81 protein-coding genes (1 of these 81 cut by a window edge) are annotated in these 93805 nt (G+C 61.5%); 37 read left to right on the top strand and 44 right to left on the bottom strand.

The window, feature by feature from the left end:
* The coding region (locus BLQ92_RS24025; protein ID WP_176860773.1) for a class II glutamine amidotransferase at nucleotides 1–572 on the bottom strand (572 nt) is incomplete at its 3' end.
* 152 nt (nucleotides 573–724) lie between these two features.
* Nucleotides 725–1825: an MraY family glycosyltransferase gene (locus tag BLQ92_RS24020; RefSeq protein ID WP_090687187.1), complete on the bottom strand. Its 1101-nt coding sequence runs from the start codon at nucleotides 1823–1825 to the stop codon at nucleotides 725–727.
* Between the two features lie 200 nt (nucleotides 1826–2025).
* On the opposite strand from BLQ92_RS24020, the gene BLQ92_RS24015 reads away from it, so the two are divergent.
* Together BLQ92_RS24015 and BLQ92_RS24010 are read left to right on the top strand one after the other, a co-directional pair.
* On the top strand, nucleotides 2026–2409 hold the full coding sequence (locus BLQ92_RS24015; protein WP_090687184.1) for a hypothetical protein: 384 nt from the start codon (nucleotides 2026–2028) through the stop codon (nucleotides 2407–2409).
* Between the two features lie 184 nt (nucleotides 2410–2593).
* Nucleotides 2594–4144, top strand: a complete 1551-nt coding sequence (locus tag BLQ92_RS24010) for a methyl-accepting chemotaxis protein (protein WP_090687181.1) — start codon at nucleotides 2594–2596, stop codon at nucleotides 4142–4144.
* 13 nt (nucleotides 4145–4157) lie between these two features.
* On the opposite strand, the gene BLQ92_RS24005 is transcribed toward BLQ92_RS24010, so the two are convergent.
* A complete protein-coding gene (locus tag BLQ92_RS24005; protein ID WP_090687179.1) occupies nucleotides 4158–4544 on the bottom strand; it encodes a GtrA family protein in 387 nt (128 codons plus the stop codon).
* A 279-nt stretch (nucleotides 4545–4823) separates the two neighbouring features.
* On the opposite strand from BLQ92_RS24005, the gene BLQ92_RS24000 reads away from it, so the two are divergent.
* The gene (locus BLQ92_RS24000) at nucleotides 4824–5129 is read left to right on the top strand and encodes a hypothetical protein (RefSeq protein ID WP_244106352.1); all 306 of its coding nucleotides are present in this window, start codon (nucleotides 4824–4826) and stop codon (nucleotides 5127–5129) included.
* Between the two features lie 53 nt (nucleotides 5130–5182).
* Here BLQ92_RS24000 and BLQ92_RS23995 read toward each other — a convergent pair whose 3' ends face one another.
* On the bottom strand, nucleotides 5183–6409 hold the full coding sequence (locus BLQ92_RS23995; protein WP_090687177.1) for a glycosyltransferase: 1227 nt from the start codon (nucleotides 6407–6409) through the stop codon (nucleotides 5183–5185).
* A 292-nt stretch (nucleotides 6410–6701) separates the two neighbouring features.
* Between BLQ92_RS23995 and BLQ92_RS23990 the strand changes: the two genes are divergently transcribed.
* A complete protein-coding gene (locus tag BLQ92_RS23990) occupies nucleotides 6702–6884 on the top strand; it encodes a hypothetical protein (RefSeq protein ID WP_090687228.1) in 183 nt (60 codons plus the stop codon).
* A gap of 62 nt (nucleotides 6885–6946) precedes the next feature.
* Here the strand turns inward: BLQ92_RS23990 and BLQ92_RS23985 are convergent, their stop codons facing one another.
* From BLQ92_RS23985 to BLQ92_RS23975, 3 genes are all read right to left on the bottom strand, one after another.
* On the bottom strand, nucleotides 6947–8377 hold the full coding sequence (locus tag BLQ92_RS23985) for a mannose-1-phosphate guanylyltransferase/mannose-6-phosphate isomerase (protein WP_090687175.1): 1431 nt from the start codon (nucleotides 8375–8377) through the stop codon (nucleotides 6947–6949).
* Nucleotides 8378–8461: 84 nt separating this feature from the next.
* Entirely contained in the window at nucleotides 8462–10513 is a 2052-nt protein-coding gene (locus BLQ92_RS23980) for a capsular polysaccharide export protein, LipB/KpsS family (RefSeq protein WP_090687173.1), read from the bottom strand.
* Nucleotides 10514–11665 carry a glycosyltransferase family 4 protein gene (locus BLQ92_RS23975; RefSeq protein ID WP_090687170.1) on the bottom strand — a complete coding sequence of 384 codons (1152 nt, stop codon included), beginning with the start codon at nucleotides 11663–11665 and terminating at the stop codon, nucleotides 10514–10516.
* Between the two features lie 158 nt (nucleotides 11666–11823).
* On the opposite strand from BLQ92_RS23975, the gene BLQ92_RS23970 reads away from it, so the two are divergent.
* The 8 genes from BLQ92_RS23970 (at nucleotide 11824) to BLQ92_RS23935 (ending at nucleotide 23421) form a co-directional block, all read left to right on the top strand.
* Nucleotides 11824–12990 carry a polysaccharide biosynthesis/export family protein gene (locus BLQ92_RS23970; protein WP_090687168.1) on the top strand — a complete coding sequence of 389 codons (1167 nt, stop codon included), beginning with the start codon at nucleotides 11824–11826 and terminating at the stop codon, nucleotides 12988–12990.
* A gap of 265 nt (nucleotides 12991–13255) precedes the next feature.
* A complete protein-coding gene (locus tag BLQ92_RS23965) occupies nucleotides 13256–15499 on the top strand; it encodes an FkbM family methyltransferase (RefSeq protein ID WP_090687166.1) in 2244 nt (747 codons plus the stop codon).
* 18 nt (nucleotides 15500–15517) lie between these two features.
* Nucleotides 15518–16702, top strand: coding sequence for a glycosyltransferase family protein (locus tag BLQ92_RS23960; RefSeq protein WP_090687163.1), 1185 nt, complete (start codon nucleotides 15518–15520; stop codon nucleotides 16700–16702).
* A gap of 22 nt (nucleotides 16703–16724) precedes the next feature.
* Nucleotides 16725–18413, top strand: coding sequence for a glycosyltransferase family 4 protein (locus BLQ92_RS23955; protein ID WP_090687161.1), 1689 nt, complete (start codon nucleotides 16725–16727; stop codon nucleotides 18411–18413).
* Nucleotides 18414–18692: 279 nt separating this feature from the next.
* The gene (locus BLQ92_RS23950) at nucleotides 18693–20249 is read left to right on the top strand and encodes a Wzt carbohydrate-binding domain-containing protein (protein ID WP_175772676.1); all 1557 of its coding nucleotides are present in this window, start codon (nucleotides 18693–18695) and stop codon (nucleotides 20247–20249) included.
* Between the two features lie 120 nt (nucleotides 20250–20369).
* Entirely contained in the window at nucleotides 20370–21407 is a 1038-nt protein-coding gene (gmd, locus tag BLQ92_RS23945) for a GDP-mannose 4,6-dehydratase (RefSeq protein WP_090687158.1), read from the top strand.
* Between the two features lie 2 nt (nucleotides 21408–21409).
* A complete protein-coding gene (locus BLQ92_RS23940) occupies nucleotides 21410–22303 on the top strand; it encodes an NAD-dependent epimerase/dehydratase family protein (protein ID WP_090687156.1) in 894 nt (297 codons plus the stop codon).
* A complete protein-coding gene (locus tag BLQ92_RS23935; RefSeq protein WP_090687154.1) occupies nucleotides 22300–23421 on the top strand; it encodes a glycosyltransferase family 4 protein in 1122 nt (373 codons plus the stop codon). Before BLQ92_RS23940 ends, BLQ92_RS23935 begins: the two co-directional genes overlap by 4 nt.
* A gap of 1 nt (nucleotide 23422) precedes the next feature.
* Here BLQ92_RS23935 and BLQ92_RS23930 read toward each other — a convergent pair whose 3' ends face one another.
* The 4 genes from BLQ92_RS23930 to BLQ92_RS23915 are packed head-to-tail and all read right to left on the bottom strand — an operon-like array spanning nucleotide 23423 to nucleotide 27313.
* Nucleotides 23423–24712 carry a glycosyltransferase family 4 protein gene (locus tag BLQ92_RS23930; protein ID WP_341807008.1) on the bottom strand — a complete coding sequence of 430 codons (1290 nt, stop codon included), beginning with the start codon at nucleotides 24710–24712 and terminating at the stop codon, nucleotides 23423–23425.
* Between the two features lie 22 nt (nucleotides 24713–24734).
* The gene (locus BLQ92_RS23925; protein ID WP_090687152.1) at nucleotides 24735–25388 is read right to left on the bottom strand and encodes an ABC transporter ATP-binding protein; all 654 of its coding nucleotides are present in this window, start codon (nucleotides 25386–25388) and stop codon (nucleotides 24735–24737) included.
* Nucleotides 25385–26146: an ABC transporter permease gene (locus BLQ92_RS23920; RefSeq protein WP_175772677.1), complete on the bottom strand. Its 762-nt coding sequence runs from the start codon at nucleotides 26144–26146 to the stop codon at nucleotides 25385–25387. Before BLQ92_RS23920 ends, BLQ92_RS23925 begins: the two co-directional genes overlap by 4 nt.
* Nucleotides 26147–26188: 42 nt before the next feature.
* A complete protein-coding gene (locus BLQ92_RS23915; RefSeq protein ID WP_425194950.1) occupies nucleotides 26189–27313 on the bottom strand; it encodes a KpsE/RkpR family capsule polysaccharide export protein in 1125 nt (374 codons plus the stop codon).
* A 530-nt stretch (nucleotides 27314–27843) separates the two neighbouring features.
* On the opposite strand from BLQ92_RS23915, the gene BLQ92_RS23910 reads away from it, so the two are divergent.
* From BLQ92_RS23910 to BLQ92_RS23880, 7 genes are read left to right on the top strand one after another with little or no spacing between them, the layout of a single operon-like run.
* The gene (locus tag BLQ92_RS23910) at nucleotides 27844–29046 is read left to right on the top strand and encodes a capsule biosynthesis protein (protein ID WP_090687147.1); all 1203 of its coding nucleotides are present in this window, start codon (nucleotides 27844–27846) and stop codon (nucleotides 29044–29046) included.
* On the top strand, nucleotides 29043–29828 hold the full coding sequence (locus tag BLQ92_RS23905; protein WP_090687145.1) for an SDR family NAD(P)-dependent oxidoreductase: 786 nt from the start codon (nucleotides 29043–29045) through the stop codon (nucleotides 29826–29828). The genes BLQ92_RS23910 and BLQ92_RS23905 overlap by 4 nt, the downstream gene beginning before the upstream one ends.
* The gene (locus tag BLQ92_RS23900; protein WP_090687142.1) at nucleotides 29829–31364 is read left to right on the top strand and encodes an LTA synthase family protein; all 1536 of its coding nucleotides are present in this window, start codon (nucleotides 29829–29831) and stop codon (nucleotides 31362–31364) included.
* A complete protein-coding gene (locus BLQ92_RS23895) occupies nucleotides 31361–39064 on the top strand; it encodes a type I polyketide synthase (protein ID WP_090687140.1) in 7704 nt (2567 codons plus the stop codon). Before BLQ92_RS23900 ends, BLQ92_RS23895 begins: the two co-directional genes overlap by 4 nt.
* Nucleotides 39061–40023 (top strand): UDP-3-O-acyl N-acetylglycosamine deacetylase, encoded by a 963-nt coding sequence (locus BLQ92_RS23890; RefSeq protein ID WP_090687137.1) that lies wholly within the window; start codon nucleotides 39061–39063, stop codon nucleotides 40021–40023. The genes BLQ92_RS23895 and BLQ92_RS23890 overlap by 4 nt, the downstream gene beginning before the upstream one ends.
* A gap of 10 nt (nucleotides 40024–40033) precedes the next feature.
* Complete coding sequence (locus BLQ92_RS23885; RefSeq protein WP_090687134.1) at nucleotides 40034–41380, top strand: aminotransferase class I/II-fold pyridoxal phosphate-dependent enzyme; 1347 nt, start codon at nucleotides 40034–40036, stop codon at nucleotides 41378–41380.
* 13 nt (nucleotides 41381–41393) lie between these two features.
* Entirely contained in the window at nucleotides 41394–42065 is a 672-nt protein-coding gene (locus BLQ92_RS23880) for a GNAT family N-acetyltransferase (protein WP_090687132.1), read from the top strand.
* Nucleotides 42066–42099: 34 nt separating this feature from the next.
* On the opposite strand, the gene BLQ92_RS23875 is transcribed toward BLQ92_RS23880, so the two are convergent.
* Complete coding sequence (locus BLQ92_RS23875) at nucleotides 42100–42759, bottom strand: hypothetical protein (protein ID WP_090687130.1); 660 nt, start codon at nucleotides 42757–42759, stop codon at nucleotides 42100–42102.
* A gap of 304 nt (nucleotides 42760–43063) precedes the next feature.
* Between BLQ92_RS23875 and BLQ92_RS23870 the strand changes: the two genes are divergently transcribed.
* A complete protein-coding gene (locus tag BLQ92_RS23870) occupies nucleotides 43064–43876 on the top strand; it encodes a GNAT family N-acetyltransferase (protein WP_090687223.1) in 813 nt (270 codons plus the stop codon).
* Nucleotides 43877–44004: 128 nt separating this feature from the next.
* On the top strand, nucleotides 44005–44490 hold the full coding sequence (locus BLQ92_RS23865) for an adenosine-specific kinase (protein ID WP_090687128.1): 486 nt from the start codon (nucleotides 44005–44007) through the stop codon (nucleotides 44488–44490).
* Nucleotides 44491–44544: 54 nt separating this feature from the next.
* Here BLQ92_RS23865 and BLQ92_RS23860 read toward each other — a convergent pair whose 3' ends face one another.
* A complete protein-coding gene (locus tag BLQ92_RS23860) occupies nucleotides 44545–44835 on the bottom strand; it encodes a putative quinol monooxygenase (RefSeq protein ID WP_090687126.1) in 291 nt (96 codons plus the stop codon).
* A gap of 154 nt (nucleotides 44836–44989) precedes the next feature.
* On the opposite strand from BLQ92_RS23860, the gene BLQ92_RS23855 reads away from it, so the two are divergent.
* On the top strand, nucleotides 44990–45865 hold the full coding sequence (locus tag BLQ92_RS23855; protein ID WP_090687123.1) for a LysR family transcriptional regulator: 876 nt from the start codon (nucleotides 44990–44992) through the stop codon (nucleotides 45863–45865).
* 33 nt (nucleotides 45866–45898) lie between these two features.
* Here the strand turns inward: BLQ92_RS23855 and BLQ92_RS23850 are convergent, their stop codons facing one another.
* Nucleotides 45899–47092, bottom strand: a complete 1194-nt coding sequence (locus tag BLQ92_RS23850; protein WP_090687120.1) for a multidrug effflux MFS transporter — start codon at nucleotides 47090–47092, stop codon at nucleotides 45899–45901.
* Between the two features lie 291 nt (nucleotides 47093–47383).
* Here BLQ92_RS23850 and BLQ92_RS23845 point away from each other — a divergent pair, with 291 nt between their 5' ends.
* Complete coding sequence (locus BLQ92_RS23845; RefSeq protein ID WP_090687117.1) at nucleotides 47384–48298, top strand: ATP adenylyltransferase family protein; 915 nt, start codon at nucleotides 47384–47386, stop codon at nucleotides 48296–48298.
* Nucleotides 48299–48313: 15 nt separating this feature from the next.
* Here BLQ92_RS23845 and BLQ92_RS23840 read toward each other — a convergent pair whose 3' ends face one another.
* From BLQ92_RS23840 to BLQ92_RS23825, 4 genes are read right to left on the bottom strand one after another with little or no spacing between them, the layout of a single operon-like run.
* Entirely contained in the window at nucleotides 48314–49045 is a 732-nt protein-coding gene (locus BLQ92_RS23840) for an ABC transporter ATP-binding protein (RefSeq protein ID WP_090687114.1), read from the bottom strand.
* Nucleotides 49033–50859 carry a branched-chain amino acid ABC transporter ATP-binding protein/permease gene (locus BLQ92_RS23835; protein WP_090687112.1) on the bottom strand — a complete coding sequence of 609 codons (1827 nt, stop codon included), beginning with the start codon at nucleotides 50857–50859 and terminating at the stop codon, nucleotides 49033–49035. Before BLQ92_RS23835 ends, BLQ92_RS23840 begins: the two co-directional genes overlap by 13 nt.
* A 6-nt stretch (nucleotides 50860–50865) precedes the next feature.
* Nucleotides 50866–51765 carry a branched-chain amino acid ABC transporter permease gene (locus tag BLQ92_RS23830; RefSeq protein ID WP_090687109.1) on the bottom strand — a complete coding sequence of 300 codons (900 nt, stop codon included), beginning with the start codon at nucleotides 51763–51765 and terminating at the stop codon, nucleotides 50866–50868.
* A gap of 33 nt (nucleotides 51766–51798) precedes the next feature.
* On the bottom strand, nucleotides 51799–52992 hold the full coding sequence (locus BLQ92_RS23825; RefSeq protein ID WP_090687106.1) for a branched-chain amino acid ABC transporter substrate-binding protein: 1194 nt from the start codon (nucleotides 52990–52992) through the stop codon (nucleotides 51799–51801).
* 278 nt (nucleotides 52993–53270) lie between these two features.
* Between BLQ92_RS23825 and BLQ92_RS23820 the strand changes: the two genes are divergently transcribed.
* Nucleotides 53271–54515 carry a D-amino acid dehydrogenase gene (locus tag BLQ92_RS23820; RefSeq protein ID WP_090687104.1) on the top strand — a complete coding sequence of 415 codons (1245 nt, stop codon included), beginning with the start codon at nucleotides 53271–53273 and terminating at the stop codon, nucleotides 54513–54515.
* Nucleotides 54512–55288 carry a maleate cis-trans isomerase family protein gene (locus BLQ92_RS23815; RefSeq protein WP_090687101.1) on the top strand — a complete coding sequence of 259 codons (777 nt, stop codon included), beginning with the start codon at nucleotides 54512–54514 and terminating at the stop codon, nucleotides 55286–55288. Before BLQ92_RS23820 ends, BLQ92_RS23815 begins: the two co-directional genes overlap by 4 nt.
* Nucleotides 55289–55302: 14 nt before the next feature.
* Here the strand turns inward: BLQ92_RS23815 and BLQ92_RS23810 are convergent, their stop codons facing one another.
* Nucleotides 55303–56148 carry an urea carboxylase-associated family protein gene (locus BLQ92_RS23810; RefSeq protein ID WP_090687100.1) on the bottom strand — a complete coding sequence of 282 codons (846 nt, stop codon included), beginning with the start codon at nucleotides 56146–56148 and terminating at the stop codon, nucleotides 55303–55305.
* Between the two features lie 272 nt (nucleotides 56149–56420).
* Here BLQ92_RS23810 and BLQ92_RS23805 point away from each other — a divergent pair, with 272 nt between their 5' ends.
* On the top strand, nucleotides 56421–57161 hold the full coding sequence (locus BLQ92_RS23805; RefSeq protein WP_090687098.1) for a BON domain-containing protein: 741 nt from the start codon (nucleotides 56421–56423) through the stop codon (nucleotides 57159–57161).
* A 119-nt stretch (nucleotides 57162–57280) separates the two neighbouring features.
* Complete coding sequence (locus tag BLQ92_RS23800; protein ID WP_090687096.1) at nucleotides 57281–57781, top strand: universal stress protein; 501 nt, start codon at nucleotides 57281–57283, stop codon at nucleotides 57779–57781.
* 1 nt (nucleotide 57782) lies between these two features.
* Here the strand turns inward: BLQ92_RS23800 and BLQ92_RS23795 are convergent, their stop codons facing one another.
* Entirely contained in the window at nucleotides 57783–58100 is a 318-nt protein-coding gene (locus BLQ92_RS23795; RefSeq protein WP_090687093.1) for a hypothetical protein, read from the bottom strand.
* Nucleotides 58101–58629: 529 nt separating this feature from the next.
* Here BLQ92_RS23795 and BLQ92_RS23790 point away from each other — a divergent pair.
* The 3 genes from BLQ92_RS23790 to BLQ92_RS23780 all read left to right on the top strand — a co-directional run bounded on the left by BLQ92_RS23790 (nucleotide 58630) and on the right by BLQ92_RS23780 (nucleotide 59885).
* Complete coding sequence (locus tag BLQ92_RS23790; RefSeq protein ID WP_090687091.1) at nucleotides 58630–59118, top strand: NUDIX domain-containing protein; 489 nt, start codon at nucleotides 58630–58632, stop codon at nucleotides 59116–59118.
* Between the two features lie 307 nt (nucleotides 59119–59425).
* Entirely contained in the window at nucleotides 59426–59695 is a 270-nt protein-coding gene (locus BLQ92_RS23785) for a hypothetical protein (RefSeq protein WP_090687089.1), read from the top strand.
* Between the two features lie 10 nt (nucleotides 59696–59705).
* Nucleotides 59706–59885 carry a hypothetical protein gene (locus tag BLQ92_RS23780; RefSeq protein ID WP_090687087.1) on the top strand — a complete coding sequence of 60 codons (180 nt, stop codon included), beginning with the start codon at nucleotides 59706–59708 and terminating at the stop codon, nucleotides 59883–59885.
* 163 nt (nucleotides 59886–60048) lie between these two features.
* Here the strand turns inward: BLQ92_RS23780 and BLQ92_RS23775 are convergent, their stop codons facing one another.
* The 5 genes from BLQ92_RS23775 to BLQ92_RS23755 all read right to left on the bottom strand — a co-directional run bounded on the left by BLQ92_RS23775 (nucleotide 60049) and on the right by BLQ92_RS23755 (nucleotide 66389).
* Nucleotides 60049–61689 (bottom strand): ankyrin repeat domain-containing protein, encoded by a 1641-nt coding sequence (locus tag BLQ92_RS23775; protein WP_090687084.1) that lies wholly within the window; start codon nucleotides 61687–61689, stop codon nucleotides 60049–60051.
* 286 nt (nucleotides 61690–61975) lie between these two features.
* Entirely contained in the window at nucleotides 61976–63004 is a 1029-nt protein-coding gene (gene galE / locus BLQ92_RS23770; protein ID WP_090687083.1) for a UDP-glucose 4-epimerase GalE, read from the bottom strand.
* 11 nt (nucleotides 63005–63015) lie between these two features.
* Nucleotides 63016–64161 carry a glycosyltransferase family 4 protein gene (locus BLQ92_RS23765; RefSeq protein WP_090687081.1) on the bottom strand — a complete coding sequence of 382 codons (1146 nt, stop codon included), beginning with the start codon at nucleotides 64159–64161 and terminating at the stop codon, nucleotides 63016–63018.
* A gap of 54 nt (nucleotides 64162–64215) precedes the next feature.
* Nucleotides 64216–64992, bottom strand: a complete 777-nt coding sequence (locus tag BLQ92_RS23760; RefSeq protein WP_244106366.1) for a glycosyltransferase — start codon at nucleotides 64990–64992, stop codon at nucleotides 64216–64218.
* Between the two features lie 122 nt (nucleotides 64993–65114).
* Nucleotides 65115–66389 (bottom strand): oligosaccharide flippase family protein, encoded by a 1275-nt coding sequence (locus BLQ92_RS23755; RefSeq protein WP_090687075.1) that lies wholly within the window; start codon nucleotides 66387–66389, stop codon nucleotides 65115–65117.
* A gap of 255 nt (nucleotides 66390–66644) precedes the next feature.
* On the opposite strand from BLQ92_RS23755, the gene BLQ92_RS23750 reads away from it, so the two are divergent.
* The 5 genes from BLQ92_RS23750 (at nucleotide 66645) to BLQ92_RS23730 (ending at nucleotide 72390) form a co-directional block, all read left to right on the top strand.
* On the top strand, nucleotides 66645–68039 hold the full coding sequence (locus tag BLQ92_RS23750) for a phosphomannomutase/phosphoglucomutase (protein WP_090687073.1): 1395 nt from the start codon (nucleotides 66645–66647) through the stop codon (nucleotides 68037–68039).
* 186 nt (nucleotides 68040–68225) lie between these two features.
* A complete protein-coding gene (gene waaC / locus BLQ92_RS23745) occupies nucleotides 68226–69227 on the top strand; it encodes a lipopolysaccharide heptosyltransferase I (RefSeq protein ID WP_090687071.1) in 1002 nt (333 codons plus the stop codon).
* 39 nt (nucleotides 69228–69266) lie between these two features.
* A complete protein-coding gene (gene kdoO / locus BLQ92_RS23740) occupies nucleotides 69267–70151 on the top strand; it encodes a Kdo hydroxylase KdoO (RefSeq protein WP_090687069.1) in 885 nt (294 codons plus the stop codon).
* 67 nt (nucleotides 70152–70218) lie between these two features.
* Nucleotides 70219–71520, top strand: a complete 1302-nt coding sequence (gene waaA, locus BLQ92_RS23735; protein ID WP_090687067.1) for a lipid IV(A) 3-deoxy-D-manno-octulosonic acid transferase — start codon at nucleotides 70219–70221, stop codon at nucleotides 71518–71520.
* A 120-nt stretch (nucleotides 71521–71640) separates the two neighbouring features.
* Entirely contained in the window at nucleotides 71641–72390 is a 750-nt protein-coding gene (locus BLQ92_RS23730; RefSeq protein ID WP_090687064.1) for a Fic family protein, read from the top strand.
* A 36-nt stretch (nucleotides 72391–72426) separates the two neighbouring features.
* Here the strand turns inward: BLQ92_RS23730 and ureG are convergent, their stop codons facing one another.
* The 19 genes from ureG to BLQ92_RS23625 all read right to left on the bottom strand — a co-directional run bounded on the left by ureG (nucleotide 72427) and on the right by BLQ92_RS23625 (nucleotide 91788).
* Complete coding sequence (gene ureG, locus BLQ92_RS23725) at nucleotides 72427–73074, bottom strand: urease accessory protein UreG (RefSeq protein WP_090687062.1); 648 nt, start codon at nucleotides 73072–73074, stop codon at nucleotides 72427–72429.
* A gap of 12 nt (nucleotides 73075–73086) precedes the next feature.
* Nucleotides 73087–73767, bottom strand: a complete 681-nt coding sequence (locus BLQ92_RS23720) for an urease accessory protein UreF (protein WP_090687060.1) — start codon at nucleotides 73765–73767, stop codon at nucleotides 73087–73089.
* Nucleotides 73754–74428, bottom strand: coding sequence for an urease accessory protein UreE (ureE, locus tag BLQ92_RS23715; protein WP_090687058.1), 675 nt, complete (start codon nucleotides 74426–74428; stop codon nucleotides 73754–73756). Before ureE ends, BLQ92_RS23720 begins: the two co-directional genes overlap by 14 nt.
* Nucleotides 74429–74431: 3 nt before the next feature.
* Complete coding sequence (gene ureC, locus BLQ92_RS23710) at nucleotides 74432–76138, bottom strand: urease subunit alpha (protein ID WP_090687056.1); 1707 nt, start codon at nucleotides 76136–76138, stop codon at nucleotides 74432–74434.
* 68 nt (nucleotides 76139–76206) lie between these two features.
* A complete protein-coding gene (locus tag BLQ92_RS23705) occupies nucleotides 76207–76512 on the bottom strand; it encodes an urease subunit beta (protein ID WP_090687054.1) in 306 nt (101 codons plus the stop codon).
* Between the two features lie 20 nt (nucleotides 76513–76532).
* Nucleotides 76533–76835 (bottom strand): urease subunit gamma, encoded by a 303-nt coding sequence (gene ureA, locus BLQ92_RS23700; protein WP_090687052.1) that lies wholly within the window; start codon nucleotides 76833–76835, stop codon nucleotides 76533–76535.
* Between the two features lie 156 nt (nucleotides 76836–76991).
* Nucleotides 76992–77795, bottom strand: a complete 804-nt coding sequence (locus BLQ92_RS23695; protein WP_090687050.1) for a transporter substrate-binding domain-containing protein — start codon at nucleotides 77793–77795, stop codon at nucleotides 76992–76994.
* A gap of 694 nt (nucleotides 77796–78489) precedes the next feature.
* Nucleotides 78490–79371: an urease accessory protein UreD gene (locus tag BLQ92_RS23685; RefSeq protein ID WP_090687046.1), complete on the bottom strand. Its 882-nt coding sequence runs from the start codon at nucleotides 79369–79371 to the stop codon at nucleotides 78490–78492.
* A 204-nt stretch (nucleotides 79372–79575) separates the two neighbouring features.
* Nucleotides 79576–80268: an urea ABC transporter ATP-binding subunit UrtE gene (gene urtE, locus BLQ92_RS23680; protein WP_090687044.1), complete on the bottom strand. Its 693-nt coding sequence runs from the start codon at nucleotides 80266–80268 to the stop codon at nucleotides 79576–79578.
* Between the two features lie 765 nt (nucleotides 80269–81033).
* On the bottom strand, nucleotides 81034–81897 hold the full coding sequence (gene urtD, locus BLQ92_RS23670) for an urea ABC transporter ATP-binding protein UrtD (RefSeq protein ID WP_090687040.1): 864 nt from the start codon (nucleotides 81895–81897) through the stop codon (nucleotides 81034–81036).
* Nucleotides 81894–83078, bottom strand: coding sequence for an urea ABC transporter permease subunit UrtC (gene urtC / locus BLQ92_RS23665; RefSeq protein WP_090687038.1), 1185 nt, complete (start codon nucleotides 83076–83078; stop codon nucleotides 81894–81896). The genes urtD and urtC overlap by 4 nt, the downstream gene beginning before the upstream one ends.
* 1 nt (nucleotide 83079) lies before the next feature.
* On the bottom strand, nucleotides 83080–84714 hold the full coding sequence (gene urtB / locus BLQ92_RS23660) for an urea ABC transporter permease subunit UrtB (protein ID WP_090687036.1): 1635 nt from the start codon (nucleotides 84712–84714) through the stop codon (nucleotides 83080–83082).
* A gap of 159 nt (nucleotides 84715–84873) precedes the next feature.
* Nucleotides 84874–86172 carry an urea ABC transporter substrate-binding protein gene (gene urtA / locus BLQ92_RS23655; protein ID WP_090687034.1) on the bottom strand — a complete coding sequence of 433 codons (1299 nt, stop codon included), beginning with the start codon at nucleotides 86170–86172 and terminating at the stop codon, nucleotides 84874–84876.
* A gap of 449 nt (nucleotides 86173–86621) precedes the next feature.
* Nucleotides 86622–88094, bottom strand: coding sequence for a DUF3443 family protein (locus BLQ92_RS23650; RefSeq protein WP_090687032.1), 1473 nt, complete (start codon nucleotides 88092–88094; stop codon nucleotides 86622–86624).
* A 32-nt stretch (nucleotides 88095–88126) separates the two neighbouring features.
* Nucleotides 88127–88564: a DUF2844 domain-containing protein gene (locus BLQ92_RS23645; protein WP_090687029.1), complete on the bottom strand. Its 438-nt coding sequence runs from the start codon at nucleotides 88562–88564 to the stop codon at nucleotides 88127–88129.
* A gap of 198 nt (nucleotides 88565–88762) precedes the next feature.
* Nucleotides 88763–90094 (bottom strand): DUF3443 domain-containing protein, encoded by a 1332-nt coding sequence (locus tag BLQ92_RS23640; RefSeq protein ID WP_090687027.1) that lies wholly within the window; start codon nucleotides 90092–90094, stop codon nucleotides 88763–88765.
* 31 nt (nucleotides 90095–90125) lie between these two features.
* Entirely contained in the window at nucleotides 90126–90608 is a 483-nt protein-coding gene (locus tag BLQ92_RS23635; protein WP_090687025.1) for a DUF2844 domain-containing protein, read from the bottom strand.
* A gap of 189 nt (nucleotides 90609–90797) precedes the next feature.
* Nucleotides 90798–91121 (bottom strand): rhodanese-like domain-containing protein, encoded by a 324-nt coding sequence (locus BLQ92_RS23630; RefSeq protein WP_090687023.1) that lies wholly within the window; start codon nucleotides 91119–91121, stop codon nucleotides 90798–90800.
* Nucleotides 91122–91134: 13 nt separating this feature from the next.
* Entirely contained in the window at nucleotides 91135–91788 is a 654-nt protein-coding gene (locus BLQ92_RS23625; protein ID WP_090687020.1) for a protein-L-isoaspartate O-methyltransferase family protein, read from the bottom strand.
* 258 nt (nucleotides 91789–92046) lie between these two features.
* On the opposite strand from BLQ92_RS23625, the gene BLQ92_RS23620 reads away from it, so the two are divergent.
* Together BLQ92_RS23620 and BLQ92_RS23615 are read left to right on the top strand one after the other, a co-directional pair.
* Nucleotides 92047–93096, top strand: a complete 1050-nt coding sequence (locus BLQ92_RS23620) for a LacI family DNA-binding transcriptional regulator (protein ID WP_425194949.1) — start codon at nucleotides 92047–92049, stop codon at nucleotides 93094–93096.
* A 3-nt stretch (nucleotides 93097–93099) separates the two neighbouring features.
* Nucleotides 93100–93805: the 5' end (the start) of a sugar ABC transporter ATP-binding protein gene (locus BLQ92_RS23615; RefSeq protein ID WP_090687018.1), read on the top strand. Its footprint extends 782 nt past the window's final position; the window shows 706 of its 1488 coding nt (coding positions 1–706); it begins with the start codon at nucleotides 93100–93102; its stop codon lies off the right edge, out of view.

Here is a 93805-nt window from a genome sequence, read left to right as displayed (position 1 = left end):
TCCGACGCGAGGAAGTTCTCACCCTGCCCCAGCCCGACGACGAGCGGCGAGCCCTGGCGTGCACCCACCACCGTATGCGGCTGATCCTTATGCAGTACGGCAATCGCATACGCGCCATGCAACTGCTTCACCGCCGCGCGCACCGCAGCGAACAGATCGCCCTGATACAGGCTATGCACCAGATGCGCGATCACTTCCGTATCGGTCTGCGAGACGAACTCGTAGCCCTTGCCGCGCAGCGTCTCGCGCAATGTTTCGTAGTTCTCGATGATGCCGTTATGCACCAGCGCCAGCGCGTTGCTCGAGAAGATCGGGTGGGCGTTGTCCGTGACCGGCGCGCCGTGCGTCGCCCAGCGCGTGTGGGCAATCCCCGTGGTGCCTTCAAGGTGGCTCTCGCGCACCTGTTCGTCGAGATCCGCCACCCGCGCGACGCTGCGCGCGCGCTGCGGTTCGCCATTGGCCAGCACGGCGACGCCGCACGAATCGTAGCCGCGATATTCGAGGCGACGCAGTCCTTCGATCAGGACGGGAACGATATTACGCTGCGCAACCGCGCCAACAATGCCGCACATAGATTCTTGATCCTTAGCAGGGGGTAGGTTTCAAGGCGTGCAGAAGTCGCACGCCGGAGGCCTTTCAGTTTTTTATTGATCGGACGAATGAAGCCCGTCTTCGAGTCATGGCCGATCGCCACGACGAGCCGGGAACGCAACCCAAGGAAGGATTATCGCCGACCCTTGCGTACCACCAGCCACTTCGGCGACTTAAAGCGGACGATGCTCACATAGAGCCAGACGTAGGTTGCCGCAAACACCATCACGAAGCAGAACAGATGTAGTGTATGCCGCCAGAACAGCGTCGCAGGGATCACGGCCACGAGGCACAGCAGCCAGAGATAAGGCGAAGTCAGCGAATTGCGTCGCGTCAGCTCGTGTGCGGTGCGTGCGCCCACTGCCCAGCGCATCAACCGTTTGTAGACCAGCATGTGCAGGTGGACGCCGTCGGGAATCCCGGGCGATATCCCGCGGATGAACTTCTTCCGGTAGATCGAGAAACACGTCTCGAAGATCGGATACATGAACAACAGCACCGGATACCACGCCGACACGTCGCGGTTGCGCATCACCAGCATGATCGACAGTTCCGCGAGCATGAAGCCGATGAAGTACGCACCGCCGTCACCCAGAAAGATCAGGCCGGCGGGGAAATTCCAGATGAAGAAGCCCATCACTGCGCCCATCATGATGAGCGAGGCGGACAGCACCACCGGATCCGAGACCTCGAATGCCACGTACGCCAACGATGCGAACATCATGAACGCAACCATCGACGCGAGGCCGTTGAAGCCGTCGATGATGTTGACGGCGTTCGCCAGCGCCGCCACGGCCAGCACGGTGACCGCGCAGGAAATCACTGCGTAGGAGAGCAGAAAGTCGAGCGGCGGCACGCTGATGCGAGTGACGGCGATATTCAGCAGGAAATAGGCAAGGGCAGCGGCCGCCATGGTGCACACGAGCCGTGCCAACGGCGAAACGCGCTTGGTCAGGTCTTCGATCAGCCCCGAGCCGAATGCCGGCAGGCCGCACGCCACCAGGCCCAGAATGCCGCTGGAGACCGCGGGATAGGCCCAATGCAACTGCACAGCCGACGCGACCAGCCCGATCAGGATGCCCGTGCCGCCGATCCGCGGTACCGGGCGCACGTGGAATTTCTGCACGCCTGCCAGATCGGTATCGGTGGAGAATTTTTCATGCAGATGCGCGTAGCGCACGATCAACAGTGTGACCAGAAGTGAGACGAGAAACCCGAGCGCGAAACTAAGCATGAAAGTGAGCCTGAGCGAGGACGCCGAATTATACAAACGAAACGCACGGGCCCCGAAAAGCAGGTCGCAACCGACTAGCGTTTCAAGCAGCGAACATGTCGATGCGCTGCCGCTTACGCCGCAGGCCCCTGACCGCGCCACTGAAGAAAATCTGCTGTTCCGTCATACTTGTTGTTTATCCGTTTGACTGAGCGACACCGATGTTTGGCAATCTCGCCGTTGCTTTCATTTTCTTTTCTATTGCGGGTAGTGCCTTTGCCGATGGCTATGCACGGCCTGTCGTGATGACGGGCGTCACGCAAATGTCCGACACGGCTGAACTGCACTTTGCGGCTGCTCCTGAGAACACCGGTACGCTCGTGATTCTTGGCGATCATACGAAAACGCCCAAGCAAACCTATCGTTTTGTTTACAGTGTGCCGGCGCAGCACAGCGCGGTCGATCCGGCGGTCAACCTCGATTTCGGCGACAAACAGAAACTGACCATTCTGTGCGATCCGCGATCGGACAACTGCATGTCGACCGGCTACGTCACTATGGGGACCGCAACCTTCTCCATGCTTTGGAAAGTGACACAACGATAGCAGCCACGCGTCGCGGTCCCACATAGTGACGCAGAAACCCGTAGGCTGCCCCCCGCAAACCCTTGCCTGTCATGGATTCCCCCTATCTAGCTTAGATCTCTAACGGCCGATATCCCGGATGCGGCGAAGTGCGAACGGGGAGCCTGGGTCATGCGTCGCCCGGCCAGGACGTTACGGAGAAATAATGCTAAATAACATCACAATTCGGGGCGGGTTGACGCTGGTCATCGGCGTGTTCGTCGCGTTTCTGCTGACCGTGATCGGGGTTGGTTACGGCGCACTCAAGCTGGCGAGCAATGGCCTCGAGGATGTGCAGCGCAATTCGGCGGCGCTGACGCACCTGAATGCCAGTTCTGCGAAGCTTCTGCAGGTGCGGCTCGCGCTCGGCAGCTACGAGACCTTGTTCAGCGTCGGCAAGCAAACCGACGATCTGTTGCCGGCGGCGCACAAGTTGCTGGTGGAGTCGAACAACGATTTCCGCACCTACGCGGCCGGTCCCTTTGGCAGCGATGACGAGCAGCGGCTCGCCCATGCAGTTGAAACCGCGCGCTCGGCGCTGGTCGATCAGGCGATCGAGCCTGAATTCAAGGCGCTCGCCGACAACGACTTCAATACCTTCCGCAATATCCAGGGCGAAACCGCCAATGGGTACTACGCCAGTTATGCGAAAGCCATCGACGCGCTTGAGCAGCTGGAAACCGATAGTCAGCAACGCGAAGCAGAAACGGCAGCCTCGCGGTTTCGCATCGCGACGCTGCTGTTTGCCGCGATTGGCGTGATTTCGGTCGTGATTGGCGTGATGTCACGCGTCGGCCTCTCGGCTGCGGTCCTCAAACCGGTGAACCAGACGATTCGCCATTTCCAGCGCATCGCGGCGGGTGACCTGACGATCGCGGTGAAAGTGCGCTCGCGCAACGAGATGGGCCAGTTGCTGGGGGCGCTGACGCAGATGCGCGATGGCCTCGTCGACACGGTCTCGAAGGTGCGGGGCAGCACGGGTGCAATTACGCAGGGCGCCAACGAGATCGCCTCAGGCAACGCCGATCTGTCGCGGCGCACCGAGCAGCAGGCGGCGGCGCTCGAGCAGACCGCGGCCAGCATGGAGGAGTTGTCAGCGACGGTGAAGCAGAACGCCGACAACGCCCAGCAGGCCAATCGCCTGGCTCACGGCGCGCTCGAGACGGTGACGCGCGGCGGCAGCGTGGTGGGCCGGGTGACCGAGACGATGGAGGGCATCACGGACTCGTCGCGCAAGGTCGCAGAGATCATCGGCATGATCGAAGGCATCGCCTTCCAGACCAACATCCTCGCCTTGAACGCGGCCGTCGAAGCGGCGCGCGCCGGCGAGCAGGGGCGCGGATTTGCGGTGGTGGCCTCGGAGGTGCGCAGCCTCGCGCAACGCTCCGGTGGCGCAGCCAAGGAGATCAAGGAACTGATCGGCGAGTCGGCGGCCAAGGTCGAGCAGGGTGCGTCATTGGTCGCGGAGGCGGGCAAGACGATGCACGAAGCGATGCAGTCGGTCGAACGCGTCACGGGCATCATGGGCGAAATCGAGGCGGCCGCGCTCGAGCAGAGCGAGGGCATCGCCCAGGTCAACAAGGCGATTACGCAGATCGACGAGGTCACCCAGCACAACGCGGCGCTGGTGGAACAGGCGGCTGCCGCCGCCAGGTCGCTCGAGGAGCAGGCAGCGGTGCTGAGGGAAGCCGTGGCGGTGTTTCGGGTTGAGGCTTAGGTGGATGTGCCGATCAACGTTGCTTGAAGACCCACAGCTTGGCGCTGGCAAAGTTGACGACCATCCCCGCGAGCGATCCGACCGCGACGGCCACGACCGGCAGGAACGGAATGCCCTTTAGCGTCAGCACGGTGGCGCTGTAGGCGCAATAGTTGACTACGCCGCCAACCGACATCGCCGCAAGATAACGCCACCATTCAACCCAGGCCGACTCCGTGCGCGCCGCCGCGAAGGTGTAGCGGCGATTGATTTGCCATGTGGCCCAGACGGCGCACAGGAAAGAAACCGCGCGGCCGGCGAAGTAGCCAAGACCCAATGCCAGGGTCAGGTAGAGGATGCCGGCATCCACCACGAAACCGACGACGCCGGCGATAACGAACTGCAGAACTTGGCGGTGCATGCTATTGAAGGCTCCAGTCGGTTCGGTGCAGGTTGTTCGGCATTTTAAACTCTGGCGCAATCGCTCCGTGAAAGTGCCATCATGAGCTGCGTCATCGCCATGAACCGTCGATAACCGTCACGGGGAACGTGTACCGGTTCGAGTTGTGCGTGGGAATATTGACGTGAAACACCACAAAGCCACTTCCGTCGATACAATCGCGTTGCCGTTACACCTGTTCCTTGCGCCGCGTTCATGTATAACTCTTTGCTCAATTACCGGTTTCGCGGATCCGCACTCATGACGGTTCACTCCTACCTCTGGAGCGTTGCCGTGAAAAGGAGCGCCGTCCTCGCAGGTATAGGCGTGCTGTCGGCATGCACCGCGGTATCGCCCATCGACTCACGCCAGGACGGTCACCTGACCGTGATGAGCCGGGCTCGCTGGAGCTTGACGTCCTGGAACCACGTGAGAAACGCTGGCGTGAAGCACGCGGCTGCGTACTGCAAAGCCCAGGACCGGCAGTTGCATTTAGTCGCCGTGCATACCCAGGGCGTCTGGGGGGTGACCGATCAGACGATCGAGGTGGTGTTCGATTGCTATTGATGGGCGGCCGGGGCTGAGTGCGGGCCGCCAGCCCGCGCCATCCCCGTCATACATTACGCGGCTGCGGTTGCCTGGATAAACGCCATCAAGCGGCCGTTGCTTTCCTCGATACCGTAGTAGGCCGCACGCGTGCGAGCTTCCGCTGCGGCTGTCTCGCGCGCCGTCTTGTCGGTGAGCAGGTGCGCAAGCGCATCCGCCATTGCGCCGACGTCGCCGACCGGCACCAGCGCCCCCGCTTTACCGCCGTCCAGAATCTCGCGTGGCCCGGTCGGGCAGTCGGTTGCAACGATCGCCTTGCCGATTGCGAGCGCCTCCAGCAGGACCATCGGCATCCCTTCGTATTTCGAACTCAGGACCAGCACCGAGGCACCCGCGACGATGGGGTGCGGATTATCCTGATGGCCGGCAAAATGCACACGCGCTCCGATACCCAGGTCGCGTGCCAGATTCTCCAGCTCGTCGCGGAATGCGCCGTTGCCGACGATCACCAGATGTTCCGCAACGGGGCCGCGCTTTAACAACTCAGCGTAGGCTCGCAACAGCGTGCGGTGATCCTTCTGAATTTCGTCGAGACGGGCGACCGACACAATGTAGGGCACGCCCTCAGGCGTGAGCCTCGCGGCATCGCGTGGCGCCGTGGCGCGTTCGCGGATCGAGGCGATATCGAGCGCGTTCGGCAGCACGATCACGCGTTCGAGCTTGCCCTGAAAAATCCGCTTCGCTTCGTCGGCCATGTGCTGGTTCAACGCGGCTACGCCGTCATAGCGACGGTATTGCTTGAGCAGCCGCTGGACCTTGCGGGGCCGGCCGCCCAGCCGCGCGTCGAAGCTGAAGTGATTGACGCCCAGCCAGGTGACGCCGAAGCGCCCGGACAAGCGCCGCAGCGACATGTCGAAATCGACGATCACGTCGACCTGTTGCGCGAGCTCCGCCACACGTTTGGCCACATGCGGGCGCACCGCCAGCGTGTTGTGGATGTCGCGCGCCACCCGCCCTAATTTGCTCAGGCGCCGTTCATAGCGTTTGGCCTGGAAGTACTTCAGCCACGGACGGTCCACCAGGACCTCGACCTTGACATCCGGCGGAATCAGCGCCCGAAAACGGCTTTCGAGGGCCGGCGAGGTATGCATGACCGAAAGTACGACTTTAAATCGGTTCCGATCGAGAATTCTCAACCATTGGATGATGGACGACTCAATGCCACCGTCGTTGAAGTCAGTAATGTGAAACAGAACGCGGACGCGTTCATCATCGGACGAGATCGGGTTTTTGGTGGGCATACGCTGGATGGAACAGGCCGCAAAACGAGCCTGCACTGTAACATTTCGGGTGGCCTGGAGGGGGGAGGTGCTTTAGCTCACGTCGTGCACTTCGGACAAGGTTTTGGCGTAATAGGTCAATCGAACGGGGGCAGAATGAATAAATTCCAATCCAGACTGGTGGAATCAAAGAGTCTGGCGGATTGGATCGGTTACGCGGTACCACATTGCGTCCGAGATTGTGCGGCCGGCAACGTTCTCGGTCCCCGTCGCGGGCGCAATGTGGCCTTGTCTTCACCACGGGGTATACGTCATGGAAAATGCAATTTATTGGCAAGGTCGTCAGGTCGGAATCGAGTGCGACGGCCGGATATTATGGTTTCCATCGGCGCCGAAGGAGGCGATCGACGCTTACGGACCGCAGGGGCTCGCAGCGGACAAAGCGGTGCCCAAGGATGATGACACCGCTCGCAACCTGCTCAAGGTCGCCAGATAAGGCTTTGGGACAGAACCCGTTGTCGGGGACGGCCTATGATTAGCCGTTCCCGACGCATGCTCTTACAGTTTCGCTACGCGTCCATAGGTGTCCTCGAAGCGCACGATGTCGTCCTCGCCGAGATACGCCCCCGATTGCACTTCGATCAACTCGAGAGGAATCTTGCCGGGGTTCAGCAGGCGGTGCGTGACGCCCAGCGGAATGTACGTCGACTGGTTCTCGGTCAGCATGATTTCCTGATCGCCATTGGTGACGAGGGCTGTGCCCTTCACCACGATCCAGTGTTCCGCGCGATGATGGTGCATCTGCAGGCTCAACTGGGCCGCTGGGTTGACGATAATGCGCTTCACCTGGAAGCGGTCACCCTGGTCGATTCCTTCGTAAGAACCCCAAGGCCGCACCACGCGGCGATGGGTGACGGATTCCTGGCGCCCTGATGCATTCAGCCGTTCGACGATCTTTTTGACATCCTGAGCTTTGTCGCGGTGGGCGACGAGCACGGCGTCGGCGGTTTCGACGATCACGATGTTGTCGAGCCCGATGGCTGCCACCATCCGGTGTTCAGCGCGAATGTACGAGTTCGACACAGCTTCGGTCAGCACGTCGCCAAGCAGAGCGTTGCCTGCTGCGTCGGGTTTGGCGATCTCGGCGAGCGCGGTCCACGAGCCGATGTCGTTCCAGCCGAGGTCCGCGGCCGCGATAACGGCGGCGTGGTCGGTCCGCTCCATCACCGCATAGTCGACCGACACGCTCGGGCAAGCGCCGAAAGCGTCTGCGTCGAGACGGATGAAGTCGTGATCGCGCTTGGCGAACTGCAGCGATTGCTCCGCCTGTTTGGCGATCTCCGGTTCGTAGCGGCGCAACTCCTCCATGTAGGTGGACGCCTTGAGCATGAACATGCCGCTGTTCCAGTGGTAACCGCCTTCCTTGAGGAAGCGCTCCGCTGTTTCGGCATTCGGCTTTTCGACGAACGCTTCGACGGAGTATGCGGTTGCGCCATCTGCGAGCGGTGCGCCGCCGCGGATGTAGCCGTAACCGGTGTGCGGCTCGGTAGGTTCAATGCCGAACGTGACGAGGTAGTTGTCCTTGGCGATCTGCGCGGCGGCTTCCGCAACCTTGGTAAAGGTCGCTTCGTTCAGGATCACGTGATCGGATGGCAGGACGAGCAACAGCGCTTCGGGCGATTCGTGCATCGCTAGCAGCGCCGCAACGGCGATAGCGGGGGCGGTGTTGCGGCCGACCGGCTCGAGCACGATCGATGATGGGTTGACCGCCACCTCACGCAATTGCTCGGCAACCAGAAAGCGCTGCTCGTTGTTTGTGACGACGATCGGCGCTGCGATGTCGCTAATGTTGCGCAGGCGCAGCGCGGTTTGCTGGACCAGCGTGTTCTCACCCGTGAGCTTCAGATACTGCTTCGGATAGCCGCCACGCGACATCGGCCACAGGCGCGTGCCGCTGCCGCCGCACAGGATGACTGGATAGATATTCATGTTGGTTTCTCTCTAACAAAAGTAGTTCTAACTACAGACTCATGTTCTTGGATGAGTGCTGGCGCTGCTTGATTTCTGATGTTTTTACCTGTCAGCCGCCGCGGGGCTTCTTTGCTGCCATTGCCCGCCGCGCCATATCGCGTGGCGAAGCGCGTTGCGGGTCCAACGTATGGCCTTCAAAAACGGACGGGCACGATTGCCGCGAACCTGTGCCAAGGGACGCGCCGCTAGCGGCGCGAGTTGCTCAACGACGGCCTCCGGCGTGGTGTAGAGGCGCATGCGCCAGTCCCAGTAGATCGGGTAACGCAGCAGCACGCCTGCCGTCAGCATGTCGAGTGACAGGCTCCTCTCGCGCCACGGCACGGGCGCGAGCGCATCATGTGTGAGACCCCATCCCGCATAGAAGGGCAGGCCGTAGGTGAACACCGCTTTACCGCGCAGCAGTGCGTCGAAGCCTGCGAGCGACGACAGCGTGTGAACCTCGTCCGCCGCATCGATGAGCGACAGAAGATCAGCATCTGTGTCGACCACGTCTGCTAGCCGTTGAGCGTCGATCAGACCGGCTCGATTGCCGGACAGCACATCCGGGTGCGGTTTGTACACGATGAACGCGTCGGGGCGGCGCTCGCGCACGTCGCGCAACAGGGCATCGGCGGTCGAGATGGCGCGGGTGCCGAGGCGGATCGATGCATCGTCGGCGACCTGCCCCGGGACAAGAACGACTTGTTTGTCCTTGGGCGCACGCCACGTCGGCCGACGTCGGCCGAGGTTGTATTTGGTGACGCCGAGCCTTACGACCTGTGCGCGCAACGCGGCAGCGCGGGCCAGCTCGGCGTCGCTGAAGTCCGTTTCGTTAAGCAGGACGGAAAGATCGCTCGGTTGGCTTGCATCGAAGTAGAGACCACGACGATCGATCACCTGGCTACGCGGCGCAATCATGTCCGAACCGAGACCGGGGGAGTGGAAGAAGCCGTCCTCGATGCGCACGCGAGCAGCATGAAGCGGTAGCCCTTCTGCGCTGCGCGCGCCCCAGAGCGCCGCGCATTCACCGGCGACGAGTGACTCCGGCTTGTGTGTCCAGCGCAGCGTGCCGCCGCCGGCCATGAGAAACGGCGTCGCGAACGGCCGCTTCCACCATTGAAATCGTACGCCGACCACTCGTTGCAGGTCGGCAAAGCGCTGCTGCACGGATGCCTGTAACTCGATGCTGTCCAGTAGATCGTCGAGGCAGCCGGGCGCGTGAGTGGCGGGATTCAGATAACGCGCGAAGCGCAGGAAGACGATGTCGAACAGTGCTGCCAGCGTTGGCCGTGCCGTGCGGCCGGGCAGACGGCAATCGTCATCCGTGAGTCCCCATCCCGCGTAATACGGCGCGCCGAACACGTGGAGCGGAACGCCTGCCAGCAACGCGTGCATACCCTCGGACGCCTGCATCGTGTAGACATGATCGACGTGTTGCAGCATGGCGCATGGTGAGTCGTGCGCGTCGGCGCGTTGAATGCGGGCGGGCAGCGCTCGAACCGTGGATGAAAGCCAGCGTCCGCAGCCTGCGTCGCCGGAGCGGGCAAGCCAGAATTCCGCCTCTGGGTGGGCCGCGCGTGCGACTTCGAGCATGCGCTCGAATGCATTACGGCGATTGCGAGTGGCGATCGCGCCAATGCTTCGCGAAGACGTGCGCTCATCGATCAGGAGAACACGGGTCGCGCGACGCGGCGCAAGTAGTGCAGCGGGAACGCGTGGTAGTGGATCACGGGTCCGGCTTGCACGCGTTACGAGCATCCGTTGCATTCGTCGTTGGACGTCGGCGCCCGCGCCCGCTGATGGCTCGCGTTCGAACGCCGTATTGAGCGCCTCCACGAAGGCTTGGGGGCTGGCGTCGGATACGGGCGCAACGAACCAGGACAGAATGGGCGCTCCGAAACGCGTATTCGACCAGATTGGCCCCGGCCAGGCCGCGTTGACGGGGACGCCGCGTGCGTGGGTGAGACGCAGGGCGAGGCGCCCGACTCCGCGATCGATCCACGGGGTGTCCCAGCGGCCTGCAAGCCAGCTTAGCAGGCGAAAGCCGCGCGTGAGGCCGCGTAGATCGGGCACGGCGCCCTGCAACGGCGGCGACGACGGGGTTAGCCGGGTCATCTAGTGCAGCGCGTCGAGGAAGGCGTCGACGTGTTCGAAATGCTCCGCCCAGGTCGGCTCGCGAAAACGCTCGATCCGCTTCAGTTGTTCGGCGCGCTCGGGGCTGTCTGCATCGGCAAAGGCATGAATACGGGCGATCCAGCCTGGGCCGTCGAGCGGATCGAGATAGTCGGGGATGTCGTCCGCGATCTCGTGAAAGACCTCCAGATCGCTTGCCAGCACTGGTACGTTGAGCGCCAACGCTTCGGCGAGCGGCATGCCGTAGCCCTCGACAAACGACGGGAAGAGCAGGGCTTGCGCATGTTGCAACCAGGCGTGCAGCCGCTCATCCGAGCAGTCCGCCTCCTCAATGACGACACCGCGCAGACTCGCGCAGCGTTCCAGCATGTCGACGACGTTCTCGCACTCCCAGCCACGGCGGCCGATCACGACGAGCTTCGGTGCGGCCGTACCCAGTTGTTCGACCAGACGCCGCCACACGTGCAGGATGAACCAGTGATTTTTACGCGGTTCGATCGTGCCGAGTATCACGAAGTACGGTGCTTCGATTGGACGAGCGCCGGGCGGCCGCGCAGTGACGCCCGACGCGAGGCGCGCGACAACGTTCGAGGGCAGGGGAAGGTCTGCATTGCGCGCTTCTGTCGTGAGTGAGTCGAGTGTTGCCTGCGAGTTGGTTATCAGTCCATCTGCGTGTTTCAGCGCGGTGTGAATCCGATTACGGTGAGTCTTGTCGACGCCAGGCCGGCAGTATTCTGCGTGCGTTAGCGGAATCAGGTCATGCACCATGAAAACAGACTTAATGTTCCGCTTGGCGATTGCCCGGTAATAGCGCGGATACTCCATTCCGTTGTGACTTGTATGCAACAGAATGCCCTGTTTGAAACTTGCCTCGAAAGCGCGATTAAGGCACGCGCGTACCACTAATCGGCGGATCGCATTTCGATTGCGGATTGATGACGCAAGCCAGGCAAACGTTTGCCGGGAGTCTCTCTCCGTTAATACAACGGAAAATCCGCGTTCACTCAAAAGAGCGCGCGCTTGCGGGCCATATCGCTCGATATACGCCAGTCCCACACGGTCTACCCCCGTGGGCAGAAGCCCGTCGTAGAGGCGTGTGAGGAGACGCGAGACGTCCAGAATAATGGTTGACACTGGATTGCTATGTGTTTTTTTGTGAGGCCATTTGGGCCTTTTTGTATCTTTTTTGACCTTTTGTACTCCGGCAAAAATTTAATTTGCCAGGCTGACAGTCTACCCGACAACATGCGACAATGCGCGCCAAACTTAAATCACACTAACTCGTGCACTAAATGTCGCGTCTGTCATGCAGTATCTATTTGGCTGCTCTTGTCCTGGGTGCAGCCTCGCTTAATGGCTGTTCGAGTATTCCTACCTCGGGGCCCAGCAGTGCACAAATCGACCGGGCATCGGGGGCAGCAAATCCGGCGGGTATTCAGATTGTCGATGTGACGGATGACATCGCGCGTAAGCTTTATGCAGAGCGCAGCACCGGCGATTTTTCCTCGACGCTTGGTAACGGCACGCTATTCCAGCAGCAATTGGGCGTTGGCGACACCATCGAAGTGTCGATCTGGGAAGCGCCGCCGGCGACGCTTTTTGGCGCAGCGCAAGGTGACGCGAAGGCTGGGACCAGCAATGCGCGGGTGACGGTGTTGCCTGATCAGACCATCGGCGGGGACGGCAACATCGATGTTCCGTTCGCTGGCCAAATCAAGGCGGCGGGCCGCACCCCTGGCGAGTTGCAGCGCGATATCACTGCGCGGCTCAAGAACATTGCTCATGACCCACAGGTGCTCGTGAAGCTGTCGCGCAACGAGACGTCGTACGTGACGGTGGTGGGCGACGTGGCCAGCAGCAACCGGATGGCCCTGACGGCTCGCGGCGAGCGCCTGCTGGATGCGCTCGCCGGTGCGGGCGGGGTCAAGCAGCCGGTCGACAAGATCACGATTCAGGTGACGCGCGGTAACACCGTTGCCTCCTTGCCGCTCGAGACGGTGATTCGCGACCCGCGTCAGAACGTGCCGCTACATGCCGGCGACGTGGTGACGGCGCTATTTCAGCCGTACAGCTTTATGGCGCTTGGGGCGACGGGCAAGAACGAGGAAATCAACTTCGAGGCGCAGGGCATCACGCTGGCGCAGGCTCTGGCGCGCGCTGGTGGTTTGCAGGACTCGCGCTCGGATGCGCAGGGTGTGTTCATTTTTCGGCTTGAAGATGCCAAGGCGCTGCCGTGGCCGATCTCGCCTGTCCGTACTACCGCCGACGGCAAGGTGCCGGTGGTGTACCGCGTGAACCTGCGTGATCCGAACTCGTTTTTCGTGGCGCAGAGCTTCATGATGGATAACAAGGATCTGTTGTATGTCTCGAATGCGCCGATCGCCGAAGTGCAGAAGTTTTTGAATGTGGTGTTCTCGGTGGCGTATCCGGTGATTACGGGGGTTCAGACGTTTAAGTGAGCGGAGTGCGCTAAAAGACGCTGGGATTCCTTAAGACCGTCTCGGACCATCCAGCAAGCGGCCTCATCTCGACGTCCAGGTCAGTCGGGCGGTTGACTCCAAGGTCCCCATTTCTGGGGACCTTAGTGAGTTCATGGGACCCGCGCCAGCAGCGGCGTCTCCTTCGTCAGAAAGTGCGTTCGACTACTTACACCCCGTTATCTTTCAACTCTAGTGGCGCGGCTACGGTTCCGGTCACAACGTCGTACCTTCCGGATGTGATGGCATGAGTATTGTTTCTTACGCGCAGAACTTTGAAGACGTGATGCTGTGGCGTGCCCTCAGCCAGGTCAAAAATGGTTTCTACATCGACGTAGGGGCCCAGCATCCCGTTATCGACTCTCTCAGCAAAGCGTTTTACGAAAAAGGCTGGCGCGGTATTCACGTTGAGGCGACACCGGTTTACGCGGAATTGCTGAGGCAAGACCGTCCGGACGAAACCGTATTGCAGGTGGCATTGGCCGCCAGCAATGGAATGCTGTCATTCTACGAAGTTCCCGAGACGGGGCTTTCTACCGGTGACGCAGAGATCGCACTCCGTCATCGCGAACGAGGGCTTACTGTTCGGGAGCTTGTTGTGCCGTGTGTCACTTTGGCGGATGTATTCGCCAAAGCGGGTGATCGCGATGTTCACTGGTTAAAGGTGGATGTCGAAGGTATGGAGCGCGCAGTTCTAGAGGGCTGGGGTGATTCGCCATGTCGACCATGGCTCGTCGTGGTCGAGAGTACGCTACCCAATACCCAAATCGAAACACATGAAGCATGGGAGTCGTTGCTGTTAGAGCGCGGCTACAGTTTCGTATACTTCGATGGGTTAAATCGCTTCTACGTCTGCGAAACTCACGCGCATTTTGCCACAACGTTTCGCGCCGGTCCGAATGTGTTTGACGGCTTCGCTCTTAGCGGGACCGCGCAGACTTCGTTCTGCTCGCTCATTAATTCGAGAGCCACTCGAAAGCACGAAGAGCAAGTTCAAGAAATCGCTCGCCTTGAACAGGAGAAGGCCCAATACCGAAAGCAGAGGGAAGAACTCGAACAAAAGTTCAGCCTAAGAGTTCGAGCAGTCGAAACGGAAAACCTGCGTCTTAGCAGTGCGCTAGCAGCAGATAGCTCTGCTCACACAAGGCGAGAACGAGCACTTGCAGATCTGGCTGCGAAAACAAGCCAAAAGTCGCGCGCGGCGCACGAGGCACTGCTCGCCGCTTTGGCGCAAAGGGAGCGGGAGTGTGGCCAGCAGGTGCTTGAGATCCAGAAAAGGGCCGAGCAAGAAAGAATTGAACAGATCAACGAGCTCAAGCGGGAGAGTGCCGCACGTGAAAGTGCGTGGGCTGCCTTCGAAGCTCAGACTAACCTCGGGACTCAAACTCTGCAGCGAACCATCGCTGAGCGTGAACGCCACTTCTCAGCGCAGCTATCTCGGGTGATAGACGAGGCTACTCAGGAGCGGGCCGAGCTCGGCAGACTTTATCGGCAGCAGGAGTCCTCCCTTCGCGGCGAGTTGGCCGAAAAGGAGCGAATTGTAGAGGCCAAACTGTTGGCTGCTGAGATGACGGCCCAACAAGCAGAACGAGAACTCGCGGCGCGTAGCGTTGAGCTCTCGGAGCAACTTGCCGCCGCTCAAGAAAAATTCGCCCAGGATGGTTTGGAGATTGCGCATAGATTCGAGCGCCTCGAAGCTGAGCTCATTAAGCAGAACACGTTGCGCTGCGAGGCTATTCGGGATGACTTGGCTCGCGCGGAGCGAGAGATCGCTGAAATGGCCGAACGTTCTGAGATGCGTGACGCAAAGCATAGCCGAGAGGCCGTCTTGCATCTTGATCGCATCGGCAAACTGCAGAAGCTTGTTGTCAGAAGTGAAGAGAGGCGATTGCGTAAATCGGCCTCAATGTTCCGAAAGTTTTCGCCTACTTCAATAAATATTGCCGCGGTCGCCCGTATCCACAATCTGGTTTCACTGCTGGATGCTGAGATTAATGAGAGCTCGGGGCTCCAGAGGATTGCTATGAATTCACAAGTTAGTGCGCAGATCAACTATCAGCCGACATTTGAGCAGAATGATCAAGGGATCTATGGTCTGGATGAGTTCCAGTCTCTGTATGATCGAAACTTTGTGCGGGCTGCATATCTGGCTATCTTGCGGCGAGAACCGGATCCGGACGGCGAGCGTCATTATCTGAAGCAGGTGCGGGCGGGGGTTGCTAAGGACGAAATACTCGACGATATTCTAAAGTCTGCCGAGGCCAGGAACTATAAGACGTCGATTCGTGGATTGGGCGCGGCGAGAGTCATTCGGCGGGCATGTCGAATTCCTGTGTTCGGGAAATTGGTCTTTGCGATCTTGTTTCTGCTGGATGTAACGAATCATCTTCAAGATCTTCGCGCGCTTGAAAATCACGTGATCAGGATCGCAGAAGAGTCGCAGGGGCGCTATCAGGCCGAGATTGGTAAAAACCGTGCCGGTAAGAATTAATTAAAGCGGCTTATTGAAATGAAAATTGTAACTCTTAGCACCTATTCTGCTGATGAGCCGCTTCACGGTGGGCAGCATCGCTTGCATAACATCGCGCAAAGCTATCAGGACGCAGGCAACACCGTACAGATGGTGGGTGTCTTGGGAAGTGAGCTATACCCAGCTGCGAAGGGATTTTTGCCATACCCGGGCATGCCTTCATTTGCGCCATATATTGAAAATTCCGCATTGATGGATGATTGGGCGATTGGCCAGCTATTTGAGCGAGATGATCAATATTTCAATCAACTCGCGGATTTGATTGAAGCCGAGCCCGATGTTATTCATGTCGAGCAACCTTGGCTATTTGGATTTGCCAAACGATACGTTTCGCAGCGAACGAATAAATCTGCAAAGATAGTTTACGGTTCGCAGAATATCGAGCACGAGCTTAAGTACAAGATCGTCAAAACGTATCTTGGCGTGGAGCTTGCCGAAGACGCACGACGAAGAGTGCTTCGCTGCGAGCTAGCCGCAATTGCCGGATCCGATGCAATCTGCTGCGTATCGGAAAATGATCTTGACTGGACCCGCAAGCATGCACGCGTAGAGAGTGTGCTTGCCGCGAACGGAGTGAAACGCAGAGACGTTACCGAAGCGGGATTGAGGGAGGCTAATAAAATTTCTGGCAACAGAAAATTTGCTTTGTATTGCGGTAGTGCTCACCCGCCAAATATCACAGGCTTTTACGATATCTTTGGTAAGGGTCTGGGATGCATTGCTCCAAATGAACGGATTGTGATTGCAGGCGGAGCGGGCGAGAGTATCAAGGGTGATCCGCGCTTCCCCAAAACCGCAGGCTTGGGGAATGCATGCGTCGTTGCCGGCATGGTTTCAGAAGACTGCTTGCAAGGGTTGATAGAAACGGCACATAGCATAATCTTGCCGATAACTCAGGGTGGTGGGACCAACTTGAAAACCGCCGAGGCACTATGGGCTGGCAAGCACATTGTTGCGACGCCGACGGCCATGCGCGGTTTCGAGCAGTTCTCCAAATCTCCAGGGGTGTCCGTTTTCGACGAACCCCCGCGGTTTTTGAGGGCACTGAGAGAGCGTATGAGCGCTCCGGCCAACGTCCTTACTCCAGACGAGAAAGATCAAAGAGAGTGCGTGCTGTGGGAGAACACGTTGCGACCTCTGGTTTCGTTGGTTTCCAGACTTTAAAAGTCAATTATTGATTATGGTTATGTCAGAACACAAAAGCGATCCAATAGTCTGGATGAACGTTACGACCAGCGCAAATTGGACGCGTCCACCGGTCGGAATTGTGCGAGTCGAGCAGGCGCTGTGTGAAGAACTGCTGAAAGCGCTCGGCCCGAATCGTTTCAAGGCCTGCGTTTGGCTGGACGGCGAATTTGTTGAGTGGGTGCCATCACAGCCGGATGAAGATGTAGCGACTGAGAAAGTGGTGGATATGCTGCTTCCGCGCACGCCATCTTTTACCATGGCAAGAAACTTCATTGCCCGGGCGATCAGGAAATTTGAGGTGGATAGGGATAAGTCTGACGAGAAAATCAATGGCTCGCTCGATATTCGTATTCCGCTTTCTACGAAAAATCGACTGAAGCCAAAGGCTGGTGATGTATTGATATCCGTCGGACTGGATTGGGATCAGCCTTATACGGCAGAGTTTCACAATTTGACCAGTCAACGGGGGATCAAGGTAATAACTTGCTGTTACGACTTGATTCCGGTGTTGTTTCCCCAGTATTGCGTCGGCGATGTGGCGAGCCGCTTCAAGGAATACTTCAACTCGCTTACTTGGGGTTCCTCTGGTGTCCTATGTATTTCTGAGCAGACGAAGCGGGACTATCTGAATCTTTGTGAGCAATTGGGAGCCCCGCAGCGGCCCACCTGCGTGATACCACTAGGTGACAATGTGCCGAAGAATATTGGTGACGTATCCAGTCAGTTGGAGCAACTGGCGTCCGAGCCGTTTATTCTGTTTGTTTCAACGATTGAGCGTAGAAAAAATCACGAAGTCCTCTACCGTGCGTATCACTTGCTGAGCAAGGCTGGGCACGCTAACAAGCTACCCAAGCTTGTTTTCGTTGGGATGCAGGGTTGGGGGGTGGGCGATCTACTCAAAGATGTCGAGCTCGATCCGCTGACACAAGGATTGATCGTTCAGTTGAATCACGTGAACGATGCAGAGTTGAATTTGCTCTACACAAAGGCAGCATTCTGCGTATATCCGTCCCTTTATGAGGGGTGGGGGTTGCCTGTGGGCGAAGCGTTGGCGCTAGGAAAAGCTGTATTGGCCTCCGATCAGGGTTCTCTTCCGGAGGTTGGCGGCGAAATGGTTCGTTATTTGTCGCCATGGGATCCTCAGGGCTGGGCCGATGCCATCCTTGAGTTGGTGACCGATCCTCAAATCGTCGATGAAATGGAAGCGCGCGCAAGTGAATCGTATTCGGTAAGAACGTGGAAAGAAACTGCGAGCGCCGTGGTGGGTTTTATTAAAACTATCACGAAAGAAGTGAATAGCGAGCCGATTGTTCTTTATCCGGGGTATGACTTTAGTACCCAGGTTGGGTTGCATGTGGGCGACCGCCTGCGCAGCGTGGGGCAACCTGGGTTTTTGATGTTTGGACCACATCGACCGTTGAGAGCCGGACATTACGAAGTCTCGATCATCGCCACTTCTGGGAAGGCGAATCAGGGCGGCATAACGCTCGATTTTGTTGCGAATGGTGGGGAAGACTGCTACTGGAGTGGAGAGGTACAGGCATCCCAATCCGGAGTCGGTGCGGAGAGCTCGCTCGCTTCTTTCGAAGTTCGTCTGGATCATGATATAGATGATTTTGAAATTCGCTGCATGGTCGATTCTGCCGCTCTGGATTTGAAAAAAGTCGTAATCGAGAGATTGGCCTGATAATCGCGAGTTGTTCGAGGCTGTGTCTGTCCGAAACGCAATCCGATTGCCGTGAACAATGCGGGAAATTGAGATTGCGTTAGCCTCACCTTTGTCTCGTCACGGGTGTCTCGGTAGATTGTTGAATGGCCGTTGAATAAGCGCCGGAAGTTATTGATTGAAGTGCCGGTGCTTTAAGTGGAATGTTGCGTTGGGAGTGCAGCCAATTGGATTGCTATGAGTAGAATTGCGCCATTTTCGGGTCGGATTGTATTCGACCACTTGGGTAAGACAGGCGGAATGGCCATCACATCATGGCTGACGAATGCTTTGGGCGCAGGCACGGTGACGCCTGATCTAAACGGAAATCACTCGGAGCTCTTGCGTGGTTACGGTGGACTTTTCCCAATCATTAGCGCACATATTATCTTTGATGGAGAGCTGGATCCTCGTTATGACTATATCACTCTATTGCGTGATCCAGTCGATCGAGTGCTGTCGTGGCTGTTCTACGCTGAAAATACTGTTCCTGATACACCGGAATTTCAGCGTCATAAGAATGGCGCGCGAAATTTTTTGCAGAGTAATGGAGAGATTGTCGATGATGAAATTCGGTCATCAATTTCGAATTACTATGTAGAGCATTTTGCGCAGATTCAGCGATTTTCGTCTAATATTTTCGATGGAAAAGTTGCTGCAGCTTTACAGTCATTGAGTGATTTTAAAATTGTAGGTTTGTATGAGGATTACTCGTCCTTTCTTTCTGATGTGTCCGACCTGGTTTGCTTGCCTGACCCAGGCACTATTGCCACGGTGAATCCTACAAACCAGCGGCCTAAGGTAAGAGAAATATCGCCTGCCCTGCGTGAACGGATTGTCGAGCTGAATCAACTTGACATACGCCTGTACGAGGAGGTTGTCGGATGGAAGGTGTCAGCCGGACAACGTCAGTCACGCAAGGATGTCACGTCAGTCGCATCGAAGTGGCAAAAGTACGAACCGGTCCGTGATCGAGTGATCACCACGCCAGATATCACGATTTTGACCGCGGCGTTACGGGGTGAGGCTGTCGTTTTTCACGGGGACTTGCTGACTTTCGATGTGGATTTTTTCTTGTCGCGACAGGTAGCCGATCTTGAGATGGGTGTTCACGTCTTCGATAGCGATCGACGTTGGGCCTTCGGTATCAACAGCTCTTTGTTGGATCAATGCCATCAGGACCTGCCGCGAGGCACATATCGTGTCATCCATCATCTGGTTGCCGATTTGCCGGCTGGCTCGTACACGGCAGGTTTTGCGTTTTCGGAAAAGGTTGGTGATGGCGTGCGTGACCTCGCCTGGTACGACAAGTTATGTGAATTTGAGGTGCATCACCGTGTGGAACGCCCCTTTGCCGGATATGCAAATCTGTCTGCTGAGATTGCGCTGACGCCTCTAGCGTCCGGTCTGGAGAGTCCGGTCGTCGAATATGCGTACGGCAGTGTCGCGCTCCGGACGCCCCCCGTTGAGATGGTTTCAGGCGAACACGTGCGACTGGACGTTGAAATAACTAACCACGGCGATCGACGGTGGATTGGAGATGGTTCGTGCCCGGTAAGGCTGTCCTATCACTGGCTTGGAATCGAAGGCGAAATGGCCGTGTTCGATGGTGAGCGAAGCTCCTTGCCCGATGGCGGTGTTCCAGCTTGGAAAGCCGTGATGACAAGTATGAGCGTCGTCGCGCCACCTGTGCCAGGACGCTATACGTTAGTACCAACGCTGGTGCAAGAGGGGCTTGGCTGGCTTGAGGAGATCGGGCTTGAAACGGCGGCTTACACCGTCGTCGTGACAACGGGGTGCGAGGTTTTGCCGGGGTAAGCACGTTTCTCTCCGGGATCTGAATGCATCGCGATCTTACTGTCGGGTAGAGAGTCCGGTTGTGAGACGCGATGGGTTCCTTTTCTATAACTAATGAGTTTAGTAAGTACGAGTACAAAAATGAAAAAAACAGCAGTCATCACGGGCATTACTGGACAAGACGGCGCTTACCTCGCCGAACTTCTGTTGGGAAAGGGCTACAAGGTTTACGGCACCTACCGCCGTACCAGCTCGGTCAATTTCTGGCGGATTGACGAACTGGGCATTGGTAAGCATCCCGATCTGCATTTGGTTGAATACGATTTGACCGATCTGGGCTCGAGCATTCGTTTGCTTCAGAACACTAAAGCCACAGAAGTCTACAACCTGGCTGCGCAGAGCTTCGTTGGGGTTTCATTCGATCAGCCCGCAACAACCGCACAGATCACCGGCATTGGCCCGCTGCATCTGCTCGAAGCGATTCGTATCGTGAACCCTGAGATTCGCTTCTATCAGGCAAGCACTTCTGAAATGTTTGGCCAAGTGCAGGCAATCCCGCAGGTGGAGAGCACGCCGTTTTATCCGCGCAGCCCGTATGGTGTTGCGAAGCTGTATGCGCACTGGATTACCGTCAACTACCGCGAGAGCTACAACATCTTTGGTAGCAGCGGGATTCTGTTTAATCACGAGTCGCCGTTGCGGGGGCGCGAATTCGTGACGCGCAAGATCACCGATAGCATCGCAAAGATCAGTCTGGGCAAGCTCGACGTTCTCGAGCTTGGCAATCTTGACGCCAAACGCGACTGGGGTTTTGCGAAGGAATACGTCGAGGGGATGTGGCGGATGCTGCAAGCAGATAAGGCGGATACCTATGTGCTTGCAACTAACCGCACCGAGACGGTGCGCGATTTCGTTACGATGGCTGCAAAGGCGGCGGATCTTGAATTGGTATGGGAAGGTCATGCCGAGAACGAGGTCGGCTTTGAGCGCGTGAGTGGCAGACCGCTTGTGAAGATCAACCCAAAGTTCTATCGCCCCGCCGAGGTCGAGTTGCTGATTGGCGACCCAGCAAAGGCTCGCGAGGAGTTGGGGTGGCATCCCGGCACCACGCTTGAGCAGCTTTGTCAGATGATGGTTGAGGCAGATATTCGCCGCAATAAAGCTGGCTTCTCCTTCTGACTATGTCCAAGGTTTTGATCACCGGGATCGGTGGGTTCACGGGCCGCCATCTTGCAGCGGAACTGGAGGATGGCGGTCACGAAGTGTGTGGTATCAGCCATGGTCCCAAGGCCGGAGCGCGCTGGCCCACTTATACGTGCGACTTGCTCGATCATGGCACGCTGACAGAGTTGCTCGCGCGCGAGCGGCCCGATGCTGTTGTTCATCTTGCTGCGATTTCTTTCGTCGCGCATGGTGACGCTAGCGCCATCTATCAAGCCAACGTGTTAGGAACCCGTAATCTGCTGAACTCGGTGGTTGCGTCGGGTTGCTCGCCGCGGTCGATATTACTTGCTAGCAGTGCCAACGTGTACGGCAACTCCGATCGCGAAGTTATCGATGAACACGTGCCCCCTGCTCCAGCGAACGACTATGCCGTTAGCAAGCTAGCGATGGAATACGTTGCGAATCTTTGGCGCGGCAAGCTCCCGATCACGATAGTGCGTCCGTTTAACTACACCGGCATCGGACAAAGCCCGAACTTCCTTTTGCCGAAGATTGTCGATCACTTTCGGCGAAAAGCGCCGCTGTTGGAACTGGGCAATCTGCATGTCGTTCGGGATTTCTCTGACGTACGAATGATTGTCCGCGCTTATGGCCGATTGCTACACGGTGACTTTGCCGGGCAAGTTTTCAACGTCTGCTCGGGGGCGGGACATGCATTGCTTGATGTGCTAACAATAATGAAAGAATTGACCGGATTTCAGCAAGAAATTCGAGTCAATCCGGCCTACCTTAGAAGCAACGAGGTCCATAGGCTGGTTGGTAACGGCGGGAAACTTCAACGAGCCATTGGTACGTTGCCTCGCATCTCGCTGCGCGAGACGCTGAGCTGGATGCTGGAGAGTGCCGCTTGAAATTGATCTTGGCGGTAGATGCACTCATCCCGCCGTTGACCGGCATTGGCCGGTACGCTTGGGAACTGGCGAGCCATTACCAGGCCTGCTCAAAAGAGTTCGACTCGATTCGCTACTATTTCGCGGACCGTTGGATTGCAGATCCTGCCGATATGCTGCAAGGTTTGGGATCTGAAGCGGTCACGCCGACGCGCGATCGTGGCTTCTTTCGTGCACCGAAAAGCTGGCGTCGATGGCGGATGCAGCGCGATTTGCGCCAACATGTATTCCATTCACCGAATTACTTCTTACCGGAGTCGGTTGATGGTGGAATTGTGACGGTGCATGATCTTTCCGTGTTCAAGTACCCGGAGACCCATCCAGCTGCACGGATCAAGCATTTCGAAAGCGGCTTTGCGTCGACGCTCAAGCGTGCTGCTCATCTGATTACGGATTCTGAAGCGATACGCGCCGAGGTCATCGACTATTTTGGATGGTCGCCGACGCGAATCACAGCGATCGGTTTGGGGGCGCGGCAGGAGTTTCGCCCTAGGAGCGCCCACGAGATAGCGGCTGAGTTGAACGAGCACGGCCTGGTCCACGGCGAGTATTCGTTGTGCGTTTCCACGCTCGAACCGCGCAAGCGGATTGACCGTCTACTTGCCGCGTATCTGGATCTGCCGTCCTCACTGCGTACCCGCTATCCATTGGTTTTAGCCGGCAGCACGGGGTGGTTGAGTGATGCTTTGCGGGAGCAGATCGAGCGGGGCGAGCGCGAAGGCTGGCTGAGGTACCTTGGCTTTGTCGAAGAGGCATTCCTCCCGTTGCTTTACTCGGGAGCAAGGGCATTTTTGTTTCCGTCGATATATGAGGGTTTCGGTCTTCCGGTGCTCGAAGCAATGGCAAGCGGCATACCGACTTTAACGTCAAACTGTTCGTCGTTGCCGGAAGTTGCAGATGGTGCGGCATGGCTCGTCGAACCGGACGATCATAAGTTGCTGCGCGATGGTATCGAGTTGGTATTGTGCGACGAAACCTGGCGGCGGGCCGCAACCGCACGCGGCTTACACGTCGCTAGCACGGTGAGTTGGGAGCGTTGCGCAAAGCGGACGCTCGCGGTGTGTCGACGCTTCGGTTGAGCTACCTTTGACGGTCGAGTTCTGCTATCAAGGCTTTTAGTTGCTCGGCACTCGCGGACCACGTCAGTGATTTCATTGCGTGGCTGGCGGGTGCAGCGCCGCGTTCGAGCTCGCTTAACCACCGTGCCAATTGAGGCGCGAGTTCGGCGCCAGTCTTTGCAGTGAAATAGGCCGCATGGTTCCCGGCGACTTCTCGGAATACGGGGAGATCGCGAAGCAATGCGGGCATGCCGTATTGCGCGGCTTCGACCAATGGTAGCCCGAATCCCTCGGCTTCAGACGCCATCACGAGGCCGTCGAGTTCAGTGTAGAGCTTTGTCAATTCGACGTCGTCGGTATCGGCGAACCAGTGCAGGCGCTTGCCGTTCTCAGGGTGACTTCTTAGACGGTCGATGAGCGCGTTGACGTGCCAGCCTTGCTTTCCCGCGATGATCAATGTTGATTTGACGCCGTCTTTCCACAGTAGTTCGAAGGCGTCGAGTACCTGCGCATGACCTTTTCGTGGCTCAATTGTGCCTACCATCAGAACAGTGGGGCATCCTGACAATTGGTTTCGACGCAGTGAGCGTGATGCGGCATTGTCTGGCAGAATGTCGCTGCTTGGCAGATCGGCTCCAAGGTGAAACCACCGGGCTGAAACCGCGGCATCGCTTAAGCCGAAGCGACATCTCATGCTGTCGCGCACTTCGTTTGAAACCGAGTTTGAGATGCAAAACAGGGCATCTGCGTGGATCGCCAGTGTAGACAGCCAATGCACGAACGACCGGCGCCCTCGTTGTGTGAACCAATGAGGATGAAGCAGCGGTAACAAGTCGTAGACGACGAAAGCGCAGCGCACCCCCGTTGCTTGCCACTGGAGCAACTCGAACTGGCGCCGGGGCAAAATACGACTGGTCAAATCGAGGCCGACGAAAATATCACCGTTCGATACTTGAACATACTCGTCCTCCCCGGGTGGCCCGGATGAGGTTAGAGATGCGACATAGCTGTTCGCGTAGCGATATCGTTGTTTTCTCGTCGCACGTACTGGCCGAACCTCGAATCCGGGTAGCGGTACATTCAGCAGTGGTAGCAGCAGGGACCGGACGACGCGTTGAATCCCAGTGCCCGCGTCATGCGAAGCGATGATCGACACGTCGATGAGTAACTGTCGGGCGCCGCGCTGCTCGACATCGTTAGTCGGCCGAAGCGCCATCACCGCGCGCCTTGCAGTTGCAACCTTGCGAGGTAGCAACCAGATAGCGACGAATTGTAGCGCTGCCGCCTTGAAGGTCTTGATCAGGTGGTGCACGGGCAATAGAACGCGAGCGGCCTCAACTCACGCTTTCCTGATAAAACGTAAAGGCTTCCTCGACTTCGTCGAACGTGTGCAGCTTACCTTGCACAAGTACGGCAGCCCGGTCGCAGTGTTCTCGGATGTATCCGGCATCATGGCTCACAATGATGAGCGACCTGTCCTTGCGCCGTTCGAACAACTCATGATGACACTTCTCGTGAAAACGGCTGTCGCCGACAGCGACGATTTCGTCGATCAAGAAGCAATCGAATTCGACAGCCATAGAAATAGCAAAGGCAAGTCGTGCTCGCATGCCGGCCGAGTAGCTCTTGACCGGTTCGCGTAGATAGTAGCCAAGTTCCGAGAACTCTTGAACGAACGGCTCTGCGGCCTTTGCGTCGGCACCGTAAACCCGGCAAATGAAGCGCAGGTTGTCCATGCCGGTCAGGCTGCCCTGAAATGCCCCGCCAAATGCTAACGGCCAGGACACGCTCATGCTGCGGCGAATCTTGCCTGCGGTCGGCAATTCCGCTCCGCTGATCATGCGGATCATCGTCGACTTGCCCGCACCATTTCGACCGAGGATGCCAATTTTCTCGCTTGGGTTGACGCGCAAGTTAATCTTGTCGAGAACGCGGCGTCGGCCTTGACGTGTGTGATAGTCCTTGCAGACTTCTCTCAGCTCGATCATTCGGGTTCAACTCGCTTGCCGGCATCCCGGACGAGGTATAGGCCGAGTAGCATCAGAACCATATCGCATGTGACCATGTAACCGATATCGTAGTGAGGTTTAACCAGCGATCCGAAGTATCCGCCGCGCAACATCTCGGTGCCGTGGACCATCGGCAAAATTAAAATTACCTTCTGGAATTTCTCTGGCAACCAGTCGACCATGAAAAGCGCGCCGGAAAGTGGGAACAGCACGTATGCCACCGTATGCCATACACGTTCGACTGCTTCGCTGCGCTCACTCAAAGCACCAATGACAAAACCGAGCCCACTGCCGAAAAAAGCGAGGAAGATCCAGCCGCCGAGGATCATCGAGATGTTTTGCGGAGGCTGCATCATCCCGACAGTCACGAAAAATACCGTCAAGAATACGAATGACATCGTCGCGCCGGCGATCTCCAGCAAAACCCGCGCCATGAAGAGATCGATGACGCGCACGTTGCGGTGATAGAGCAGTGACTGGTTGGGTTGAATGGCCAGTCCGCAGCGATTCGCGCAGTTACGCCATAGCAGAACCGACGAGTACCCCGTAACGGCGAATGAAGTAATCGGAAGTGACGACCCGTGCGTTGCTTTTGAAATGGTCCACAAGCCGAGCACACCCAGCGTAAACATCATTGGTTCGAAAAATACCCACAGAAAGCCAATGTTGTGTCTGCCATACCTTGTCAAGATCTCTCGCATCAAAAGCGCTCCCACAACGCGCCTTTGAATCTGCATGGACCTCAGTAGGGGAGTATCGTGATGCACGCTGTCCAATCCTCAGTCGTGGTGCTCGCGTACGCCCGCGAGCAGCAGACTCAACACGCCCCAAGCAATCATCCCGAGCGCAAAAACCTCAAAAATCCCCTTCAACCGCTTGGGCTCGATCGCCACATCAGGCGTATTCGGCTGCACCAGCCGTTCAAGATACAGCTGCTTGCGCTGAGCCTCGGCGCGAGCATTCTCCAACGCCGCCATGGTCGAAGCCAACTGCTTGTCGGCAAACTGGGAATCGAGCTGCAGTCGTGCATAGGCAGCCGCTTTGTTGGACAACGAGTTTGCGCCACCCGTTACGCCGCCGGTTGCTTCCTGGATCTGCTTTTCAAGTGTCGCAATGCTGGTCTTCAGCACCGGAATCTGCGGGTTTTGCGGAGAGATGGACTGCAACTGGATCAACTGTGTCTGCGCTGCAAACATTTGCGTCTGCAAGCTTGTGACCTGTTGCAACTGCAGGGCCGACTGTTTCTCGGGGTCGAAGACTGTGTACGAGTTCCGGTACGAAGCGAGTGCTGCCGCCGCGTCCTTCGCCTTGGCCGCAGCCAGATCCACCTGTTGCTGCGCGAATTGCACTGTGTCGACGGCCGCACGCTCATTCATGCGGTTGATCAGACGCTCGCTCATTTCCAGCAGCGTTTCGTTGATCTTCGCCGCGTCGCTCGCCGTATAGGCGCGAACCTGCAAGGTCGTGATCGCCGAGGTCGAATCCAGATCCACGGAGACAATGTGCTTGCCGTAGTATTTCCACAACGACTCGAAGCTTCCGTCTAGATGCCGCGAAAAGTGGCTTAGGAAGTCGCCGTGATTGCCATAAGCGTCGACAATGTAGTCACCCCGATTCAGTTCCTTGAGCGCGTCCCGGGACTGGATATAGTCGATCACCGGGTACGTGTCGTCTTGTGCTCGCGAAAAGCCAGTGCCCTGGAGTAGTGCGCCGACCACGCTTGTCTGGCTTTGCCGTTGCGGACTGCGTACCACGAAGCGGGATTCCGACACATAGATATCGGAGGCGATTACCCCGAAGTACAGGATGGCGATAGCAGTAGGCACCACGACAGTCAACGCAAAAATCCGGTTGACTCCCTTGATACGTTCGACGAGACCCTTCTTCTTCCCCGAGGGCGGCAGTGCCGCTTCATTGTTAGCTACGGTTTCCAACTCGTCTTGTCCAAACTGAATGGCTCTTTCAAATCCCTTAATGCGCCATTGGCGAAATCGAGGGAAGAGCAGAAATTACAGCAAAATTCCGCGGTAAGTTCTCGCGGAAACGTTTGAGACGGGGCCGCATGGTTGCGTTACCCCAGTGTGTCATTACCGCTTGGCGGCGCTTAGCCACGTGCGCTCAAGCGGACTGGCCCATACCCGGAGCTGCAACGCTAAAAACTTGAGCGAAACGCTAACGGCGGCTGATTATAGCCACCCCGTACCGACTGTGCTATCACCCCTGTGGTCCTTACGTCATATTTCCAGTTTTTTCTTTTTGTTTATGCTTGTTCCATCCCGTAATGTTGTATCCTTCGTCCCTTAGAATCACAACGCTACTAACCAGAAATCCAAGCTGGGCTAACGTCACCGGGTGGGCTAACGTCACCGGGGAAATAGCTTTTGCTAACGGGGCCCCCTTTGGCGAGGCCCGCGCTGCTACTCGACGTTTCTACATGCGCCGCTCCTTCTTGGCCCTGCAGGGCACGGCTTCGCCGTTTTTTAGCCGGCTCGCAGTTGCCTTGCGTGAGCGTGGTCATGCTGTGCGGCGGGTTAATTTCTGCGGTGGCGATCTGATTTATGCGGGCGGCGGTGACGCCTGGAATTTTTCCGGCCGTTCAGGTGATTTACCCGAGTGGTACGCCAATGTTCTGAATCTCGGCGATTTTACAGATGTCATTTTGTTCGGCGATTGTCGCGAGATTCACCGTCCCATGCATCCGGTTTCGCAAAGCAAAGGTTTGCGCGTTCATGTATTCGAGGAGGGTTATGTTCGTCCTCATTGGCTCACATTAGAGAAGCATGGCGTCAATGGCCGTTCGCAATTGCCGAGGGATCCCGCCTGGTATCTCGCACAGCGTAGTGTGACGCCAGCCAGTCCGGCCGGTATTCCCACCGGTTACAACCTCCGTGAACGCGCCTTTCACGACATCCGCTATCGCGCCGCCAATACGCTTTACGCTAAACAGTTCCCGCATTACCGCAGTCATCGCCCGCGCAACGGCTTCTTCGAATACTCGGGCCTGGCGGCGCGCGCGTTGCGACAGCGTCAGCATCATCGCGACGCGGAGCAGGTCACGCGCGAGCTGCTCGACGGCGCTCATGCTTATTACATATTTCCACTGCAACTGAACTCGGATGCGCAGATCGTCGTTCACTCGCCGTTCAATGGTGTTCGTGACGCCATTGAAAAGGTGTTGCGATCGTTCGCGCGGCATGCGCCGCCCGAGACGTTGCTGGTCATCAAGAACCATCCGCTCGACACAGGCCTGATCGACTATCGGCGCTATGGGGAGCAACTCGCTCGCGAGCTGGACATCGCCGGGCGTCTGCGCTTTATCGACGCGGGCCACTTGCCGACCCTGCTCGACCACGCGCGCGGCGCCGTCGTCGTCAACAGCACCGTCGGTTTGTCGGCGTTGCACCACCGCCGTCCCCTCATCGCACTCGGCACCGCGATTTACAGCATGCCGGGTCTGACCTGGCAGGGCACGCTAGACGACTTCTGGCTGCACGCGGAGCAGCCGGACATGCATCTCTATCAGTCGTTTCTGGACTATGTCGTCCACCACACCCAGATCAACGGCGACTTCTACACCCGCACCGGCATCGCCATGGCGACAGCGGGCGCAGTGCAACGTCTGGAAAGCGCCCTATGAGTAAAGGCCTGCCACGTCACATCGTCATCACGGGCGCAAGCGCGGGCTTGGGGCAAGCGCTCGCGCTCGCCTATGCGGCGCCCGGGGTGGTGCTTGGACTGGTGGGCCGCGACGCAGCACGGCTGAAGGCGTGCGCATCCGCATGCCAGGCACGCGGCGCCCAGGTTGAGACGGTGCTCACGGACGTGCGCGACGCCGCCACGATGCAGGCCGCGCTCGAACGCTTCGACGACACTTTCCCCATCGACCTGCTGATCGCCAACGCCGGCGTAGCAAGTACGCTCGCGTCGGCAAAGGACTGGGAAGAACTGGAACGCACGGCAGCCATCGTCGACACCAATTTCTACGGCGCGATGCATGCCGTCCTGCCGGTCGTCGCCCGCATGCGTCCGCGCCGTCACGGCCAGATTGCGCTCGTCAGTTCCATCGCGGCGTTGCGCGGCATGGCGATTTCGCCGGCCTATTGCGCCAGCAAGGCTGCGCTCAAGGCTTACGGCGACTCGGTGCGCCCGCTGCTGGCGCGCGATGGCGTGCGTCTGTCGATCGTGTTGCCCGGTTTCGTCAAGACGGCCATGAGCGATGTGTTTCCCGGCGACAAGCCATTCCTTTGGTCTGCAGACAAGGCCGCGCGGCATATTCAACGAAAGCTGGCAGCCTGCCGCTCGGAAATCGCGTTTCCTAACCTGCTCGCGTTCGGCATGTTGCTTCTGACCTTGCTACCCGCCACGCTGGCCGACGCGATTCTCGGCAAGCTGTCGTATCTGCCTCGCGAGGAGCGCTGATTGACGGGCGCGCTTGCACTGAGTCTGGCCGCGACCGCGGGCCTCGCGCTGGCGCCCGACGCGCTGGCCACCCCGCGCGCGGCATTGCGCCGCCCTCTGGCCGCGCTTGCGCTGCATGCGCTTGGTGTGATCTTCCTGTGCCTGTGCATGTTGCTGGCTAGCGGCCGCGTCCTGTTCTCCGAATTCGTCGCGCTCGCTCTCGTCGCCCTGATGGCCGGTGTCAGCAACGCCAAATACGCGTCGTTGCGCGAGCCATTCGTCTTCACCGATCTGAGCCTCTTCAGCCAGCTCTTTGCGCATCCACGTCTCTATCTGCCGTTCCTGAGCCCGGCCACGGTCGTCGCGATCGTCGTTGGCGTGGCTTTTCTGGTCGGTGGCTTTTTGCTCGATACGCCGCTCGCCTCGCGTCCGCTCGCGGCCGCAAGTCTCGCGGCGCTTGTCTGTCTGTCTGCGGCCTATCTGCTCGCCGCACGCTTGCCGCTTTCGCTGAACCCGGTCGAAGACCAGCAGCGTCACGGCTTCTTCGCGGTGTTCGTCGCGTATCTGTTGAACGGTTTGCAACCGGCCACGTTGCGAGCCTTCCGTCGCGCGCTGGAAGACGGTCCGTTCGCAAACGGCGCGCCCTCGTCGCATCCCGACGTGATCGTGATTCAAAGCGAGTCGTTTTTCGACGCGCGCCGGGTGGATGGCTCGATCACGCCTTCGATCCTCACGCATTTCGATGTGGCAACGTGCGAGTCGTTCGAGTACGGTGAGCTGAGCGTGCCGGCGTGGGGCGCCAACACCATGCGCACTGAGTTCGCCATGCTGACGGGCTTGTCGGAGTCGCGGCTCGGTTACGCGCGCTTCTACCCGTATGCCTTTGTGCGTCACGCCTGCTCGTCGCTGGCATCGTGGTTCCGGCGCGCAGGCTATCAGACGCTCGCGATTCACCCGTACTACGCGGATTTTTTCGGCCGCGAGCGCGTGTTTCGCCTATTGCATCTCGACCGCTTTCTCGACATTGCGTCGTTCGCCGGCGCGCCGCGCGTGGGTCCCTATGTGGCCGATGCGGCGGTCGCCGACGCCATCATCCGCGAACTCGATGCGCCGCGCGACAAGCCGGCCTTCATCTTCGCGATGACCATGGAAAACCATGGCCCCTTGCATCTCGAAGCGGTCGCAGCGGGTGAGGGCGCGGCATTCCATCCGCACGGCGACGCCGCGCCATGGCGCGACCTGACCGCTTACTTAAGACACCTTGCCAACGCGGACGCGATGATCGCGACGCTGCTTGCCTATCTGCGCAAGCGGCGGCGTGACACGGTGCTGTGTTTTTATGGCGATCACGTGCCGGCTTTGCCGCAGGTGTTCGCGAAGCTGGGCGGCGAGCCTGCCCGAAGCGACTACTTTATCTGGCGGAATTTCGGTGAAACACCCGCCAGGCAGCAAAATCAGCGCGTCGAAGCACTCGGCGCCGCGTTGCTTCGAGCTATCGAAGCGGGCGGTTTGAGCGAGACTTCGGCGGGCACGTTGCACACGACTAAACAACGATGACCAAACCGATTGCAATAGTGGGGATGGCGTGTCGCTTCCCTGGCCGCGTCAATGGACCGGACGATTTCTGGACCTTGCTGCGTGAAGAAAAGGATGCAGTCACGCAGGTGCCGCCTGATCGCTTCGGCACGGAGTTCTATCAGCATCCGTCGAAGCGCGAGCCGGGCAAGAGCTATACGTTCTCTGCGGGCGTGCTCGAGGATGTGGCGGGTTTCGATGCCGCCTTCTTCGGCATCTCGCCGCGCGAAGCGCAGCAGATGGACCCGCAGCAGCGCTTGCTGCTGGAGCTGGCGTGGGAAACCTTCGAGGACGCAGGCTTGCGTCCGCGCGATATGGAAGGCCGCAATTGCGGTGTCTATGTCGGTGTAGCGAGTCCGGACTACGGCTATCGCAGCATGGACGACATCGCGACCGTCGATCCGTATTCGGCCACCGGCAACACGCTGAGCATTGCCTCCAATCGCCTGTCGTATCTGTTCGACTTGCGCGGACCGAGCATGTCGGTGGATACCGCGTGCTCGTCGTCGCTGGTCGCTTTGCATCAGGCTTGTCAGGCGCTGCAGGCAGGCGACGCGGAAGTCGCGCTGGCCGGTGGCGTCAATCTGCTGATGCATCCGTTCGGCTTTGTGACTTTCTCGAAGGCCTCGATGCTTTCGCCGACCGGCCGCTGCCGGGCGTTCGATGCAGCCGGCGACGGCTACGTGCGTGCCGAAGGCGGCGCGCTGGTGCTGCTGAAGCCGCTCGAGCGCGCCTTGGCGGACGGCGACACGATCCATGCTGTGATCGCGGGCTCTGGCGTCAATTCGGATGGTTATTCGCAGGGCGGCATCAGCGTGCCAGGCGCAGCCACCCAGGCTGCCTTGCTCAAGAGCGTGTATGAGCGTGCCGGGGTCGATCCGCGTTCGCTCGCCTACCTGGAAGCGCACGGCACGGGTACCGCCGTAGGCGACCCGATCGAGGCGCGTGCGTTGATGGAAGTGGCAGCGGCGGGGCGCTCGGCCGACCGGCCGCTTCTGATCGGTTCGGTGAAGACCAACCTCGGTCACCTCGAAACGGCTTCCGGTATGGCCGGCTTGTTGAAGGCGGTGCTGTGCCTGAAGCATCGCGCGGTGCCGAGAACCCTGCACTTCAAGACGCCGAATCCCGAGATCGATTTTGCGGGTGGCAACCTGCGTGTGGTCGACCGCTTCACGCCGCTCGCTGCGGGGGACGAACCGCTTGCCATCGGCGTGAATTCGTTCGGCTTTGGCGGGACGAACGCCCACGTCGTGCTGCTGGAAGCACCGGCGCAGACGACGTCGGCCGCAAGCCCTCGTACGACCGATAGTGGCGCTGCCACTGACGCGCCTTTGGCGCCGCTCGTCCTGAGCGGGCGCTCGGCTGCCGCGTTGCCGGAGCTAGCGGCACTCTATTTGCGCAAGCTCGAAGACGGCGCGTCATGGGACGCGCTTGCGGTCCGTTCGGCACGCCACCGTCAATGGCTCGACCACCGGGCGATCATCGCACCGGCGAACGACGCGGAAGCTCGTGCCGCACTGACTGCGCTTGCCGCCCCCAGCGACGACGTGACGCTGCCCGCGCTCGTGCAGGGTCAGGCGCCCGGTGACGATGCGCGACTGGCGCTGGTGTTTTCAGGGAACGGCTCCCAATGGGCTGGCATGGGCCAGCAACTGCTCGCCCAGGAACCGGTCTTCCGTGCCGCGCTCGATGAGGTCGATGCCTTGTGGTGCGCCGACGGCAGTCCGTCGCTGGTCGACGTGCTGCGTGCTGGCGTCAGCGCCGAGTGGCTCGAGGCCACCGAGCATTCGCAGCCGCTGCTGTTCGCGATTCAGGTCGGCGTGACGCGCGTCATCGAGGCGCGTGGTGTGCCGTATGACGCGTGTCTCGGCCACAGCGTCGGCGAGGTCGCCGCTGCGTGGGCGGCTGGCGCGCTGTCGCTGACGCAGGCCGTGCGCGTCATCAAGATTCGCAGCCGTGCCCAGGCGCTCACGCGCGGCACGGGTCGCATGGCTGCGGCCGGCCTCGGTGAAGCGGCGATGGCCGCGCTGATTGCGCAATTGAATGTCGGCGGCGCGGTCGAGATCGCCGGCGTCAATAGTCCGCAGTCGGTCACGCTGGCGGGGTCCTTGGCGGCGCTGCAGGTCATCGAAGCGTCGTTGCGTGAAACCGGCCAGTTCTTCCAGATGCTCGATCTGGATTACGCCTTCCATAGCAGTCAGATGGACCGCATCCAGCCTGCTGTGCTGGACGGTCTGCATGAGCTGGCGCCGCAGGCCGGCGCGCACCGCTTCGTCTCGACGGTAACGGGCGCCGACCTGCAGGGCACGGCCCTCGATAGTCACTACTGGTGGCGCAACATTCGCGAGCCGGTGCGCTTCGGCGACGCGGTCGCTCATCTGATTGAGGACGGTGTGCGGCTCTTCCTCGAAGTCGGTCCGCACTCGATTCTGCGCACCTACGTCAAGCAGACGCTCGATCACGCGAAAGTCACCGGCCGCTCGCTGCCGACGCTCAAGCGTCATCACGATAGCGCGCAGATGTTGCATCACGCGATCTTTGCCGCCATCGCCAATGGCGCACGGGTCGATCTCGAACGCTTCGCGCCCGCCGTGGCCGGCGCCGCGCAGGTGACGCTGCCGGCCTACCCCTGGCAGCGTGAGCGCTACTGGCTCGGGCCGACCGCCGAAGCGTACAACCTCGTCAATCGCACGCGCGAGCATCCGCTGCTCGGCTATCGCCTGCGCGAACATACGCTCGCGTGGGAAAACCAGTTGGACCCGCTCAAACTCCCCATGCTCGCCGATCACGTGGTCGACGGCGGGGTGGCATTCCCCGGTGCGGGCTATGTCGAGATGGCGCTGGCGGCCGCTCGCGTGCACTTCGGCACCGAAGCCGTCGCGCTGGAGAACCTCGAAATCCGCCTGCCTGTGGTGTTCGCGCCGCAGCATGCCAAACTGTTCCGCTTCAGCGTCGATCCGCGCACCGCGAGCTTCACGATCGAAACACGCGACCGTATGACGGATGAGCCGTGGTCGCTGAACGTGACCGGTCGTCTGCTGGCGAGCGGTTGTGTGCTGAACGACACGTCGCTCGTGCCGGCCGCATCATTCGAACGCCTGCTGGCCCAGCCGGCCATGGCGGGCGAGACGCTCTACGCGAGCACAGCGGCGATCGGCCTGAGCTACGGCCCGGCGTTCCGCTGGGTGCGCTCGGTGCGCATGGCGGACGATGCCGCGCTAGCGGAAGTGGCGATTCCCGAGGCACTCGCCCGATCGCCAGAAGCGCTGGCGGCTTATGTATTGCATCCGGCGCTGATGGACAGCGGCTTCCATCCGCTGTTCGCCTTGCTTGCCCCGGAACACGCGCAAGCCGGCGCGGATCGCGCCGCCTATGTGCCGGTGCAACTGGGCCGTATCGACTATCTGCGCGGCGACTCGATTCGCTATGTGCTGGCGCGCATCGAGCGGCGCAATCCGCATTCGGTGGTGGCGTCGTTCGAGTTCGTCGATGCGCAAGGCCGCATCGTGGCGCGCCTTTCCGCTTGCCGCTTCCGTCGCGTCGACCTGATGGGCCGGCGTCAGAACGGCCCGGCGCGCTATGCCTATATCGTCGAGGCGAAGCCGCGCACCGACCAGCTCGATGCGCAAACGCTGCCGCAGCCGACGGCACTCGTCGAAGCGGCAGTGGCGTCGCTCGCGACACGTGAAGACAGCGCACGCCGTACCGCGCACCTGACGGAAATGCTGCCGCTGCTCGACGTGCTCGCGAGCGCCTACGCGCTGCGTGCACTCGACGCACTCGATGCGTTTGCCGCGCCCACGTTGCCTGCCTCTGCGCATCCGGCTTTGCTGACGCGTCTTGCTGCGATGCTGGTGGAAGACGGTCTGGCGCATTGGGAAGGTCAAAAGCTTGTGCGTGACGACACCGCATGCGCAGGCCTGCCGCCGCTCGAGGAGCTGTGGCGCGATTTGCTGGCCCAGTCTCCCGCGCACGTCGCCGAGCTGACGCTGCTGGCGCACTGCGGCGCAGCGTTGCCGGCGGTCTTGCGGGGCGAGGTGAGCGGCCCGCAGATCCTGGCGCCCGCACGCAGCAGTCTGGTCGAGCACTTCTTCGACGCGTCGCCGAGCTGGACGCACGTCAACGCCTTGGCGGGCGCTTGCCTGCAGCAGGCCGTCGACGCATGGAATCAGCCGCGGCGCCTGCGGGTCCTCGAACTCGACTCGCCGCATAGCGAGGTTCTGCAACCGCTGGGCGTTCATGTGGCGGTCTCGCGTTGCGATTACACCATCGCCGGTACCCACGAACAGCTCGGCGGCTTCGACGCGAGCGAGCACCCGTCGGTGCAGACCGCCTGTGTCGAATTCGGCGATCAGCCGAGGCTGTCCAGCATTGCCGATGGCGCACGTTATGACGTCGTAGTGGCGAGTCACGTGCTCGCCGCGCAGTCCAACCCGCGTGCGCTGCTGGCCGCCATGCGTGGCTGGCTCGCACCGGGTGCACTGATCGTTATCAGCGAAGCGCGCCGCAGCCGTCTCGCCGACATCGTGTTCAATCTCGATGCCGACGCGTCGAGCGTGCCGCAGACGTCCTGGCTTGCCCCGGCCGAACTCGTGCATCTGCTCGAAGAAGCGGGCTTCGAAAGCGTCGCCCGTCATACCGAGCAGGGTATCGACCTCGAAGGTGCGCCGACCCTGGTGGTCGCGCGTCAGCCGGGTGGCGGCGCGCAGGCCATTGTGCCGACGAGCGACGCAGACCAACTGGCATCGACAGCGCCGTCCGCACCGAAGCGCGCCCCGGCGCACTGGACCCTGCTGCATGCGCAAGGCGCCGGCGCGTTCGGCGACGCGCTGATGGGCGCATTGCTCGCAGCCGGACAGGAGACGTCCGTGCTGACGCTGGCGTCGCTGGATGACGCGCACAGCCTGCAAGCCGTCGCCGCTGCGAGTCCTGGTCTGTCGCATCACCTTGTGTTCGTCGCGCCCGATCAGGCGCTGCTAGCGGATGCCGACGGCGCGGATGTGATGCTCGCCCAGCGACAGACTTCGCTCGCACTCGCACGTGTGGTGCGCGCGCTTGGCTCGATCACGCATCTGACCTTGCCGAACCTGTGGATCGTCACCCGTGGCGGTGCGCCGCTCGCGACACCGTTCACCGATGCGGCAGCGCTGCGTCCCGAGCAGGCCACCTTGTGGGGGCTCGGCCGGGTGCTGGCCAATGAACATCCGGAACTGGCATGCCGGCTGGTCGATCTCGACCCGGCCTGTCACAACCCGGCTCAGGTCCTGACGCAGGAACTGCTGGCCGCCGATCCGGAAGAGGAAGTGCTGCTCACGCAACACGGCCGCTACGTGCCGCGCATGCTGCCGGCGGCGAGCGCCGAGCGCCGCAGCCCGCCGGCTGCGACGCTGCAGGCGCGCACCGAAGGCGTCGTGCTGGGCTTCGAGGCCCCCGGGTCGCTGCGCAACCTCGAATGGTTCGTGCTGCCGGAACGCGAGCTGGATGCCGACGAAGTCGAGATCGAGCCGGTCGCAACCGGCCTGAACTTCCGCGACGTGATGTATGCCATGGGGCTGCTCTCGGACGAGGCGGTTGAAAGCGGCTTTGCGGGCGCCACCATCGGCATGGAGCTGTCCGGGCGGATCGTGCGCGTAGGTCGCGACGTCAACCGCTTTGCACCGGGTGACGCGGTACTCGGTTTTGCACCGGCTTCATTTGCGACGCGAGTCCGCACGCGGGCTGCGGCGATAGGCCATAAGCCGGAGCGGCTCACATTCGAAGAAGCGGCGACCGTGCCCACCACCTTCTTTACCGCCTACTACGCACTGTGCGAGCTGGCGCGTTTGCGCCGCGGCGAGCGCGTGCTGGTGCATGGCGGTGCAGGCGGCGTCGGGATTGCCGCGATCCAGCTGGCGCTGCATCTGGGCGCCGAAGTGTTCGCCACGGCCGGCAGCCGCGAGAAGCGCGAGTTCGTGCGCCTGCTCGGCGCCGATCACGTGCTCGATTCGCGCAGTCTGTCGTTTGCCGATGAGATCCGCGAGCGCACCGGCGGCGCGGGCGTCGATATCGTGCTCAACTCGCTCGCCGGTGAAGCGATGGTGCGCAGTATCGATACGCTGCGTCCGTTCGGCCGTTTCCTCGAACTCGGCAAGCGCGATTTCTACGAAAACAGCAGCATCGGTCTGCGGCCGTTCCGCAACAACATCAGCTACTTCGGCATCGACGCCGATCAGTTGATGAGCGTGTTGCCCGAGCTGACCACGCAGATCTTCGACGAAGTGATGCAACTGTTCGCTGACGGCGTGCTGTACCCGCTGCCGTATCGGGCATTCCCGGCCGAACGGGTCGAAGAAGCCTTCCGTCATATGCAGCAGGCGCGCCAGATCGGCAAGATTCTGGTGACCTATCCGGCCGGCACACCGGCGCCGAAGCACAGCGCCAAGCCGGCTGCGGTCCTGCAACTCGATCCGGCTGCAGCCTATCTGATTGTCGGCGGCACGGGTGGGCTGGGCTTCGCCACGGCCCGCTGGATGATGACGCGCGGCGCGCGGCACCTGACGCTCGCGAGCCGCTCGGGTGTGCTGACGCCGGAACTGGCCGAGCAGGCCGCGCGCTGGCGTGCCGAGAGCGGCGTGCAGGTGCATGTCGCAGCCTGCGACGTGAACGATGCCGCCGCGCTCGATACCCTGCTCGCCACGATCGCCGCACGCGGTACGCCGCTCAAGGGCGTGCTGCATTCGGCGATGGTGATCGACGACGGTCTCGTGCGCAACCTCGATGACGAGCGCTTCGCCGCCGTGCTGGCGCCGAAACTGGCGGGTGGCTGGAACATGCATCGTGCGACCCGCGATCTCGCGCTGGATTTCTTCGTCGTCTATTCCTCGGCGACGACCTTCCTCGGCAATCCGGGCCAGGCGAGCTATGTGGCCGCCAACAGCTTCCTCGAAGCGCTGATCGCGCAGCGCCGCGCTGCAGGTCTCGCAGGCACCTACATGGCGTGGGGACCGCTCGACGATGTCGGCTTCCTGGCGCGCAACACGGAGACGCGCGAGGCGCTGCAGGCGCGCATCGGCGGTCTGTCGATCTCGTCGGCGGAAGCGCTGGCCGCGCTCGAACGCGCGATCCTCGAGATGCGCACCGGCGAGGCCGTCGTACGCCTCGACTGGAACGCGATTGCGCGCGGCATGCCGGCGGCGCGAGCCTCCCGCTACGCCGAATTGCACGGGCGCGGCGGGAACGAACCGGCACGCGACGGCGGCCTGCAACTGCGTACACAGATCGTTGCGTTGCCGCTCGCAGACGCGCTGCACCTCGTCGAAGAGACCTTGCAGGCGCAGATTGCCCGCATTCTGCATATGTCGCCCGAGAAGATCGAAAAGGATCGTTCCGTGCTCGACATGGGGATGGACTCGCTGATGGGCATGGAACTCGGCATGGCGGTCGAGGAGAGCTTCGAAGTGAAGCTCTCGGTGATGACGCTCGCCGAAGGCGCAACGGTGCAGTCGCTGGCGCGCAAGATCGTCGAATCCATCGTCGATCAGGCAAGCTGCGACGACTCGCAACTGGGCGCCATGGAAGCACAGGTTGCCGCGCTCGCTGCACAACATGCGCTCGACGTGGACGCCGGCGCGCTGGCCGATGTCGCCGCGGCAGTGGCCAACGAGTCGCAGGCACGAGCCGCTGCCGTGGAGACGCTCAAATGAACGCACCAGCCGGCTGGTGTAACGGGGCAGGTACGCTCGCCCGCCCACTCGAATTGAGCGGGCGCGGATTGCATACGGGGCGGCGCGTGCAGGTGCGCATCCTGCCTGGCGAGCCGGCAGCTACGCCAGCGGGTGAGCTAACGACTGAACCGCGCGGGATCGTGTTCCGCCGCATGCAGGCCGGGCGTGTGCTCGCGGAACTGTCTGTGAATCCGGCACTGCGTCGCGGCCAGCCGCTTTGCACGATGCTGCAGGACTCCGACGGCGTCGGCGTGCGCACGGTCGAGCATTTGCTGGCGTCGCTGCTTGCCTGCGAGATCGATCATGCAACCGTCGAACTCGATGCCGAAGAAGTGCCTATTCTCGACGGCAGCGCGGCGCCGTGGGTCGAGGCCATCCGCGCCTGCGGCCGCGTGGCGCTGCCTGACGCCAAGCGCTTCATTCGCGTGCTGCGTCCGTTGACGGTGACGGCCGGCGAGGGCAGAGGCCCGGCCCGCCGCATGAGCGTGGAACCGTCCGAGCGCTACGAGATGAGCGTGCGCAACGACCTGAAGGGTTTTGGCGAACTCCACTGGGAGGGCGCCATCACGCCCGAGACGTTCGCTACCGAGATTGCCCCGTCGCGTTCGTATGGACGCGTCAAATGGGCGGTGCCGGCGATCGTGGCGGGCTATCTGCGCGGCACGCCGATTTTGCGCGGCGCGCGGCCGTCCTGTACCGCTGCGATCGTGGGCAACAGCGTGCTCGGCGGCCTGCGCATGCCGGACGAGTTCGTGCGGCACCGGGTGCTCGATCTGGTGGGCGACCTGGCGCTGGCGGGTGCGCCGTTGCTTGGCCGCGTCACCGCTTTGCGGCCCAGTCATGAAATGAATTTCCGGCTCGTTGCCGCCCTGCTCGCCGCACGCGACGCATGGGAGTGGGCCGAGTTTCCAGCCTCAACCCCGTTCATCAAAGAGTAGAGACAACAGCATGGGATTGGGCGATCAGATCCGCCGCCAACTTGCGGCGAAGGCGTTGCAACGCCAGCTCGAACGCGTCTCGGAAGAGGCGAACGAACCGTTCATGCCGCCCGCGGCGGGTGCCGCCGGTGCATTGAGCAGCATGCAGCAGGCGGAGCGAGACAAGCTGTGCAGTTTCACCGAGATGCCCGGGTATCAGCAGGTGGAGATACTTCGCCAGATGAGCGACAAGCTGCAGGTTGCATCGCCGTTTTTCCGCGTGCATGACGGCGTGGCCGGTGCGACAACGCAGATCGGCGGCACCGAGTATCTCAACTACGCGAACTATAACTACCTCGGCTTTGCAGGCGATGCGCACGTTTCGGCACGCGCCAAGCAGGCCATCGACCGCTACGGCACGTCCGCGTCGGCGAGCCGGATGGTGGCGGGCGAGCGGCCGGTGCAACGCGAGCTGGAGCAAGCGCTCGCCGCGTTCTACGAAGTCGACGACTGCGTGGTCTTCGTCAGCGGTCACGCCACCAACGTGACGGTGATCGGCTCGCTGTTCGGCCCGGGCGACCTGATCGTGCACGACCAGCTTGCGCATAACAGCATCGTGCAGGGCGCACAGCTAAGCGGTGCGAAGCGTTTGAGTTTTCCGCATAACGACTGGCAGGCGCTCGACGCCTTGCTGGCCCGCGTGCGCAACGACTACCGGCGCGTGCTGATCGCGATTGAAGGTCTGTACAGCATGGACGGCGACTTGCCGGATCTTGCGCGCTTCGTCGAGATCAAGCAGCGCCATGCTGCTTTCCTGATGGTCGACGAGGCGCATTCGCTCGGTGTGCTGGGCGAGCGCGGCAAGGGCATTCGCGAGCACTGTGGGTTGCCGGGCGATGCCGTCGATATCTGGATGGGGACGTTGAGCAAGACGTTGGCGGGCTGTGGTGGCTTTATAGCGGGCTCGCAGGCGCTGATCGATATCCTGCGCCATCTCGCACCTGGCTTTCTCTACAGCGTCGGACTCGCGCCGACCTTGGCAGCAGCCTCGCTCGCGGCGCTGGAGCGCCTGATCGAAGAGCCGCAACGGGTCGCGTGGCTGCGTGGGCGCGGCCATCAGTTTCTCGACGAGGCACGCCGCGCAGGCCTCAATACTGGTACGAGCGCCGGTTATGCGGTGGTGCCGGTGATTACCGGTAGTTCGTTGAAGGCCGCGCAGTGGGCCAACGCGCTGTTCGAAGAGGGGATCAACGTGCAGCCGATTTTTTATCCTGCGGTAGAGGAGAAGGCGGCGCGTTTGCGCTTCTTCGTCTGCTCGACCCACGAGCCGGAGCAAATCAGCCGGACCGTCGCTGCGCTTGCGCGCCTGGCACGCTAGGCTGAAATTCGCTATGGATACCTATCAGCACATTCGTGTGGCGCCGGCGCCTAAGCAAGATGCGCTTGCCCTGACGTTTCGGCCGGCGCGCAAGAGCGATGCCGAAGTCTGCGCGCCACTGGTGTTCGCCTCGGGCGTACGCGAGTTTGGCTTCTTCCTCGGCGAATCGTCCGAGGTTTGCATCGCGTTCCTGCGCTTTGCGTTTGCCTCGGATGGTGGCCGCTTTTCGTGGCGGCGTCATCGGGTAGCCGTGGCGGCTGACGGAGCGGTGGTCGGTGTCATGGCTGCGCACGACGGGCGTTCGATCCTGCTCGACGATCCGCATGTCGCCATGATGTTGCTGCGCTTCTTCGGCGCGCGCCGCACGGTGAGCATGTTGCTGCGCGGCCTTGTGCTGGAGAGCGAATTGCCCGCACCGAAGCGTGCGCAGACACTGATCGCGCACTGCGCGACGCATGAGACGGTGCGCGGCACGGGTGTGTTCAGCGCGCTGTTCGACGACGCGTTGCGTGCGGGCGTGCCGGGCATGGCGACCGATCGAGAGATCGTGCTCGATGTGCTGCTCAGCAATACGCGAGCGCGGGAGTTGTACCGGCGCTTGGGGTTTGTCGAGTTGCCGCGGCCGCGCGAGCGTTCGAGAAAGTTGCCGCAGGAACTCGCATCGGTGCGCATGCGGCTCGAATGACGCTGCGCGCGCACAGCGTGCATCTCATTCACGCTCAGAACCGGTACGACACGCCGATCTGCACGGTGGGGTACCAACGGTAGGGCGAGACCTTCTGCTTGAGTTCCTGCAGACCGGTGGCGGCGATATCGCTGCTCATCGCCGGGCCGGCGAGACGCTCCAGCGTCGGCGATAACGTGTACGACACCTGCGGTATGCCGTAAGCGACGCCGAGGTCGGCGATAAATCCCAGGCCGCGTGCGGCAGACTGGTGCCCGTAGCCTATACCGAGGTAGGGCATCGCCGTCGGGTAGCGTACTTCCGCGGTGGCCGATTCGCCCGGATACGCGGGATACAGCTTGCCCTGGAATTCGTACATGCCGTTGCTGGGAGTAGACACGGCGGTGAGATGATCGTCGGTGAGGCGCAGGCCCCCGGTCAGGCGAAAGCCGCTAGCCGACCACGGGAAGAAGTCGCCGTAGACACCGCCTTGCCGAAGGTGGACCTCGTCCTCATACAGATTTCCGCCAATCGTGAAGTTGTGTGAGAAATTGAGTCCGTTGAAATCGGCATGGAGTCCGAACGATGGATTGACATTTAGCGCCGCGCCCAGCCCTACACCTTGTGTCCCGCCTTGCAAGAAGACCTCCTGCGCGCAGACATTCCCGGCCGAAAGGCTCGCGTACAGAATCCATATTGCCTTGGCGTTGCCCATGGGCGTCCCCCGTCCACCAGCAGGATTGACGCTGCCGGTTACGCTCGCGCTTATACCCGTTTCTATCGTTTCTACCAGGGACCTGGCGATGACGGCGATCCGGTTATGGGTCAAGTTATCGAGGGGGCTAGACGCTGTCTGTGGGGTGTCGCACTCATGCATGTCCGTCATTCTTCAGACAAAGACATGGCATATCTACCGTGATGGTGTACTCTGGGTTGCAGGTCTTGCCACTGTGAAAGAGGCGCCTATGATTTCGCTCACCCAAACCCCTCACGTACCTGGCGAGTTCACCATCCGGCCGATGACACCGGCTGAGATCGCACTCGCGCTCGACTGGGCCGCAACCGAAGGCTGGAACCCCGGCAAGCATGACCCGCAGTGCTTTAGAGCGGCCGATCCGGGCGGCTTTTTCATCGGCATACTGCGGGGCGAACCGATTGCCTGCATCTCAGCGGTTGCATACGACAATGCCTTCGGCTTCATTGGCCTTTACATCGTCAAACCCGAATTCCGCGGTATGGGGTTCGGCTTGCGCATCTGGCAACACGCGATGGCCTATTTAGGCAAGCGCAATATCGGTCTTGATGGGGTTGTCGCCCAACAGGCGAACTACAGGAAGTCGGGTTTTAAGCTCGCCTACCGGAATATTCGCTTTCAGGGCGTGATGACAGGCGAAACCCATGCCGACGTGAAGGAGGTAGCCACGCTACCCTTTGAGCAACTGCTTGCCTATGACGCACGCTTCTTCCCTTCGCGGCGTCCGGAATTCCTCGCGCAGTGGGTGGGGCAAGCCGACGCGGTTGCGTTGGCGGTCGTCTCCGAAGGCCGCATCAAGGGCTACGCTGTCCTGCGCGCGTGCCGGGAAGGGTGCAAGATCGGCCCGCTCTTCGCGGATGACGAGCACATTGCCGGGCACCTGCTTGGCGCACTGGCCGCCAGATTCCCTGGGCAACTTATTTCGCTCGATGTTCCAGAAGCCAACCCGGCCGCTGTCGCGTTGGCCGAGCGGCATGGCATGACCCGGATCTTTGAAACGGCGCGGATGTACACGAGGGAGGCGCCCGCGATCGAACTCGAAGGGGTGTTCGGTGTGACTACGTTTGAACTGGGTTAGTGATTAAATGTGAAGTGCCGGGCATGTTTCCAATAGCGTCGCCTTGCGCACCATCATGCTGAAGCGACGCCACCCGGTGCTGTCCCTCTGTTTCCCACTGTGCTTCCCGCAATGCAGCGAGGCCGAACATGGAATTCCTCACGGTAGCAATCGTCAAGTCCGAAGCGACCAACTTCGTCCTCGGGCAATCCCACTTCATCAAAACAGTGGAGGATCTGCACGAAGCAATGGTGGGCACGGTGCCGGGCATAAAGTTTGGTTTGGCCTTCTGTGAAGCATCGGGCAAACGCCTCGTGCGTCACTCGGGCACCGACGCCGGCCTCATCGAGCTGGCGTGCCAGAATGCCATGGCCATCGGCGCGGGCCATAGCTTCGTCATTTTTCTGGGGGATGGCTTTTACCCCGTCAATGTTCTGAACGCGATCAAGGCCGTGCCCGAGGTATGCCGGATCTTCTGCGCCACCGCGAATCCCACGCAGATTCTGCTCGCCGAGACTGATCAGGGGCGCGCTATCCTCGGTGTGGTCGACGGCTCCGGGCCGCTCGGCGTGGAGAACGCAGAGGACGTTCAATGGCGCAAGGATCTGTTACGCGCGATCGGCTACAAAGCGTAGGCGCTGAGCAAGGTATGGAGTCGATGATCCATGCCGATCAGCACGTTCCCGACGTTAGTTGGTTTTTTCCATGATTCTCAATTCCTTTCGCTCAAGCAGAGGAGGCGCCAAGCGCCGGTATCTCGCGATATGCTCGGTGCTCAAGTGGTCGTCCAGTGCCTTCCTGCTTTCCCAAATCTCATAGAAGGCAAAAGTGCGCGGGTCGGCCAAATCCCGATGCAGGTCGTAGCGGATCATGCCTGCATCAGCCGCCGTGGGCGCGATGAGACTAGACAGAAGATCCGCCAATTCGTTTTCCTTACCAGGTTTTGCTACGTTGATTGAGATGACGACGATTTCCGACATGAGATATTCCTGAAGATTAGTTTTCGACGGTCAGATTGCCGCTTATGAGGTACACGGCGTTGACTACCGCGTGGGTATTCTTGAAATAAATAAAGCCACACTTTAAACTCGCATGCCCGTAATGCAGAAATGCTGCATCGAACAAAGGCGATTTATGAACTGGGACGATACCCGGGTATTTCTGGCGGTACATCGCTCGGGGACCCTACGCGAAGCGGCTGCGCTTCTCAATGTCGACCAGGCGACGGTGGGGCGGCGGCTGACAGCCCTGGAAAAGGCCCTCGGGGCCAAGCTGTTTCTGAAGACATCGGCGGGATTCGTCGCGACGCCCGTTGGCGAACACTCGCTGCGGGCGGCAGAGGAAATGGAACGGGCGGCGTGCGAGTTCGAACTGCAAACGCGGGGCGCGGACGGCCGGCTCGAAGGTGAAGTCCGTGTAACGACAACCGATTCGCTGGCGATGGATTTCGTGGTGCCGGCGCTTCAATTGCTGCGGACCCGCCATCCGGCGATACGGGTCATATTGTCCACTTCAACACAAGTGTTCAACCTGACGAGGCGCGAGGCCGATCTGGCGGTCAGAACCGTGCGGCCCGATAATCCCGAGCTCATTTGCAGAAGACTCGCCCAATGGGACGTGGGCCTGTATGCAACCCGCGATTATCTCGATGCCCACGGTGAGCCCACGCCGGGAGACGCTTTCGAAGGACACGACCTGTTGATCTATCAGCCGTCGATTACCAGGAATCAAGGGGATTCGCTTTGCGGCGAATCGATGGCCAAAGGGCGTGTCGTCGCCGAGTTGAGTTCCAGTCTGATGCTGGCCACCTCCATTCGCGCGGGGCTGGGTATAGGCGAATTGCCCGTGTATATGGCGCAAACAGATAGCTCCCTGGTCCGCATCTGGCCCGAAAAGACACGCGCTGCGCCCTATGAGGCGTGGCTCGTGTCGCACACGGATCTGAATCGCGCGGCCCGCGTGCGGGCGGTGATCGACGCGATAAGCGATGCGTTCGATCGTTATCAGTAACGCCGGCACGACGCAGGGCCCGATCTTTGTCCATTACCCTCTTTGCAGCACAAGCCGTTTTCTGGCTGCGTGCCAGCGTGGAACGATAGCGAATGCGGCAACGAAGGCGAAGAGTGGCAACGCCGCGGCCAGTACGTGACTTCCTGTTCCAAGCAAGCCGCTTGACGTAGCCGCTGCGAGCGATGCGCTACCGATCTGGAAGAAGCCGACAAGTCCGGATGCGCTCGCCGCCCGGCCATGCTCGCTCGCGATCGCGCCGGACACCGCGAGAGACAGTGAAGAACCGTTCGAGAGGCTGATCAGGAACATCGGAAGCACGATCGCAAACACGCTCTTTACGTGCAATAGCTCTAGCGCAACGAATGCCAGGCCCCCGCTCACGAAGCAGGCCACACCGATTACCACGATCCCGTCATACGAGATTCGATCGAGCAGGCGCCGGGAGACCACGTTCGCGAGAATGATGCCCGCCGTGAGCGGCAGGTACAGCCACCCGCTTTGCGTTTCGGAAAATCCAAGACCGGAGAAAATAAACGGCGATTGCGTCAGGTAGACGAACCATGAGCAGTATATGGCGCATACGACGACCGTATAGCGTACAAAGGCGCGATCCATCAGGACCGCGAAAAAGCCTGCGAAGGGATTGATTCCGCCGCGACTCTCGACAGTAGCCGCTTTGGTTTCCTTGAGAAGGAACTGGACCAGGCAAAAGGCGACGGCGCCGAATCCTGCGACGAACAGAAAGTCGGCGCGCCAGCCAAACCAGACAGCCAGATATCCGCCGACTGCGGGAGCCAGCGCAGGGGACAGCGACACCAGCGGATAGACGATGCTATAGACCTTGGCGGACGTCTTCTTGTCGCAGGTATCGGCGATGATGGCGCGGCCGATCACCAGCCCCGATGCAGCGCCCAACGCTTCCAGCATCCGCCATCCCAGGAAGCTCGTAAAGCCGCCGGCATGTGCGCATCCGATCGATCCGGCGATGTACAGCAGTATCCCGAACGACAACACGGGTTTGCGGCCCCACCGATCGGACAGCGGGCCATAGAACAGTTGCGTCACTGCCAAAGCGATCAGATACGCGGACACCGTTTGCGGCATTTGCCACGCGCCGACGTGGAACTCGTGCGCCATATCGGGCATCGCGGGCAGGTAGACGTCCGATGCAATGAGGCCGAATGCGCTCAGCATCGACACCACGAGAATCAGCGAGAAGTTGGACATTTAAGCTTGAGGTTGTGGATGAGGCGATTCGCTGTGGGCGCCCAGGCGCAGGCGAATCAACCGCAATAGGAAGGCGAGGCGTGATCATAGAACGGGGTTCCTCGTGTGGGGACGTGTGAACATGCACGGCTGCCATGCAGTTTTGCTGCTGCGCGCCGGCAGCGGTGTGGATCGTCGGCTATGGTGTACTCTAGGTTGCATGCTTTGCCGCCGAGACTGGCGGCGGGCTGCTGCGAGAGGCGCCCATGATTTCGTTGACTCCAACTGAGGCTGCTGTGACCCTATCGAGCCGTGGAACCTCTACTTCTTGACCCCGGAACCCTGTGGCCGGCCATCCTGCGTCAAACGGAGCACGCGCTGCGTTGTGGCGCACTGCGGCCGATCGACACCACCCAGGCGCTGATCGAAGAGGGCGGCGTGCGCTTCATTGTCCGCCAGGTTTCGAGTCTCGCCCGCAAGGAAGAAGCGCGCCAGACGAGCAAAGCCAAGGCGGCTGGCGATCACAGTGCGTTCAATCCGTTCCTTCCTTATGACCCAGACCTTTTCGTCGCCGATCTCTCGGACACGCACGTTGCCTTGCTCAACAAATTCAATGTCATCGACCACCATCTCCTGATCGTCACCCGTAGTTTCAAATCTCAGGAAGCGCTGCTCGACCTGGCAGACTTCGCGGCACTGGTCGCCTGCATGGCCGAGTTCGATAGTGTGGGTTTCTACAATGGAGGCGCAGAGGCAGGAGCGAGTCAACCCCATAAGCATCTGCAGATGGTGCCCCTACCGCTTGATGCCTCAGGGGCGCCACTGCCCATTGAGTCCGTTCTTGCTCACGCACGCATGGAAGGTTCGACTGGAACGATACCTGCGTTGGACTTTCGCCATGCGTTCGCCCATCTCGACCTCGGGCCTTCCGGCTCGCCACATGCAGCGCAGACGGTCTTCGATTGCTACTGCGCGTTGCTCAAAGCCGTCGGCCTGCAGGCGATCGAGGTGAACGGTGAATTGCTCCAGTCGGCGCCCTATAACCTGCTTGTCGCACGCCGCTGGATGTTGCTTGTGCCGAGATCCGCCGAGTATGTCGAGGGCGTTTCGGTGAACGCGCTGGGTTTTGTGGGATCGCTCTTCGTGCGCAACGCCGCACAGATGCAAGTCATCCAGACGCTTGGCCCGATGACGCTGTTGCAACGCGCCGCAGTTCCATGCGTCTGAAGTTCGGCGTGGGCGTCACTCGGGGACGACAGCACTGCCGCCCAGATACGCTGCCCGCACCCGGTTATCCTGCGCCAGTTCGTGGGCCGACCCGGCGAGCGCGATACGGCCGCTTTCCAGCACATAGGCCCGATGTGCGATGCGCAGCGCCTGGCGCGCGTTCTGCTCGACAAGGAGGACGGATGTGCCTGCTTTGCAGATATCGGAGATCATGCCGAAGATCACGCGCACCAGCTTCGGCGCCAGTCCCATGGACGGTTCATCCAGCACGACGATACGAGGCCGCAACATCAAGGCACGCGCGATCGCCAGCATCTGCTGCTCACCGCCACTGAGCGTCCCAGCCAACTGGCTGCGCCGTTCGCCGAGGCGTGAAAAAGTTTCGTACACCTGCGCGATGCGCTGTTCCAGCACCACGCTCTCGCGCCGGATCAGATAAGCGCCGAGCCGGAGATTCTCCTCGACGGTCAACGCCCCGAACATGCGACGCCCCTCCGGCACATGCCCGAGACCCAGCGCCACGATCTGGTGGGCGCGCAAGCCTGTGAGCTGCTGCCCGGCCAGCACGATCGCTCCCGCGCGGGGGCGAATCAGGCCGGAAATGGCACGAAGCGTCGTAGTCTTTCCCGCTCCGTTGCTGCCGAGCAGCGCCACGATCTCGCCCTCGGCGACCTCCAGCGAGATGCCGTGCAGCACTTCGACGGTTCCATAGCTCACGTGCAGATCGCTTATTTCTAGGAGTCCCACAGCGATTTCTCCCCAGCAGGATCGTCGGCTGCTTCGTCCGCGTCGGCCGTCCCGAGATAGGCGTCGATCACACGCGGGTCGGCCTGGATCTCGGCTGGCGTTCCCTCGGCAATCAGGATGCCGTGATCCATGACGATGATCCTGTCCGACACGCTCATCACCAGCATCATGTCGTGTTCGATCAGCAGTACGGTCACGCCCAGATCCCGGATGCGCCGGATCAACTCCATCAAGGCATGCTTTTCGGTCGGGTTCATCCCCGCCGCCGGCTCGTCGAGCAGCAGCAGGTGCGGGTTGCTGGCGAGTGCGCGGGCAATCTCCAGCCGGCGTTGATCGCCATACGGCAGGTCAGCGGCACGCTCGCCTGCGCGTGCCGCGAGGCCGACAAAACCGAGCCAGCGCAAACCTTCCGCCGCGTGCTCCGCTTCCTCGGCGCGAGCGGAGGGCAAGGCCAGCAGTTCGGCGACGAGCAAGGTATGGAGTCGATGATCCATGCCGATCAGCACGTTCTCGAAGGCCGTCATGTTGGCAAACAGGCGGATGCCTTGAAAGGTGCGGGCCATGCCGGCATGGACGATGCGATGGGGCGCGCCGCCGGCCAGCGACGTTCCGCGCCACAACACCTCGCCGCCGGTCGGGCGGATCACGCCGGTGAGGCAGTTGAACACCGTTGTCTTGCCGGCGCCGTTAGGACCGATCAAGCTCAGGATCTCGCCGTTGCGCACTGTGAAACTGATCCCGCCGAGTGCCTGTACGCCGCCGAAGCGGCGTTGCATGCTGCGCACCTCGAGCAGGACTTCGCCGGCGACATTCTCGCGGGGGCGAAGGGTTTCGGGACCTCCGGCGTCCCCGGCACCCCCGGCACCAATAGGCGGTAGTGTCACCCGGCGCAGCGGCGCCGGCCACAGCCCTTGCGGTCTCGCCAGCATCAGGATGACGAGCCCGATCGCGAAAGCGAAAATCCGCCAGAGGTTGAGAAAGCGCAGCATCTCGGGCAGGCCCGCAACGATGACCGCGCCGAGGATGACGCCCGGAATGCTGCCCCGGCCGCCGAGTACGACGACGATCAAAATCGTCACGGACTGCAGATAGGTGAAGCCGGTCGGGTCGATGGTCCCGAAGCGCGCGGCGAACAGGCTGCCTGCCAGACCGCCGATCAATGCGCCCATCACGTAGGCGAGCATTTTGACACGCAGGGTCGGCACACCGACGGCTTCGGCAGCCGACTCGTCCTCCCGGATACTGGTCCAGGCGCGCCCGAGCCGCGATTTGCCGAGCCGGATGGCAAACCCCAGCACCAGCACGAGGAAGGCGATACCGAGTTCGTAGACCGCCCGCGGCGAACTGATTTCATAACCGAACAGACTCGGACTCTCGATGCCGTAGATACCGTTGGGCCCGCCCGTAATGTTCAGATTGGTGGCAACGATGCGTGTGATCTCGCCGAACCCGAGCGTGACGATGGCCAGATAGTCGCTGCGCAGGCGCAGGGTAGGGTAGCCGATGACAATCCCCGAAGCACCGGCAAACGCGAGGCTGAACGGCAGCGTTTCCCAGAACGAGAAGTGCAGCAGCGTTTCCAGCAACGCCGTGGTGTAGGCGCCAATCGCGAAGAAGGCGGCGTAACCGAGATCCAGCAAGCCAGCATAACCGACGACGATGTTCAGCCCGAGGCCCAGGATCGAATAGGTGGCGATGGTCAGGCCCACATCGACGAGATAGTTGCTGGCGACGGCCGGCAGAGCTGCGGCGGCGACCAGCAGCGCGACGCCGGCGGGGCGAGACCAACGCGATGCCGCCTGCACCGTGCTCATGATGGGCTACATTCTCTCGACGACGCGTTCGCCGAACAAACCGGTCGGCTTGATCACGAGTACGCCGATCAGTACGCCGAACACGAGCACATCGGTCCACCGCGAGGAAACGTAGCCAGCGCCAAACGACTCGAGCAGGCCGATCAGGATGCCGCCAGCCATCGCACCCGGGATATTGCCGATACCGCCGAGTACCGCCGCGGTAAACGCGCGCAGGCCCAGTACGAAACCCATGAAGAAATTGATCTGCGTGTAGTAGAGCCCTTCCATGACGCCTGCTACGGCGGCCAGCGCGGAGCCGAGGAAGAAGGTGAGCTGGATCAGCCGCTCGACATCGATGCCCATCAAACGCGCTGCGTCCTGATCGATCGCCAGCGCGCGCATCGCAGTGCCGATGAAGGTGCGGTGAACGAAGAAATACAGCCCGAGCATCAACGCAAAGCTGGCCACGATGATGCCGATCTCGGCAAACGTGATCTGCACACCGTCGAAAACCAGTCCTGCCTGGCTGAGCACGTGGGGATAGGTGTTGAAACCGGCGCCGTAGAGCAGCAGCACGCCGTTTTCCAGCGCCAGCGAGACGCCGAGCGCGGTGATCAGAATCGACAACCGTGGCGCGCGCAGCAGCGGCTGGTAGGCCACCCGCTCGATTGCGAGCCCGAGCGCGCCGGTGACCACCATCGCGACCACGAGCGCGATCAGCAGCGCCAACGCCAGCGGCAAGTGCGCTGCAGCAAGCACCGTCAGACCGGTCCAGCCGATGAACGCCCCCACCATGAACAGATCGCCATGCGCGAAGTTGATCAGCCGGATGATCCCGTAGACCATCGTGTAGCCGAGGGCGACGAGCGCATAGAACGAGCCGATCGTCAGCCCTTCGACAACAAACTGGAGGAAGGTGCTCATGGCGGGGCGGGCCGAATCGGGCCTGGAGCGGGCCTATTTCATCGCCATCCAGTGTCCGGCGGCATCTTGCCTCTGGTAAGGCGCGAAGTTGTCGCCGTGAACGATGATGGTGATGTACACCGCCACGCTGCGGTCACCCTTCGGGTTAAAGCCGATCGTCCCGGTCGCGCCCGGGTAGTTCGTGATCTTGTGCAGGGCGGCCGTGATCGCGGCAGGCGTCGACGACTTCGCGTCTGCGATCGCTTTCGCCGTCACGCCAACGGCATCGTATTCGTAGACCGAATACGGCCCCGGCCCTTGCCCATAGGCCTTTGTGTAGTCGTCCACGAAGCTGTGCGCGCCGCTCAGGAACTGCGCCAGCGGCGCTGTGGTGATGATCATGCCGTCGGCCGCCGGGCCGGCTGTCTTCATCAGCGTGGGGTCATTGGTGCCGTCGCCGCCCATCAAGGTCATCTTCAGCCCCAGTTGCCGGGCCTCCTTGACGATCAGCCCTGCCTCGGAGAAGTAGCCGGTGTAGTAGATCACGTCTGGCTTCAGCGAGGCGACGTGAGTCAGGGTTGGTGAGTAGTCCATCTGACCGGGTGTGATCGCATCGTCATAGACGACATCGACACCGTCCTTTTTCAGGGCTTCCACGGTGTTGTCGGCGAGGCCCTTGGCATAGGTCGTATTGTCGTTGATCACCGCCGCACGCTTCACGTGTAGCGAATTTTTCATGAAACTCGCGGCAAACGGCCCCTGCTCGTCGTCACGGCCAATCGTCCGGAAGACGTTGTCGTAGCCCATCTCGGTCAGCTTGGGATTGGTCGACGCGTCCAGCACGTAGGGAATCCCGGCGCGATGAAAGGTCGTCAATTCCGGCAGCGCCGCACTGGAACAGTAACCGCCGGCCACGGCGACCACGCCTGCGTCCACCAGCTTTTGCGCCGCCTGCACGGCCGTCTGTGCGTCGCAGGCGTCGTCCTCGGGCACCAGCTCGATCTGCATGCCGAGCACGCCACCTGTCGCATTGACCTTGGCGGCGGCAAGCTTGGCGCCATTGAGAATATCCGTGCCGGCATTGGCGGAGCTGCCCGACAGCGGCACGGGTACGCCGATCTTGATGGTCTGGCTTTGCGCTGAACTGGGGGCGATGCCGGCGAGCAGGGCCAGGGCGGCCGATGCCGCGATTGCTGTTTGCCGCAACGTACGAGCCGCGCCGGGCGAGCCATTCTTCTGATCAATCATGTTGGTGACTCCTTAATTATTGTGAAAGGGATCGACGGGATCCGCCACCCGGATCGACCGGCGACATCAGAAAATGTTTGGAAACGTAGGTTGCATGCGAGTTGAATCGGTCAGATCGAGCGCCTGACTATCGGACTCAGCAGCGTTACCATAAAAGTGCCTTTTTTATGATAGGTCTCGCCGCACATTTGGGCGGTATAGGGTATGCGCGTATAGAACACCATACAAAAAGCGGCGGCAACTTCGCATTTTTTGAACGGCAACCATGAGGGGAACGCATGAAAAGCGTTGTGCTGGGTGGCGGAATAGCGGGCGTCACGGCGGCGTATTACCTCGCCAGGGAGGGCCGCGAGGTGACGGTGATCGACCGCCGGCCGGGGGTCGCGCTCGAGACCAGCTTTGCCAACGCCGGTCTGGTCGCGCCCGGCCATTCGTACACATGGGCGTCGCCGCGTGCGCCGAAAATCCTGCTGAAATCGCTCTTCGTCGGAGGTCAGGCGCTGCGGCTCAAGCTCAACGCCGATCCGCACATGTGGGCCTGGTGCGTGCAGTTCCTGCGCAACTGCACGGCCGAGCGCTCGCGCCAGAACACCACGCGCAAGGTGAGGCTTTGCCGCTATGCACAAAGTCAGTTGCAGCAATTGAGCGCAGCCGAGCATCTGGAGTACGACCGCATCAGCCGCGGCCTGTTGTATCTCTATCGCGACGAAGCGTCTTTCGCGCGCGGCATCCAGAACATGTCGATCCTCGCGGATAACGGGCTGCTGCTCGAAACGCTGGATGCGGCGCAGGTGGTGGCGCGCGAGCCGGCGTTCGCGAGTGCGCGCGAGCGGATCGCCGGTGCGATCTACTGTCCAACTGACGAAAGTGGCGATGCGCACCTGTTCACCCGGGCGCTGAAAGAGGTGTGCGAGCGCCTTGGGGTGCGTTTCGAGTTCGATACCGCCATTAGCGCGATCGAGGCGTCCGGCGATCGGGTCATCGGAGTGCGCACGCCAGCCGGACTTGTGGGTGGCGACGAGTTCGTGCTGGCGCTCGGCTCCTGGTCGCCGATTCTGGCGCGGCGGCTGGGTTACCGGCTGCCGGTGTATCCGGTCAAGGGCTATTCCGCCACCTTTCCGGTTGGGCCGCAGCACCGTCCGCCGGATCTGGGCGGCGTCGATGAGAACCATCTCGTGGCGTGGGCGCGCTTTGGCCAACGCTTGCGCTTTACCGCGACCGCCGAATTCGCCGGTTATGATACGCGGCACACGCCCGCCGACTTCGGGACGATGCTGAAGGCCGCCCGAGAGTGGTTCCCTGACGGCGCCGACTATGGCCGCCCCACCTACTGGGCAGGTTTGCGTCCGATGACGCCCGAGGGCACGCCGCTGATTGGCCGCACACGCCACAGGAACCTGTATCTGAACACAGGTCACGGACACATGGGGTGGACCATGTCGTGTGGAACCGCAAAACTGCTGGTCGACATCATGGCCGGTCGCCAGCCCGAACTCGACATGACAGGGATGACACTGACATGAGCACGATTCAGTCTCAGGACGATACGTACATCAGGCTCGATCTCGCGCTGGATGAAGGCATCTGCCGGCGGGCCGCCATCGGGCTGGTGGTGCTCGCTACCGATCACACCATCGAACACGAATGGCGCAAACTGCTGACCCAGGATGGCGTGGCGTTCTACGAGAGCCGCATACTCAATTCGCCGGACATCACGCCGGAACGCCTCGTTGAAATGGAGGCGCGGATCGCAGCGGCGGTTGCGCTGATCAGGCCTGCAGAGCGAATCGATGTCGTGGCGTTCGGTTGCACGTCGGCGTCGATGGTGATCGGCGAGGAAAACGTATTCGCGCGCATCCGCGAGGCGCGCCCGGGCGTCGCGTGTACCACGCCGATTACGGCTGCGCTTGCTGCACTGCGCGCACTGGGCGTGCAGCGAGCCGCGTTATTGACACCCTATGTGCGCTCGATCAACGACTTCATGCGCGACTACATCGAGGCGCGCGGCATGCGCATTACACGCATGGCGTCGTTCGAGCATGCGAACGACAACGAGGTCGCACGGATCGACAAGGCCTCCTTGCAAGCTGCCGTCGAGCGGCTCGGGCAGAACCCCGACGTGGAAGCGGTTTTCGTGTCGTGCACCAGTCTGCGCATCGCCGAATTCGTTACCGAGCTGGAAGCGAGAATCGGCAAGCCGGTGATCTCCAGCAACTTCGCGATGGCCTGGCATGCGTTGCGGCTGGCGGGTGTGGAAGATCCTGAGCCGCAGCGTGGGCGGTTATTTGCGCTGTAGGCGGGGCGAAACGCTCATTTCCATTCCGGCTCCTGCAGCGTCATCCCATGCTGCCCTTTATATGCAGCGACGGCTGGCGAGGTCCAGCCGTCGAGCATCTGCGGCGCAAGCCGGTAGACCTCCACGCCAAGCGGCCGGCATACGTCCAGCGGATCGCGCGCGTCCGGACCCCACATCGGCACCGAGAGATCGCCGCCCGGACAGGTAGACAGCGCGCACAACAGATCGATTTCCGCGAAAAATTCGAGGTAGTCGCCCTTCTTTGCCGGGCATGCCTTCATGAAATATTTGTCCTCGAGATTGAGGCCCGTGCACTGGAACACGTTGAGCACATCGTGCACGTCGTATTCGGTCAGACCGTATGGAGCGATCGCGCGGGTGAGATTGGAGTGGCAGTGGAAATGAAAATCCTCGCCAGTCAGCATCCGGTTCACGTAGGGATCGCAACGGGTGCCGAGCAGGTCGTGAACCCGGCCACCATGCTCGTCGACGCCGTAGCCGGCGAGGCTGTCGTCGGTGATCGTCACCATCGGGCGCAGGAACGGCAGGGTCGACCACAGACGGTCGAAGATGCTGACGTGCGCCTGCTGTAGCTGGCGCGTGCGCGAAGCCCACATCCGCTCGCGCGGGTTGTGCCGGTTCCACAGGTTCAGGTCGGCCACCTGCGGACCTTCGATCGTGACGATCCGGAACACGTGGCCGGCCGGCACGGTCCACGCCCGGCCCGATCTGATTGGCACGACAATCGATTCGACCAGCGTGCGGGTGTCGTGCTGCGAGGCGATGCGCCGATAAAACGCCTTGTCGACGTCGAGTGCGGAACCTTGGGTGGACTGGTAAGCGGCGGGGTAATTCAACATGGCGCTGGCTCCTTGGGATGGCCGGCGAGCAGGTCGCGCAGAGGCACGCCGCTGTTTCGCCGATTCGCTGTTGATTGCTTTGATCCTAGCTCAGCGACGGGTTGTCCAAAAGCAGATCGGCGCGCCTGCGCGAACGGCGAACTCTCTGAAAGAATGCACCGGCCAAGTGCCTATAATTGATTGAGTGAAACCGGCTTATCCACAACGGGGCCAGCTTCGCGAGGCGGTCCATGGAACGAACCGCGCCATCAGATTTTTTCGGGAGGCGGACCATGCAAGGCGGTGATGCGGTCTTGAAGCAGGTGCTGGCGGCTTTTGAGCACGAATCGCACCTGAATCTGCACAATCATCCCATCCATATGAGTTTCAACGACGGCGCCTTGACTGTAGCGGGCGAGGTGCCGGATATCGCGTCCAAGAAGCGCATTGTCCGCTTGGCGCACTCTTTCAACGGCACCGCCGGGTTGGTGGACCATCTGCGCGTCAAAGTCGAGTCGCCGCTCGGTGACGGCGCTCTGCGCGACGCGGTGTGCGAGCGGCTCCTGCAAGCCGTCGATTTTCGCAACTGTGTGATCTGCGCATGCGTCAAAGGGCAGGTGGAGATACTGCGCGGCGCCATGGACGCCGCCGGTGACGGAGACGGCAGCGGCGCCATCGAAGTCACCATTCAGGACGGTGTGGTGACGCTGACGGGACAAGTGATCAGCCTGTCCCACAAGCGCCTGGCCGGCGTGCTCGCCTGGTGGGCCGGCAGTTGCCGCGAAGTGGTCAATCTGCTGGACGTATCTCCCGCCGAGGAAGACAGCGACGACGAAATTACCGAGGCCCTGCACCTGGTGCTGGAAACCGATCCCTGCGTGCGGGCCGACCAGATCGTGATCAAGTCGCAGAACCACAGGATTACCTTGGAGGGTTGGGTGTCGAGCGAGGCCGAGCGCCGGCAGGCGGAACAAGACGCCTGGTATCTGGACGCGATCGATCAGGTCGTCAACCGCATCGATGTGCGGGCCTGACGAGGTGCAGGCCCGATATTGTCAGTTGAATTTAGCACGCATTGCCGGCGTGTCTGGCATGAGCGGCAGGCCCCGAGCAGGATGTCAACGAGTACAGGCCTGGCCGCGGGGAGAAACGTATGTTCAAGCATCTGCTGGTGCCGACCGACGGTTCGGCGCTCTCCGACACCGCCATTCAGATGGCGGTGTCGTTCGCGAGAGAAGCTGGCGCGAAAGTCACCGGGCTCCATGTCATCCCGGAGATTCATGTTCTCGCGTACGGCACGGAAATGATTGCCGACGAGGAGGAACGAGTCGTTCAGGCCAGTCGAAAGCGTGCGGAAGACCACCTCGCGGTCATCGCCAGAGCGGCCGCGCAAGCCGGTGTCGAATGCGACACGGTGGCGGCGAACCACGCCCACCCGTATGAGGCGATTATCAGTGTCGCCGCACAACGAAACTGTGATCTTATCGTCATGGCGTCCCACGGACGCAGGGGTATGCGCGCCTTGTTGCTCGGCAGCGAGACTCAGAAGGTCCTGACGCACAGTCAGATCCCGGTTCTGGTGGTCCGGCAGCCGACGCATGCAGGCGGGGCCGCAGCAGTGGAAGCCACGAGGCCCGAGACGTATCACCCTTGATTTACCGTCTGGGTCCCCTCATACCCTCGGATTCCATTGCCGCGTTGCGCTCTTCGCTGGCCTCGATGGGTTCCATGGTTTCGTCGATGGAGGCGTTTGCGCGCTCCGTGGCCGCCTTGGTTTCATCGACGGTTTCGCCAGATTCGCCCTCGTCGTCGCCGGGGGGCTCCAGCATGTCGTGAAGCATGGCTTTCAGCTCCGGTGTGTCCCACGGCACGCCACGCCGCTTTTGCTGTTTTATATAGTGCCTGACTTCGGCGTCCTGCTCGGGAGTCAAGGGAAGACCGCGAAATGTGCTGGTGGGGGTAGCGTCGGTCATGGTATTGCTCCGGAGTCCATGCGGTCTCAGTGTAGCCCTGTTGTGGTCAGACGGCCTTAACTATCGGTCCGGGGCAAGTGGCTGGTGCGGGAGGCCGGTAGTCAGCCGCTGCGTCGCTCACTTTCCACATTCACCGTGAGCTCGCTGATGACGACCTACGACAAGGATAGCGACATCTACCTCGCAGGCGTCGGCTATCGTTTCTAGGTGGCGTGGATATGGTCGACGAGTGCCTCGAGCGCTTGCCGTAGTATGTCCCTGTTGACGGGGTCGTTCGCGATGGCGACCGGTTTGCCGGGAAAATCCAGGCTTCCTACCCGACAGGGCGGCGGCGAAGAGTGCGTGCGTGTTTGACGACGCCGAGCGCAGGCTGCCGGACATGGAAAGAAGGCGAAGCATATTGATTGAACTGTGACCAATCGGGCGCGTAGTATCCCATGCTGCGCTTTAGCTGTCCCTGACAGACGCTGAATGACCTAAGCCGCACTAACCGGAAGACCTGCAAACATGAAAAGAAAGGAGAGACCTCATGCCGAGCCTTGAGCGAGTGCGACCGGCTACGCTTATCGACCCTGTCTGGCGCATCGCGCTTCGCCTCGGATTCCGGTTCGCTCGCGCCTGGTGGTACCTTCGACGGCCTCGCCATGAGGGCGCACTAGTCGCAATCTACATCGGGCGCGCGTTGTTGCTTGTGAAGTCTTCGTACCGGGCCGAGTGGAATTTTCCCGGTGGTAGTGTGCGGCCCGGCGAGGCGCCTGATGCAGCGGCGCAGCGCGAAATGGAGGAGGAGATCGGTCTGTCGTCGCACGCATTGCTCCCCGCAGGCAGTGCCAGCGGCATTTGGGACGGGCGAAGAGACCGGGTCCATTTCTTTGAACTGCACCTCGATTGCCTACCCGAGCTGCGGCTTGATAATCGTGAGATTGTCGCCACGCATCTGGCGTCGCCGGAGGAATTGCACGGCATCGCGCTGACTGGGGCCGTCGCTGCGTATCTCCGCAGAGATCTCAGCGCTTAGTTGACCCTCTTCCTTTCGGGACGTCTCGACGGGGCCTTGTTCGCCACCGCCTTGGCAACTGAGATCTCGCGCAGGATCGAAACGCCAGGAATAAAAAGTCCACTCCTTGATACTTGGCAAACCTTAGTAATTTTGTTCAAAAGCTCGCTGCTCCAATCGTCTGAGCATATGTCGGCGTCTTCATCAGTGAATTCGCTGACCTGCGGGGAACGTTTGGATCGAATGGAACGCAGGCCATGGCGACGACGAAAGTTGTCCGAGTGGCAGATCGAATGGGCAAATCGTTTAACTTGTATGGAGGTTTGTGATGGCAACGTGGCAAACGATTACACAGACGGGTGGTCCTCTACGCTGGTTCGTCTGGGGCGGCAACATTACCAACCATGAAGCTTTCGCGTTTACGTTGGGGAGCGCGGAAAACAACGTCGGAGCGCTTATTTCCGACATTACCGTATTCGTCCACAACAACGACTCGGGCGGGGAGCCGAGCTATGGAATTACGCTCAACGCGGTAGATCAGTTCGCTAACCCCGTCGATCAGGGCATCACGGGAAACTTCGAAAGCAACGGTGTTTAGGAGACGAGCGATGAAAGTCAATCTGGTCAAGGATGCAAATGGGAAGGTCGTCGCGACCTTTGAGAATGCTCTTGCTGGCGGACCCTCGCTTCGGCCCGAGCCGAAGCCTGGGTTTACGGTGCAGGTGATCGAGGCTGCCGAAAATTACAAAGCGGATATCAAGGCATTTTACGAACAAAACAGCCGGTAGCACGCGCTCATTCAGACCTTCCGATTGTGGTGGCGCGGCTCGTGCCGAACTGCCGTCCGGTGGTGTTTGATGTCCAGACGTCCAGGATTCCACGCTCGTGAAATCCTGGCGCCGTTCCAAGGTCCGGCAGCAAAGTGCTGCACGTGAGCAGCCAGCATAATCGTCATTCCAGCAAGGCCTCCGTCACGCCCTCGGAAAACTGTTTGGGCCGGCCTTCGATGAGTAGCCGTTCCGGGTTCGACGGATCCCGCTCCACGTTGGGAAGTCCGTGAGCCATGAGCGCGCGGGCACAACCTATCCAGTCGGGGTTCCCTGGCCCTGTCGGCTCGTTGAGGGAGGCCCAGGACAGGGTGCCGAGCACATCGTCACCGAAGCCTTGCGTCTCACGCCAGCTCGCTCCGTGAGCGAGCAGAAAGGCCGTCAGTTCCGCGTCGCCACGAATGACCGCGTGGTTTAGCGCCGTCGCGTCCCAGTCGCCTCCACGCGCGGCGATGGGCCAGCCGAGTTCAACCATGACCTTGACCGCAGCGTTGGATCCCCATGCTGCGGTGTCCGGCAGTAGCCGCAGCCGGTCTTCCGGCAGCGAGCCTGGCAGCTCCGGATGTTGTGCCTGAATGCGGCGCGCCTCGATCGCGTCGGCGCGGGCACAGGCCGCCACGAATTCTTCATCCGCGGTGAGATTCTCCTCCGCTCCGTAGGCGCGCAAGAGCTCCACGACCTCCGGTAGACCGACCTGCGTCGCCAGCCGCCACGCACTGATGCCGGCGGCCGTGCGTGCCTTGGGATCGGCGCCGGCCGCGAGCAGTGCGGCAATATGGCGGGACGATCTGCGCACGGCGATCGCACGCAGCAGCGGAGCCCCCCAGACTTTCGTCGGTCCCTCTCCGGCCGGCTCGTTGGCATCGCCGCCATGAGCCAGCAACAGTTCGAGGGCGAGCGCGTCCGGCATGTCAAGCGCTCGCCGCAACGCATTCGTACCGGCTACGCGCGCGCCGTACCGAAGCAGCAGGCGCGTGCAGTCCGGGTTTTCCAGCGAGTGATAGAGCGATTCACCGTCATCGGGGTCGGCGCCGGCCTGCAGGAGCATCTCCGTGAGAGCCGGATCGCGGATGACTCCAGCCGCACCGTAAAGGGCAGACAGTGGACCCATCTCGTCGGGCGTTGCAAGGGAGGCGGGTGGAAACCGGTTACCGATACGCTGGTTGGGATCGGCCCCGGCCTGCAGAAGGTGCTGCGCGCACTCGCGTAGCCGTGGAGCGAATTCCGGCAGTAGTCCCAATCGGGAGTGCGTCACTGCGACTAGCGGCGGGAGCTTCAGCGTTCCCCCCACACGGTTCGTCCAGGCCGGATCGGCTTTGATTGTCCGGGCCACCACTTCGAGATGCCCTGCTGCGCAGGCGACGTAAGCGTCGGTTGCGAGAAGGTCGGGGTGTTCCTGCAGGAGCTGAACTGCGACGCGTGGCCGTGCCGCGTCATAGGTGCCGGTGACGTCGCCGCCATAGGCGAGGCCAAGCCAGCGGCGTATCTGAACCGCCTGTTCGTGATGCGCGAATGCGCTGGTTTCGACATACAGGGCGAGATCCGCCCAGGAAGAAAAACCATACTCGCGCGCGATGCAGGACTGCGCATCGTGCAGCCGAAGTTGCAGCGCTATGACTTCACTATCCGTGCGGTGCGCGGCGGCGGGAAGATGATGGACGAAGCGTGCGATCGCGGTTGCGTTGCCGTCGCGGTAGAGACGCAACAACTCCTTCGCCTGCTTCTTCAAATGGTCGAGATTGGCCCTGGAGGGCAGCTTGTTCATTGCGGATCCTCGTGCGTTTGATGGCCGAAGGTCCGCAATACCGCCAGCACAAAGGATGGTGAGATACTTGAGGCGCTCCTGCAGGTGGGTTCAACCCTTTCCGCGGACCCGGAAGCGGCCTGCACCGCTAATCCGGATGCTATGCGATGGCACGCAAGTCCGTCAACCCAGGTGCGTTCATATGAACGACGCGTCGCAAGCCTGGATTTTCGCCAGGCTTGGAGACATTCGTTCCCGGTCGCTGAGATGGACCGGATTAGAGACAGTGTGGAACGGCAGCCATTTATCAGGCTGGCGCAAACCCCTGCGGATTCTTCTCCTGCCACCGCCAGTGATCCGCGCACATGCGCTCGATGCCAAACTCCGCCTTCCAGCCGAGCAGCTTCGCCGCTGCGGCCGGATCCGCATAGCATGCAGCCACATCGCCCGGCCGCCGCGCCACGATCTCATACGGCACCGGCCGGCCTGAGGCCTTTTCGAACGAGCGCACCACCTCGAGCACGCTATAGCCCTGGCCCGTGCCCAGATTCACCACGAAGCTCGCATCGTGCTTCTCCAGCGCATCGAGCGCGGCAAGATGCCCACGCGCCAGGTCCACCACGTGGATGTAATCGCGCACGCCGGTGCCATCCAGCGTTTCGTAGTCCCCACCGAACACCCGCAACTTCTCCAGCTTGCCCACTGCTACCTGCGCGACATACGGCATCAGATTGTTCGGAATGCCAGCCGGATCTTCGCCAATCAGTCCGCTCTCATGTGCGCCCACCGGATTGAAGTAGCGCAGTGTCGCAATCCGCCAGCTCGGGTCCGCCACTTCGAGATCGCGCAGTACCTGCTCGGCGATCAGCTTCGATTGACCGTACGGGTTGGTGGCCGACAGCGGAAACGATTCGTCGATCGGCGAGCTCTTCGGCACGCCGTACACAGTCGCCGACGAGCTGAACACAAACTGCTTCACATTGCGATCGCGCATCACGCCCAGCAACGCGAGCAGGCTGCCGACATTGTTGCTGTAGTACTCGATCGGCTTTGCCACCGACTCGCCCACTGCCTTCAACGCCGCAAAGTGGATCGCGCCCGTCACCGGATGCGCGTCGAAAATGCGTTGCAGTGCGGCTTCGTCGCGCGCGTCGGCTTCGTAGAACGTCACGGCGCGGCCGGTGATCCGTTCGACGCGCTCGAGCGATTCGCGATTGCTGTTCACGAGATTGTCGATCACGACGACGTCGTAGCCGCCATTCAACAGTTCGACGCAGGTGTGCGAGCCGATAAAGCCCGCGCCGCCCGTTACCAGAATCGTGCCCTTAGTGGCCATACTGTGCTCCATTAAAGTGAAACGCCCGTCAAGTTCCGAACCAGGTCTTTATATTTTTCGACGACTACCCGCTCGTCGAATTCCGCCGCGACTTTCTGCCGGCCACGTTCGCCCATCGCGCGGCGTGCTTCGCCGCTCATCTCGAGCATCTGTGCGAGCCGCTCGGCGAGACTCTCCGCGTTGCGGACTTCGCACAGCAAACCATTGACGCCATTCGCGACCACTTCCCGGCAGCCGGGCACATCGGTCGCGACAATCGGCCGGCCCATCGCCGAGGCTTCCATCAGCGTGCGCGGCACCCCCTCACGATACGAGGGTAATACGACACAATCCGCGGCGGCGATAAACGGCCGCACGTCGTGCGCCTCGCCCAGGTATTCGATCACACCTTCCTGCTCCCATGCGGCCACTTCGGCGCGCGTGATCGCACTGGGATTATCCACGCCCACCGGCCCGAGCAGGCGGAAACGCGCCTGCGGAAAGCGCGCGCGCAAGCGCCGGGCCGCCTCCACATACTCGGCCACGCCTTTGTCCCACAGCAGCCGGCCGATCAGCACAAAGTCGAACTGGGCCTTGTCCGGCAGCGGCGTGAAAGCAAACTGCTCGAGGTCGACCCCTTCGCCGTGCAGGAGGCGGGCGCGTTCCGGATGCACGAGCAGCTTCTGATCGACGAAGGCGGCTTGATCGTCGCGGTTCAGAAACCAGACTTCGCGCGGAAAGCGGAAGGCAAAACGGTACAGCTTTTTGGCGACCTGCGCCGCGCGGCTCTGCTGGATGAAGACATAGCCGAGTCCGGTGGTCACCGCCACCGAATCGACGCCAGCCAGCCTGGCCGCGATCGAGCCGTAGATGTTCGGCTTGACCGTGTAGTGAAACACAATGTGCGGCCGGATCGTCCGGTAGTGGCGGTACAGCGCCCATAGCGTGCGCAGGTCGTCGCGTGGGTTGGTGCCTTTCGACGCCACCGGCAGATCGATGCAGCGGCAACCCATCCCGGTCAGCAGTTCGAAGGTGCGGTCGTGCGGCGCCAGCACCGTCACTTCGACGCCGCGTGCGACGAGTTCGCGGATCAGCCCTTGCCGGTACGTATAGATTGCCCACGCAGTATTGCAGACGAGTGTAATGCGCAAGGACACGTTGGAAACGTTGGGCTTCATGGTTCTTTTACAGGTGCTTGACGGGGGACGCCTGAGTGGTTCCTTGCCGGCTGCTTAGGTGCCGGCGCGCGGCGCAAACAGCCTGCGCTTGACGGCCTGCAACGTGCGATACGGCATGACGAGATGCAGCAGGTTCTTCGCGAGCCCGAGCCAGTCGTACAGGTTAGCCGCGTTGAAGTAACGCAGTTGCAGCCGCAGCGTCGAGCTCACCTGGCGGCGCCGCCTGGTGGCGCTAATGCCGCCTTCGTTCAGCTCGTAGTACAGGCCGAGCTCCGGCAGGTTTGCGCAGTCATAGCGTTCCATCAGACGCAGAAACAGATCGAGGTCTTCGGCGGAGCGGTATTCGGCGCGGTAATTGCCGACTGCGCGCACGGCATCGATACGCAGCGTCATCGAAGGATGCGCGAGGCAACTGCGGTAAAAGCGCATCCGGCGGATCGCGTCCGGTTCGGCGGGCGGTGTCAGCATGAAGAGCGGCTTGCCGTCGCGCGTGACCACCTGGGTCCACATGCCGAGACCGGCGACCCGTGGGTTCGCTTCCAGATACGCGCGTTGCTTCGCGAGCCGCTGCGGCACGGTCAGATCGCCCGCATCGATGCGGGCCGCATAGCGAAAACCGCGCTCGGCAAGCGCATCGATGCCGGTCTGCAGGGCCTTCTCGATGCCGCCGTTCTGCGGCATGCGCAAGACTTCGATCACGAGGTTCGGCAGGGCCGGCGCGACGATTGGCGGCGTGCTGCCGTCGTCGACGATCAGCACGTGGACGGAAGCGTCTTCGCTGAATGAGGCTAGCGTGCGCTCGACGTCGGCCTGGCCGTTATACGCCGGCATCAGCACTGCGACGTCGCCGAGGGCATCGTTCGACGGGCAGAGCCGTGCGTCCGCCAGGCGGTGCGGCGCGGGTGGCGTTGCTGCCGGCGCTTGCGGGTTGTGCGCAGAGGCGGGTGAATTCGTCATGGGCGCAGCTTGAAGCGAATGTAATAGAGGTTGACCGAGGCGGCGGCCAGGTAGCCGAGCGCGAGTCCGACCAGCGCGCCATAGGCGCCAAGGCGTGGAATCGCCAGCAGATTGACGACGAACGCCACGGCGAGCGCCAGCAGCCACTTCGCCAGCAGCACGAACTTGGCCTGATACTTCAGCACGATCAGGTTGCCGATCGCCTCGATACCGGCCGGCACGGAGAGCCACACGGCCCAGCGGAAAATCTCGATGGCGCCTTCGTAGGCCGGGCCGAACACGCGGCGGATGATGATCCCCGCCAGCAGGTCGAGCACCACCGCGCCGCCGATCATCAAGGCCGCGGTCATTGCGGTCAGGCGCCACATGTTGCGGCGCAGTTGAGCCGGGTTTTGGACCCGGTAGACGAAGGCGGGGGCGATGGTCTGCGCCAGCATCAACGCGAGCGTGATCCAGTTTTCGTTCAGTTGCTGGGCGGCTGAATAACGGCCGAGGTCGGCAAACGAAATGGCCCGTTCCAGCATCAAGCGGTCGAGTTTCAGGAACAGGTACATACAGATCAGGCCGAGCCAGAACACCGTGCCGGCCGTGGCGAAGTGCTTGAAGAGCGAGCGGTCGAGGTGCCAGCCGAGCTTGCCGCCATGACGGCGGATGTAATACCCGAGCAGCACGGCGCCGATTGCCGCCGATTCCAGCGCCCACAGCCAGCCGAAACGCGACGGCGTGGTGGCGGCCCGCACCAGCAGGTAGACGAGCCCCGCCTTGACGATGGCGGTGCTCATGCTGGTCAGCAATTGCGGCTTGCTGTAGGTCATGCTCTGCAGCCACGAATTGATCACGCCGACAAACGGCTCGCGGAACAGCATGGTCACGGCCAGCCCGGCCAGCATGGCGCCGACGAGCGGATCGGTGAGCCCGGCGGCAATGCCGATCCAGGTCAGCAGCAGCGCACCCGCCGAGACCGAAATGCGCAGCGCGAAGGCGCTCCCCAGCACGGTGCCCAGTTGCGCCGGCGGCCGGTTGACGATGGTCGGCACGAGGATTTCGGCGCCGCACACCCAGGTAATGGGCGAGAGCACCAGCAGCAGCGTATTGGCATACTGCCACTTGCCGAAGGTATCCGGGCCGAAGTAGCGCGCCAGCATGCCGCTGATGAGAATGGCGACGGCGATCTGCGTCAGCCGTTCCAGCCCGAGCCAGACGATATTCGCGAACGCCCGCGTCACGTCGGGATTGGTGAAGCGCTCGGAGAAGCGTTTGAGCGTCAGCATCCAGCGCCTGCCCGCGTAGCCCGATTCGTCGCGGCTGCCGGTGCGATTGCCCGCCTGGCCGTCCGAAGCGGCAACTTTGCAAGAGGAGGGCGTCTAAGCATTAGAATAGTCGTCTATAAGGCGTGTCAGAAAAGCGCAATTATAAGTTGGAACCGGAGTGCTTCCGGCAGGGGCGCCACGCGATGACCACCCAAGACCGCAGATAACCACACAAGGTACCGGTCAACTTTTCCAATGCACGCAAGTGAGCCAACCATGATCTCTAAATCTATTTTCAAGGCGTATGACATTCGCGGCGTGATCGGCAAGACACTCGACGCCGATACCGCTCGTCTGATCGGCCGCGCGTTCGGCAGTGAAGTGCGTGCGCAAGGCGGCGACGCCGTCGTGGTGGCCCGTGACGGCCGCCTGTCGGGTCCCGAACTGGTCGCAGCGCTGTCGGACGGCCTGCGCTCGGCGGGCGTCGATGTGGTCAATGTCGGCATGGTGCCGACGCCGGTCGGCTACTTTGCAGCGAGCGTGCCGCTGCAGTTGGCAGGCGGCGAGCGCCGCGTCGACTCGTGCATCGTCGTGACGGGCAGCCACAACCCGCCGGACTACAACGGCTTCAAGATGGTGCTGCGCGGTGCGGCCATCTACGGCGAGCAGATCCTCGGGCTGCATCAGCGCATCGTCGACGATAACTTCGCAAGCGGCAGCGGCAGCTACACCGACTACGACATCGCCGATGCTTACCTCGAGCGCATCGTCAGCGACATCAAGCTGGCTCGTCCGCTGAAGATCGTCGTGGATACGGGCAACGGCGTCGCCGGGGGGCTCGCACCGAAGCTATTCAAGAAGCTCGGCTGCGAACTGGTTGAACTGTTCACGGAAATCGACGGCAACTTCCCGAATCACCACCCGGACCCGGCTCACCCGGAAAACCTCCAGGACGTGATCAAGGCGCTGAAGGAAACCGACGCTGAAATCGGTTTCGCGTTCGACGGCGACGGCGATCGTCTGGGCGTGGTCACCAAGGACGGCCAGATCATCTATCCGGACCGTCAGTTGATGCTGTTCGCCGAGGAAGTGCTGTCGCGCAACAAGGGCGCGCAGATCATCTATGACGTCAAGTGCACGCGCAATCTGGCGAAATGGGTGAAGGACAAGGGCGGCGAGCCGCTGATGTGGAAGACCGGCCACTCGCTGGTGAAGGCCAAGCTGCGCGAAACCGGCGCCCCGCTGGCCGGCGAAATGAGCGGCCACGTGTTCTTCAAGGACCGCTGGTACGGCTTCGACGACGGCCTGTACACGGGGGCGCGTCTGCTGGAAATCCTCGCCCGCGTGGCCGATCCGAGCGCGCTGCTGAACTCGCTGCCCAATTCGCATTCCACGCCGGAGCTGCAACTGAAGCTCGAAGAAGGCGAAAACTTCGAACTGATCGCGCGTCTGCAAAAGAGCGCCCAGTTCACCGGCGCGGATGACGTCGTGAAGATCGACGGCCTGCGCGTCGAGTACCCGGACGGCTTCGGTCTGGCGCGTTCGTCGAACACCACGCCGGTCGTCGTGATGCGTTTCGAGGCGGATAACGACGCCGCGCTGACCCGCATTCAGGAAGACTTCCGCCGCGTGATTCTGGCGGAGAAGCCGGACGCCAAACTGCCGTTCTAACCGCTGCAAGGGCGGTGGCATGCATGGCCCGCCTGACGGCCGCCATGCGCGCCGGGTAGGATCGCCGCCAGACGCGGCGCGGTGCTTTTCTTGCCGCGCCGCGTTTTTTCATGTTTTTTGCACGCGGCAAGCTAAAATTGCCGTCCTTTCAACGCATCTTATGGCCGGATTGCCGGCGTTCCACTCTTGAGCGTGCAAAAGATACTGATCGTGCGGGTGTCGTCGCTGGGCGACGTCGTTCACAACATGCCGGTGATCGCGGACATTCGCCGCCGCCATCCCGATGCGCAGATCGACTGGCTCGTCGAAGAGAGCTTCATGGGGCTCGTGCAGCTTGTGGGCGGCGTGCGCCGGGCTATCCCCGTCTCGCTGCGGCGCTGGCGCAAGCGTCTGCTGTCGCTCGAGAACTGGCGCGAAATCGGCGCCTTCCGCCGCGCGCTCGCCGCCGAGAAGTACGATCTGGTGATCGACTGCCAGGGGCTGATCAAGACCGCATGGGTGGCCAGCATGGCGCGCGGGCCGGTGGTTGGCCTTGCCAACCGCACCGACGGCGCCGGCTTCGAATGGCCGGTGCGCTTCTTCTACGACAAGCGTGTGCCGATCGAGCCGCGTACCCATGTGGTGGAACGCACGCGCCAGCTCGTCGCCGCCGCGCTGAACGACCCGAAGCCCGAACCCACCGATGAGATCGATTTTGGCCTCGATACCGGCCGCGCCGCGCTGGCTCTGTCCGAGGCGAATCTGAACCTGCCGGTGCCGTACGTGGTGTTCGTGCATGCCACCTCGCGCGCCGACAAGCAATGGCCGGATGCCGCGTGGATCGAGCTGGGCCAGTCGCTGGTGCGGCGCGGCGCCTCGATCGTGCTGCCGTGGGGCAGCGACGCGGAACGCGTCACGAGCGAGCGGCTCGCCAAGGAATTCGGGGCGGCCGCGATCGTGCCGCCGCGGCTGTCGCTGCCGGCGGTGGTCGGCCTGATCGACGGCGCAGCGGCCACGGTCGGGGTTGACACAGGTCTAGTTCATATTGCGGCCGCGCTGAAGCGGCCTACGGTCGAGTTGTACAATTTCGCGACCGCCTGGCGCACTGGCGGCTACTGGTCGCCGAATGTGGTCAATCTCGGCACCGCTGGCCAGCCGCCGACGCTGCAGCAGGTGAAGTCCGCGCTGGCCGGGTTCGGGCTGCTATAGCGCCCGGCCTTACGCTCCATCCGCTTTTCAAGGGCGACCATGAACGAAACCCAGATCATCGAAGTTGCAAGCGCTGACTGGCACGGACACAACCTGTCTGTGCCGCGCGAAACGCTGCTGGCCGGCGTCGAACGCGGCAAGGTGCTGTATTTCCCGAATTTGCGTTTTGCGATCGAAGGCGGCGAACAAGCGCTGCTCGACCCGGCGCTGGCCGATCCGAACCGCAAGAACATCAGTCTCGAACCGAACGGTGGCGCACTGCATGGCGTGGTGGGCGACGCCGTGACGCAATCGGCGGTGCGCGCCTTGATCGCACGTTACCAGGCCAATGCGCGCTCGCTGGTGGATGGCCTGTTTCCCGAGTACGACGGCAAGCTGCGCGTGGCGCCGACGAGCCTGCGGCTGCATCAGGTGGAAACCCGCCAGACCTCGTGGCGCAAGGACGATAGCCGCCTGCACGTCGATGCCTTCCCGTCGCGGCCGAACTACGGCGAGCGGATCTTGCGCGTGTTCACCAACATCAACCCGAACGGCGCGCCGCGCGTGTGGCGGGTGGGCGAGCCGTTCGAGGAGATGGCCAAACGCTTCCTGCCGGGTATCAAGCCGCAGATGCCCGGTTCCGCATGGCTGATGAACCTGCTGCACGTGACCAAGTCGCCGCGCAGCGAATACGACCATCTGATGCTGAATCTGCACGACGGCATGAAGGCCGATCTCGAGTACCAGAAGTCGAGCCCGCAGGAGACCATGCCGTTTCCGCCGGGCTGCGTGTGGGTGTGTTTCTCCGATCAGACCTCGCACGCCGTGATGTCCGGGCAGTTCATGATGGAGCAGACCTTCTTCCTGCCGGTCAAGGCGATGGCGCAGCCCGAGTGCGCGCCGCTTGGCATTCTCGAACGCCTCAAGGGCAGGGCGCTGGTTTGAACGCCACGAGTGTTGCGCGAGGCCGCGCCGATTTCAACAATATTGCGGACGTGAGCGCGGAGCGTGGATGTTAAGGGCAATCTATAACGCGCTCTGGTGGATCATCGCGCCGGTGGCGGTGCTGCGTTTGCTGATCCGCTCGCGTAAGGAGCGCGGTTATCGCGAGCATATCGGCGAGCGCTTCGGCTACACGCGCGGCAGGCTGCCGGAGGACGATGCTCCGTTGATCTGGGTGCATGCGGTGTCGGTGGGCGAGACCCGCGCGGCGCAACCGCTGATCGAGGCGTTGATGAAAGCGCGGCCCGATGCGCGCATTCTGCTGACGCATATGACGCCGAGCGGGCGCGCTACCAGCGAGCAGATTTTCGGCGACCGCGTTTTGCGAAGCTACGTGCCGTATGACATGCCGCATCTGGTGCGGCGCTTTTTGCGCGCGTGGCGGCCGTCGCTTGGGTTGGTGATGGAAACCGAAGTGTGGCCGACGCTGATCGAGGAATGCCGGCGCGCCGATGTGCCGCTGGTGCTGACCAATGCGCGGATGTCGGCGCGCTCGTTCAAGCGGGCCGCGAAGTTCGGCAAGGGCACGCGCGAGGTGTTCGGTGGCTTTGCGCGAGTGCTGGCGCAGAGCCCGTCGGATGCGGAGCGTTTGACGGCGCTCGGCGCACGTAACGTCGCGGTGCTAGGGAATCTGAAGTTCGATATGAGCACGCCGCCTGAACTGGCGGCGCGTGGTCATGCCTGGCGTGCCGCGATCGGCATGCGGCCGGTGTGGGTGGCGGCGAGTACGCGCGAGGGCGAAGAGGAACTGGTGCTGCAGGCGTTTGCGGCGCTGGGTGTCGAGGATGCTTTGCTGATTCTGGTGCCGCGTCATCCGCAGCGCTTTAACGAAGTGGCGGCGCTGGTTGAGAGAACGGGGCTGCGGTGTGAGCGTCGGTCGACGTGGGCGCCGGGTGCGGCGGGGGCATCGGCGCAGAGTGCGGCGCGTGCGTTGCCGGCCAATGTGACCGTTTTGCTTGGTGACTCGATGGGTGAGCTAGGTGCTTACTATGCGGCGTCGGATCTGGCGTTTATCGGCGGCAGCTTGCTGCCGCTGGGTGGGCAGAATCTGATTGAAGCGTGTGCGGTGGGTGTGCCGGTGCTGATCGGGCCGCATGTGTTCAATTTCACGCAGGCTACGGCGGATGCGGTGGCGGCGGGTGCGGCGGTGCAGGTGCAGGATCCGGCGGATCTGGCGCGAGCGCTGCGTGAGTTGTTTAGCGATAAGGCGCGGCGCACGGCGATGAGTGGCGCGGCTTCAGCGTTTGCGGCGCGCCATCGCGGGGCGACGGCGCGGACGGTGGATGTTTTGATGGCGTTGTTGCCGGAGTGACCCTTGGCTGGGTTTGGATTGTCGGGCCGTTTTGTGCGGCGATAAATCGTATATCCTGCGAACAAAGGGTATTGACGCTCACCTTCACGCGCTACCCAACGCTTTCTAAATGATCTACCTATGACGCTCTTCACCGACCTCGGCTTCCAATGGGACCGCGCGGCGATTCCACAAGATCTGCCGACCCATTCGCTCAAACGTGTTTGCTTCCGCTTCCATCGGATGTTGCCGGAATTCGTGTGGGATGCGAGCGTACTCGAAGGCAATCCGTTCACGTTTCCTGAAGTCAAAACGCTTTTGGACGGCGTGACTGTCGGTGGCAGGAAGATTTCGGATCAGGAGCAGATCCTGAACCTCGCGGACAGTTCGAAGTATCTACTTTCGCTGGTTCAGCGAGAGAGGTTCGCGCTCGACAAGGCGACGTTCTGCGATCTGCACCGCATCGTCGCTCGCAACGAAGCGCTCGAATGGGGCGTGTTTCGTGGCGAAGGCGAAGAGACCCACTACACACCGGATGTGGCATTAGGGGAGAGGGGACGCTATACGCCGTTACCTACTGTTGCAGGCGCGCCCGAGTTGAATCGCGTTTTTGCAGCAGGCACGCGTGCACTCACCGAGCAGGTCGACAATCCCTTCGAGCGCGGTTGCGCCTTCTTTCTCTTTGGCGCATTGCAGCAGTTCTTCTTCGACGGCAACAACCGCACGTCGCGCTTCATGATGAACGGCGTGCTGATGTCGAACGGCATTGATGCGATCAGCGTGCCGGCTCAGCGCGCTGGCGACTTCAACGAGAAGATGGTGGGTTTCTATACTTCGAAGGATGCGACCGAGATGATGGCATTCCTTGTGGAATGCCATCCGGAGACTTGACGAGGCGCGCTATGCGTTATCGCCCGCGTTGGCACGTCAAACCGTCAGCAAACCCTTCTTCTCGATAAACGAGATCACCTCAGCCAAACCGTCGAGTGCCTTCAGATTGCACATCACGAACGGCCGCTCGCCGCGCATCTTCTTCGCGTCCGAAGCCATCACATCGAGATTCGCACCGACCATCGGCGCGAGGTCCGTCTTGTTGATCACCAGCAGATCCGACTTCGTGATACCCGGACCGCCCTTGCGCGGAATCTTCTCTCCACCTGCCACGTCGATCACATAGATCGTCAGGTCCGACAGTTCCGGGCTGAAGGTCGCCGCCAGGTTGTCGCCGCCCGATTCGATGAACACGATGTCCGCATCGGGAAAGCGCGTCAGCATGCGGTCGACGGCTTCCAGATTGATCGACGCGTCTTCACGGATCGCGGTGTGCGGGCAGCCGCCCGTTTCCACGCCCATGATCCGTTCCGCCGGTAGCGCGCCTGCCACCGTCAGCAGACGCTGGTCTTCTTTGGTGTAGATGTCGTTGGTGATCGCGACGAGGTCGTAGCGGTCACGCATCGCCTTGCAGAGCATTTCGAGCAGCGTAGTCTTGCCGGAGCCGACCGGGCCGCCAACGCCCACGCGCAGCGGCGGCAGTTTCTTGGTGCGATGAGCGGTGTGGTGCTGAAGTGCGTTCATGATCGATCTTTTCTAAGAGCGGAAGAGCCGCGAATACTGCGACTCGTGACGCGCCGACAAAATGCCGAGTTGCGGCGCGAAGGTGTTGATGTCGTCTGGCGCGGTGGCGAGCGCGCGTTGGACGGCGGCGTCGATGGGCCCACGCAACGCGACGATGATGCGTTGTCCTGCGAGTTGCCCAAGCGGGACGGCTTTCAAAGCGGCTGCTGCCTGGTTTTCAACCCAACTGAACGCGTAAGCGGCGAGTGCGGCGTCTGCAGGGACGTCGTGGGCGAAGGAGGCGTAGGCGAACGCAGTGGGTTGTGCCAGAGGCGTCATTGCCGCGAGCGTGGCGCGGCGATCGGCGTCGCCCCATTCGAGCGAAACGCACAATTGCCGCAACGACCAGCCCATCTGTTCGGTTTCGCGGCGCAGTTCCGCGGATTCACGGCTCGCGAGGAATTCGCTATTGGCGAGTGCGAGGCCCGCTGCGTCATGCGCGTGCCAGCGTTCGATCTGATGTGCGAGGAACGGTAGCTCGCCGAGCGCGAGCACGTTGGTGAGGCCGCTGGCGATCCAGTCGCGTGCGCTGTCGGCGTCGGTAATCAGGTGTGCTTCGATAGCCGCTTCCAGACCCTGCGAATAGCTGAACGCGCCGATCGGTAACGCCGGCGACGCGAGATGAAGCAGTGCCGTGAGTTCAGCGATGCGCATGTTTCGAGTGATCGTGGTCGCAGGACGCGTCGCAGTCGCTGTGGTCGTGCTCGTGGCTATGGTCGTGCCCATGGTCGTGTTCGTGGTCATGCGCGTGACTATGGCCTTCGTGCTCATGGTCATGTCCATGGCTATGATCATGCCCATGATGCTCGCCATAAACCTGCTGCGCGAGCGCATAGTCTTCAGCAAACGTCTCGTCATGCCCGTGCTTATGTCCACCGCCATAAGCCCCAGACTCCGGCTGAAACGGCAACGTCACCTGCTCGACCATCGCCCCGATCCGCTTGAGCATATCCGCGAGCACCGGATCGTATTCGAGCTTCAGATAATCCGCGCCCACTTCAACCGGCGTATGCCGATTGCCAAGGTGATAGGCCGCCCGCGTAAGCGTCAACCTATCCCGCGCGGTAACCATCAGCACCGCTTCGGCCGCCGCGACCACGCGCACCAGCCCACCGTCCTGCGCCACCAGCACATCGCCGTCGCGCAACACCGTGCCGCGCGGCAACACCAGCGCCACCTCTTCACCGTTGTCGAGCGTCGCCGCCAGACGGCTCTTGCGGCGCGCGTCGAAGTCGAGGGTGAGCGTCGGCGCGCGCTTGACCAGCACGGCAGCGAGCTTGACGTTGGGAGCGATCAGTTTGTCGATGGTGCGCATGGCTTAGAACAGGAAGTAACGTTGCGCCATCGGCAGCACGGTGGCCGGCTCGCAGGTCAGCAACTGGCCGTCCGCGATCACTTGATAGGTTTCCGGATCGACGCTGATCGCCGGACGCCAGGCGTTGTGAATCATGTCGGCCTTGCTGATGTTGCGGCAGTTCTTCACCGGCACGATCCGCTTGGTCAAACCGTAGCGCTCCGCGATACCTGCATCGGCGCTCATCTGCGACACAAAGGTCAGTGAGGTCCGTGCCAAAGCGCCGCCACGCGTGGCGAACATATCGCGGTAGTGCACCGGCTGCGGCGTCGGAATAGAGGCATTCGGATCGCCCATCTGCGCCATCGCGATCATGCCGCCCTTGAGAATCAGCGACGGCTTGATGCCGAAAAACGCCGGCTCCCAGAACACCAGATCGGCCCACTTGCCCGGTTCGATCGAGCCGACTTCGTGCGCGATGCCGTGCGTGATGGCCGGATTGATCGTGTACTTGGCGACATAGCGCTTGGCGCGGAAGTTATCGGCGCGCGCATTGTCTTCCGGCAGCGCACCGCGTTGCACCTTCATCTTGTGCGCGGTCTGCCACGTGCGGATGATCACTTCGCCCACGCGGCCCATGGCCTGCGAATCGGAGGAGAGCATCGACAGCGCACCGAGGTCATGCAGGATATCTTCGGCCGCGATGGTCTCGCGACGGATGCGAGACTCGGCAAACGCGATGTCCTCTGCAATCGACGGATCCAGGTGGTGGCACACCATCAGCATGTCGAGGTGCTCTTCGAGCGTATTGATGGTGTACGGCCGGGTCGGATTGGTCGACGACGGCAGCACGTTCGCCTCGCCGCAAACCTTGATGATGTCCGGTGCGTGGCCGCCGCCCGCGCCTTCGGTGTGATATGTGTGGATCGTGCGGCCCTTGAACGCAGCAACCGTCGCTTCGACGAAGCCGGCTTCGTTCAGCGTATCGGTGTGGATCGCGACCTGGGTGTCGGTGTCGTCGGCAACGGAAAGACAGTTATCGATTGCCGCAGGTGTCGAACCCCAGTCCTCATGCAGCTTGAGGCCGATTGCGCCCGCGGCGATCTGCTCGGTCGCCGGCTCAGGCAAGCTCACGTTGCCCTTGCCGAGAAAGCCGAGATTCATCGGATAGCCATCGGCGGCTTGCAGCATCCGTTCGAGATGCCACGGTCCGGGCGTACAGGTGGTGGCATTGGTGCCGGTGGCCGGACCGGTGCCGCCGCCGATCATCGTCGTCACGCCGCTCGCGAGCGCTTCGTCGATCTGTTGCGGGCTGATGAAGTGAATGTGCGTATCGATGCCGCCCGCCGTCACGATCAGCCCTTCACCGGCAATGACTTCGGTGGCCGCGCCAATAGGAATCGTCACGCCCGGCTGGATGTCCGGATTGCCAGCTTTGCCGATCGCCGCAATGCGGCCGTTCTTGATGCCGATATCGGCCTTGACGATGCCCCAGTGATCGAGGATCACCGCGTTGGTGACAACCGTATCGACCACCTCGGCCGCGACGCGCTGCGACTGGCCCATGCCGTCGCGGATCACCTTGCCGCCGCCGAACTTCACTTCTTCGCCGTAGGTGGTGTAGTCGCGTTCGATTTCGATCAGCAATTCGGTGTCGGCGAGTCGCACGCGATCGCCGGTCGTGGGGCCGAACATTTCCGCGTATGCGCGGCGGCCAATACGTAATGTCATGGTGTGAAGTCCGGAAAGTGACGGGGCGGGTGCGTGCAGCGCTCGATGCGGGGGCTAATGCCGCCGGCTCACAGCGGACCCATGACCTTGCTGTTGAAGCCGTAGACGACGCGCTGGCCCGCCAGTTCGACCAGCTCGACAGTGCGTTCCTGGCCTGGCTCGAAGCGCACGGCGGTGCCCGCGGCAATGTTCAGCCGAAAGCCGCGCGCCGCCTCACGGTCGAACGACAGCGCCGGATTCACTTCGTAGAAATGGTAGTGCGAGCCGATTTGCACCGGACGGTCGCCGGTGTTCGACACGGTGACTGTGACCGTTGCGCGGCCCGCGTTGAGTTCGTGCTCGCCGTCGTCGGTGAGAAGTTCGCCGGGAATCATCAGGAGCTCCGAAGGCAGGGTCAGGGAATCGGATGGTGGACGGTCACGAGTTTCGTGCCGTCGGGAAAGGTGGCTTCTACCTGAATGTCCGGAATCATTTCAGGTATGCCTTCCATCACGTCGTCACGAGTGAGCAGCGTGGTGCCGTAGTGCATGACTTCGGCAACCGTCTTGCCGTCGCGTGCCGCTTCCATTAGCGCTGCCGAAATGAACGCGATTGCTTCCGGGTAGTTCAGTTTCAGACCGCGCGCGCGACGGCGCTCGGCCAGCAGCGCAGCGGTGAAGATCAGCAGCTTGTCCTTCTCGCGGGGTGTCAGCTTCATCGGAGGTCTGGTTGGGTTGCGCCTGCCCAGCGGGACAGGCGCGCAATGCAATCGGGGGCGGGCATCATCAGGTTCGCGCAAGGACTGCCCGATGAGCCGCGACAAGCTTAACGCCAGATCAGCTTACAAAGATATGTGGCCAAATTGACGAGTCGATTACAGATGAGCCGGCAAGGGCGCGCCAAACCACTTCTTCGACATCGCGTTGAGCGTGCCGTCGGCCTTCGCTTGGGCGATAGCGCCGTTGACCTTCGCCATCAGCCGGCTTTCATTCTTGTTCATGCCGACGAAGCATGGTGAATCCTTTATAACGAACTTAGGTTCTGGGCGGCGTGGCGGATTCTTTGCATTGATGGCGGCGGCGACGATATTGCCCGCGGCGATCAGTTGCACCTGGCCGGAGAGGAACGCGGCAATGGTGGCGTTGTTGTCTTCGAAGCGCTTGATGGTGGCGTTCGGCGCCATCTGTGTGAGGGCGATTTCTTCGAGCGCGCCACGTGTGGCGCCGACTGTCACACCGGTGAGATCGGCGGGGCTGTTCACCTTGATGTCGGCGGGGCCGAATACGCCTTGATAGTAGGGGGCGTAGGCATTCGAGAAGTCGATCACCTTTTCGCGGTCAGGCGTTTTGCCGAGCGAGGAGATCACCAGATCCACTTTATTTGTCTGCAGGTAGGGGATGCGGTTCGCGCTGTTCACCGGTATCAGTTGCAACTTGACGTTCAGTGATTTGGCTAGCAGCGCGGCGGTGTCGATGTCGTAGCCTTGTGGTTGCATGTCGGGGCCGACCGAGCCGAATGGGGGATAGTCTTCCGGGACTGCTACTTTCAATACACCGGCTTTGGTGATGTTGTCGAGTGCGTCGGCTTGTGCAACGGGGGCGGTCAGTGCTAGCACTGGAGAGATCAATAAGGCGGCAAGCCAGGCGCGGCGCGTGTGGCGAATGAGCGGTCGAGTCATGGTCGTGAGCGGTGGTGAGCGAAGCGGTTGGCCATCGTCTGGTGCGGTGGCATCGTGGTGCTTTGGCTAGCAAGCTATGTGCCATGCTGGTGCAGTGGGCCTGCGCGGCGCGCTTAGGGTGGCTGTGCACCGTTGTGGGGCGGGGGTGTGCGCTGGTTTGGGGATTGAGGAGCGTTTCTTTTTTTGCCTGCGGCGCTTGGCGGGGTTCTTGCGGTGGTGGCCTTTCCTTGGTTTGTTATCGGTTTGTTCGTGTTTGTTTTTGGCTGTTTGCCTTACGGCGTTGGCCTTTCCTTGCATTCTTATCGGTCTATTAGCTTCGCCCCTGTGCGGGGCGGCACTTACTTTCTTTGCCGCCGCAAAGAAAGTAAGCAAAGAAAGCGGGCTCACACCGCCAGCGAGTAGTGAGCCATCTCGGTCTGCCATCGGGAACGGCCCAAGACGAGACCTGCCCTCGCATATTTACACCCAGTGACACAGGGCTCATTCATCCCGCGCGCGCACTTCGTGCGCCTCGGTACGGTTCATCACAGGGTTCTTGTGCGCGCCTACCTCGCATCGGCAGTATCGCAAATGTACGCTGACCGTGCTGTGCTGTGCTGTGCTGTGCTGTGCTGTGCTGTGCTGTGCTGTGCCGACCGCTCCGGGATTGTGGTCCCGGAGCGGTTGGCACGGTCGGCGTGCGTTTATTTGTTTCTTAGGTCGTCCAGATTCGCAGCGGCACTGCTTCGACGCCATGCACGACCGGACGCAATTGCAGCCAGCATTGCGTCAGCGCGCGTTGCAGTGACTCCATCGAACGCGCCACCGCCCGCACCAGCACCACCCCTGGCGTGACGCACGTGGCGGCCGCTCGCAGGGTGTCGTTGAACGGGAGGTCGGCGCTCAGCGTTTCGGCGAGCGTATCGTCGCAAGCGGGGCCGACCGCCCATAAGGTGCCGTAGGCGGGGAAGCTGGCGAGACCCTGGGGGGCGTCGCGCAGCGGATCGGTGGCGTCGAGGTTGGCGCGTTCGAGCCATAGCAATTGCCCGTCCGGACCGACGATCCGCGAGACTGCGCGGAGCGACCCGGCGGTCCAGCGTTCGCCCGCTGCCTGGCGGCCGATCTGGGTGGCATCCCAGCCAAGCGCGGTGGCTCCCTCGGCCATCGAGAGCGTGAACTCGAGCGTGGCGTTGGCGTGATCGAAGACGATGTTGTTCTGCGGCAGCCAGTCAAGCTTCGCATGCGCGCCGACGCGGACGTTGACTTGCTGCAGCGCGGCGCGTCCGTTCGACTTGTACCACTTGGTCGCGCCGGGTGTGGTCAGCACGGCGTGCGTCGCGGGATCGAGCGCCACGTCGATATGAAGCTGGTCGCCGCCCGCGATGCCCCCCGGCGGGTGCACGATTACCGCATGACAGATGGTCTGGCCTTCGGGGTAAAGCGGGCGTTGTACGCGCAGGGGGCCGTCGTGCAGGCGATGCGCAAGCGTCGTGCGTGCCCCGTGCTTCGCGAAGCCGAGTTCGAGCCTGGCGCGCCACTGGGCATGCGCAGCAGACTGCGCCGTGGCGAGTGTGACGTGGTTTTCATGAAGCGACATGCGAGTGTACGTAGTCGGGTGTGCGTGACGGCTGCTAAACCGCCGCTTAACCGGCGCGCTTGGGGTTCGGCGTGTGGCGAACCTGTTTCTGGCGACGATCAGCGCGGCATTGAGATGCGGCGAGGATAGCATGTGCCACTCGCACGACGCAGAGGATGGCCCGCTCGTCCGTGTCCGCGTGTACGACTATGTCTATCGCAGCGATTACACGGCGATGAGGGCGCGGACTCCGTCTGCATCCATGTTGGCGCCTTCACCTCCGGCGACGATTTCACCGCGGCTCATGACCCAGTATCGATCGGCGATCGCTTTCGCGAAGTCGTAGTACTGCTCGACGAGTAGGACGGTGAGGCCCATTTCTTCGACGAGTTGTCGCAGCGTCCGGCCGATGTCCTGGATGATGGAGGGTTGAATACCTTCGGTGGGTTCATCGAGGATGAGGAGTTGCGGCTCGCTCATGAGGGCGCGGCCGATGGCGAGTTGTTGCTGCTGACCGCCGGACAGGTCGCCGCCGCGGCGGCTGCGCATGTCTTTGAGGACGGGGAAGAGTTCGTAGATCCGGTCGGGGATTTTGGAGGGGGCTTTTTTGCTGGCTGCGCCGACGAGCAGATTCTCTTCGACCGTGAGACGCGGGAAGATATCGCGTCCTTGAGGGACGTAGGCGAGGCCGTTGGCTACGCGGGCATAAGTCGGCAGTTTGGTTAGGGGCGTTCCACGCCAGGCTATGTTGCCGCTCTTGGTTGGGACTACGCCCATCAGGCAACGGAGTAGGGTTGTTTTGCCTACGCCGTTGCGGCCCAACAGGACTGTTAGTTTGCCGTCCGGCACTGTTAGCTTTACATCGCGCAGGATGTGGCTGCCGCCGTAGTACTGGTTTAGGTGGTCTACTTCTAGCATTTTGCTCGTTCCCTAGGGTTCTTTTGTACTTGGCGTACGGGTTTTTGCCTGCGGCGCCTTGCTCTTTCGCTGTTTGCCTACGGCGTTGGCCTTTCCTTGCTTTGTTATCGGTCTATTAGCTTCGCCCCTGTGCGGGGCGGCACCTACTTTCTTTGCCGCCGCAAAGAAAGTAGGCAAAGAAAGCGGGCTCACCCCGCTAGCCCGTAGTGAGCCATCTCGGTCCACTTCCGGAAACGGCCCAAGACGAGACCCGCTCTCGCACATTCCCACTCGCTGACACAGCAGTCATCCGCTCCAGCGTCACGCTTCGCGCCCCGCCGTTCGGCATAACCCCTACTACACACGCCACAACTAAAACACCACCATCTCCCTTAACCGCTAACCGCTAACCGCTAACCGCTAACCGCTAACCGCTAACCGCTAACCGCTAACCGCTGAACCAAGAACCTCGAACGTGAGTGATTGTTTGGTGAACCCGACCGCGGCGCACGGAGTGCGAACGCGGGATGGATGAGTCCTTTGTCACTAAGTGGGGTGGTGCGAGGACAGGTCTTGTCTTCGGACCACTCCGGGTTAGCTCAAGTGGTGGACACCTAAGAGCTAGCGGTTGTCAGCCCGCTTTCTTTGCCTACTTTCTTTGCGGCGGCAAAGAAAGTAGGTGCCGCCCCGCACAGGGGCAAAGCTAATAGACCGATAACAAAGCAAGGAAAGGCCAACAAAATAAGGAAACCAAACAAAGATAAAGGCGCCGCAGGCAAAAAAAACCTACCTCCCCAGATAAGACTCAATGACAGTCTCATCCCTCTTAACCTCATCAAGAGTGCCATGAGCAAGAACCCGCCCTTCAGCCATAACAGTGACCTTGCCAGCGTCACCAGAAAGAGCAGCAACAAACTCCATATCATGCTCAACAACCATCATGGAACAAGTCCCACGAAGATGATTAAGAAGCTCTGCCAACTGCATAGTCTCATCATCGGTCATCCCCGCCGCAGGCTCATCAAGCAAGAGCAGCGCCGGTTGCTGCATAAGCAACATCCCAATCTCCAGCCGCTGCTTCTGCCCATGAGAAAGCTCACCAGCGAGTCTTCGAGCTTCACTCTCTAATCGAATCAACGAAAGCGTCTCTTCAATCCGCGCTTGAGCCTCACGATCCAGCCGTGCCCGCAAAGATGGCCACCACCCCTTATTGGTCTTCATCGCCAGCTCAAGATTCTCCCAAACCGGATGCTGCTCAAATACCGTCGGTTTCTGAAACTTGCGCCCAATCCCCGCGCGCGCAATCGAAGGCTCATTCATCCGCGTCAGGTCAATCGTCTGTCCCAGGAACACCTTGCCCGAATCGGGCTCCGTCTTCCCGGTAATCACATCCATCATCGTCGTCTTACCGGCGCCGTTCGGCCCGATGATGCAACGCAACTCCCCTGCATCGATCGATAGCGTCAACGCATTCAAGGCCCTAAACCCGTCGAAGCTGACCGTCACATCCTCGAGATACAGAATCGTCCCGTGCGATATGTCGATTTCGCCGGGTGTCACCACGCGCCCGAACTCGGGTACGCCGCTTAGCGAGCGTTCGGCAGGTTCTTCAGGCAAAGCCAGATCAGGCGTCATCGGGTTTTCGTTCATGTGCGGTTCCTCTTGCGCAGCGCGAGGTCGATCAACCCCATGATCCCGTTCGGCAGCAGCAACGGCACCAGCACAAAGATCAAGCCAAGAAAGAACAGCCAGTATTCAGGGAAATTCGCCGTGAAAAAGCTCTTCGCGCCATTCACCGCAAATGCGCCGATAATCGGCCCAATCAGCGTGCCGCGGCCGCCCACCGCCACCCAGATCGCCATCTCGATCGAATTGCCCGGCGACATCTCGCCCGGATTGATAATCCCTACTTGCGGCACGTACAGCGCCCCAGCAATCCCGCACAGTACCGCCGACACTGTCCAGATAAACAGCTTGTAGCCAAGCGGGCTGTAGCCGAGGAACATCAGTCGCGTTTCTCCGTCGCGTACCGCCGTCACGACGCGGCCGAGCTTCGAGGTCACAATCGCCCGGGCCCCCAGAAACGCCAGCACCAGTACCGCAAAGGTAATCAGAAACAGCGCCGTGCGCGTGCCCGGGTGGGTGATCGGGAAGCCACCGATCCGCTTGAAATCGGTAAAGCCGTTATTGCCGCCAAAGCCGGTTTCGTTGCGGTAGAACAGCAGCATCGCCGCGAACGTCAGCGCCTGCGTGATGATCGACAGGTACACGCCCTTCACCCGCGAGCGGAACGTGAAGAAGCCGAATACCCATGCCACCACGGCTGGCACCAGTACCACCAGCAGCAGCGCATACCAGAGGTGTTGCGTGCCCTCCCAGTACCATGGCAGCGCGTGCCAGTTGAGGAACACCATGAAGTCGGGCAAGTCGCTCTGATACACGCCCTCGTGGCCGATCGAGCGCATCAGGTACATGCCGATCGCGTAGCCGCCCAGCGCAAAGAACAGCGCGTGTCCCAGGCTCAGGATGCCGCAGTAGCCCCACACGAGGTCCAGCGCCAGCGCGCCGATTGCGTAGCACATGAACTTGCCCGTGAGCGTCATCATGTACGCGGAGAGGTGGAACGCACTCGTCTCCGGCAACACCAGTGAAGAGAACGGTACGCCCAGGCCGATCGCGATGATCAGTGCAATCAGCGCCAGCCATGCGGGGCGCGACAACAGCGCCGGGCGCGGCGGCAAGCCGAGCGCGAAGCCGCTTTGCGCCGCGCGTTCGGTGCCCGCCGGTGTGCCGGACGAAGTCACGGGAGCAGGGGAGGTTGCCGATGTCATCTCATACCTCCGCGCTGCGGCCCTTCAGGGCGAACATACCTTGCGGCCGTTTCTGGATGAACAGCACGATCAGCACCAGCACCGCGATCTTCGCCAGCACGGCGCCCCAGAACGGTTCGATCGCCTTGCTTATCAGCCCGAGCCCGAAGCCGCCGATCACCGTCCCCGCTAGTTGACCGACGCCACCCAGCACCACCGCCATGAACGAATCGATGATGTAGCTCTGGCCGAGATCCGGCCCGACGTTGCCGATCTGCGAGAGAGCACAACCGCCCAGTCCCGCAATGCCGGCGCCGAATGCAAAGGCATACGAATCGACTCGCGCGGTCTTCACGCCGACGCAGGCCGCCATGCGGCGATTCTGTGTGACGGCGCGCACGAACAGGCCGAGTCGCGTTTTAGTGAGGACTGCCCAGGCGATACCGACCACGATTAGCGAAAACGCCAGAATTGCTAGCCGGTTATATGGCAGGATCAGGCTCGGCAGCACGGTGACGCCGCCGCTCATCCACGACGGGTTTTCCACCTGCACGTTTTGCGCGCCGAAGATCATCCGTGTGGCCTGGATCAGGATCAGGCTCACGCCGAAGGTCGTCAGCAACGTTTCCAGCGGACGGCCGTACAGATGTTTGAGGACGAGCCGCTCCAGCACCATCCCCACCAGCGCCGCCGCGACGAACGAGGCCGGCACGGCGAGCAACGGGTACCAGTTGAACGCGCCGGGCGCGTAGTGCTGAAACAGGTTCTGCACGACATAGGTTGCATACGCGCCGATCATCAGGAATTCGCCGTGCGCCATGTTGATGACGCCAATCAGGCCGTACGTGATGGCGAGCCCCAATGCAGCAAGCAGCAACACGCTGCCAAGCGACAGCCCGGCGAACAGCGTGCCGGCAATCTGGCTGCGCCGCTGGATCGAATCGAGTTCGTCGATCCCGGCTTGAGCGGCGGCGCGCACGCGTTCGTCGCTCTCCATGAAGGTGCCGTCCGGCTTCTTCGCGACGAGCGGCCGCAGCAGTTCGTTCATGTCGAGGTCGTGGCGCGCGGCCACTAGTTGCACTGCTTCGAGGCGTGTAGCCGGATCGCTGTTGTGCAGCGCGGTCATCGCCCAGAGCGTGTCGAGGCGCTGCTTCAGGACCGGGTCGGTTTCCTTTGCGCGTTGTGCGTCGATCAGCGGCTTCATCGAGGGATCGGGATTTTGCAGCAGCGCGTTAATCGCCGCGCGGCGCGTTTCCAGATCCGGCGAATCGAGTTGCGAACCGGACAGGGCGCCTGAGACCTTCGAGCGCAACAGGTTGTTCAGCGTGACCGGCTGTGCATCGGGGGCGCTGACCGTCTTGCCGGAGATGGCGTCCTTGGTGGTGTCGCCCTCCTGGATCAGCACCTCGCCGGAGTCGGTGGTGAGCGCGTTGTCTTGGGACAGCGCTTTGAGCAGCGCCTGGGACGGTGCATCGTGATTGGCAATCAGCTTGTCGATGGCCGCGGATTTCGCGTCGAAGTCGTCGCCCGCGAGCGGGGCGATATCGGCCGGTGTCAGTGCAAATGCTGCGAGCGGCGCGAGCGCGAGCAGCGTCGACAGTGCGACGGCGAGCGTACCGATGCTGCGCCTTGCTAGCCTCAGAATGGAAAACGCCATGGTGCCCTTTGAAAATTAACCGGCGCGGCGGTGCGGCATCGAACCGTTAAGGATGCCGCATCGTCGAGCCGCTATAGAGGCGGTTGGATCGTCCCGCTGGCCGGATTTTTGTGGCGCAGCGGGACGAGTGGGCGCGCAGGAGGCGCGCCCTCCGTTACATCAGGCGACCCGCGAACGGCGCAGGAAGGCCGGAATCGAACTGACCACGTCCGGCTTGCCCGCGTTGCCGGCGATATACGGGCTCCACGGCTGCGCACGGATGGCCGTCTTGGTCCGCCACACCACGTTGAACTGGCCGTCGGCACGCACTTCGCCGATCATCACCGGCTTGTGCAGGTGGTGGTTGCCATCCATCGTCAGGACGAAGCCGGACGGCGCGTTGAAGGTCTGGCCGATCATCGCGACGCGAACCTTGTCGACATCGGTGCTCTTCGCTTTTTCGACGGCCTGCTTCCACATATGGATGCCAACGAAGGTCGCTTCCATCGGGTCGTTGGTCACGCGCTTGTCGCCGCCTGGCAGGTTGTTGTCCTTGACCCACTTGGCAAACATTGCCTTGAACTTGGTGTTCTCCGGATCGCGCAGCGACATGAAGTAGTTCCATGCGGCGAGGTTGCCCACCAGCGGTTTGGTGTCGATGCCGCGCAGTTCTTCTTCGCCCACCGAGAACGCCACTACCGGTACATCGGTCGCTTTCAGGCCCTGGTTGCCGAGTTCCTTGTAGAACGGCACGTTCGAGTCGCCGTTGACGGTCGAGATCACGGCCGTCTTGCCGCCTTGCGAGAAAGTCTTGATGTTGGCGACGATGGTCTGGTAGTCGCTGTGGCCGAACGGCGTGTAGACCTCCTGAATGTCGGCCTCCTGGACGCCTTTCGACTGCAGGAACGCGCGCAGGATCTTATTGGTGGTGCGCGGATAGACGTAGTCGGTGCCGAGCAGGAAGAAGCGCTTGGCGCCGCCGCCTTCGGCGCTCATCAGGTATTCGGTGGCCGGAATGGCCTGCTGGTTCGGCGCGGCGCCCGTGTAGAAGACGTTGCGCGACATTTCTTCGCCTTCGTACTGCACCGGGTAGAACAGCAGACCGTTGAGTTCCTCGAACACTGGCAGTACCGACTTGCGCGATACCGAAGTCCAGCAGCCGAACACCACCGCGCACTTGTCCTGGGTCAGGAGCTGGCGGGCCTTTTCGGCGAACAGCGGCCAGTTCGAGGCCGGGTCCACCACCACCGCTTCGATTTGCCTGCCGTTTACACCGCCGCTCTTGTTGATTTCCGCAATGGTCATCAACGCGGTGTCTTTTAGTGAGGTCTCCGAAATCGCCATCGTGCCAGACAGCGAATGCAGAATGCCGACTTTGATCGGCCCGCTGCTCGATTGTGCGTTAGCAAACGGACTCTGGCCGGCGAGCGCCAAAGCGCCCGATATTGACCCGAGCTGCAACAGACTGCGACGTTTCATTTGCCTACCCCTTGCCATTGGATTGAAGAGTGTTTTATGGGCGTCGTTTCCAGCCAACGAGGGCTGTCCTGCATGGCTTGCACGACTGTTACTGCAAGGCACATGCCAAGTGGTAAATCTGACTGGAAAGGGGCGTGGCGCGTGCTGCGATGCGGTCTGGGTGTACTCGGGCGATTGGGTGGCGATCTGACGGTCGTGCGCGAATCTGGTGCAATCTGTGGCATTTCGCTTCGTTGCGGTGCGTGTCGCGCTGCAACGAAGCGTGCCTGGACGCCAACGGGCGGGTACGGTGCATTGCCGCCGCGGGTTTGTGCATGAGCGTGCGGAGATTTGCGCCGGGTGAGGTCGGTTTGAGAGGGGCGTGTTGGCGCGCCGCAATGACAAGAGGCCGGCGCCTTGCGGGCGCCGGCCTCTTGTTCTTGTTTCAGTTGGTTTGGTGTTGTCGCGATTTAGAACGCGACGAACGGCCCGGTTTGCGAACCAACCTTGGCGTTGTTGAGCACGGTGTAGACGTTGCGGCCATAGAAGAACGGCAGACCCCAGATAAAGGCGCCGGACATCGGTGCGCCGAGACTGTCGTAGGCTGCGTACCCACTTGCCAACAGATTGGTGGCGTTGCCCAACGAGAACGTTGCAGTGGCGGGTGTACCGCTGCCGTTGCTCGCTTTCAGATTTGCCGACAGGCTGAGCAGCGATGGTGGCCCATACCATTTGTCCGACCAGACGAGCGTGGTCGGAATCGTGCCGTCATCAGGGAAGAAGTACACGTTCGAACCGCTGTCGATTGCGCTGTAACTATACGTGCGCCCCTTGTACACGGTCGCAAACAGACCATTCTGATTGAGCGGCACGATGTTCACGTTGGACGGCAACGTATTGTTCTGCTGGGTGCTAACTCCGAATGTCAATTGCCCAGTGGCGGTTAATTGACCGCCCGGCAGCAACGCGGGCAGGCTGATGATCGTGCCGTTGTTGTCCGACATGAAGCCGGCGACTGGGTTCATCACCTGGGTATCGAGTGGCACACGCGTGTTGGTGCATGAGCCTGACGACGTGCAGTAGTAGTAGGTCGCTGACAAGGTGGTTTGTGCAGCGGCGGGAAAGTCGCGTATGCCCGGACCGATGCCGATGACCCCTTTTGCACCGAGCGCGCTGATCGTGTTTAGGCTTAGGCCACCGTTTGTGATGCAATCCGACGGGGTGGCAAACGCTCCGTCGCCGATCACCTGGATCGGCAGATTGCCCGCGAGCTCATTGCCGATTGTCACGTCTGCGCGTTTGATCGACCCCCAAGTGTAACCGGAGTTGAATTGCGCGCATTGTGCGATTGGCGCATTACCGGTCGGGTCGTTAGTGGCGCCGGTTTGGGCTGGCAATTGGGATGCGAGTGCCGAGCCCAGCGCGCTGGCTACAACGCGGACGCCGACGGAGCCGGTGTCGAGCAGCATGTGATCGACGGTCGCGCATTGGCTGCTCCCTTGCATGCCGGGATAGCAAATGGTGGCAGTCACGTAGAGGCTGTTGATGCCGTTCAACGTGCGATCGACGATGATCGGTACGGTGTTGTTGGTGACGGGAGTCGGAGTTGGTGTCGGCGTAGGAGTTGGAGTTGGAGTCGGAGTCGGAGTCGGAGTCGGAGTCGGAGTCGGAGTCGGAGTCGGCGTCGAACCCGAACCCGAACCCGAACCAGTATTCGCGGTCGGGTCGGAGCTCGGGCTTGGGCTCGGAACCGGAGTCGGAGCCGGAGCCGGCCTCGGAGCGGGCGCCGGACTCGGACTCGGCGTAACCGGCACAGGCTTCACGCCCTTATCTTGCGACGCATTTGCATCGCTGTTGTCACTACCACCACCACCGCCACAGGCCGTGACCACCACACTAGCGCCAAGCACTACGAAGCAAAGCGTCTTGTTAATCTTCTTCATAATCGAGTATTCCGCAAACGTGCAAATTCGTCTTACTGCAGATCGTCGATGCTGACGCCTGCCGGTACAAGGCGTGGTAAATACGCCTTGCCGAAGAGATTGCCGGGACGGCCAACAGACTGGATCACGAGGTCGCTGCTGCGCTCGATCATCGGACCGATGCCATGGGGGCGTGCTTCAGCCGCGGAGACAAATCGTGGGAAGTAGCTGCCGAGCAGCGCGGTCATATCCGGGCGCACCGGACCTTGCCACGTGACTGCAAACACGACGTTGCTGGGCAGCGTGTACTCGCGCACGGCGACGCCGTCGGCGTTGACGGAGGTGTTCACGGAGTAGGCCGCCGTATTCTGCAGCATCGAGCGCACCGCCTTCGGAGCGGATGAACCTGCGCCCGGCGCGCCACCCAGCGCCGCGTGGGAAGCCAGCGGCAACAACGTTGCAATCGCCAGCGCGATCTTTACAAACTTCATCAAATTTGCTCCGAAAATAGGTCGGAGCATGTTGCCAGCGTGTTGCTTAGGAAAGCGTGAGAAATTTCCTGGTGATCAGCAGGAAAAGCCGTCATTGGTAGGGCTGTCCTCAGGGACGTAATGATTTAGGTGGAATTTCGCGACAAAAGCAGGACGGCACCCCACGGCACCGGCCCGCCATCGCAAACCCCGCCCCCGTCAAAACGCGACAAACGGCCCTGCTTGCGAGCCCACCTTGGTGTTTTCGAGTACGGTGTACACGCTGCGCCCATAGAAGAACGGCAGGCCCCAGAGGAAGCCCTCTTCGGACAGCATGTTGTTACTGATGACATCGTAAACAGGCAGGCTGGAGAGGTACATGCCGACGTTGTCATACGCAGCGTAGCCGCTCGACATCACGTTGCCCGCGTTGCCGATCGAGAAGGGCACCATGATGGGTTTGCTGGTCCCGTTGGTGGCTTCCATGGTTGCCGACAGGCCAAGCACGCTCGACGGTGCATACCACTCGCCCGTGGTGGGAATCGTCGAATCCGAGAAGGCGTAGCCGTTGGTACCGCTGTCAATCGCGCTATTGATGATCACGCGGCCCTGATACTGCGTCGTGAAAAAGCCGTTGCCATCCACTGGCACAATGTTCGGATTGGTCGGCAACGCATTGTTCGACTGCGTGCCGACACCGAATATCAGTTGTCCCGTCACGCTGGCCTGTCCGCCAGCGGGCAACGCAGGCAGGCGGATGATGGTGCCGTTGTTATTGGTAGCGAAAGCCGCGACCGGGTTCATGACCTGCTTGGCGAGCGGCATGCGCGTGCTGGTACATGAGTTTGTGCTCGAGCAATAGTAGTAGCCCGCCGGTATCAGCGATTTCACCGCAGCCGAGCTGTCGCGCACGGAATGGCCGATGCCGACAATGCCATTGAAGGCGCGGCTGCCGTTGGAGCCGAGTAGCGGGCTGAGGTTCGGGCCGCCACGCGAGATACAGTCCGCGGGCGTGGTATAGCCGCCATCGCCGATCACCTGGATCGGGATATTGCTCGCCTTCTTGCTGCCGATGGTGACATCCGCGCGTTTGACCGGTCCCCACACGTAACCGGAAGCGAATAGCGCGCATTGGACGATCGGCGCGGAGCCGACTGTATCGTCGGTGGCACCCGCTTGCGTCAACAACTGGGCTTTCAGCGCAGAGGGCAGTGCGCTGCTCGCAACACGCACGCCGACCGAGCCGGTATCGACGAGCATATTCTTCACCGTCACGCACTGACTGTTGTCGGCGGCTCCCGGCGGGCACAGCGTGACCGTGACGGACGGTTGGTTGACGCCTGCCATCGAGGTATCGACGACGATCGGCACCGTGTTGCTCGCGTCGACGGGCGGCGACGGCGGCGTGGGCGTAACCGGCCAGCTTGCTGAGGCCGGCCAGTTGATGCCACTGTTCGATGTGCTGTTTCCAGAGCCACCGCCGCCGCATGCTGAGAGGACCACGCTGACGCTCAGTAGCGCGATGCCAAGGGTGTTGTTCAACGTCTTCATTTTGATTGTGTTCCGGGAAAGCGGCGGCGCGTTACTGCAGGTTGTTGGCACGAAGATCGGCGGGCATGAGGCGCGGGAGGTAGGCCACGCCGAAGAAGTTTCCAGGGCGGCCGGCCGACTCGATCTGCAACTCGCCGTTGTGCTGGATCAGCGTGCCAGTGCCGCGCAAGCGTTCTTCGCCCGCGGAGACGAAGTTGGGGAAGTAGCTGCCAAGCAGCGCATTCATGTCGGGTCGCACTGGGCCTTGCCAGGTGACCGCGAAGACAACGTTGCTCGGCAGGACATACTCGCGCACGGTGATGCCGTCGGCGTCACGCGATTCATGCACCGAATAGGATGCGGTGGAGTACGTGGGTGCGGACGCCGAGGGTGATGGGGCGGACGATGCGGCTTGCTGCGTAGCGCGAAGCGACATCGGAGCGGATGACCCCGCAGCGGGGGCGCCCCCGAGCACAGCGTGGGAGGTGAGCGGCAACAGCGTCGCTGTGGCCAATGCGATCTTCACGAATCTCATCAGACTGCTCCGAAAATTGGGTCGGAGCATGTTGCCTTCAACTACCTAACTGGGCCGCCGGAAACTTCCTAACGTGGGACGCGAAATCTCGCTATGGAATAAAAAAAGCCACCGCATGGGTGGCTCTCAGATACAACGTTTCTTGCCAATCCGGCTGATTGGGTTCACGACAGCAAACCCACCCGCGAATCAATACGTCGGTACAGCCGGATCCACCTGGCGCGACCACGCATCGATCCCGCCTTGCAGATTGAACACGTCCTTATGCCCACGCGATTCGAGGAACATTGCGACTTGCGCGCTGCGTGCGCCGTGGTGGCACACGCAAACAATCTGCACATCATCGTCGAGCTCTTCGCTGCGGGCCGGAATCTCGCGCATCGGAATCGAGATGGCGCCGGCAATCGACGCCGTCTGGATTTCCCACGGCTCGCGCACGTCGAGAAGCACGGGCGCGGGACGCGATTTGTCGGCCAGCCATTCGGCAAGAGCGGGAGCGGTCAGGTTTTGCATCAGCGGGACATCCTTAGAACTTGAAGCGCGGCGGCTGCACGGCGTTGATCAGCGGCTCGACGTAGGTTTCGAACACATCGGCGATGCGATATTGCTTCTCGTCGATACGCGTGATGATCTGCGCCTTCATGACCGGCGCGGTGCCGACAAACGCTGCCAGACGGCCGCCGATCTTCAGATGATCGAGGATCTCCTGCGGCAGAACCGGCAGGCCGCCGGACACGCAGATGACGTCGTACGGCGCCGCTGCGGGCCAGCCGCGCGACGCGTCGCCGGTCACGACTTCCGCGTTCAGCACGCCGTTGGCGGCCAGGTTGGCCTTGGCCAGTTCAGCCAGTTCCGGTTCGATATCCACCGTCAGCACGTGTTGCGAGCGATGCGCGAGCAGTGCTGCCATATAACCCGAGCCCGCGCCGATTTCCAGCACGCTTTCGTGCTTTTTCACCGCCAGTTCCTGCAGCACGCGTGCTTCGACGCGCGGCGCCAGCATGTGCTGGCCAGCCGGCAACGGCACTTCGAAGTCGACGAAGGACAGTTCGCGGTAGACCGGAGGGACGAAATTTTCACGCTTGACGATGGAGAGCAGGTTCAGCACGTCCTGGTCGAGCACTTCCCAGGGGCGGATCTGCTGTTCGATCATGTTGAAACGCGCTTGCTCGATATTCATGGTGGATTCGGCGGTTCGGTTTAGGTGCGACCCGTTGGAGTCGGGACAACCGTGGAATTGTACCAAACCACGGGTGAAACCCCTCCCCAGACGGGCAGGCAAGCGGGAACGCGGGGCAAGCAGCGGGATAAGCAGCGGGCGCCCCCACGCCGGCCGTGCCGCAATCCGGCTCCGTGTTAGTCCCTACGAGACGGTCCTTGCGATTCGGTGTGCCATCGCCCAAGAATGTAATCGATTACATTTTCGGGACAGAAGAGCGTGCCCAGACTGCGCGAATCCGGAACCGCAGCGCCTCGAGCCGAGTTCGGCCCGCCGGACGGCATTTCCATTGCCGGTGTGGCCGAGCAGGCAGGGGTGTCGGTGGCGACGGTTTCGCGGGTGCTGAACGGCCACGCCAACGTGCGTCCCGCCACGCGCGACAAGGTGCTGGCCACGGTGGCCGCGAGCGGCTACCGCGTCAACGAACTGGCGCGCAATCTGCGGACCGCCGAAAGCCGGCTGCTGCTGACCATGGTGCCGGACGTCGGCAACCCGTTTTACGCGGAAATCGTCCGCGGCATCGACCGGGTCGCCCGTCAGCACGGCTATTTCATGCTGCTGTGCGACACCGGCGCCGATCCCGGCCGCGAGCGCAGCTATTTCGACCTGTTGCGGCGGCGCCGCGCGGACGGCGCGATCTGCCTCGATCCGGCCACCGTGCAGCAGGCCTTGGCCGAGGAGTCCGGCGCGCTGCCGTGGGTGGCGTGCTGCGAGTTCGATCCGGCGGTCGGCGTGCCATATGTGGGCATCGACAATTACCGGGCCGCCGGCGATGCGGTGCGGCATCTGCTGGTGCGCGGGCATCGCCGCATTGGCCTGATCAATTCCGACGTCGCCTACCTGTACGCGAAACAGCGCCAGCAGGGTTATCTCGACGCGCTGCGCGATGCCGGCATCACGCCGGACGAGCGTTGGCGCATGAATCTGAACAGCCTCGACTACGAGGCGGGTGCTTCCGCCGCGGCGCTCTTGATGGCGCAACGCGACGCGCCCAGCGCGCTCTTCGCCGTGTCGGACACGCTGGCGATCGGCGTGATCAACGGCTTGCGCAGTGTCGGCAAGCGGGTGCCGGACGACGTCGCGGTGGTGGGCTTCGACGATATCTCGCTCGCCGCCCAGATCGACCCGCCGCTCACCACCATTGCCCAGCCGATGCGCGAACTCGGCGAAACCGCTGCGCGCCTGTTGCTGCAGCGCCTGGCCAATCCGTTGGCAAACGTCCCCGGTGTGCTGTTGCCACACCGGCTCGTGATTCGCAGGAGTGCCTAAGCGATGAGCCTCGCCGTGCGCTTCGACGACATCCGCAAAGACTTCGGCCCTGTGCGCGTGCTGCACGGCGTGAGCTTCGAGCTGGCGCCCGGCCGCATCTACGGCCTGCTCGGCGAAAACGGGGCGGGCAAATCCACGCTGATGAAAATCCTCGCCGGCTACGAGGCGGCCACCAGCGGCACGCTGCTGATCGACGGCGCAGCGCAGCGGTTTGCCAGTTCGCGCGAGGCGGAAACGGCCGGCATCGTGCTGATTCACCAGGAGTTCAACCTGGCGGAGCATCTGTCGATTGCGCAGAACATGTATCTGGGCCACGAAAAACGCCGTGGCTGGCTGCTCGACGACGCGGCGATGCGCGCCGAGGCAACCCGCTACCTCGCGCAGGTGGGCTTGAGGAAGCCGCCGGATACCAAGGTGCGCGATCTGATCGTCGCCGAAAAGCAGATGGTGGAGATCGCCAAGGCGCTCTCGCGCAACGCGCGGCTCCTGATCATGGACGAACCGACCGCCACGCTCACGCCCGCCGAAACCGAGCGCCTGTTTGCGCTGATGATGCGACTGAAGGCCGACGGCGTCACGATCATCTACATCTCGCACAAGCTTGACGAAGTGGAGCACATCACCGACGAGGTAATCGTGATGCGCGACGGCCGCTTCGTCGCGCGCGGCGCAACCGCCGGCTTGGCGCGGCAGCAGATGGCCAACCTGA

Source organism: Paraburkholderia phenazinium (assembly GCF_900100735.1).
Lineage (GTDB): Bacteria > Pseudomonadota > Gammaproteobacteria > Burkholderiales > Burkholderiaceae > Paraburkholderia > Paraburkholderia phenazinia.
The sequence above is the reverse complement of the archived record's forward strand: the minus strand, read 5'-3'. Positions and strand labels throughout refer to the sequence as shown.

What these genes read in the sequence shown, in the direction of transcription:
- BLQ92_RS23895 (WP_090687140.1), top strand. Translation starts at nt 31,361, where the DNA reads ATGACCAAACCGATTGCAATAGTGGGGATGGCGTGTCGCTTCCCTGGC.
- BLQ92_RS23860 (WP_090687126.1), bottom strand. Translation starts at nt 44,835, where the DNA reads ATGTCGGAAATCGTCGTCATCTCAATCAACGTAGCAAAACCTGGTAAG.
- BLQ92_RS24015 (WP_090687184.1), top strand. Translation starts at nt 2,026, where the DNA reads ATGTTTGGCAATCTCGCCGTTGCTTTCATTTTCTTTTCTATTGCGGGT.
- BLQ92_RS23705 (WP_090687054.1), bottom strand. Translation starts at nt 76,512, where the DNA reads ATGATTCCCGGCGAACTTCTCACCGACGACGGCGAGCACGAACTCAAC.
- BLQ92_RS23790 (WP_090687091.1), top strand. Translation starts at nt 58,630, where the DNA reads ATGCCGAGCCTTGAGCGAGTGCGACCGGCTACGCTTATCGACCCTGTC.
- BLQ92_RS24010 (WP_090687181.1), top strand. Translation starts at nt 2,594, where the DNA reads ATGCTAAATAACATCACAATTCGGGGCGGGTTGACGCTGGTCATCGGC.
- urtB (WP_090687036.1), bottom strand. Translation starts at nt 84,714, where the DNA reads ATGGCGTTTTCCATTCTGAGGCTAGCAAGGCGCAGCATCGGTACGCTC.
- BLQ92_RS23625 (WP_090687020.1), bottom strand. Translation starts at nt 91,788, where the DNA reads ATGAATATCGAGCAAGCGCGTTTCAACATGATCGAACAGCAGATCCGC.
- BLQ92_RS23890 (WP_090687137.1), top strand. Translation starts at nt 39,061, where the DNA reads ATGAACGCACCAGCCGGCTGGTGTAACGGGGCAGGTACGCTCGCCCGC.
- BLQ92_RS23630 (WP_090687023.1), bottom strand. Translation starts at nt 91,121, where the DNA reads ATGCAAAACCTGACCGCTCCCGCTCTTGCCGAATGGCTGGCCGACAAA.
- BLQ92_RS23960 (WP_090687163.1), top strand. Translation starts at nt 15,518, where the DNA reads ATGAAAATTGTAACTCTTAGCACCTATTCTGCTGATGAGCCGCTTCAC.
- BLQ92_RS24020 (WP_090687187.1), bottom strand. Translation starts at nt 1,825, where the DNA reads ATGCTTAGTTTCGCGCTCGGGTTTCTCGTCTCACTTCTGGTCACACTG.
- urtC (WP_090687038.1), bottom strand. Translation starts at nt 83,078, where the DNA reads ATGACATCGGCAACCTCCCCTGCTCCCGTGACTTCGTCCGGCACACCG.
- BLQ92_RS23850 (WP_090687120.1), bottom strand. Translation starts at nt 47,092, where the DNA reads ATGTCCAACTTCTCGCTGATTCTCGTGGTGTCGATGCTGAGCGCATTC.
- gmd (WP_090687158.1), top strand. Translation starts at nt 20,370, where the DNA reads ATGAAAAAAACAGCAGTCATCACGGGCATTACTGGACAAGACGGCGCT.
- BLQ92_RS23805 (WP_090687098.1), top strand. Translation starts at nt 56,421, where the DNA reads ATGCAAGGCGGTGATGCGGTCTTGAAGCAGGTGCTGGCGGCTTTTGAG.
- BLQ92_RS23865 (WP_090687128.1), top strand. Translation starts at nt 44,005, where the DNA reads ATGGAATTCCTCACGGTAGCAATCGTCAAGTCCGAAGCGACCAACTTC.
- BLQ92_RS23940 (WP_090687156.1), top strand. Translation starts at nt 21,410, where the DNA reads ATGTCCAAGGTTTTGATCACCGGGATCGGTGGGTTCACGGGCCGCCAT.
- BLQ92_RS23920 (WP_175772677.1), bottom strand. Translation starts at nt 26,146, where the DNA reads ATGCAGATTCAAAGGCGCGTTGTGGGAGCGCTTTTGATGCGAGAGATC.
- BLQ92_RS23780 (WP_090687087.1), top strand. Translation starts at nt 59,706, where the DNA reads ATGAAAGTCAATCTGGTCAAGGATGCAAATGGGAAGGTCGTCGCGACC.
- BLQ92_RS23800 (WP_090687096.1), top strand. Translation starts at nt 57,281, where the DNA reads ATGTTCAAGCATCTGCTGGTGCCGACCGACGGTTCGGCGCTCTCCGAC.
- BLQ92_RS23785 (WP_090687089.1), top strand. Translation starts at nt 59,426, where the DNA reads ATGGCAACGTGGCAAACGATTACACAGACGGGTGGTCCTCTACGCTGG.
- BLQ92_RS23950 (WP_175772676.1), top strand. Translation starts at nt 18,693, where the DNA reads ATGGCCATCACATCATGGCTGACGAATGCTTTGGGCGCAGGCACGGTG.
- BLQ92_RS23835 (WP_090687112.1), bottom strand. Translation starts at nt 50,859, where the DNA reads ATGAGCACGGTGCAGGCGGCATCGCGTTGGTCTCGCCCCGCCGGCGTC.
- ureC (WP_090687056.1), bottom strand. Translation starts at nt 76,138, where the DNA reads ATGACATTACGTATTGGCCGCCGCGCATACGCGGAAATGTTCGGCCCC.
- BLQ92_RS23980 (WP_090687173.1), bottom strand. Translation starts at nt 10,513, where the DNA reads ATGACCCGGCTAACCCCGTCGTCGCCGCCGTTGCAGGGCGCCGTGCCC.
- urtE (WP_090687044.1), bottom strand. Translation starts at nt 80,268, where the DNA reads ATGCTAGAAGTAGACCACCTAAACCAGTACTACGGCGGCAGCCACATC.
- BLQ92_RS23855 (WP_090687123.1), top strand. Translation starts at nt 44,990, where the DNA reads ATGAACTGGGACGATACCCGGGTATTTCTGGCGGTACATCGCTCGGGG.
- BLQ92_RS23810 (WP_090687100.1), bottom strand. Translation starts at nt 56,148, where the DNA reads ATGTTGAATTACCCCGCCGCTTACCAGTCCACCCAAGGTTCCGCACTC.
- BLQ92_RS23635 (WP_090687025.1), bottom strand. Translation starts at nt 90,608, where the DNA reads ATGAGATTCGTGAAGATCGCATTGGCCACAGCGACGCTGTTGCCGCTC.
- ureG (WP_090687062.1), bottom strand. Translation starts at nt 73,074, where the DNA reads ATGAACGCACTTCAGCACCACACCGCTCATCGCACCAAGAAACTGCCG.
- BLQ92_RS23775 (WP_090687084.1), bottom strand. Translation starts at nt 61,689, where the DNA reads ATGAACAAGCTGCCCTCCAGGGCCAATCTCGACCATTTGAAGAAGCAG.
- BLQ92_RS24005 (WP_090687179.1), bottom strand. Translation starts at nt 4,544, where the DNA reads ATGCACCGCCAAGTTCTGCAGTTCGTTATCGCCGGCGTCGTCGGTTTC.
- BLQ92_RS23645 (WP_090687029.1), bottom strand. Translation starts at nt 88,564, where the DNA reads ATGAAGTTTGTAAAGATCGCGCTGGCGATTGCAACGTTGTTGCCGCTG.
- BLQ92_RS23760 (WP_244106366.1), bottom strand. Translation starts at nt 64,992, where the DNA reads ATGCCGGCGTATAACGGCCAGGCCGACGTCGAGCGCACGCTAGCCTCA.
- BLQ92_RS23695 (WP_090687050.1), bottom strand. Translation starts at nt 77,795, where the DNA reads ATGACTCGACCGCTCATTCGCCACACGCGCCGCGCCTGGCTTGCCGCC.
- BLQ92_RS23730 (WP_090687064.1), top strand. Translation starts at nt 71,641, where the DNA reads ATGACGCTCTTCACCGACCTCGGCTTCCAATGGGACCGCGCGGCGATT.
- urtA (WP_090687034.1), bottom strand. Translation starts at nt 86,172, where the DNA reads ATGAAACGTCGCAGTCTGTTGCAGCTCGGGTCAATATCGGGCGCTTTG.
- BLQ92_RS23755 (WP_090687075.1), bottom strand. Translation starts at nt 66,389, where the DNA reads ATGCTGACGCTCAAACGCTTCTCCGAGCGCTTCACCAATCCCGACGTG.
- BLQ92_RS23970 (WP_090687168.1), top strand. Translation starts at nt 11,824, where the DNA reads ATGTCGCGTCTGTCATGCAGTATCTATTTGGCTGCTCTTGTCCTGGGT.
- BLQ92_RS23910 (WP_090687147.1), top strand. Translation starts at nt 27,844, where the DNA reads ATGCGCCGCTCCTTCTTGGCCCTGCAGGGCACGGCTTCGCCGTTTTTT.
- BLQ92_RS23990 (WP_090687228.1), top strand. Translation starts at nt 6,702, where the DNA reads ATGGAAAATGCAATTTATTGGCAAGGTCGTCAGGTCGGAATCGAGTGC.
- BLQ92_RS23830 (WP_090687109.1), bottom strand. Translation starts at nt 51,765, where the DNA reads ATGAGCACCTTCCTCCAGTTTGTTGTCGAAGGGCTGACGATCGGCTCG.
- BLQ92_RS23875 (WP_090687130.1), bottom strand. Translation starts at nt 42,759, where the DNA reads ATGGGCAACGCCAAGGCAATATGGATTCTGTACGCGAGCCTTTCGGCC.
- BLQ92_RS23995 (WP_090687177.1), bottom strand. Translation starts at nt 6,409, where the DNA reads ATGCCCACCAAAAACCCGATCTCGTCCGATGATGAACGCGTCCGCGTT.
- BLQ92_RS23750 (WP_090687073.1), top strand. Translation starts at nt 66,645, where the DNA reads ATGATCTCTAAATCTATTTTCAAGGCGTATGACATTCGCGGCGTGATC.
- kdoO (WP_090687069.1), top strand. Translation starts at nt 69,267, where the DNA reads ATGAACGAAACCCAGATCATCGAAGTTGCAAGCGCTGACTGGCACGGA.
- BLQ92_RS23925 (WP_090687152.1), bottom strand. Translation starts at nt 25,388, where the DNA reads ATGATCGAGCTGAGAGAAGTCTGCAAGGACTATCACACACGTCAAGGC.
- BLQ92_RS23885 (WP_090687134.1), top strand. Translation starts at nt 40,034, where the DNA reads ATGGGATTGGGCGATCAGATCCGCCGCCAACTTGCGGCGAAGGCGTTG.
- urtD (WP_090687040.1), bottom strand. Translation starts at nt 81,897, where the DNA reads ATGAACGAAAACCCGATGACGCCTGATCTGGCTTTGCCTGAAGAACCT.
- BLQ92_RS23640 (WP_090687027.1), bottom strand. Translation starts at nt 90,094, where the DNA reads ATGAAGACGTTGAACAACACCCTTGGCATCGCGCTACTGAGCGTCAGC.
- BLQ92_RS23880 (WP_090687132.1), top strand. Translation starts at nt 41,394, where the DNA reads ATGGATACCTATCAGCACATTCGTGTGGCGCCGGCGCCTAAGCAAGAT.
- BLQ92_RS23720 (WP_090687060.1), bottom strand. Translation starts at nt 73,767, where the DNA reads ATGCGCATCGCTGAACTCACGGCACTGCTTCATCTCGCGTCGCCGGCG.
- ureA (WP_090687052.1), bottom strand. Translation starts at nt 76,835, where the DNA reads ATGAAGCTGACACCCCGCGAGAAGGACAAGCTGCTGATCTTCACCGCT.
- BLQ92_RS23815 (WP_090687101.1), top strand. Translation starts at nt 54,512, where the DNA reads ATGAGCACGATTCAGTCTCAGGACGATACGTACATCAGGCTCGATCTC.
- waaA (WP_090687067.1), top strand. Translation starts at nt 70,219, where the DNA reads ATGTTAAGGGCAATCTATAACGCGCTCTGGTGGATCATCGCGCCGGTG.
- BLQ92_RS23965 (WP_090687166.1), top strand. Translation starts at nt 13,256, where the DNA reads ATGAGTATTGTTTCTTACGCGCAGAACTTTGAAGACGTGATGCTGTGG.
- BLQ92_RS23820 (WP_090687104.1), top strand. Translation starts at nt 53,271, where the DNA reads ATGAAAAGCGTTGTGCTGGGTGGCGGAATAGCGGGCGTCACGGCGGCG.
- BLQ92_RS23650 (WP_090687032.1), bottom strand. Translation starts at nt 88,094, where the DNA reads ATGAAGAAGATTAACAAGACGCTTTGCTTCGTAGTGCTTGGCGCTAGT.
- BLQ92_RS23985 (WP_090687175.1), bottom strand. Translation starts at nt 8,377, where the DNA reads ATGAATATCTATCCAGTCATCCTGTGCGGCGGCAGCGGCACGCGCCTG.
- galE (WP_090687083.1), bottom strand. Translation starts at nt 63,004, where the DNA reads ATGGCCACTAAGGGCACGATTCTGGTAACGGGCGGCGCGGGCTTTATC.
- BLQ92_RS23955 (WP_090687161.1), top strand. Translation starts at nt 16,725, where the DNA reads ATGTCAGAACACAAAAGCGATCCAATAGTCTGGATGAACGTTACGACC.
- BLQ92_RS24000 (WP_244106352.1), top strand. Translation starts at nt 4,824, where the DNA reads ATGACGGTTCACTCCTACCTCTGGAGCGTTGCCGTGAAAAGGAGCGCC.
- BLQ92_RS23765 (WP_090687081.1), bottom strand. Translation starts at nt 64,161, where the DNA reads ATGAAGCCCAACGTTTCCAACGTGTCCTTGCGCATTACACTCGTCTGC.
- ureE (WP_090687058.1), bottom strand. Translation starts at nt 74,428, where the DNA reads ATGCGCACCATCGACAAACTGATCGCTCCCAACGTCAAGCTCGCTGCC.
- BLQ92_RS23905 (WP_090687145.1), top strand. Translation starts at nt 29,043, where the DNA reads ATGAGTAAAGGCCTGCCACGTCACATCGTCATCACGGGCGCAAGCGCG.
- BLQ92_RS23685 (WP_090687046.1), bottom strand. Translation starts at nt 79,371, where the DNA reads ATGTCGCTTCATGAAAACCACGTCACACTCGCCACGGCGCAGTCTGCT.
- BLQ92_RS23795 (WP_090687093.1), bottom strand. Translation starts at nt 58,100, where the DNA reads ATGACCGACGCTACCCCCACCAGCACATTTCGCGGTCTTCCCTTGACT.
- BLQ92_RS23870 (WP_090687223.1), top strand. Translation starts at nt 43,064, where the DNA reads ATGACACCGGCTGAGATCGCACTCGCGCTCGACTGGGCCGCAACCGAA.
- BLQ92_RS23825 (WP_090687106.1), bottom strand. Translation starts at nt 52,992, where the DNA reads ATGATTGATCAGAAGAATGGCTCGCCCGGCGCGGCTCGTACGTTGCGG.